At 71.1% G+C, this 111732-nt stretch carries 103 protein-coding genes and 1 tRNA gene (1 of these 104 cut by a window edge); 42 read left to right on the plus strand and 62 right to left on the minus strand.

The genetic code is table 11. From position 1 onward, the window contains the following. From AB0C75_RS11260 to AB0C75_RS11270, 3 genes are all read right to left on the minus strand, one after another. Positions 1-173, minus strand: partial view of an SCO1664 family protein gene (locus AB0C75_RS11260; protein WP_362889350.1) — the beginning only. It extends 691 nt beyond the left edge of the window; the window shows 173 of its 864 coding nt (coding positions 1-173); its start codon is at positions 171-173; the stop codon falls past the left edge of the window. Continuing rightward, complete coding sequence (locus tag AB0C75_RS11265; protein ID WP_362889352.1) at positions 137-727, minus strand: DUF3090 domain-containing protein; 591 nt, start codon at positions 725-727, stop codon at positions 137-139. Before AB0C75_RS11265 ends, AB0C75_RS11260 begins: the two co-directional genes overlap by 37 nt. A gap of 107 nt (positions 728-834) precedes the next feature. Next, positions 835-1545 carry a histidine phosphatase family protein gene (locus tag AB0C75_RS11270; protein WP_362889354.1) on the minus strand — a complete coding sequence of 237 codons (711 nt, stop codon included), beginning with the start codon at positions 1543-1545 and terminating at the stop codon, positions 835-837. A gap of 52 nt (positions 1546-1597) precedes the next feature. Between AB0C75_RS11270 and corA the strand changes: the two genes are divergently transcribed. Then, the gene (corA, locus tag AB0C75_RS11275; RefSeq protein WP_362889628.1) at positions 1598-2584 is read left to right on the plus strand and encodes a magnesium/cobalt transporter CorA; all 987 of its coding nucleotides are present in this window, start codon (positions 1598-1600) and stop codon (positions 2582-2584) included. A gap of 12 nt (positions 2585-2596) precedes the next feature. On the opposite strand, the gene AB0C75_RS11280 is transcribed toward corA, so the two are convergent. Both AB0C75_RS11280 and AB0C75_RS11285 read right to left on the minus strand, forming a co-directional pair. After that, positions 2597-3391, minus strand: a complete 795-nt coding sequence (locus AB0C75_RS11280; protein WP_362889356.1) for a ferritin-like domain-containing protein — start codon at positions 3389-3391, stop codon at positions 2597-2599. A 272-nt stretch (positions 3392-3663) separates the two neighbouring features. After that, complete coding sequence (locus AB0C75_RS11285; RefSeq protein ID WP_362889358.1) at positions 3664-4716, minus strand: LLM class F420-dependent oxidoreductase; 1053 nt, start codon at positions 4714-4716, stop codon at positions 3664-3666. A 142-nt stretch (positions 4717-4858) separates the two neighbouring features. Here AB0C75_RS11285 and AB0C75_RS11290 point away from each other — a divergent pair, with 142 nt between their 5' ends. Both AB0C75_RS11290 and AB0C75_RS11295 read left to right on the plus strand, forming a co-directional pair. Beyond that, entirely contained in the window at positions 4859-5842 is a 984-nt protein-coding gene (locus AB0C75_RS11290) for an aldo/keto reductase (protein ID WP_362889360.1), read from the plus strand. Continuing rightward, entirely contained in the window at positions 5839-8082 is a 2244-nt protein-coding gene (locus tag AB0C75_RS11295) for an ATP-dependent RecD-like DNA helicase (protein ID WP_362889362.1), read from the plus strand. Before AB0C75_RS11290 ends, AB0C75_RS11295 begins: the two co-directional genes overlap by 4 nt. Before the next feature lie 40 nt (positions 8083-8122). On the opposite strand, the gene AB0C75_RS11300 is transcribed toward AB0C75_RS11295, so the two are convergent. Continuing rightward, entirely contained in the window at positions 8123-8785 is a 663-nt protein-coding gene (locus tag AB0C75_RS11300) for a hypothetical protein (protein ID WP_362889364.1), read from the minus strand. A gap of 47 nt (positions 8786-8832) precedes the next feature. Between AB0C75_RS11300 and AB0C75_RS11305 the strand changes: the two genes are divergently transcribed. Then, entirely contained in the window at positions 8833-9021 is a 189-nt protein-coding gene (locus AB0C75_RS11305; RefSeq protein WP_362889366.1) for a DUF5703 family protein, read from the plus strand. A gap of 54 nt (positions 9022-9075) precedes the next feature. Here AB0C75_RS11305 and AB0C75_RS11310 read toward each other — a convergent pair whose 3' ends face one another. The 3 genes from AB0C75_RS11310 to AB0C75_RS11320 all read right to left on the minus strand — a co-directional run bounded on the left by AB0C75_RS11310 (position 9076) and on the right by AB0C75_RS11320 (position 11646). Beyond that, a complete protein-coding gene (locus AB0C75_RS11310) occupies positions 9076-9792 on the minus strand; it encodes a chaplin (RefSeq protein ID WP_362889368.1) in 717 nt (238 codons plus the stop codon). Between the two features lie 139 nt (positions 9793-9931). Then, complete coding sequence (gene chpH, locus AB0C75_RS11315; RefSeq protein WP_362889370.1) at positions 9932-10165, minus strand: chaplin ChpH; 234 nt, start codon at positions 10163-10165, stop codon at positions 9932-9934. A gap of 146 nt (positions 10166-10311) precedes the next feature. Then, positions 10312-11646, minus strand: coding sequence for a M20/M25/M40 family metallo-hydrolase (locus AB0C75_RS11320; RefSeq protein WP_362889372.1), 1335 nt, complete (start codon positions 11644-11646; stop codon positions 10312-10314). A gap of 183 nt (positions 11647-11829) precedes the next feature. Between AB0C75_RS11320 and AB0C75_RS11325 the strand changes: the two genes are divergently transcribed. Together AB0C75_RS11325 and AB0C75_RS11330 are read left to right on the plus strand one after the other, a co-directional pair. Further along, positions 11830-11917: transfer RNA gene (locus AB0C75_RS11325), tRNA-Leu, on the plus strand. A 50-nt stretch (positions 11918-11967) separates the two neighbouring features. After that, positions 11968-12906, plus strand: coding sequence for a pseudouridine synthase (locus tag AB0C75_RS11330; RefSeq protein WP_362889374.1), 939 nt, complete (start codon positions 11968-11970; stop codon positions 12904-12906). 20 nt (positions 12907-12926) lie between these two features. On the opposite strand, the gene AB0C75_RS11335 is transcribed toward AB0C75_RS11330, so the two are convergent. The 3 genes from AB0C75_RS11335 to AB0C75_RS11345 all read right to left on the minus strand — a co-directional run bounded on the left by AB0C75_RS11335 (position 12927) and on the right by AB0C75_RS11345 (position 15420). After that, on the minus strand, positions 12927-13556 hold the full coding sequence (locus AB0C75_RS11335) for an MBL fold metallo-hydrolase (RefSeq protein WP_362889376.1): 630 nt from the start codon (positions 13554-13556) through the stop codon (positions 12927-12929). Continuing rightward, entirely contained in the window at positions 13556-14641 is a 1086-nt protein-coding gene (locus tag AB0C75_RS11340) for an S-(hydroxymethyl)mycothiol dehydrogenase (RefSeq protein ID WP_362889378.1), read from the minus strand. The genes AB0C75_RS11335 and AB0C75_RS11340 overlap by 1 nt, the downstream gene beginning before the upstream one ends. A gap of 77 nt (positions 14642-14718) precedes the next feature. Beyond that, the gene (locus tag AB0C75_RS11345; RefSeq protein ID WP_362889380.1) at positions 14719-15420 is read right to left on the minus strand and encodes an FCD domain-containing protein; all 702 of its coding nucleotides are present in this window, start codon (positions 15418-15420) and stop codon (positions 14719-14721) included. Positions 15421-15562: 142 nt separating this feature from the next. On the opposite strand from AB0C75_RS11345, the gene AB0C75_RS11350 reads away from it, so the two are divergent. Together AB0C75_RS11350 and AB0C75_RS11355 are read left to right on the plus strand one after the other, a co-directional pair. Further along, on the plus strand, positions 15563-16072 hold the full coding sequence (locus AB0C75_RS11350) for a gluconokinase (RefSeq protein ID WP_362889382.1): 510 nt from the start codon (positions 15563-15565) through the stop codon (positions 16070-16072). A gap of 11 nt (positions 16073-16083) precedes the next feature. After that, positions 16084-17481: a gluconate:H+ symporter gene (locus AB0C75_RS11355; protein ID WP_362889384.1), complete on the plus strand. Its 1398-nt coding sequence runs from the start codon at positions 16084-16086 to the stop codon at positions 17479-17481. Positions 17482-17517: 36 nt separating this feature from the next. On the opposite strand, the gene AB0C75_RS11360 is transcribed toward AB0C75_RS11355, so the two are convergent. From AB0C75_RS11360 to AB0C75_RS11375, 4 genes are all read right to left on the minus strand, one after another. Continuing rightward, complete coding sequence (locus tag AB0C75_RS11360; protein WP_362889386.1) at positions 17518-18183, minus strand: cytochrome b/b6 domain-containing protein; 666 nt, start codon at positions 18181-18183, stop codon at positions 17518-17520. After that, positions 18125-18790 (minus strand): molybdopterin-dependent oxidoreductase, encoded by a 666-nt coding sequence (locus tag AB0C75_RS11365; protein WP_362889630.1) that lies wholly within the window; start codon positions 18788-18790, stop codon positions 18125-18127. Before AB0C75_RS11365 ends, AB0C75_RS11360 begins: the two co-directional genes overlap by 59 nt. A 141-nt stretch (positions 18791-18931) precedes the next feature. After that, on the minus strand, positions 18932-20503 hold the full coding sequence (locus tag AB0C75_RS11370) for an APC family permease (protein WP_362889388.1): 1572 nt from the start codon (positions 20501-20503) through the stop codon (positions 18932-18934). Between the two features lie 35 nt (positions 20504-20538). Beyond that, complete coding sequence (locus AB0C75_RS11375) at positions 20539-21501, minus strand: hypothetical protein (protein ID WP_362889390.1); 963 nt, start codon at positions 21499-21501, stop codon at positions 20539-20541. A gap of 241 nt (positions 21502-21742) precedes the next feature. On the opposite strand from AB0C75_RS11375, the gene AB0C75_RS11380 reads away from it, so the two are divergent. Continuing rightward, complete coding sequence (locus tag AB0C75_RS11380) at positions 21743-22186, plus strand: ASCH domain-containing protein (protein ID WP_362889392.1); 444 nt, start codon at positions 21743-21745, stop codon at positions 22184-22186. A 22-nt stretch (positions 22187-22208) separates the two neighbouring features. Here the strand turns inward: AB0C75_RS11380 and AB0C75_RS11385 are convergent, their stop codons facing one another. Together AB0C75_RS11385 and AB0C75_RS11390 are read right to left on the minus strand one after the other, a co-directional pair. Next, positions 22209-22646, minus strand: a complete 438-nt coding sequence (locus tag AB0C75_RS11385; protein WP_362889393.1) for a glutaredoxin domain-containing protein — start codon at positions 22644-22646, stop codon at positions 22209-22211. After that, complete coding sequence (locus AB0C75_RS11390; RefSeq protein WP_362889395.1) at positions 22643-24301, minus strand: FAD-binding dehydrogenase; 1659 nt, start codon at positions 24299-24301, stop codon at positions 22643-22645. The genes AB0C75_RS11385 and AB0C75_RS11390 overlap by 4 nt, the downstream gene beginning before the upstream one ends. Before the next feature lie 123 nt (positions 24302-24424). Between AB0C75_RS11390 and AB0C75_RS11395 the strand changes: the two genes are divergently transcribed. Genes AB0C75_RS11395 through AB0C75_RS11410 form a run of 4 tightly spaced genes read left to right on the plus strand, consistent with a single transcriptional unit; the run spans position 24425 to position 26559 of the window. Beyond that, on the plus strand, positions 24425-25342 hold the full coding sequence (locus tag AB0C75_RS11395; RefSeq protein ID WP_362889397.1) for a DMT family transporter: 918 nt from the start codon (positions 24425-24427) through the stop codon (positions 25340-25342). Continuing rightward, on the plus strand, positions 25329-25859 hold the full coding sequence (locus AB0C75_RS11400) for an NUDIX domain-containing protein (protein ID WP_362889399.1): 531 nt from the start codon (positions 25329-25331) through the stop codon (positions 25857-25859). Before AB0C75_RS11395 ends, AB0C75_RS11400 begins: the two co-directional genes overlap by 14 nt. Continuing rightward, positions 25856-26251: a DUF202 domain-containing protein gene (locus tag AB0C75_RS11405; protein ID WP_362889401.1), complete on the plus strand. Its 396-nt coding sequence runs from the start codon at positions 25856-25858 to the stop codon at positions 26249-26251. The genes AB0C75_RS11400 and AB0C75_RS11405 overlap by 4 nt, the downstream gene beginning before the upstream one ends. Then, entirely contained in the window at positions 26248-26559 is a 312-nt protein-coding gene (locus AB0C75_RS11410) for a DUF202 domain-containing protein (RefSeq protein ID WP_362889403.1), read from the plus strand. The genes AB0C75_RS11405 and AB0C75_RS11410 overlap by 4 nt, the downstream gene beginning before the upstream one ends. Before the next feature lie 66 nt (positions 26560-26625). On the opposite strand, the gene AB0C75_RS11415 is transcribed toward AB0C75_RS11410, so the two are convergent. Together AB0C75_RS11415 and AB0C75_RS11420 are read right to left on the minus strand one after the other, a co-directional pair. Beyond that, positions 26626-27561, minus strand: coding sequence for an NADP-dependent oxidoreductase (locus tag AB0C75_RS11415; RefSeq protein WP_362889405.1), 936 nt, complete (start codon positions 27559-27561; stop codon positions 26626-26628). A gap of 36 nt (positions 27562-27597) precedes the next feature. Continuing rightward, on the minus strand, positions 27598-28236 hold the full coding sequence (locus AB0C75_RS11420; RefSeq protein WP_362889407.1) for an NAD(P)-binding domain-containing protein: 639 nt from the start codon (positions 28234-28236) through the stop codon (positions 27598-27600). Positions 28237-28338: 102 nt separating this feature from the next. On the opposite strand from AB0C75_RS11420, the gene AB0C75_RS11425 reads away from it, so the two are divergent. The 3 genes from AB0C75_RS11425 (at position 28339) to AB0C75_RS11435 (ending at position 31058) form a co-directional block, all read left to right on the plus strand. Next, complete coding sequence (locus AB0C75_RS11425) at positions 28339-28680, plus strand: helix-turn-helix domain-containing protein (RefSeq protein ID WP_362889409.1); 342 nt, start codon at positions 28339-28341, stop codon at positions 28678-28680. A 134-nt stretch (positions 28681-28814) separates the two neighbouring features. Next, the gene (locus AB0C75_RS11430) at positions 28815-29837 is read left to right on the plus strand and encodes a phosphotransferase family protein (protein WP_362889411.1); all 1023 of its coding nucleotides are present in this window, start codon (positions 28815-28817) and stop codon (positions 29835-29837) included. A gap of 6 nt (positions 29838-29843) precedes the next feature. Further along, on the plus strand, positions 29844-31058 hold the full coding sequence (locus tag AB0C75_RS11435) for an acyl-CoA dehydrogenase family protein (RefSeq protein ID WP_362889413.1): 1215 nt from the start codon (positions 29844-29846) through the stop codon (positions 31056-31058). A 90-nt stretch (positions 31059-31148) separates the two neighbouring features. Here AB0C75_RS11435 and AB0C75_RS11440 read toward each other — a convergent pair whose 3' ends face one another. The 3 genes from AB0C75_RS11440 to AB0C75_RS11450 are packed head-to-tail and all read right to left on the minus strand — an operon-like array spanning position 31149 to position 34210. Then, on the minus strand, positions 31149-31742 hold the full coding sequence (locus AB0C75_RS11440) for a TetR/AcrR family transcriptional regulator (protein WP_362889415.1): 594 nt from the start codon (positions 31740-31742) through the stop codon (positions 31149-31151). A gap of 39 nt (positions 31743-31781) precedes the next feature. Further along, complete coding sequence (locus AB0C75_RS11445; protein WP_362889417.1) at positions 31782-33449, minus strand: AMP-binding protein; 1668 nt, start codon at positions 33447-33449, stop codon at positions 31782-31784. Further along, positions 33446-34210, minus strand: a complete 765-nt coding sequence (locus AB0C75_RS11450) for an SDR family oxidoreductase (RefSeq protein WP_362889419.1) — start codon at positions 34208-34210, stop codon at positions 33446-33448. The genes AB0C75_RS11445 and AB0C75_RS11450 overlap by 4 nt, the downstream gene beginning before the upstream one ends. A gap of 172 nt (positions 34211-34382) precedes the next feature. Between AB0C75_RS11450 and AB0C75_RS11455 the strand changes: the two genes are divergently transcribed. Then, a complete protein-coding gene (locus tag AB0C75_RS11455) occupies positions 34383-35651 on the plus strand; it encodes a DUF1343 domain-containing protein (protein WP_362889421.1) in 1269 nt (422 codons plus the stop codon). 49 nt (positions 35652-35700) lie between these two features. Here the strand turns inward: AB0C75_RS11455 and AB0C75_RS11460 are convergent, their stop codons facing one another. Then, positions 35701-38529 carry a penicillin acylase family protein gene (locus AB0C75_RS11460; protein WP_362889423.1) on the minus strand — a complete coding sequence of 943 codons (2829 nt, stop codon included), beginning with the start codon at positions 38527-38529 and terminating at the stop codon, positions 35701-35703. Positions 38530-38750: 221 nt separating this feature from the next. Between AB0C75_RS11460 and AB0C75_RS11465 the strand changes: the two genes are divergently transcribed. Then, a complete protein-coding gene (locus tag AB0C75_RS11465; RefSeq protein ID WP_362889425.1) occupies positions 38751-39362 on the plus strand; it encodes a hypothetical protein in 612 nt (203 codons plus the stop codon). A gap of 22 nt (positions 39363-39384) precedes the next feature. Here the strand turns inward: AB0C75_RS11465 and soxR are convergent, their stop codons facing one another. Beyond that, positions 39385-39858 (minus strand): redox-sensitive transcriptional activator SoxR, encoded by a 474-nt coding sequence (gene soxR / locus AB0C75_RS11470; RefSeq protein WP_362889426.1) that lies wholly within the window; start codon positions 39856-39858, stop codon positions 39385-39387. 153 nt (positions 39859-40011) lie between these two features. Here soxR and AB0C75_RS11475 point away from each other — a divergent pair, with 153 nt between their 5' ends. After that, positions 40012-40473 carry a MaoC family dehydratase gene (locus AB0C75_RS11475; RefSeq protein ID WP_362889427.1) on the plus strand — a complete coding sequence of 154 codons (462 nt, stop codon included), beginning with the start codon at positions 40012-40014 and terminating at the stop codon, positions 40471-40473. Between the two features lie 54 nt (positions 40474-40527). Here the strand turns inward: AB0C75_RS11475 and AB0C75_RS11480 are convergent, their stop codons facing one another. The 4 genes from AB0C75_RS11480 to AB0C75_RS11495 form a co-directional block, all read right to left on the minus strand. Next, positions 40528-41151, minus strand: a complete 624-nt coding sequence (locus AB0C75_RS11480; protein WP_362889429.1) for a TetR/AcrR family transcriptional regulator — start codon at positions 41149-41151, stop codon at positions 40528-40530. Positions 41152-41253: 102 nt separating this feature from the next. After that, positions 41254-41544: a YiaA/YiaB family inner membrane protein gene (locus tag AB0C75_RS11485; RefSeq protein ID WP_362889431.1), complete on the minus strand. Its 291-nt coding sequence runs from the start codon at positions 41542-41544 to the stop codon at positions 41254-41256. A gap of 114 nt (positions 41545-41658) precedes the next feature. Then, complete coding sequence (locus AB0C75_RS11490) at positions 41659-42042, minus strand: VOC family protein (RefSeq protein ID WP_362889433.1); 384 nt, start codon at positions 42040-42042, stop codon at positions 41659-41661. Between the two features lie 68 nt (positions 42043-42110). Next, a complete protein-coding gene (locus AB0C75_RS11495; protein ID WP_362889435.1) occupies positions 42111-43262 on the minus strand; it encodes an acyl-CoA dehydrogenase family protein in 1152 nt (383 codons plus the stop codon). Positions 43263-43324: 62 nt separating this feature from the next. Here AB0C75_RS11495 and AB0C75_RS11500 point away from each other — a divergent pair, with 62 nt between their 5' ends. The 3 genes from AB0C75_RS11500 to AB0C75_RS11510 are packed head-to-tail and all read left to right on the plus strand — an operon-like array spanning position 43325 to position 45712. Further along, the gene (locus AB0C75_RS11500; RefSeq protein WP_362889437.1) at positions 43325-43999 is read left to right on the plus strand and encodes a TetR/AcrR family transcriptional regulator C-terminal domain-containing protein; all 675 of its coding nucleotides are present in this window, start codon (positions 43325-43327) and stop codon (positions 43997-43999) included. 14 nt (positions 44000-44013) lie between these two features. Next, positions 44014-44739 (plus strand): winged helix-turn-helix domain-containing protein, encoded by a 726-nt coding sequence (locus AB0C75_RS11505; protein ID WP_362889439.1) that lies wholly within the window; start codon positions 44014-44016, stop codon positions 44737-44739. Between the two features lie 43 nt (positions 44740-44782). Further along, positions 44783-45712: a DMT family transporter gene (locus AB0C75_RS11510; RefSeq protein ID WP_362889441.1), complete on the plus strand. Its 930-nt coding sequence runs from the start codon at positions 44783-44785 to the stop codon at positions 45710-45712. A gap of 51 nt (positions 45713-45763) precedes the next feature. Here the strand turns inward: AB0C75_RS11510 and AB0C75_RS11515 are convergent, their stop codons facing one another. The 4 genes from AB0C75_RS11515 to AB0C75_RS11530 form a co-directional block, all read right to left on the minus strand. Continuing rightward, positions 45764-46843, minus strand: coding sequence for a Zn-dependent alcohol dehydrogenase (locus tag AB0C75_RS11515; RefSeq protein WP_362889443.1), 1080 nt, complete (start codon positions 46841-46843; stop codon positions 45764-45766). 72 nt (positions 46844-46915) lie between these two features. Further along, positions 46916-48310 (minus strand): aldehyde dehydrogenase family protein, encoded by a 1395-nt coding sequence (locus AB0C75_RS11520; protein ID WP_362889445.1) that lies wholly within the window; start codon positions 48308-48310, stop codon positions 46916-46918. Positions 48311-48420: 110 nt separating this feature from the next. Further along, complete coding sequence (locus AB0C75_RS11525; protein ID WP_362889447.1) at positions 48421-50619, minus strand: molybdopterin oxidoreductase family protein; 2199 nt, start codon at positions 50617-50619, stop codon at positions 48421-48423. 149 nt (positions 50620-50768) lie between these two features. Next, a complete protein-coding gene (locus AB0C75_RS11530) occupies positions 50769-51398 on the minus strand; it encodes a TetR/AcrR family transcriptional regulator (protein WP_362889449.1) in 630 nt (209 codons plus the stop codon). Positions 51399-51509: 111 nt separating this feature from the next. Between AB0C75_RS11530 and hmgA the strand changes: the two genes are divergently transcribed. The 3 genes from hmgA (at position 51510) to AB0C75_RS11545 (ending at position 55035) form a co-directional block, all read left to right on the plus strand. Further along, the gene (gene hmgA, locus AB0C75_RS11535) at positions 51510-52832 is read left to right on the plus strand and encodes a homogentisate 1,2-dioxygenase (protein WP_362889451.1); all 1323 of its coding nucleotides are present in this window, start codon (positions 51510-51512) and stop codon (positions 52830-52832) included. A gap of 43 nt (positions 52833-52875) precedes the next feature. Continuing rightward, on the plus strand, positions 52876-53649 hold the full coding sequence (locus tag AB0C75_RS11540) for a GntR family transcriptional regulator (protein WP_362889454.1): 774 nt from the start codon (positions 52876-52878) through the stop codon (positions 53647-53649). Between the two features lie 132 nt (positions 53650-53781). Then, complete coding sequence (locus tag AB0C75_RS11545) at positions 53782-55035, plus strand: type ISP restriction/modification enzyme (RefSeq protein ID WP_362889456.1); 1254 nt, start codon at positions 53782-53784, stop codon at positions 55033-55035. Between the two features lie 186 nt (positions 55036-55221). Here AB0C75_RS11545 and AB0C75_RS11550 read toward each other — a convergent pair whose 3' ends face one another. Further along, positions 55222-55485 (minus strand): hypothetical protein, encoded by a 264-nt coding sequence (locus AB0C75_RS11550; protein ID WP_362889458.1) that lies wholly within the window; start codon positions 55483-55485, stop codon positions 55222-55224. Positions 55486-55693: 208 nt separating this feature from the next. On the opposite strand from AB0C75_RS11550, the gene AB0C75_RS11555 reads away from it, so the two are divergent. Next, positions 55694-56902 (plus strand): serine/threonine-protein kinase, encoded by a 1209-nt coding sequence (locus AB0C75_RS11555; RefSeq protein ID WP_362889460.1) that lies wholly within the window; start codon positions 55694-55696, stop codon positions 56900-56902. Positions 56903-56913: 11 nt separating this feature from the next. On the opposite strand, the gene AB0C75_RS11560 is transcribed toward AB0C75_RS11555, so the two are convergent. Then, complete coding sequence (locus AB0C75_RS11560; RefSeq protein ID WP_362889462.1) at positions 56914-57720, minus strand: SGNH/GDSL hydrolase family protein; 807 nt, start codon at positions 57718-57720, stop codon at positions 56914-56916. 659 nt (positions 57721-58379) lie between these two features. Between AB0C75_RS11560 and AB0C75_RS11565 the strand changes: the two genes are divergently transcribed. From AB0C75_RS11565 to AB0C75_RS11580, 4 genes are read left to right on the plus strand one after another with little or no spacing between them, the layout of a single operon-like run. After that, the gene (locus AB0C75_RS11565) at positions 58380-59150 is read left to right on the plus strand and encodes a glycosyltransferase family 2 protein (protein WP_362889632.1); all 771 of its coding nucleotides are present in this window, start codon (positions 58380-58382) and stop codon (positions 59148-59150) included. Further along, the gene (locus AB0C75_RS11570; protein ID WP_362889464.1) at positions 59147-60169 is read left to right on the plus strand and encodes a glycosyltransferase family 2 protein; all 1023 of its coding nucleotides are present in this window, start codon (positions 59147-59149) and stop codon (positions 60167-60169) included. Before AB0C75_RS11565 ends, AB0C75_RS11570 begins: the two co-directional genes overlap by 4 nt. Further along, positions 60169-60939: a polysaccharide deacetylase family protein gene (locus AB0C75_RS11575; protein ID WP_362889634.1), complete on the plus strand. Its 771-nt coding sequence runs from the start codon at positions 60169-60171 to the stop codon at positions 60937-60939. The genes AB0C75_RS11570 and AB0C75_RS11575 overlap by 1 nt, the downstream gene beginning before the upstream one ends. Before the next feature lie 56 nt (positions 60940-60995). Further along, positions 60996-62090 (plus strand): DUF5925 domain-containing protein, encoded by a 1095-nt coding sequence (locus AB0C75_RS11580; protein ID WP_362889466.1) that lies wholly within the window; start codon positions 60996-60998, stop codon positions 62088-62090. Between the two features lie 19 nt (positions 62091-62109). On the opposite strand, the gene AB0C75_RS11585 is transcribed toward AB0C75_RS11580, so the two are convergent. Further along, positions 62110-62484 carry a GntR family transcriptional regulator gene (locus tag AB0C75_RS11585; RefSeq protein WP_362889468.1) on the minus strand — a complete coding sequence of 125 codons (375 nt, stop codon included), beginning with the start codon at positions 62482-62484 and terminating at the stop codon, positions 62110-62112. A gap of 94 nt (positions 62485-62578) precedes the next feature. Here AB0C75_RS11585 and AB0C75_RS11590 point away from each other — a divergent pair, with 94 nt between their 5' ends. The 3 genes from AB0C75_RS11590 to AB0C75_RS11600 all read left to right on the plus strand — a co-directional run bounded on the left by AB0C75_RS11590 (position 62579) and on the right by AB0C75_RS11600 (position 64842). Continuing rightward, positions 62579-63499 carry a GNAT family N-acetyltransferase gene (locus tag AB0C75_RS11590; protein ID WP_362889470.1) on the plus strand — a complete coding sequence of 307 codons (921 nt, stop codon included), beginning with the start codon at positions 62579-62581 and terminating at the stop codon, positions 63497-63499. Continuing rightward, entirely contained in the window at positions 63480-63980 is a 501-nt protein-coding gene (locus AB0C75_RS11595; protein ID WP_362889472.1) for a DUF402 domain-containing protein, read from the plus strand. Before AB0C75_RS11590 ends, AB0C75_RS11595 begins: the two co-directional genes overlap by 20 nt. Positions 63981-64098: 118 nt before the next feature. Next, a complete protein-coding gene (locus tag AB0C75_RS11600) occupies positions 64099-64842 on the plus strand; it encodes a glucose 1-dehydrogenase (protein WP_362889474.1) in 744 nt (247 codons plus the stop codon). A 32-nt stretch (positions 64843-64874) separates the two neighbouring features. On the opposite strand, the gene AB0C75_RS11605 is transcribed toward AB0C75_RS11600, so the two are convergent. Continuing rightward, entirely contained in the window at positions 64875-66353 is a 1479-nt protein-coding gene (locus AB0C75_RS11605; protein ID WP_362889476.1) for a trifunctional class I SAM-dependent methyltransferase/NUDIX hydrolase/VOC family protein, read from the minus strand. A gap of 160 nt (positions 66354-66513) precedes the next feature. Here AB0C75_RS11605 and AB0C75_RS11610 point away from each other — a divergent pair, with 160 nt between their 5' ends. Further along, positions 66514-68088: an alkaline phosphatase D family protein gene (locus AB0C75_RS11610; RefSeq protein WP_362889478.1), complete on the plus strand. Its 1575-nt coding sequence runs from the start codon at positions 66514-66516 to the stop codon at positions 68086-68088. Positions 68089-68304: 216 nt separating this feature from the next. After that, positions 68305-69321 carry a lytic polysaccharide monooxygenase gene (locus AB0C75_RS11615; protein ID WP_362889479.1) on the plus strand — a complete coding sequence of 339 codons (1017 nt, stop codon included), beginning with the start codon at positions 68305-68307 and terminating at the stop codon, positions 69319-69321. A gap of 56 nt (positions 69322-69377) precedes the next feature. On the opposite strand, the gene AB0C75_RS11620 is transcribed toward AB0C75_RS11615, so the two are convergent. The 3 genes from AB0C75_RS11620 to AB0C75_RS11630 all read right to left on the minus strand — a co-directional run bounded on the left by AB0C75_RS11620 (position 69378) and on the right by AB0C75_RS11630 (position 74922). Next, positions 69378-70262, minus strand: coding sequence for an alpha/beta fold hydrolase (locus AB0C75_RS11620; protein WP_362889480.1), 885 nt, complete (start codon positions 70260-70262; stop codon positions 69378-69380). 179 nt (positions 70263-70441) lie between these two features. Next, positions 70442-71440: a hypothetical protein gene (locus AB0C75_RS11625; protein WP_362889481.1), complete on the minus strand. Its 999-nt coding sequence runs from the start codon at positions 71438-71440 to the stop codon at positions 70442-70444. Then, positions 71437-74922, minus strand: coding sequence for a DNA polymerase III subunit alpha (locus AB0C75_RS11630; protein ID WP_362889484.1), 3486 nt, complete (start codon positions 74920-74922; stop codon positions 71437-71439). The genes AB0C75_RS11625 and AB0C75_RS11630 overlap by 4 nt, the downstream gene beginning before the upstream one ends. Positions 74923-75091: 169 nt before the next feature. Here AB0C75_RS11630 and AB0C75_RS11635 point away from each other — a divergent pair, with 169 nt between their 5' ends. Next, positions 75092-76165, plus strand: coding sequence for an ABC transporter permease (locus AB0C75_RS11635; RefSeq protein WP_362889486.1), 1074 nt, complete (start codon positions 75092-75094; stop codon positions 76163-76165). A gap of 1 nt (position 76166) precedes the next feature. Here AB0C75_RS11635 and AB0C75_RS11640 read toward each other — a convergent pair whose 3' ends face one another. Together AB0C75_RS11640 and AB0C75_RS11645 are read right to left on the minus strand one after the other, a co-directional pair. Further along, positions 76167-76298, minus strand: coding sequence for a putative transporter small subunit (locus tag AB0C75_RS11640; RefSeq protein ID WP_362889488.1), 132 nt, complete (start codon positions 76296-76298; stop codon positions 76167-76169). Between the two features lie 16 nt (positions 76299-76314). Further along, complete coding sequence (locus AB0C75_RS11645; protein WP_362889490.1) at positions 76315-77994, minus strand: sodium:solute symporter family protein; 1680 nt, start codon at positions 77992-77994, stop codon at positions 76315-76317. A gap of 409 nt (positions 77995-78403) precedes the next feature. Between AB0C75_RS11645 and AB0C75_RS11650 the strand changes: the two genes are divergently transcribed. Next, a complete protein-coding gene (locus AB0C75_RS11650) occupies positions 78404-79417 on the plus strand; it encodes an alpha/beta hydrolase (protein WP_362889492.1) in 1014 nt (337 codons plus the stop codon). A gap of 94 nt (positions 79418-79511) precedes the next feature. Here the strand turns inward: AB0C75_RS11650 and AB0C75_RS11655 are convergent, their stop codons facing one another. After that, positions 79512-80597 carry a S1 family peptidase gene (locus AB0C75_RS11655; RefSeq protein WP_362889494.1) on the minus strand — a complete coding sequence of 362 codons (1086 nt, stop codon included), beginning with the start codon at positions 80595-80597 and terminating at the stop codon, positions 79512-79514. 440 nt (positions 80598-81037) lie between these two features. Here AB0C75_RS11655 and AB0C75_RS11660 point away from each other — a divergent pair, with 440 nt between their 5' ends. After that, positions 81038-81922 carry an alpha/beta fold hydrolase gene (locus tag AB0C75_RS11660; protein ID WP_362889496.1) on the plus strand — a complete coding sequence of 295 codons (885 nt, stop codon included), beginning with the start codon at positions 81038-81040 and terminating at the stop codon, positions 81920-81922. A 79-nt stretch (positions 81923-82001) separates the two neighbouring features. Here AB0C75_RS11660 and AB0C75_RS11665 read toward each other — a convergent pair whose 3' ends face one another. From AB0C75_RS11665 to AB0C75_RS11690, 6 genes are all read right to left on the minus strand, one after another. Next, positions 82002-82916 (minus strand): class I SAM-dependent methyltransferase, encoded by a 915-nt coding sequence (locus tag AB0C75_RS11665; protein ID WP_362889498.1) that lies wholly within the window; start codon positions 82914-82916, stop codon positions 82002-82004. 150 nt (positions 82917-83066) lie between these two features. Further along, positions 83067-87002: an FxSxx-COOH system tetratricopeptide repeat protein gene (fxsT, locus tag AB0C75_RS11670; RefSeq protein ID WP_362889500.1), complete on the minus strand. Its 3936-nt coding sequence runs from the start codon at positions 87000-87002 to the stop codon at positions 83067-83069. Next, a complete protein-coding gene (gene fsxC, locus AB0C75_RS11675) occupies positions 86999-88312 on the minus strand; it encodes an FxsC protein (RefSeq protein ID WP_362889502.1) in 1314 nt (437 codons plus the stop codon). The genes fxsT and fsxC overlap by 4 nt, the downstream gene beginning before the upstream one ends. Before the next feature lie 123 nt (positions 88313-88435). Next, positions 88436-90703 carry a radical SAM/SPASM protein FxsB, inactivated metallohydrolase extension form gene (gene fxsB / locus AB0C75_RS11680; protein ID WP_362889504.1) on the minus strand — a complete coding sequence of 756 codons (2268 nt, stop codon included), beginning with the start codon at positions 90701-90703 and terminating at the stop codon, positions 88436-88438. A 30-nt stretch (positions 90704-90733) separates the two neighbouring features. Then, entirely contained in the window at positions 90734-90901 is a 168-nt protein-coding gene (gene fxsA, locus AB0C75_RS11685; RefSeq protein WP_362889506.1) for an FxSxx-COOH cyclophane-containing RiPP peptide, read from the minus strand. Positions 90902-91150: 249 nt separating this feature from the next. Then, on the minus strand, positions 91151-91861 hold the full coding sequence (locus AB0C75_RS11690; protein ID WP_362889508.1) for a hypothetical protein: 711 nt from the start codon (positions 91859-91861) through the stop codon (positions 91151-91153). Between the two features lie 307 nt (positions 91862-92168). Here AB0C75_RS11690 and AB0C75_RS11695 point away from each other — a divergent pair, with 307 nt between their 5' ends. After that, complete coding sequence (locus AB0C75_RS11695) at positions 92169-93098, plus strand: DUF4231 domain-containing protein (protein ID WP_362889510.1); 930 nt, start codon at positions 92169-92171, stop codon at positions 93096-93098. A gap of 83 nt (positions 93099-93181) precedes the next feature. Here AB0C75_RS11695 and AB0C75_RS11700 read toward each other — a convergent pair whose 3' ends face one another. From AB0C75_RS11700 to AB0C75_RS11745, 10 genes are all read right to left on the minus strand, one after another. Beyond that, positions 93182-93661 (minus strand): hypothetical protein, encoded by a 480-nt coding sequence (locus AB0C75_RS11700; protein WP_362889512.1) that lies wholly within the window; start codon positions 93659-93661, stop codon positions 93182-93184. Positions 93662-93847: 186 nt separating this feature from the next. Further along, positions 93848-94780 (minus strand): S1 family peptidase, encoded by a 933-nt coding sequence (locus AB0C75_RS11705; protein WP_362889513.1) that lies wholly within the window; start codon positions 94778-94780, stop codon positions 93848-93850. 224 nt (positions 94781-95004) lie between these two features. Next, entirely contained in the window at positions 95005-95817 is an 813-nt protein-coding gene (locus AB0C75_RS11710) for a DUF1684 domain-containing protein (protein ID WP_362889515.1), read from the minus strand. Between the two features lie 4 nt (positions 95818-95821). Continuing rightward, on the minus strand, positions 95822-97111 hold the full coding sequence (locus AB0C75_RS11715) for an NtaA/DmoA family FMN-dependent monooxygenase (RefSeq protein WP_362889517.1): 1290 nt from the start codon (positions 97109-97111) through the stop codon (positions 95822-95824). Continuing rightward, positions 97108-98184, minus strand: a complete 1077-nt coding sequence (locus tag AB0C75_RS11720) for an LLM class flavin-dependent oxidoreductase (protein ID WP_362889519.1) — start codon at positions 98182-98184, stop codon at positions 97108-97110. Before AB0C75_RS11720 ends, AB0C75_RS11715 begins: the two co-directional genes overlap by 4 nt. A gap of 16 nt (positions 98185-98200) precedes the next feature. Further along, entirely contained in the window at positions 98201-99181 is a 981-nt protein-coding gene (locus AB0C75_RS11725) for an ABC transporter substrate-binding protein (protein ID WP_362889521.1), read from the minus strand. Positions 99182-99210: 29 nt separating this feature from the next. After that, on the minus strand, positions 99211-99963 hold the full coding sequence (locus tag AB0C75_RS11730; RefSeq protein ID WP_362889636.1) for an amino acid ABC transporter ATP-binding protein: 753 nt from the start codon (positions 99961-99963) through the stop codon (positions 99211-99213). Positions 99964-99998: 35 nt separating this feature from the next. Continuing rightward, the gene (locus AB0C75_RS11735; protein WP_362889523.1) at positions 99999-100916 is read right to left on the minus strand and encodes an amino acid ABC transporter permease; all 918 of its coding nucleotides are present in this window, start codon (positions 100914-100916) and stop codon (positions 99999-100001) included. Positions 100917-100962: 46 nt separating this feature from the next. Then, positions 100963-102804: an FAD/NAD(P)-binding protein gene (locus AB0C75_RS11740; protein WP_362889525.1), complete on the minus strand. Its 1842-nt coding sequence runs from the start codon at positions 102802-102804 to the stop codon at positions 100963-100965. Continuing rightward, complete coding sequence (locus tag AB0C75_RS11745; protein ID WP_362889527.1) at positions 102801-103667, minus strand: amino acid ABC transporter permease; 867 nt, start codon at positions 103665-103667, stop codon at positions 102801-102803. The genes AB0C75_RS11740 and AB0C75_RS11745 overlap by 4 nt, the downstream gene beginning before the upstream one ends. 450 nt (positions 103668-104117) lie before the next feature. Here AB0C75_RS11745 and AB0C75_RS11750 point away from each other — a divergent pair, with 450 nt between their 5' ends. Beyond that, positions 104118-105059 (plus strand): ABC transporter substrate-binding protein, encoded by a 942-nt coding sequence (locus AB0C75_RS11750; RefSeq protein WP_362889529.1) that lies wholly within the window; start codon positions 104118-104120, stop codon positions 105057-105059. Positions 105060-105089: 30 nt separating this feature from the next. Here AB0C75_RS11750 and AB0C75_RS11755 read toward each other — a convergent pair whose 3' ends face one another. Beyond that, on the minus strand, positions 105090-106307 hold the full coding sequence (locus tag AB0C75_RS11755; protein ID WP_362889531.1) for a DUF5685 family protein: 1218 nt from the start codon (positions 106305-106307) through the stop codon (positions 105090-105092). 309 nt (positions 106308-106616) lie between these two features. On the opposite strand from AB0C75_RS11755, the gene AB0C75_RS11760 reads away from it, so the two are divergent. Beyond that, positions 106617-107057 (plus strand): cell division protein SepF, encoded by a 441-nt coding sequence (locus AB0C75_RS11760; protein WP_362889533.1) that lies wholly within the window; start codon positions 106617-106619, stop codon positions 107055-107057. A gap of 17 nt (positions 107058-107074) precedes the next feature. Here the strand turns inward: AB0C75_RS11760 and AB0C75_RS11765 are convergent, their stop codons facing one another. Beyond that, complete coding sequence (locus tag AB0C75_RS11765; protein ID WP_362889535.1) at positions 107075-108304, minus strand: acyl-CoA dehydrogenase family protein; 1230 nt, start codon at positions 108302-108304, stop codon at positions 107075-107077. 89 nt (positions 108305-108393) lie between these two features. Further along, positions 108394-110136 (minus strand): MFS transporter, encoded by a 1743-nt coding sequence (locus AB0C75_RS11770; RefSeq protein WP_362889537.1) that lies wholly within the window; start codon positions 110134-110136, stop codon positions 108394-108396. A gap of 480 nt (positions 110137-110616) precedes the next feature. Here AB0C75_RS11770 and AB0C75_RS11775 point away from each other — a divergent pair, with 480 nt between their 5' ends. Beyond that, the gene (locus AB0C75_RS11775; protein ID WP_362889539.1) at positions 110617-111690 is read left to right on the plus strand and encodes a phosphatase PAP2 family protein; all 1074 of its coding nucleotides are present in this window, start codon (positions 110617-110619) and stop codon (positions 111688-111690) included. Positions 111691-111732 lie beyond the last annotated feature (42 nt).

The raw sequence follows: 111732 nt of genomic DNA on the forward strand, positions 1-111732 counted from the left end.
ACCGGCTTGTAGACGCAGTGGCGTACCTCGCCCTCGTGGGCGACCGTGCAGTACAGCACGGCGTTCGAGGCGCCCCGGACCTGTCCGAGGACGGTGAGCTCCCCCTCGGCGAGCAGGGTGCGGAGCCCCTCCTCCGTCAGGCCCCGCGACGGTATCCGTTCTGGCGCGGGCATACGTGTCCTTCCGGGTCGAGAGGCAGGCTGCACAGCGGGCAGGGCGGGCGGCCCGCGTTCACGACGTCCAGCGCGCGCTTGGCGAACGCCCGTGCCTGGGCGCCGCTCAGCCGGACGCGCAGCATCGGCGGGCCGTTCTCCTCGTCCTGCAGGAGCCTTTCCTCCGCCTCGGCGAGGTCGTCCTCGGAGTCGGCGTCCAGTTCGACGAGTGCCTGCGCCTCGACGATCATGCGCTGCTCCTCGCCGTCCCAGGCGAGCGCCATCGTGCCGACCCTGAACTCCTCCTCGACGGGGGCGTCGAGCGGCGCGGTGTCGGCGACGTCCATGGGCGCCACCGCGGGCACCGGTGAATTGCCGCCGGTCCGCCGGACGACCTCGTCGAGGAGCTCGTCGATACGTTCGGCGAGCGCGGCGACCTGGGTCTTCTCCAGGGCCACGCTCGTGACCCGTCCGAGCTGGGTCGCCTGCAGGAAAAACGTACGGCGGCCAGGCAGCCCGACCGTGCCGGCCACGAAACGGTCCGGTGGGTCGTAGAGGAACACCTGACGGGACACGTCCTGTCTCCCTTGAGAATGTGATGGCGGATGGGGTGCGGGCCCGGGGGCCAGGTGGGATGCCCCACAAGGCCTCTACGGCGCGTCCACCCTACTGCGCCGAGCGATCACGGTGCCCCAGCGCCGCCCCCCACGGCCGCGTCCGCCGCCGTGTCCCCCGCGGCATCGGCCCCGATGGCCTGTTCGCGTGGGGCGAGTGACGCGAAGTCGCCGGTGTCACCGAGCCGGAGGAGGAACGGGCGCAGCGGGGTGTAGCGGATCGCGGTGACCGAACACGGGTCGGCGTGCAGGCGCTGGAAGAGGTCGAGGTGCATGCCCAGCGCATCGGCGACGAGCGCCTTGATGATGTCGCCGTGCGAGCACATCACATACGTGGCGTCCTCGCCGTGCTCCGCCTCGATCCGGCCGTTCCAGTCGCGTACGGCCTCGACTGCCCTGGCCTGCATGGCCCGCATGGACTCACCGCCGGGGAAGGCGGCGGCCGAAGGGTGCTGCTGGACGACCCTCATCAGCGGTTCGTCGGAGAGTTCGGCGAGCTTGCGGCCCGACCAGTCCCCGTAGTCGCATTCGCTGATCCGCTCCTCGGTGTGCAGCGGGAGGTCCGGGCGGGCGTCCAGCAGGGGCTGGAGCGTCTCGCGGCACCGCTGGAGCGGGCTGCTGACGGCCGCCGCGAACGTGAGGGCCGACAGACGGCCGGGGAGCGCGGCGGCCTGTTCCGCGCCGCGTTCGTCGAGGGAGACACCGGGGGTCCGGCCGGCGAGCACCCCGGAGGTGTTGGCGGTCGAGCGTCCGTGACGTACAAGGATGAGCGTGGGCATACCTGCCAGCGTAGAGGTGCGTGAACACTTCGCGGCAGGGAAGAATGCGCGGGTGATCGTCGACTGCGGAATTTACCGGGACGGGCGCAGGACCGAGGGTCCCGCCGACTTCTCCGACGCCCTCGACGAGGCACGTGCCACCGGGGACGCCTTCGTCTGGATCGGGCTGCACGAGCCGACGGAGCAGGAGTTCGACCGGGTCAGCAGCGAGTTCGGGCTGCACCCGCTGGCGGTGGAGGACGCCCTGCGCGCCCACCAGCGGCCCAAGCTGGAGATCTACGACGACTCCGTGTTCGTGGTCATCAAGCCGGTGGTCTACGAACCGGAGAGCGACACCGTGACCGCCGGTGAGCTGATGCTGTTCATGGGTGACTCCTTCGTGGTGACGGTGCGGCACGGCGAGGGCGCGCCCCTCGCGGCTGTACGGCGCCGGCTGGAGGCGGAGCCCGAGGTCCTCAGACACGGGCCGACATCGGTGCTCTACGCGGTCAGCGACGCGGTCGTCGACCACTACATGGACGTCGCGTCGGAGCTCCAGCTCGACCTGGAGGAGCTGGAGGCCCAGGTCTTCTCCCCGAACGGCTACAGGGACTCCACGAACACGGCGGCGAGCATCTACACCTTCAAGCGGCAGGTGCTCGAATTCCGCCGGGCGACCAATCCGCTGAGCGCGCCGATGGCGCGGCTGTCGAGCGCGGGCGTGCCCTTCGTCGACACGGGTTCACAGCCGTTCTTCCGGGACGTGGACGACCATCTGACGCGGGCCGTCGAGCATGTGGAGGGGCTCGACCGTCTGCTCTCGGACATCCTGTCGGCGCACCTGGCGCAGGTCGGCGTCCGGCAGAACGACGACATGCGGAAGATCTCGGCGTGGGCCGCCATGGCCGCCGTACCGACCATGGCGGCCGGGATCTACGGGATGAACTTCCATCACATGCCGGAGCTCGACTGGGTGTGGACCTATCCGGCGGTGATCGGGCTGATGGGCGTCGCGGTGATCGGGCTGTACCGGCTGTTCAAGCGCCGCGGCTGGATGTAGGGCCGGCCCGCCTCAGGCGTACTCGGTCTCGGGCAGGGCGGGGCCGCCCAGCGCGTCGCGCAGGGCGGGGGCGGGCTGTTCGAGGCTGACCATGCGCCGCCAGCCGCCGAGCCGCTCGTAGGCGTACATCGCGTGGATGCCCGCGGCGAGTGCGGCGGCCTTGGGCCGGGGCCAGTGCAGCACGGTCCCCATCTGGCTCATCACTGCGAGGCTGACGTCGCGGTACACGCGGATCTCGGCCCGGGCGCACTCCCGCAGGACGGACTGGATCGTCCGGCCGTGTCCGGCGCGGGCGAGGCGCAGGAGCTCCTCGTGGCAGTAGGCGAGATGGTTGCCCTCGTCCCGCGAGATCATCCTCACGGCGCGGCCGAGTACGGGGTGCGCGGCGAAGTGCTTGAGCAGGAGCCGCATCTCTTCCGATGCCCGCTGCTCGGTGACCCTGCTGTGGGCCAGGTAGACGATGATCTCCCGCTCGGTGAGCGGCTCCTCGCGGCTGAGCCGGTCATGGGCGAGGCCGATGCCCCGGCGCTCCAGCAGGAGGGTGTAGTCGGTCTCGTGCGGCACGACCACGGGCTGGAGTCCGCGCTGCTTCAGCAGGGCGTTGAAGATCCGGCCGTGTTTGTCCTCGTCGGCGCCGTGCCGGGCGATCTTGGGTGCCAGCTCGCGCAGTCCCGGGGGGACGAGTGCGGCGATACGCCCGTTCTCCCAGCCGCCCTGGGTCTCCCCGCCGGCGGCGATCGAGCAGAAGAGCCGGAACGACTCGTCGTTGTCGAGGATCTCCTGGAACAGGCTCTTTGCCGAGAGCATGACTGTCACCTTTCGCACCGGTGTCCGCAGAGGCACAGTCAAATTCGGTACGCGTCGGTAGGCAACAGGAGCGGGGGCCGCCGGGGCCGAACGGGCGCCCCCCGGCGGCCGGGCCTGCCCGGGCGCCCCTGGATGAGTACGGGGCGTAACCCGTCGGCCCGCGGCACGTTGTTCCGTGTGACGGCCGTGGCGGGGAGGACCCCCGAGCCCCCACCACGGCCGTAGTGCTGCGCCGGCGCCCGCGCCCCGGCGGGGGGGGGCGGATCAGGCCGTCACGCGGCGAGGCCGGAGCGCTCCAGGGCCTCGGTCCCGGCCCGCAGGGCCGCGATCCGCTCGTCGAGCGTGAAGCCGGCCGGGGCGAGGGTCAGCGTCGTGACACCGGCGGCGGCGTACGCCTGCATCCGGTCGGCGATCCGGTCCACCGGGCCGAGCAGCGTGGTCTGGTCGATGAGCTGGTGCGGCACGGCGGCCGCCGCGCCGGACTTGTCGCCGGCCAGGTACTTGTCCTGGATCTCGGCGGCCTCCTTCTCGTAACCCATGCGCTGGGCGAGCTGGTTGTAGAAGTTCTGCTTCCGGCTGCCCATGCCGCCGACGTAGAGCGCGGTGTACGGGCGGAACATGTCGGCGAGGCCGTTGATGTCGTCACCGACCGCGAGCGGCAGGGTGGGACAGACGTCGAAGCCGTCCATCGTCTTCCCCGCCTTCTCCCGACCGGCCCGCAGGTGCTTGATCGCGGTCTCCTCCAGGTGGTCGGCCGACGGGAAGATCAGCAGGGCCCCGTCGGCGATCTCGCCGGTCTGCTCCAGGTTCTTCGGACCGATCGCGGCGATGTAGAGCGGGATGTGCTCGCGCTGCGGGTGGACGGTCAGCTTGATGGGCTTGCCGGGGCCGTCCGGCAGCGGCAGCGTCCAGTGCTCACCCTCGTAGGACAGCCGCTCTCGGGACATGGCCTTGCGCACGATCTCGACGTACTCGCGGGTGCGGGCCAGCGGCTTGTCGAACTTGACGCCGTACCAGCCCTCCGAGACCTGCGGTCCCGAGACGCCGAGGCCGAGGCGGAAGCGGCCTCCGGAGAGCGAGTCGAGGGTGGCCGCGGTCATGGCCGTCATGGCCGGCTGACGGGCCGGGATCTGCATGATCGCGGAGCCCACGTCGATGGACTCGGTCCTGGCCGCGACCCAGGCGAGCACGGTCGGTACGTCGGAGCCGTAGGCCTCCGCCGCCCAGCAGACGTCGTAGCCGAGCCGGTCGGCCTCCTGGGCGACGGCGAGATTGTCGTCGTCCATCCCCGCACCCCAGTAACCGAGATTGATGCCGAGCCGCATACCCACGCTCCTCTACTGATCAGTAACGTTCCTTTGCCCGGGACTCTAGCGCGGGGCTCCGGATTGCGGCAGGCTCACCCGGGAACAGCCGTTGTCCACAGGCCTCCACCCCGTGGGGCCTTGGCCAGTAATCTCAGCGCCCATGGAGCAGAGGCATCTCGGCCGTACCGGCCTTCGCGTTTCCCGGATCGGTCTCGGCACCCTCACCTGGGGCCGGGACACCGACGAACACGACGCCGCCGACCAGCTCAAGGTCTTCTGGGACATGGGCGGCACCCTCGTCGACACCGCCGACGTCTACGGCGGCGGGGAGGCCGAATACCTGCTGGGGCGACTCCTGGACAGTCTGGTGCCCCGGCAGGATCTGGTCGTCGCGACCAAGGCGGGCAGCGTGCCCGACCCCTACCGCCGGTTCGACGGATCGCGCGGGCATCTGATCGCGGCGCTCGACGCGTCCCTGCAAAGGCTCGGGACGGACTACGTCGATCTGTGGCAGATCCATGCCTTCGATCCCGTGACACCGCTGGACGAGACCCTCCAGGCGCTGGACCTGGCCGTGTCGTCGGGGCGCGTCCGGTATGCGGGAGTGTCCAACTTCAGCGGCTGGCAGCTGGCCAAGGCAGCCACCTGGCAGCTCGCCGCGCCCGGGTCCCGCACCCGGCTGGCCTCCACGCAGATGGAGTACTCGCTGCTCCAGCGGGGGGTCGAGCGGGAGGTGCTGCCGGCCGCGCTGGACCTCGGGGTGGGGCTGCTCCCCTCGTCCCCGCTGGGCCGTGGGGTGCTGACGGGCAAGTACCGCACGGGCACACCGTCCGACTCCCGGGGGGCCTCCGAGCAGCTGGCTCCGTTCGTCGAGCCCTACCTCGACGAGGCGGCGGGCCGGATCGTGGACGCGGTGGCCACGGCCGCCGACGGCCTCGCCACGACGCCCCTCCAGGTCGCGCTCGCCTGGGTGCGGGACCGGCCGGGGGTGGCGGCCCCGGTCGTCGGCGCGCGGAACGCGCAGCAGCTGACCGAGGCGTTGTCAGTGGAGGCGCTTAGTCTTCCTGACGAGATCTGCCAGGCGCTCGACGATGTGTCGGCGCCCGTGCACCGCTATCCCGACCAGGACTGGAGCACGCTGTGACTGCGCACCCCCGGGGAGAGACCCCGGACCCCACGGCCGAGGACCCCGAGGTCGCCGGCTCCGAGGGCGTCGGCCCCGAGGGCGTCGACGACGCCGGTACCGAGGCCGCCGACACGCCCGGCGCACCCGCTGAAGGCGGCGCGGGGAGCGCGGAGGGGGCCACGGACGGCGCGGAGAGCGCTCCGTCGGAGGCCGAGGCGGAGCTGGCCGCGCAGCGCGAGCTGCGTGAGCGGATCGAACAGCGCAAGGCGGAGAAGGAGGGGCCGATCGCGGCCGGTGCGAAGCTGAGCGGCCCGGCGGCCGATCTGCTCGCGGCGGTGCGCGCGGTGGAGAGCGGCGAGAAGCCGGGCAACGCCTTCTTCGACTCCCCGGCGTCCGCGCCCGCGCCCCGTAGGGCGGCCCCCGCGGCCGCCGCCGCGCCCGCCCGCCCCGTGCCTGCCCCGGAGCGGCCCGCGCAGCGGGGTGCCTCCCCCGAGGCCGCCGCCGCGGTCGCGGAGGTGCTCGCCGAGGGCGGGGCCCCTGAGGCCCTGGCACGCCCGGCCGCTGCGACGCTCGGTGAGGGGGCCGCGGCCGTCCTGCGCGAGGACCCGTGGCAGCTGCTTTCCGTGCCGGGCGTACGGCCCGAGCAGGCGGACGGTTTCGCGCGGGCGCTGCTGGGTGCCGGGTGCGGCCCCGACGACGAGCGGCGCACGGCGGCCCTGGTGGGCCGGCTGCTGGAGCAGGCCGCGCTGCGGGGCCACACCGCGATGGACGCCGACGAGGTGCGGAAGGCACTGGCCGGCTTCGCGGTGAGCGATCCCGAGGAGGCCGTCCAGCACGCCGTGGCCGACGGCGTCGTACTGGTCTTCCAGGACGGAGACGCCGAGGACGCCGAGGACGCCGACGCCGGAGAGCTGTCCGGGGACGAGGGCAGGGACCAGGGCAAGGACGAGGGCGAGGACGGGACGCGGGGCGACGCGGAGCCGGTTCGGGTCCTGCTCGGTCTCGACCGGTACGCGCTGGCGGAGGAGAGCCTCGCCGACGGACTGGCCCGGCTGGTCAACTCCTGCGAGAAGGGCGCCGACTGGACGGATGCCGCGGCCGGCGCCCCGACCCCCTCGGCGGGCGAGCTGATCAGGGCCGCCGCGACCGCGGGCCTGGTCGCCCACAGCGGGGGCGAGCGGGCCCGGGACGAGCCGGCCGCCCTCATCGCCGCCGCACGCGGTCTCGGACTGCGGGCGCTGGGCACCACCCACAGCGCGGACGGGCAGCGCAGGCTGGCGGCCGCTGCCGGCGATCCGGAGGCCGCCGTCACACTCTCCGCCCTGCTCTCGGGCGAGGGCGGGCCAGGCCGGGACCCGGAAGGCGCGTTCGCCGTGGACGTGCTGGTGGTGCTGGACGCCCCGCAGGTCGATGTGGAGACGGCAGCGATGCTGGTGGAGTCGCTCGGCGACGGGACGCGGCTGATCCTGAGCGGTGACCCGGGCGTGCTCGGGTCGGCCGGCGCGGGCCGGGTCTTCGCCGACGTCATCGCGGCGCGCGCCTGCCCGCACGTGGTCTCACGCACCCCCGACCCGGGCCCGATCGGCGAGCTGGTCTCCGGGATCGGCGTCGGCGAGCTCGCCCAGGTCGACGCGCCGGGCAAGGAAGTGGTGATCGTTCCCGTCCGGGACGCGGGCGAGGCCGTCCACCGCACCGTGCAGCTGGTGGCCGACTCGGTGCCGCGCGCCATCGGCGTAGCCACGGCCGACACCCAGGTGATCACGGTCGGGCACGGCGGCTCGGCGGGCACGACCGCGCTGAACGCCGCGCTCAAGCAGCGGCTCAATCCCGGGCCCGGCCGGTTCGGCGGCTTCGACCCGGGCGACCGAGTGGTCCACGTACCCGCACCCGGCAGGGTGGTGCCCGCCACGGTCGTCTCGGCCGACGCCGATGGCCTGCGCCTGGACTGCGCGGGCACCCCCGTCGTCGTCCCTCAGGACCGGGTGGAGACCTCGGTGCGCCACGGCTGGGCGCTCAGCGCCCACCAGGCGGCCGGGATGCGCTGGCCCGCCGTGGTCGTCGTCCTGCCCGGCGACGCCGCGCAGGGGCTCAGCAGGCCCTGGGTGTACACCGCGTTCAGCCGCGGGGAGCGGCACCTGTCCGTGGTGCACGGCGTGGACCAGGCCCTGCCCCGCGCGGTGGCCGATGTGCCCGCCCAGGAGCGGACGACCCGGCTGCGCCCCCTGCTGGAGGCGCTGCCGACGCCGGACGCCTCGTAGGGAGTTTCGTCAGGACCGGGCCCGGAGGGCGACTGCGGGATCAGGTGAGATCCGCGACGACGTCCTCCGGGTCCCCGTCCAGCTCGTCCTCCTCGTCGAAGACCGAGCTGACATCGAAGCGGCAGACCACCATCGCGGGGTCCGCCTCGTCGAAGGGCGCCCCGAGCCACTCCCCCGGCTCGGGAAGCTCGTCCACGGCACAGACCCAGAGGGTGGAGTCCCCCTCCTCCAGGCCGAACTCCTTGTGCCGGGAGGCGATTTCGTCCGCCTCGTACTCGCCGAACACCACGCCGAGCGCGGCATGCACACCGGCGCCCGCGGTCGCCGCAGCGCCGTCCTCCTGCCCCTCCGGATCGAGGTCGGCGAGCCGCTGCGCCTGGGCGAGCAGCCGGGTGGGCTCCGCCACCGCGTAGTCGCGCCTGATCAGCACGCTGACCGCATGTGGTTCCTCGGGTCCCGCGTAGGGCGGGAGGGAGTCCTCCGCGGCCGGGATCTCGAAGGGGGTGACCTCGTCGTGACGGTCGTAGAGCAGTTCGTCGTAGACCTCGGCCGCAGCGGCCAGTGCGTTGAACGCGTCGTAGACGGCGGGGTCGTCGTCCCCGGTACGGCGTTCGACTGCCTGGAGGTGGCGGTCGAGCGCGGTTTTGACTGCATCGGCGGCGGCGCGTACCTCGGCAGCGGTGGGCTGCGCAGCATCAGACATAGGACAGACGCTATCCGTACCGGGGGTCTGCCCGCACAATAGATGCGATGCCGGAATACGAATTTGTCGACGTGTACGTGCCGCGCGGGGTGTCCCGCAAGGAGGCGGCCCGCCTGCTGACCGACCATGCCGAGTACGGGCACTGGGAGTTGGACCGGTTGACGCTACGCCGCGACGGCAGCCGCCGGGTGCGGCTGCGCCGCCGCATCATCCGCCAGCTGCGGCCCACCTGGTAGGGGGAGCGGGTCCCGCGTGTGCGGAACCCGCTCGTCGTGCCTGCCGCGATACCGCTATGCGGCACTGCGCGAACGCCGGTACAGGACCGTGCCCGCGCCGGCGAGCAGCAGACCCGCGCTCGCCGGGATGAGCAGGTCGAGCCCGCCCGCACCGGTGTGCGCCAGCTGCTCGCCCACGATCTGGGGCTCGGGAGCCGGCGGGGCGTCCGGCGTGGCCGGCTTCTGGGGGGTGTGCGGCGTCTCCGGGACGGCGGGAGGCGGGACCGCCCCCGTGTCGTTCTCGCAGTCGTTGCCGAAGACCGGGTTGAGCAGTCCGCCGACGGTGACGCTGTTGCCGCAGACGTTGAGGGGGACCTCGACCGGCGCCTGGACCTGATTGCCGGAGAGGATCCCGGGCGACCCCTTCGTCACCGCCTGGGCCGAGGTGCCCGAGGCACGGTGCCGGCCGGTGCCCGCCCCGCTGTCGGCGGCATCCTCGTGTCCTGACGCCTGGGCGGCCCCGTGTCCGGAATCCTGGGCGGCCTCCGAGGAGCCGTTCCCGCAGTCGTTTCCGCTCGTGGGGTTGAGCAGACCGCCGACGTCCACGGAGTTTCCGCAGACGTTGACGGGTACATCGATCGGGACCTGGATCGAATTCCCCGAGAGCACTCCCGGGGAATTCGACGCGGCGCCGGCCGCACCCGCGTCGGCGTGCGCGTAACCGCCGCCGAGCGCGAGCACTCCGCCCGCCGCTGCCATGGTGATCAGGCCTTTACGTGTGACCTGTCGCATAGGTTGTCTTCCTGCCTTCTGCCTACCGAAATGCCCCGGGCACAGCCGTGCGGGGGGCCGAATGCCCAGCGGCCTCGGGGTGCATGGCGCGCACCCCGAGGCCGACCGGACTCAAACCCTCACGGGTTGACGCGCATCGTCACGCGTTGACGCAGGTGTTGCCGAAGGCGGGGTTCAGCAGCCCGATTACGGAAACGGTGTTGCCGCACAGGTTCACCGGAACGTGGACCGGAACCTGAACGACGTTGCCCGAGAGCACGCCGGGGCTGCCGATGGCGGCACCCTGGGCACCGGAGTCGGCGACAGCCATACCCGCACCCGCGAGCACGAGACCACCGGTAGCAGCCGCGATTGCGACGACCTTCTTGATCATTATTCCTCCTGGTTGACAAGTGCGGTCCCAGCCGCGGACCGCATCACGTGTAACGAGGAGGAAGTGACGGGGCTACGAGCGCGCGATCCCTTTCACCCTTTCCGGTGAGATACGTACAGGCTGGCGATTTCGGTCGCACCAGGGGCTCAGGAGTGGTCGATGAACCGGTCGAGCACCCGGGTGCCGAACTTCAGACCGTCCACCGGCACCCGTTCGTCCACGCCGTGGAACATGCCCGCGAAGTCCAGCTCCGGCGGCAGCTTCAGCGGGGCGAAGCCGAAGCAGCGGATCCCGAGGTCGTCGAAGGACTTGGCGTCGGTACCGCCGGACAGCATGTACGGCACGGCGCGGGCGATCGGGTCCTCGGCCTTGAGCGCGAGCTGGATCGCGTCCACCAGCGATCCGTCGAAGCCGGTCTCCAGCGCCTTGTCGCCGTGCACGTCCTCGCGCCGCACCCGGGGTCCGAGGATCCGGTCGAGGTCGGCCAGGAACTCCTCCTCGTATCCGGGCAGGAAGCGGCCGTCCACGTGTGCGGTGGCCTGTCCGGGGATCACGTTCACCTTGTAACCGGCGCCGAGCATGGTGGGGGCCGCGGAGTTCCGCAGGGTGGCGCCGACCATCTTGGCGATCCCGCCGAGCTTGGCGAGCGTGGCCTCCATGTCCTCGGGGTCGAGCGGGGTACCCAGGGCGTCGGACAGCTCGTCGAGGAAGGACCGCACGGTCTTGGTCACCCTGACCGGCCACTTGTGCCGCCCGAGCCTGCCGACGGCCTCGCAGAGCTCGGTGATGGCGTTGTCGCTGTTGGTCATCGAGCCGTGCCCGGCGGTGCCGTCCACCGTGAGCCGCATCCAGTGCATGCCCTTCTGCGCGGTCTCCACCAGATAGAGGCGCAGGTTCTCGTTGACGGTGAACGAGAAGCCACCGACCTCGCCGATCGCCTCGGTGACGCCGTCGAAGAGGTCCCGGTGGTTGTCGACGAGGTGGCGCGCGCCGAACGTGCCGCCCGCCTCCTCGTCGGCCAGGAAGGCAAGCACGATGTCGCGCGGAGGCTTACGGCCGCTGCGCATGCGCTCGCGGACGACCGCGAGGGTCATCGCGTCCATGTCCTTCATGTCGACCGCGCCACGTCCCCATACGCAGCCGTCCGCGATCTCGCCGGAGAACGGGTCGTGCGTCCAGTCCGCCGCGTTGGCCGGGACGACGTCGGTGTGCCCGTGGATCAGCAGGGCCGGCTTGGAGGAGTCCTCGCCCTCGATCCGGGCCACCGTGGAGGCACGGCCCTTGTGGGACTCGAAGATCTGCGGTTCGAGCCCGACCTCGGCGAGCTTCTCGGCCACGTACTCCGCGGCTGCACGCTCCCCGGGGCCCGAGTGGTCGCCGTAATTGCTGGTGTCGATCCGGATCAGGTCACGACAGAGGTCCACGACCTCATTCTCGGCGCTCTCACCGATGCCGGCCCGGGCCGTGTTGGTCTCGCTCACGCTGCTTCCTTCCACTGTCGCGGTGGTGCTCCCCCTCATACTCGCGCGCCCGACCCCGCGCGCCCAAGACCGCCCGCCTCCCGTCATGCGCCCTTCACATGACCGGGGGCGTGATCGAGCACCCCCGAATGTTTGCTATGGTTTTCCACGTCGGAACGGGCCAGGCCCGGACGACGACACCCGGTCCGGGTGGCGGAATGGCAGACGCGCTAGCTTGAGGTGCTAGTGCCCTTTATCGGGCGTGGGGGTTCAAGTCCCCCCTCGGACACCAGCAGAAAACCCCCAGGTCACCTGGGGGTTTTCGCCTTTTCCGGAGGGAAGATGAGAGGACGGGCGAAGCCGCCCGCCGCCCCGCTCCCCCAGCGTGCGGGCGTCGACCCGGTGCGGGTGCGGCTCCCGGTGGACCCGGCGGAGGCCTGGCCCACCGTGCGGGACCATCTGCTGGACCGGTTCGCGGGGGCGATCGGCGCCGCGAGAGTGGACACCATGCTGGCCGAGGGCCGGTTCGTCGGGGCGGACGGCGGTGCGGTGCGCGCGGACGAGCCGTATACGGCCGGGCGGTATCTCTGGTTCCACCGGGACTTCGCACCCGAGGAGCCGGTGCCCTTCCCCGTCGGCATCGTGTACCGCGACGAGCATCTGCTGATCGCGGACAAGCCGCACTTCCTGGCCACCACTCCACGTGGCCGGCATGTCACCGAGACCCTGGTCGCCCGGCTGCGCGCCGGGCTGGGGCTGCCGGAGCTCCAGCCCGCGCACCGGCTGGACCGGCTCACGGCGGGCCTGGTGCTCTGCGTCGTACGGGCCTCGGACCGGGGCGCCTACCAGACGCTGTTCCGGGACCGGCTGGTGCGCAAGGAGTACGAGGCGGTGGCTCCGTACGACCCGGAGGTCACGCTCCCGCGCACCGTGCGCAGCCGGATCGTGAAGGAGCGCGGGATCATCGCCGCGCGCGAGGAGCCAGGCCCGGCGAACAGCGAGAGCCGGATCGAGCTCATCGGACACCGGGGCGGCCTGGGCCACTACCGGTTGCTGCCCGCGACCGGCCGCACCCATCAGCTGCGGGTCCATATGAACGCGCTGGGGCTGCCGTTGGTGAACGATCCGGTCTATCCGGTGGTGGAGCCCGATCCCGATCGCATGGACCACGGGCACCCCCTGCAACTGCTGGCGAAGGTCCTGGAGTTCACCGATCCGGTCACGGGCGCGGCGCACCGCTTCGAGAGCGCCCAGCGCCTCTCCGGGCGGCCGGACCGGTGAACCCCGCCGCGGTCGGCGGTTCAGTGACCGCGTGCGATCCAGTCCTCCAGCTGCGGGGCCTCGGCGCCGATGGTGGTGGGGTCCCCGTGTCCGGTGCGCACTGCGGTCTCCGGCGGCAGGGTGAGCAGCCGGTCCCTGATCGAGTCGATGATCGTCGGGAAGTGGGAGAAGGACCGCCCGGTGGCTCCGGGGCCACCCTGGAAGAGGGTGTCGCCCGTGAAGACGGTGGCCAGCTCCGGGGCGTGGAGGCAGACCGCCCCCGGGGCGTGGCCGGGGGTGTGCAGGACCGTCAGACGGGTTCCGGCGATCTCCAGCTCCTGCCCGTCGGCCAGTTCGGCGTCGGGGGCGCGGTCCGGATGGGTCTGCCGCCACAGCTCCAGGTCGTCGGGGTGCAGCAGGATCGGCGCGCCGGTGGCGTCGGCGAGGGCCGGGGCCGCGTCGATGTGATCGTTGTGCGCGTGGGTGCAGATGATCGCGCGCAGCGTACGGCCGCCGAGCGCGGCCTCGATCGCGGCGGCGTCATGGGCGGCGTCGATGACGACCGCGTCGGTGTCGTCGCCGACGATCCAGACGTTGTTGTCGACGTCCCACTCGCCGCCGTCGAGGGCGAAGGTGCCGGAGGTGACGAGGTGGTCGATGCGGGCGGCCATCAGAGGACCACCACCGAGCGCAGGACGTCACCGTCGTGCATCCGGGCGAAGGCGTGCTCGATCTCGTCGAGCCTGATGGTCTCGGTGACGAAGGCGCCCAGGTCGAGACGGCCCTGCTGGTGCAGGTCGATGAGCATCGGGAAGTCGCGCGAGGGCAGACAGTCGCCGTACCAGGAGGACTTCAGCGAGCCGCCGCGTCCGAACACGTCCAGGAGCGGGAGTTCCAGCTGCATCTCGGGCGTGGGCACACCGACGAGGACGACGGTACCGGCCAGGTCGCGGGCGTAGAAGGCCTGCTTGTAGGTCTCCGGGCGGCCGACGGCCTCGATCACGACGTCGGCGCCGTTGCCGCCGGTCAGCGCGCGGATGGCCTCGACCGGGTCGCCGGAGCGGGAGTTGACGGTGTGGGTGGCGCCCATCTTCTTCGCCGTCTCCAGCTTGCGGTCGTCGATGTCGACCGCGATGATCTTCGCCGCTCCCGCGAGACGGGCTCCCGCGATCGCCGCGTCGCCGACGCCGCCGCAGCCGATGACGGCGACGGAGTCGCCGCGGCCGACCTGGCCGGTGTTGATGGCGGCGCCGATGCCCGCCATGACGCCGCAGCCGAGCAGTCCGGCGACGGCCGGGGAGACCTCGGGGTCGACCTTGGTGCACTGGCCTGCCGCGACGAGGGTCTTCTCCGCGAACGCGCCGATACCGAGCGCGGGGGAGAGCTCCGTGCCGTCCAGCAGGGTCATCTTCTGCTCGGCGTTGTGGGTGTCGAAGCAGTACCACGGGCGGCCGCGCAGACAGGCACGGCACTGGCCGCACACCGCACGCCAGTTGAGGACGACGAAGTCGCCCGGCGCGACGTCGGTGACGCCGTCGCCGACGGACTCCACGACCCCTGCGGCCTCGTGGCCGAGCAGGAACGGGAAGTCGTCGTTGATGCCGCCCTGCTTGTAGTGCAGGTCGGTGTGGCAGACGCCGCACGCCTGGATCTTGACCACGGCCTCACCGGGGCCGGGGTCCGGCACCAGGATCGTCTCGACGCGAACGGGTTCGTTCTTCCCCGGTGCGATGACCCCTTGTACCTGCTGCGCCATGCCGTGGTCTCCCATCCCGACTTGCCCCGTCAATTACGAAGATCGAACGGGCCCACCGTACCCGGGAGGACAGCCGCTCATGGAGCGAGTACGTCCAGTTCGTGCAGCGCGCCGACCGCGATCTCCTTGGTCAGCCGCTCCGCCGCCCCCGCGTCCCCCTCGCGTACGGCCTCGGCGAGCCTGACGTGGAGCGTGACGGCTGCGGGATCCGGGTCCTCGAACATCACCTGGTGGTGGGTACGGCCGGCGAGCACCTCGGCCACGACGTCTCCGAGCCGCGCGAACATCTCGTTGCCCGAGGCGTTGAGCACGATCCGGTGGAAGGCGGTGTCGTGCCGGAGGTAGCCCTCCAGCTGCTGGCCGCGTGAGGTCGCGACCATGCCGAGGGCGCACTCCGTGAGCGCGGCGCACTGCTCGGCGGTGGCGTTGCGGGCCGCGAGGCCCGCCGCGACGGGCTCGACGGCGGACCGCAGCACGGTGAGGGAGCGCAGCTGCCGGGGCCGGTCGGAGCCGGCCAGCCGCCAGCGGATGACCTGGGGGTCGTAGACGTTCCACTCCTCGGTGGGCCGCACGGTCACCCCGACCCGGCGCCGGGACTCGACCAGGTGCATGGACTCCAGGACGCGGACCACTTCGCGTACGACGGTGCGGGACACGTCGAAGCGCCGGGAGAGCTCGTCGGTGCGCAGGACCACACCGGGCGGGCAGTCCCCCGCGGCGATCTCCAGGCCCAGGGTGTCCAGCACATGCGTATGGAGCCCCTGGGCAGGTGTGGTCATGCGCACCAGCCTACGGGGCCGCTCGCGGGGACATTAAGTACGACGTTTATGTCACAGCCACTTGAATAAGTCGTATGTAATGGGTTTCAGTAGCGCGACGGACCCGTCGCGGACCGATGTCGAAGAAGACAGCGAGGCACCAATGAGCACCCCCCACGTCGTCGTGGTGATGGGCGTAGCAGGAACCGGCAAGACCACGATCGGCCCCCTGCTCGCCGACGCACTGGGCGTCCCCTATGCCGAGGGCGACGACTTCCACCCGCCGGCCAACATCGCCAAGATGTCCGCCGGCACACCGCTGGACGACGACGACCGCTGGCCGTGGCTGGACGCCATCGGACAGTGGGCACACGGCAGGGCGGGGCTCGGTGGCGTCGTCAGCAGCTCGGCGCTCAAGCGCGCCTACCGTGACCGGCTGCGGGCCGAGGCCCCCGGCGCCGTCTTCCTGCATCTGACCGGGGACCGGGCGCTCATCGAACACCGCATGGCGGACCGCAAGGGCCACTTCATGCCGACCGCGCTGCTCGACTCCCAGTTCGCGACCCTGGAGCCGCTGCGGGCCGACGAGGCCGGCGTCTCGGTCGACGTGTCCGGCACCCCCGAGGAAATCACCGACCGGGCCGTCGCCGCGTTGCGCCGGCTCGCCGACTAAGGATCATCACCGTGACCAGTCTCAGCGTCGAGATGCTGGCAGCGGACGCCGTCGAACCGATCACTTCGGCCGGCAACGCGCAGCTGGGCATCGCCGTCCTGGCGGGCATCGCCGTCATCGTCCTGCTCATCACCAAGTTCAAGATGCACGCGTTCCTCGCGTTGACCATCGGCTCGCTCGCCCTCGGCTCCTTCGCCGGGGCCAACCCCGCGAAGACGATCACCAGCTTCACCGACGGTCTCGGTTCGACCGTCGCGAGTGTCGGTGTCCTCATCGCCCTGGGTGCCATCCTGGGCAGGCTGCTCGCCGACTCCGGCGGCGCCGACCAGATCGTCGACACGATCCTCGCCCGGGCGAGCGGGCGCATGATGCCGTGGGCGATGGTGCTGATCGCCTCGATCGTCGGGCTCCCGCTCTTCTTCGAGGTCGGAATCGTGCTGATGATTCCGGTGGTGCTGCTGGTCGCCAAGCGCGGCAACTACTCGCTGATGCGGATCGGCATCCCCGCGCTCGCCGGTCTCTCCGTGATGCACGGACTGATCCCGCCGCACCCCGGCCCGCTGGTGGCCATCGACGCCCTCGACGCCAACCTGGGGATCACGCTGGCGCTCGGTGTGCTGGTGGCCGTCCCGACCGTGATCATCGCGGGCCCGGTCTTCTCCCGCTACGCCGCCCGCTGGGTGAACATCGAGGCGCCGGAGAAGATGGTTCCGCAGCGCCCGTCGGAGGACCTGAAGCACCGCCCCGGCTTCGGCGCGACCCTGGCGACGATCCTGCTGCCCGTCGTGCTGATGCTGGTCAAGGCGCTCGTCGACATCGTGGTGGACGACCCCGAGAACAGCGTCCAGCGGGTCACCGACGTCATCGGCTCGCCGCTGATCGCGCTGCTGGCCGCCGTGATCGTCGGCATGTTCACCCTGGGCAGGGCCGCCGGGTTCACCAAGGGCCGGCTCTCCGCCACGGTGGAGAAGTCGCTCGCCCCGATCGCCGGCATCCTGCTGATCGTGGGCGCGGGCGGCGGGTTCAAGCAGACCCTCATCGACGCCGGTGTGGGCGAGATGATCCTGGACTTCTCCGAGAACTGGTCGGTCCCCGCCCTGCTGCTCGGCTGGCTGATCGCGGTCGCGATCCGGCTGGCGACGGGCTCCGCGACCGTGGCCACCATCTCCGCGGCCGGCCTGGTCGCCCCGCTGGCCGCCGACCTGTCGACCTCGCACGTCGCGCTGCTCGTCCTCGCGGTCGGTGCGGGTTCGCTCTTCTTCAGCCACGTCAACGACGCGGGTTTCTGGCTGGTGAAGGAGTACTTCGGCATGGACGTGCCGCAGACGATCAAGACCTGGTCGGTGATGGAGACGATCATCTCCGTCGTCTCGCTGGCCTTCATCCTGCTGCTCTCGCTGGTGTTGTAGCCGGCATCGGACGGCCGTTCCCGCTGACGGCCGGTCCTACTCCTCCGGCTCCCGCCACAACGGGTGCTCGGAACGGGCCCATCGGCGCTCGACCGACCCGGTGCGCATGCCACGGCGTGCCTCCGGGTCGGCGAGCGCCTTCGCCATGTGTCCGGCGAGGACGATGCCGATCGCGAGCGCCAGCCAGTCGTGGACGAAGGTGGCGCCGGTACGCCACACCAGCGGGGCGAGGCCGGTGAACCACATCAGCAGCCCGGTGCCGATCATCACGAGCACACCGCCCGCGATCCAGGCGGCGTAGAGCTTCTGGCCCGCGTTGAACTTCCCGGCAGGACGGGAGCCAGGTGCCCGGTCGCGGCGCAGCGCGGCGCGCAGCCACTGCCGGTCGTGCGGCCCGAACCGGTTGAGCCGCGACAGATCGGCACGCAGCGCCCTGGAGACGAGCCCGGCCAGCAGCGGTACGGGCACGAGCAGCCCCGACCACTCGTGCACGGTGACCACGAGGCGCCGGCGTCCGACGAGTTCGGCGAGCTGGGGGACGTACAGGCAGGCCGCCGTGGCGACGCAGAGCAGTGTCAGCCAGGCCGTGGTGCGGTGCACCCAGCGCTCGGCCGCGGTGAAGCGCCGGACTCTCGGGCCGTGTTCAGGCAGTAGGGGCGTCGTCCCGTCCGTTGGAACGGCCCACCCAGGCGTCGACGTCATATCCGAGCTCCTCCCAGTATCCGGGGCGCACGGAGTCGGTGACGGTGATCCCGGAGAGCCATTTCGCCGACTTGTAGAAGTACATGGGGGCCACATAGAGCCGCACCGGGCCGCCGTGGGAGTGGGACACCGGCTTGTCCTGCATGCGCAGGGCGACCAGGACGTCCGGGCGGCTGGCCTGTTCCAGGGTGAGGCTCTCGCTGTAGGCGCCGTCGAAGCAGGTGAAGCGGATCGCCTTCGCACCGGGCCGCACCCCCGCCGCGTCCAGCAGCGCCGAGAGCCTGACCCCCTCGAACGGGGTCTCGGGGACCCGCCAGCCGGTGACGCACTGGATGTCGCGCACCGTGCGGGTCTGGGGCAGCGCCTTCAGCGAGTCGAGCGTGTACGTCGTCGGGCGGTCGACCATGCCGTCCACGGTGAGGCGGTAGTCGGCGGCGGTCCTCTCGGGCACGGAGGTGGTGACCGAGTAGTAGCGGAAGCCGCCACCGTTGGGCAGCAGACCGGTGAGTCCGGTGGGGTCCTTGTCGGCGACGGCGCCGAGGCCGTTCTCCAGCGTGCGCTGGAGAACGGGCGCGGCCACCACCCCGGCGGCGCCGAGGCCGAGCATCGTCAGGACCAGACGGCGGCCGACAGGCGTGCCACCGGTGTCGGGAGGGGGACTGTTCACCCGCCCATTCGAACACCCGCGGGCCCTTGTCACCAGGGGCCGCGGGTGGCCGTCACGCTTCGGTAAGAACCGGCTCGCGGGTCAGCGCGGTGCGGGCTCCGCGCCCTCCGCGGCCTTCTCCAGCTGGAACGCCTCGTTGCCGAGGCCGATCCTGGCGTGGACCTCGGGCCGGGTGCGGCGCAGCACCGCACCGTAGAGCAGGCCTGCGACGAGGGCCAGGACGATGATGCCGGGCAGCAGCCAGTTCAGCACGGAGCCGGGTCCCGATCCGACCAGGACGTCGAAGTCCCGCACGGTGAACACGGCGATGGCCAGCAGGGCGAGGCCGGCGAGTCCGGAGGCGACGAGCCGTGGGGCCTGGGCCCGGCCGGCTCCCCGGCGTACGAAGAACGCGATGACGGCGAAGGACGCCGAGGCCATCAGCACGATGACGCCGAGGGCTCCGACGTTGCCCATCCAGGTGAACAGGTGCAGGACGGGCGCGGTCGGGTCGCCGACCGGGTTGTCGTCGGTGAGGGCGAACGCGAGCACGATCACGATGGAGAGCCCCGACTGGAGCATGGAGCCGGTGGCGGGCGCCCCGCTCGCCTTGTTGGTACGTCCGAACCCGGCCGGCAGCAGTCCTTCACGGCCCATGGCGAACGCGTAGCGGGCGACCACGTTGTGGAAGCTGAGCAGCGCGGCGAACATGCCGGTGACGAACAGGACGTGCAGGACGTCGGTGAACGTGGCGCCGAGCCGCTCCTCGGTGAGACCGAAGAGCATCCCGGGGCCCTCCTTGAGGGAGGTGTCGGCGATGGACGAGGGGCCCGCCGCGACGGTCAGGGCCCAGGAGCTGATGGCGAGGAACAGGGCGGCGTACCCGACGGCCAGGAACATCACCCGGGACACGACGATCTGCGGGCGGCTGGTCTCCTCGGCGTACACCGGGGCCTGCTCGAAGCCGACGAACGCGGCGATGCAGAAGCAGAGCGCGGTGCCGAGGCCCGCTCCGGTGAGCGTTTCGGGGTTGAACGCGTGCAGGGACAGGCCCTCGGGTCCCGGCTTGCCGACGGCGGCGATGTCGAAGATCACGACGAGGCCGCACTCGATGACGAGCAGCACGCCGAGCACCTTGGCGTTGAGGTCGATCTTCAGCCAGCCCAGTACGCCGACGACGACCACGGCGACCAGGGCGGGGATCCACCACTGGAGGTCGATGTCGAGGTACGTGGTGAAGAGGCCCGAGACCTCGAAGCCGAGGATGCCGTAGATGCCGACCTGCATGGCGCTGTAGGCGACCAGCGCGACGAGCGAGGCGCCCGCGCCGGCCGTGGGGCCGAGGCCCCGGGCGATGTAGGCGTAGAAGGCGCCGGCGTTGTGGACATGCCGGCTCATCTCCGCGTAGCCGACGCTGAACAGCATCAGGACGATGCCGAGGATGACGTAGAGCAGGGGCTGGCCGACCACGCCCATCACGCCGAAGACCGTGGGCATCACGCCCGCGACGACCATCAGGGGGGCGCTGGCCGCGAGCACGGACAGGAGCAGTCCGGGGGTGCCGAGCCGGTTGGCGCGCAGTGCGCGTTCCTCGCCCTTGTAGGTGTTGATCCCGCCGGTGTCGGACACTCCGGTGGTGCCGCTCTCGCTCGTATCTGTTCTGCCCGTCGACATGGCGGGGGTGGTCCCTTCGTCGATAACAACGTGCGTCAGGGGGCACCGAGCGCGAGGGTGCGCGCGGCGAGGAATTCGGGGTACGGGTCACGGCCGGCGTACGACCAGGGGACCTCGGTCGCATGGGGGCCGATGCGGTGGAAGATCGCGGCGGCCTCGGCGGGGCGCCCCTCGGAGATCTTCGCGTGGGCGAGGAAGTTGAGGTCGACGCTGTGCCGTGGGTGGTCCTCGCGCTCCCATTCGAGCCACCAGTCGAAGGCGGCCTTCATCACCTGTCTGGCCCGGCGCCCCGCCCAGTGGCCGGAGGCCGCCGGGTCGCCGGGGAGGGCGCCGGCCGCGACCAGGACGCGGAAGCGCTCGGCGTGGGCGACGACGGGGAGCACGGCGAGGGGCGAGTCGGCCGGGGCCTGTTCGGCGGCCCAGGCGGCGAAGTCGTACACCTCGTGGAGCGGGTCGTTCTCGGGGCGCGCCTCGGCGAGCTGGGCCGTCATGAGGTGGTGCGCGTGGTGGTGTTCGGGGTGGCGGGCGCGGATCTCCTCGAAATGCCTGGCGGTGTCCTCGTGGCTGCCGTGCGTGCGCTCCAGCGTCATCAGGCCGAGCCAGGGGGTGGGGTCGGCGCGGTCGAGCGCGGCGGCGGTCAGGCAGGCCTTGCGGGCGCGGGCGCGTTCACCCGCACCGGCCTTGGGGCGCTGGGCCTTGGCGACGCCGGCGCAGGCCAGCAGCGTCGTGGCGTCGCGGCTCTCCGGTTCGGCGAGCAGCCAGTCGCTCGCCCAGCCGACGGCGGACGGGACCGCGGCGAGGGCCAGGATCCGATGGCCGCGCAGATCCCAGTCGGTGCCCGTCGTGACGAGCAGGGAGCGGGCCCTGGTCCAGCGGCCCTGGACGAACTGCGCTCTCACATCGCTCAGTTCGCTGTCGTCGAGTGCAAGGTCGAAGACGTGGTCAGAGCGTCCGCCCTTGCGGCGGGAACGGCCCAGGGGCGGCGGAGGCGGAGACATCCGCAGGCTTCCTTTTCCACTTCGACATGACACGAGCACTTTCGATGCTGTGTGCGAGCAAACGACCGCGCACAGCAAAGCGGCAGGCAATGCTCCGAGTCAAGGCGGACCGCACCTCAACTACATTTCTTCAACACACAGTTGACCTCGCCCGGGTCATGGACCGAACCGTTCCCGCAGTTCGCGAGCCGCGTACGCGAGTGACGGGTGGGGCAGGGGTGACGCGTGCCACACTGCCGCCATGGAGAACCGCGAACCGCTCAAGCCCTTCCTCCTCGCCTTCCCGGGGCCTCTGCGCGACCAGTTGGTCGCCGCCGTGCTCTCGGGCGAGAAGGTCTCCACCTCCGGGCTGCTCGCGGAGTACGAGGCTGAGCGGGAGGAGCTCCCGCCCGTGGGCGAGCGGTCCGCGCTCATCGACTCCGACGGCCGGGAGGTGGCCGTGGTCGAACTGACGGAGGTACGGGTGCTGCCGCTGGGCTCGGTGGAGCTGCGGCATGCCCTGGACGAGGGCGAGGGGTACACGTCGGTGGCCGGGTGGCGGGCGGCGCACGAGGCGTTCTGGCACAGCGAGGAGATGCGGGAGGCGCTCGGCGACCCCTCGTTCACCGTGGACGACGGCACGATGATCGTGGTGGAGCGTTTCAGGGTGGTGGAGCGGCTCGGCCGGGGCGCCTCCCGGACGTAGCGGCGGCCGCGGTGATCCGCTGTCAGGCGGCCGGGGGAAGCTGCCCACGCAGCCAGCCGGGATCGGGGTTGGTGTACGGCCGGCCCGCCACCACGACCGTCGGGACGGTCTCGTCCCCGCCGTTGGCCTCCCGCACCACCGCCGCTCCGTCCGGGTCGCGCCAGATGTCGACCCAGTGCAGCTGCCGGGCACCGCGGCCCAGCCGGAACCGCAGGCGCAGACAGTACTTGCAGCCCGCCCGCCAGTAGACGACCGGGTGGCCGTCGGCGGCACTGCGGCGCCGCGCCTCGGCCGCACCGACAGACCGCGGGAACACCAGCGGCGAGTACAGGCCACCGAGCAGGACGAACAGCAGCAGCGACACGGCGGCGGTCAGGACGGACCCCCCGACGGCCTGTGTGACGGCGACGAGCGCGCCGCAGGCCACCAGCAGCGCGGGCAGGGTCCAGGCGCGCTTCATGAGCCGGTCGCCTCCGCCGCCGCCCGGCCCGCCGTCCGGCCCGAGAAGATGCAGCCGCCGAGGAACGTGCCCTCCAGGGAGCGGTAGCCATGGACCCCGCCACCGCCGAACCCGGCCGCCTCCCCCGCCGCGTACACCCCGGGCAGCGGGGTGCCGTCCTCGGTCAGGACGCGGGAGGACAGGTCCGTCTCAAGACCGCCGAGCGACTTGCGGGTCAGGATGTTCAGCCGTACGGCGATGAGCGGCCCGGCGGCCGGGTCGAGGATGCGGTGCGGCTTCGCGGTGCGGATCAGCTTGTCCCCCAGATAGGAACGGGCGCCGTTGATCGCCGTGACCTGGAGGTCCTTGGTGAAGGGGTTGGCGATCTCACGGTCCCGTGCGGTGATCTCGCGGCGCAGCGCGTCCTCGTCGATGAGGGAATCGCCGGTGAGCGCGTTCATTCCCCGTACGAGCGCGCCGAGGTCCTTCTCGACGACGAAGTCCACGCCCTTGTCCATGAACGCCTGTACGGGTCCCGGGACGTCGGCGCGCGCCCTGCCGATCACCCCGCGCACCGACTTCCCGGTCAGGTCGGGGTTCTGTTCGGAACCGGAGAGCGCGAACTCCTTGCCGATGATCTTCCGGTCGAGGACGAACCAGGTGTAGCCGTGCCCCGACCGCATGATGTGTTCGAGGGTGCCCAGCGTGTCGAAGCCGGGGAAGAGCGGGACGGGCAGCCGCTTGCCGCGGGCGTCCAGCCACAGGGAGGACGGTCCCGGCAGGATCCGGATGCCGTGCTTGTCCCAGATCGGGTTCCAGTTCTCGATGCCCTCGGTGTAGTGCCACATACGGTCACGGTTGATGTGGTGGGCGCCCGCCTTCTCGGTGATGCCCAGCATGAGCCCGTCGACGTGTGCCGGGACGCCGGAGAGCAGCTTCTCGGGCGCTGTGCCCAGCCGCTCGGGCCACTGCGCGCGCACCAGGTCGTGGTTGCCTCCGATGCCGCCCGAGGTGACGATCACGGCCTGGGCCCTGAGCTCGAAGGCGCCCGTGACCTCACGGCTGCTCGCGGTTCCGCGCTCGGCGCCGCTCTCCTGGAGCACCTCGCCCGTGACCGTGTCGACCGCTCCGGCCGAGCGTCCGAGACCCGTCACCCGGTGGCGGAAGCGCGCCTGGACGAGGCCCTTCGCCATGCCTTCGCGGACCCGCCTCTCGAAGGGTGCGACGACGCCGGGACCGGTGCCCCAGGTGATGTGGAAGCGGGGGACGGAGTTGCCGTGGCCGTTCGCGTCGTAACCGCCGCGTTCGGCCCAGCCGACGACCGGGAAGAAGCGCATCCCCTGGGCGTGCAGCCAGGACCGCTTCTCGCCTGCCGCGAAGTCGACGTACGCCTCCGCCCACTTCCGTGGCCAGTGGTCCTCGTCGCGGTCGAAACCCGCGGTGCCGTACCAGTCCTGGAGAGCCAGCTCATGGCTGTCCTTGACTCGCATCCGGCGCTGCTCGGGCGAGTCGACGAGGAAGAGCCCGCCGAAGGACCAGTGCGCCTGGCCGCCGATGGACTGCTCGGGTTCCTGGTCGAGCAGGATCACCGTGCGGCCGGCGTCGACGAGCTCGGCGGTGGCCGCCAGGCCCGCGAGTCCTGCCCCGATCACGATCACATCAGCGTCGTACGCCATGGGTTCCATCCGCCGGGAAAGTTACTTGTGGGTCAGATCTTCGGTACGGGCGGCCCTCACGTCAACCTTCCGGTCGGTGGCGCCCTCACCTGTCCCGTACGTCCGCCGGGCTATCGTCGGAGCGTGTCGGTGCTGGTTCTCCTGCTGTCCGTGGGCGCCGCCTGCTGCCTGGGCTTCGGATTCGTCCTCCAGCAGGACGCCGCCCGTCGCGCGCCCCTGAGCGATTTCCTCTCCTTCCGGCTGCTGCTCGACCTGATGCGGGTACCGAGCTGGCTGGCCGGGATCGGCCTGATGGTCTGCGGGATGGTCCTGGGAGCCCTGGCGCTCGGGCACGGCGAGGTCTCGCTCGTCGAGCCGCTCCTGGCGACCAATCTGCTCTTCGCGATGGCCCTGTCGCGCCGCCGCACGGGCCAGGCCCTGGGGCGGCAGGGCTGGGGCGGCCTCTGTCTGCTGGCGGGCGGCGTCACCGCCTTCCTGCTGGCGGGCGAGCCCCGGGGCGGTGAGGCCGTGACGGCGCCCCTGCGGCACTGGCTGGTGATCGGTGTGGTGGCGGGCCTCGCCCTGCTCCTGACCGCCGGCGCCAGGCATCCGCGTACCCGTGGGACCCCGGTGCTGCTCGGTCTGGCGGCGGGGCTGCTCTACGGACTGCAGGACGCCCTGACCAGGGTGAGCGGGAAGCGGCTGACCGAGGACGGCTGGACGGCGCTGCTGACCGGCTGGCACCCGTACGCCGTGCTCGTCCTCGGGGTGACCGGGCTGATCCTCGTCCAGAGCGCGTTCGAGGCGGGGCCGCTGAGGATGTCCCTGCCGGCGCTGACCGCCGCGCAGCCGCTGGCGGGCATCGCGTGCGGGATCGGGTTCCTCGGCGACCGGGTGCACACCGACGCGGGGGCCCTGGCCTGGCAGGCCGTGGGACTGGCGGCGATCGTGGCCGGGATCGTGCTGCTGGGGATGCACCCGGCGATGCCGGAGGGCAAGGGCCGGCACGGGTCCACGGCAGCCGACCGGTTGATGTTGGATGGACCGTATGAATCCGGCTGACGAGATCCTGGACATCGTCGACGAGAACGACGTGGTCGTCGGGCAGGCGCCCCGCGGCGATGCCACCGCGCGCGGCCTGCGTCACCGCTGCGTCTTCATCGAGGCGAGGGACGCGGCGGGCCGGCTGTTCGTGCACCGCAGGACGGCCACGAAGCTGGTCTTCCCCTCGCACCACGACATGTTCGTCGGCGGGGTCGTGGGTGCGGGCGAGTCGTACGACGAGGCGGCGCTCCGGGAGGCCGAGGAGGAACTGGGGGTCTCCGGCCTCCCCCGCCCCACACCGCTGTTCACCTACCTCTACGAGAGCCCCCGGCACACCTGGTGGTCGGCCGTGTACGAGGTCCGCTGCGATCTGCCCGTCCAGCCGCAGACGGAGGAGGTCGCCTGGCACACCTTCCTGACCGACGCCGCACTGGAGGAGCGTCTTGGCAACTGGACCTGGGTGCCGGACGGCCTGGAGACGTACCACCGGCTGCGGGCGTACCGGGCCGGCGGCGGCGCGGGGTCCAGCACGTGAGCGGTTTCGTGCGCGGGCTGCGGCTGTGGTTCGCGCCGGAGCGGATCCGCGAGGAGGGGGACACCCCTGACTACCGCTTCTCCCTCGCCAACGAGCGCACCTTCCTCGCCTGGATCCGGACGGCTCTCGCACTCATCGGCGGCGGTTTCGCCGTCGACCAGTTCCTCCCGGAGCTGTCCTGGGGCATCCGCGCGGGCCTGGCTCTCGGGCTGCTGGCCGCCGGGGTGCTCTGCGCGCTGCGGGCCGTCAACCACTGGGTGCGGTGCGAGCGTGCGATGCGGCGCGGGGAGGATCTGCCGGCCTCGCGCTTCCCCGCGCTGCTCAGCCTGGTGGTCGCCGTGGTGGCGGTCGCGATGGTGGTGGTGGTCCTGTTCGGCTGGGAGAGCGGATGACCACCGTGCGCGATCCCGGCCTCCAGCCCGAGCGGACCCGGCTGGCCTGGCGCCGCACCACCCTGACGTGCACGGTGGTGGCCCTGCTCGCGTTCCGGCAGGCCCTGCACGCGGGGGCGACGGCGGCCGGGGTGTGCGCGGTGGCCCTGAGCCTGCTGGCCTGGCTGGGCTTCCTCGCGGTGGCGCACCGCCGGGTGACGGCCATGGGGCCCTCGGGGCCGCCCGCCCCGCTGTCGCCGCGCCATGCGCTGACGACTGTCGCGTGCACGGTCGCGCTCGCGGTGTTCGCCGGTGTGACGCTGTTCTGACCTGGCCCGACGTCGCGGCCGTTGGGCTGTGAGGCTGTGAGGCTGTGAGGCTGTGAGGCAGCGTTCTCAGTCGTCCCAGGGCACGGCGACGACGATCTTGCCCCGGGTGCGGCCCTCCTCGTTGAGCCGGTAGGCCTCGGCGGCCTGCTCCAGGGGGAAGACCCGGTCCACGTGGACGGAGACGATGCCCTGCTCGGCGAGTCCGGCGAGGTCGGCGAGATCCGTGGCGTCGGGCCGTACGAAGGCGTAGCGGCCCCCGTAGGAGAACACCTCGGCGTCGGCGATGGAGGCGAGCCGCCCGTCGGGCGCGAGGGTCTCGGCGGAGATCCGGAGCGCCTCGCCGCCGACGGTGTCGAACGCCGCGTCGAAGCCGTCGGGGGCCAGCTCGCGCAGGCGGTCCGCCAGCCCGTCGCCGTACTCCACGGGTTCGCCGCCCAGCCGGCGTACGTAGTCGTGGTTGTGCGGGCCCGCCGTGCCCACGACCCGGCAGCCCGCGTGCCGGGCGAGCTGCACGGCGAGCGAGCCGACCCCGCCGGCCGCCGCGTGGACGAGGACCCTCTCGCCCTCCTGGACCTTGAGGATGCGGTGCAGCACCTGGTGCGCGGTGAGACCGCACAGGGGAAGGCCCGCCGCCTCCTCGAAGCTCAGGCTCAGGGGCTTGCGGGCGAGCGTGCGCACGGGGGCGGCGACGTACTCGGCGAAGGTGCCGCGCGAGAGAAAGTCCTCGCGTACGTAGCCGATGACCTCGTCGCCCACCGCGAACTCGTCCACGGCGGCGCCCGGCTGGACCACCACCCCGGAGACGTCCCAGCCCGGGATGACGGGGAACACCGCCTCAAGTCCGGCCTGGAGGTAGCCCTCGCGGGCCTTCCAGTCGACGGGGTTCACGGCCGCGGCCCGCACCTTCACCAGGACCGAGTCAGGACCGACCTTCGGGTCGGGCCGCTCGCCGTACTCCAGGACGTCGGCCGAGCCGTATCCGCTGTAGCTGATCGCCTTCATCCTCCGACGATCGGGGCGTGCCCCGGCGCCCGCAACTCAGGCCGTGGCCACATCGAAGGGCGGCAGCAGCGTCCGCGGGTCGTGCCCGGAGTGCCAGAGCCCGATGAGGAACGCCGTGGTGGCCTCCAGATACGCGGCCCGGTCGAGCCCGCCCACGGTCATCGGAACGCAGCCCAGATCCCTGACCAGGTCCGCGACCGTGCCCAGGGCCGCCTCGTCGTCCCCGCACAGCGGGACGGCCAACGGGCCGTCGGCGAAGGCGGGCGTGGTCGGACGCCACACGGAACCGGGCAGGTGATTGAAGGCCTTGACGACCCGCGCTCCGGTGGCGTCCGCGATCGTACGGGCGGCGCCTGGACCCGTACCCGTGGTGAGCCGGAAGCCCGGCCCGACGGCGTTGGTGCAGTCGACGAGGAGCCGGCCGCGCAGCGCCCCGTCCGCGGCGCCGAGTCCCGCCAGAACACCGGCCACGGCGTCGTACGGCACGGCGAGCAGGGTCGCGTCGCCGAAGTCCGCCGCCTCCTGGAGGGTGCCGGCGCTCTGGCCGGTGCGGTCCGCGACTGCCAGGGCCCGTTCCGGGGAGCGGCCCCCGAAGAGCACGCGATGGCCTGCTGCCGCCCATCGGCCGCCCAGTGCGTCCGCCATGGTGCCGGTCCCGATGATGCCGATGCGCATGTCTCTCCCCTTGAACGTCCGTCACGTAGCGTCGTGCCGAAGGGGACGTTAGGGGACCCGTTGCGCACCGTTCGGTGCCCGTCGGGCGGGGAAGGGGAACGCATGGACCGGCTGCTCGCCGACTGCCGGGCCCGGCTCGGCTTCGATCTGTTGGGGAACACCTGGAATCCGGTGGTCCTGTACGCGCTGGGGGCGGGTCCGCGCCGGCCGGGTGATCTCCGTGCGGAGATCGGTGGCATCAGTGCCAAGGTGCTGACCGAGACGCTGCGCAGGCTGGAGGAGTACGCGCTGGTGGAGCGCCGGGCGTACGCCGAGGCGCCACCGCGCGTGGAGTACTCGCTGACCCCGCTCGGCCGGACCCTGCTGGAGCCGATCGAGGCGCTGGGCCGCTGGTCCGCCACGTACGGGGACGACTTCGTGGCGGCGCAGGGCTGGGACGACTGACCACAGCGGGGGTACGGAGCACGGCGAGGTGAGGAGCCGGAGATCACGCCTCGGATTCCGGGCGGACACTGGACGACATACCGACTGGTCGGCATCATGGTCACGACCGATCAACCGCCCCGGAGGTACGCACCATGAGCCCAGCCCACCCGCCAGGTCTCGATCTCGACCTGCTGCGCGGCCATCTCGACCGTGAGCGGCCGGGTCTGGTGAACGGACCGCTCGACGCCCGGGTGATCGAGGGTGGCCGCTCGAACCTCACTTACGTCGTCACGGACGGCTCCGGGCAGTGGGTCGTGCGCAGACCTCCGCTGGGCCATGTGCTCGCCACCGCACACGACATGAAGCGCGAGCACCGGGTGATCAGCGCCCTGCACCCCACGGCGGTCCCGGTGCCGGAGACGCTCCTGCTCTGCGAGGACGACGCGGTCATCGGCTCGCCCTTCTACGTCATGGAGTACGTCGAGGGGACCCCGTACCGCACCGCCGAGCAGCTGGCCCCGCTGGGCGCCGAGCGCACCAGGGCCGTCGTCCTGGAGCTCGTCGACACCCTGGTGGATCTGCACGCCGTGGATCCCGCGGCCGTCGGGCTCGGCGACTTCGGGCATCCGGAGGGCTTCCTCGACCGGCAGCTGCGGCGCTGGGGCAAGCAGCTCGACGCCTCCCGCAACCGTGAACTGGCCGGTATCGACGAGCTGCACGCCGCGCTCGGCCGCGCCCTGCCCACCTCCCCCGCGCCCACCGTCGTGCACGGCGACTACCGCCTGGACAACGTGCTGATCGGTCAGGACGACCGGATCAAGGCGGTACTCGACTGGGAGATGTCCACGCTGGGCGACCCGCTCACGGACCTCGGCCTGCTCGTGATGTACAGCTCCGACCTGGGCCTGCCCGAGTCGCCCGTCTCCACCACCAGTGGCGCCGCGGGGCACCCCGGCCCAGCGGAGCTGATCGAGCGCTACGCCGCCCGCTCCGGCCGCGACACCTCCGCCATCTCCTGGTACACGGCCTTCGCGTGGTTCAAGCTCGCCGTGATCCTGGAGGGCATCCACTACCGCTACACCCTGGGCAGGACCGTCGGCGCCGGCTTCGACCGCATCGGCGAACTCGTCCCCGTCTTCATCGCGCACGGCCTCACCACCCTCCAGGAAGGCTGATCCCCCGTGGACTTCGCATTCGACGCCCGCACCGAAGAGCTGCGCACCAGGCTGCTCACGTTCATGGACGAGCACGTCCGTCCCGCCGAGAAGGTCGCCGAGGAACAGCGCGCCCGGCTGGCATCCCCCTGGGACACCCCTTCGGTCGTGGAGGACCTGAAGGCGGAGGCACGCAGGCAGGGCCTGTGGAACCTCTTCCTCCCCGACGCGGAGTACGGCGCGGGGCTGACGAACCTCCAGTACGCCCCGCTGGCCGAGATCACCGGCCGCAGCCCGCACCTGGCACCGACCGCGCTGAACTGCGCGGCCCCGGACACCGGGAACATGGAGGTGCTCTTCCAGTTCGGCTCCGACGCGCAGAAGAAGCAGTGGCTGGAGCCGCTGCTGGCCGGCGAGATCCGCTCGGCGTTCGCGATGACGGAACCCGACGTCGCCTCGTCCGACGCGACGAACATCGAGACCCGGATCGCCAAGGACGGTGACTCCTACGTCATCAACGGGCGCAAGTGGTACATCTCCGGGGCGATGAACCCGGACTGCGCGGTCTTCATCGTGATGGGCAAGACGGATCCGGACGGCGAGGACATCCGCCGCCAGCAGTCCATGATCCTCGTCCCGCGTGACACCCCGGGTCTCGAGGTGCGCCGCGCGATGCGGGTGTACGGCTACGAGGACCACTCGCACGGCGGCCACGCCGAGGTCACCTTCACCGACGTACGCGTGCCGTCGGCCAACCTGATCGGCGAGGAGGGCGGCGGCTTCGCCATCGCCCAGGCCCGTCTGGGCCCTGGCCGCATCCACCACTGCATGCGGCTGATCGGGATGGCGGAGCGCGCCATCGAGCTGATGTGTGAGCGGGCCGTGGCGCGTACGGCCTTCGGCAAGCCGCTGGCCCAGCAGGGCGTCGTCCAGAACTGGATCGCGGACGCCCGGGTGACGGTGGAGCAGCTGCGGCTGCTGGTGCTGAAGACCGCCTGGCTGATGGACACCGTGGGCAACCGCGGCGCGCACACGGAGATCCAGTCGATCAAGATCGCCACCCCGCGCGCGGTCTGCGACATCCTCGACCGGGCGGTGCAGCTGTACGGCGCCGGCGGGGTCGGCCAGGACTTCCCGCTGGCCGAACTCTGGGCGTCGGCCCGGACACTGCGGCTGGCCGACGGCCCGGACGAGGTGCACCAGCGGTCGCTGGCACGGCGCGAGATCAAGAAGTACCTGTGATCCACCGGACCACCGGCCCTCGGTAGCCTCCCGAGGGCCGGTGGTCCGTGGAGCGGCTTGCGGACGAGGGGCAGGACGCCCGGGGAGCCGTCAGGGCCGCAGCGCCCTCAGCAGCAGGTCGGCCAGGTGGTCCGCCACCTCCTGCTGGCTGAGCGGGCCGTCCGGGCTGTACCAGGTGGACAGGTGGTGGACCGAGCCGAAGTGGTAGTCGACGACGAGGTCGGCCGGGGTCGCGCTGGAGAAGACCCCGGACTTCTGGCCCTCCTCGATCAGAGCGCGGAAGCGTTCGTGGTAGCGGCGGCGCTCCAGACGGACCTGTTTGTTCTTCTCCGGGCTCAGATGGTGCATCGAGCGGAAGAAGATCGAGGCGTCGTCGAGGTTGTCGATGGTGGTGACCACCACGTCCGCCGCCGCGTCACGCAGGCGCCGGTCGATCGGCTCCTCGGCGTTCGCGAAGGCGTCGAGCCGCTCCTGCTGGAGCCGCAGCACCCGGGCGTAGACCTCCTGGAGGAGGTCCTCCTTGGAGCCGAAGTAGTGGTAGAGCGCCCCCTTGGTGACGCCCGCCGCCTCCACGATCTCCTGGACGGATGTGCGGTCGTAGCCCTGCTCCGCGAAGAGGCGGGTGGCGGCGGCCAGCAGCCTCTGGGGGACGGGCGTACCGTTCCCGTCCGTCGCCTTGGCCATGTGCCGCCACCTGCCCTCTCGTACCGTGCGTGAACTGTTCTAACGGGGGGAACGCAGTTCCCGCCTGAGGATCTTCCCACTCGCCGTCTTCGGGAGTTCGGCCAGGATCTCCACTTCGCGCGGGTACTTGTAGGCGGCCAGTCGTTCCTTGCAGTACGCGCTGAGCTCGCCGGGCTCCGCGTCTGCGCCCGGTCGCAGGCTGACGTAGGCCCGCACCGTCTCCCCCCGGTAGACATCGGGGACCCCCACGACGGCCGCCTCACGGACCGCCGGATGGGTGTAGAGGACGTCCTCGACCTCCCGGGGCCAGACCTTGAAGCCGGAGGCGTTGATCATGTCCTTCTTGCGGTCCACGACGTAGAGCCAGCCCGCGCTGTCCATGAAGCCGATGTCCCCGGTGCGCAGTTCCCCGTCCGGGAAGGCGGCCTCGGTGGCCTCGGGCAGATTCCAGTAGCCGGAGACGACCTGCGGTCCGCGTACGGCTATCTCGCCCTGTTCGCCGAAGGGGACGTCGTCGCCCTTCTCGTCGATGATCCGGACGACGGTGTCGGGCCCGGGGACACCGACGGACAGGGTCCCGGAGACGGGGTCGACGGGCGCCTCGTGCTCCGGCGGTACGAAGGCGCAGGGCGCGGTGCACTCGGTGAGCCCGTAGCCGTTGCTTATGTACGGGCCGAAGCCCTCGCGGAACCTCTCGACCAGCGCGGGAGGCAGCGGCGCCCCGCCCGAGGAGATCACCTCGAAGGAGGCGAAGTGCTCCCGGGTCGCTCGCGGGTGCGCGGCCAGCGCCATGAAGGCGGTCGACGGGCCCACGGTGTAGGCGGGGCGGTGCTCGGCGAAGGCCTCCAGGACGAGGCTCGCCTCGAAGCGGTAGACGAGGACCAGGGTGCCCGCGTTGGCGATACAGGCGGCGAGCTGGCACACCATGCCGGTGATGTGGAAGAGCGGGGCGAGCGCGAAGTACGCCGAGCCCTCGGCGATGGGGTGGCCGGCCCGCTGTCGCTCCGCGTTGACCATGATGTTGCCGTGGGAGTTCATGGCCCCCTTGGGGGTGCCGCTCGTCCCGGAGGTGTAGCTGATCAGGGCGGTGTCCGAAGCCGCGAGCTCCCGGCCATCGGGAGCGGGCAGACCGCGGCGGGCCACCTCCACCAGATCGGAGGCCCACTCCCCCGCGCCGGGTGCGGGGAGCCGCTCGAAGCCGAGCACCCGCGGGTCGTCGGCCGACTGGAGGTCGAGCTCGCAGGCGGTGACAGCGATCCGCACGCAGGGCGCGGCCTCCGCCGTGGCCCGCAGATAGGACTCCCAGGCGCGGTCGGAGCAGATCAGCGCGCTCACCTGCGCGTCCTTCAGTACGTGGCCGACCTCGCCGGACTTGTACATCGGGTTGAGCGGGACGACGGTCGCGCCGGCCTTCCACGCCCCGAGCAACGCGAGCACGAAGTGCGGTGTGTTCTGGAGCATGATCGCGACCCGGTCGCCGCGCTCCAGACCCTCGGCGGCGAGGTGCCCTGCCACGGAGTCGGACAGTGCGTCGGTCTCGCGGTAGTCGATGCGCCCGTCGAAGTAGGCGAGCGCGGTGTGGTCCGGGGCCCTTCCGACGGCCGCGCGGAAGGCGTGCACCACGGTCTCGGCGGGGTGGACGGGGGCGAGCTGGGCCGCGCTGAGCAGGGCGGTCCAGGGCTTCGCCGCGTAGATCGACTCGCTCATGCGCCGGCCTCCTCCCACTTCTGCTGGAGGTGGTTCATGCTGCCGATCCACTGGTCGGGGTCCTTGGCGCGGGCGCGGTAGTAGCCCGCCACCTCCGCGTGCGGCAGGACCAGGAAGCGGTCCTGGTCCATGGCGTCGAACAGGGCGTCGGCGACGGCCTCCGGCTCGATCGCGGTGGGCGCGAGCACCAGGTCGCCCGCCGAGCCGGCCGCCGTGAGCATGTCCGTACGCACGCCCTGGGGGCAGATGGTGTGGACCTTGATCCCGCGGTGCCGGTAGGTCAGCGAGAGCCACTCGGCGAAGGCGACGGCACCGTGCTTGGTGACGCTGTACGGGGCGGCGCCGATCATCGTCAGCAGCCCGGCCGCCGACGCGGTGGACACGAAGCGGCCGCTGCCGCGCTCCAGCCAGTCCGGCAGCAGCGCCCTGGCCGCGCGGACGTGCGCCATCACGTTCACGTCCCAGGCCGCGGCCCAGACGTCCTCGTCGGCGAAGGCGTCACCGCCCGAGGCGAGGCCGGCGTTGGCGCAGTACACGTCCACCGTGCCGCCGAGCGCGTCACGCGCGGCGTCCACGATGCCGGAGGCGTCACCGGCCACGACCGTGCCGCCGATCTCGTCGGCGAGTGCCTCGACCCTGCCCGCGTCGAGGTCGTTGACGACGACCCGCGCGCCCTCGGCGGCGAATCTGCGGGCCAGGGCGGCCCCGATGCCGCCTCCGGCTCCCGTCACCACTACGCCAGCGCCCTGCACCGTGCTCATCGGTTCCCGCCTCTCTCTGCCGTCCTCCCGGCAGACTAACCAGTCGGTATGTGATCCGGGAAGGGGGGCGCGGCAGGACGGCGAATCTGCCCGGCCGTGGCCGTTCCGTGCGGCCCGCACCGGCACTATCGTGCGTGACCACGACGGTCGACGCGATCATGGAGGTTCCGGAATGACCCTGTCCAGACGTGGTTTGCTGGCCGCCGGCGGCGCGATGGGAGCCCTCGCGACGACCGCGGCCGCGCCCGGGAGCGCCGTCGCGGCCGGCCGGGAGCACGGGCCGGGGCGCCCGGCGGTCCGTACCGGCTTCGAGCGGCTGGCCGCCGACGGGTACCGGCTGCTGGCCGGGCAGAAGGTGGGTGTCGTCACCAACCCGACCGGGATCACCGCGGATGTGCGGCACATCGTCGATGTGATGCACGCCGACGACCGGGTGGACCTGAGCGCCGTGTTCGGCCCCGAGCACGGCTTCAGGGGCACGGCGCAGGCGGGCGGATCGGAGGGGCGTTACGACGACCCGGCGACCGGACTGCCGGTCTACGACACGTATCTGAAGAGCGGGCAGCCGCTGGCCGACGTCTTCACCGCGTCCGGTGTCGACACGGTGGTCTTCGACATCCAGGACGCGGGGGCGCGCTTCTACACGTACATCTGGACGCTCTACGACTGCATGGAGGCGGCGGCGCTCGCGGGCAAGCGGTTCGTCGTCCTCGACCGGCCCAATCCGGTCACCGGCAGGGCTGCGCTGGGGCCCGTGCTCGACCCGGCGTTCGCGTCCTTCGTCGGGCGCCGGGAGATCTCCCAGGCGCACGGCATGACGGTGGCGGAGCTGGCGCTGCTCTTCGACGCGGAGTTCCTGTCGGACCGGCCGGTCCAGCTCGACGTGGTGAAGATGTCCGGCTGGCGCCGCGAGGACTTCTTCGACGCCACGGGCCTGCCGTGGGTGCCGCCGAGCCCCAACATGCCGACACCGGACACGGCGTTGGTCTACTCGGGGACCTGCCTGTTCGAGGGGACGAACCTCTCCGAGGGCCGGGGGACTACACGGCCCTTCGAACTGCTGGGCGCGGAGGGCGTCGACCATCGGTGGGCGGCCGCCGCGAACGGCCTGGAGCTGCCCGGGGTCGCCTTCCGTGAGGCGTACTTCGAGCCGACGTTCTCCAAGTTCGCGGGGAAGACGGTGGGCGGCGTGCAGGTGCACGTCCAGGACCGGGCGGCCTTCGACCCCGTACGCACGGGAATCGCCCTGCTGGTCACGGCCAAGGCCACCTGGAGCGGATTCGCGTGGCGGGAGGACAACGCCATCGACAGGCTCACGGGCAACACCCGGGTCCGGACGATGATCGACGCGGGCGCGGACACGGACGAGGTGGTGGGCGCCTGGTCGAAGGACCTCACCGCCTTCCGGAAACTGCGGCGGGAGCACCTGCTGTACCGGTGAGTGTCCGGCCCCCGTCCCGCTGGACGGGGGCCGGACACTTCAGGCGGCCTCAGCGGTGCGAGGGGAACTCCACGACCTGCTGGTAGGTCGGCCTGTTCTGCCAGTGGATGGACTTCTGCGAGATGCCGCCCAGCGGACGGTGGATGATCGCGTCGGTGCACCACTGCTCGCCGGCCTTGCAGTTGTCGTCGGCCGGGTAGACCTCGGCGGCGGGCACGGCCGCGGCCTCCTTCAGGGTGCTGAGCAGCGCGGTGCGGCAGGCGCCGAGGTCCCCGTCGCCGCAGTACGTCTTCGCCAGCGGCCCCTGGACGTCCTGCCCGAGCACCTGCCGCAGGTCCTTGTCGGCGAAGCCCCACCAGCCGTACTGGAAGGCGGAGCCGCTGTGCGCGCCGCTCGGCCCGTGGCTGGCGGCCGGGGACTCGTCGGTGGCGAGGCTCGCGGTGAACGCCGTGTAGAGGTCGTCACCGAGGCCCGGACGGAATTCCGCCTCGACCAGTTTCGGCCACCACGCGTCCATGATCCGTACCGCGTCCGCGTGGGTGTACGTGTGCGACCCGGAGCTGGTCTCCTCGCGCCGCGCCCCCGCCGCCCGCCAGGAGTCCAACTGCTGGATCACCGCGTTCAGTCCGGGGTCGGTGACCGGTTCGGAACGCAGCACCTTCAGGAGTTCGGGCAGCAGCTGCTCACCGCGCAGGTCGGTCAGGGCCGCCTCCTCCATGGCGCGGGTGAGGGAGGCGCGGGTCACCCCGCCCTCCTCGACCAGCGCGGACACCCGCTCGTCGAGCAGGTCGGCGCGGTGCACGGAGCCGAAGCCGAACGCGGCGGTGGAGTAGTCGTCGGCCTGCCGGTTGTTCCAGGAGATGTAGTAGTCCTGGCCGCTGGAGTGCGGGTGCTCGGCGAACGGGGTGTAGTCCGTGGTGTTGGCCGCCGGGTCGTAGCCCTGCCACTCGTACGCCTTCTCGGCCTTGACCGGCAGCGCGGCGTCGACGCCCGCCGCGCGCACGGGATTCATGCCGCTGTTGAAGAAGGCCGTGGTGCGCGAGTCCGCGTAGAACCAGTTGAAGGCGTAGTCGATATGGCTCGCCGCCTCCTGGAAGGAGGCCGCGTCCGTCACGTACTCCGGGTCGTTGAGCAGCTGGAAGCCGATGATCGAGTCGGCCTCGTGGCGGTAGGTGGTGCGCAGCGAGGTGTACGCGACCGGCTTGCCGTCCACCGTGGCGCGGTCGGTGACGAGCCCGTAGTCCGTGCGCCACACCTGCATGCGGTACGAGCCCTCGGCGGTGGAGTCGGCGACGGTGGGCTTCCAGGAGTTGGTGCGCTCCAGCTTCTCCATGGCCGTGCAGACGCCGTCGCTGCGGTAGTGCGTGGAGTCCTTGGTGGGCGCGGAGCCGTCGGGTTCGCAGAGCTCGACCGCGTACGTGTCGGTGATGTCCTGGGCCGCCGACGTGGCGCTCCACGCGTAGTCCTGGCCCCTGCCCATCTGGATGTACATGCCTACGCCGGCGAAGGAGACGCCCCGGGCGCTGATGCCTGGACCCTGGAGCTCCTGAAGCATCATCAGCTGTGGCGCGAAGTAGCCGGTCTGGGGGCCCATGACGGCGATCGGGTTGCCGCTCGCCGTGGACTTGCCCGACACCAGGAGGGCGTTGGACATGCCCCGCTTCTGGGCGCCGTCACCGGATCCGGGCAGCGAGCCCTCCGGGATGACGCCGTCGTCGTACATGCCCTGGGCCGGTTCGAGCTCGGCAGGCGCCTCGACCGGATCCTTCTTGTCCGTGCCCGCCGAGCCCGTGCGGTCGTACACCAGCGGTTCCGGGGTGACGGAGTCCGCGTCGGGAAGGGCCGTGCCCCGGGCCTTGTCGGGTTTGCCGGCGTACGGGAACGACGTGCCGTCGTGGACGGTGAGGACGGCCTCCGGGTCGTCGCGCTGCCGGAAGGACTCCCAGACGCGGGTGCCCTCCTCGACGCCGTACTTCTCCTGGGCGGCGAGCAGCGAGATCGCGGCCTGGACCTCACCGCCGCCTCCCCCGCCGAACTGTCCGCCGACGACGGAGGCGATGGAGATCAGGTCGGTCAGCCCGAACGGCTGGATCTCGCCTACGTTGGTGATGGAGTCGATCTTTCCGGTGAGGACGTACTCGCCCGGGAAGTACCGGCCCTTCTTGGACTTCTCGCGGTAGTCGTTGATCCCGTCGACATAGGCCTGCGCGTCGGCCATCGCCTGCTCGCCGCGTGCGCCCTCGGTGGTCCTGATCCGTTCGACCTGGGCCTCCAGGTCCGCCTCGGTGTACGGGGCCTGCGGCCAGAACTGCTGCTCGAGACCCTGGTTGGCCAGCGCTCCCCCGGCGAAGGAGGTCAGCTCGCCGCGGCCGATGTGACGGAAGAGGTCCATCAGCCACAGCCGGTCCTGTCCGGCGGCGAACCCGGCGCCGAACTCGGTGCCGTAGCGGGTGGTGCCCTCGATATGGGGCACGCCGCTCTGCTTGTCCCTGGTGATCGTGACGTCCTCGCGGGGCTTCGTCACGGACTCGACCTGGTCGGCTGCGACCCCGAACGAGGCGTCGTTGAAGAAGTCGGTCAGCTTCTGGTCGGTGAGGCCCGTGTGCCCCGCGACCAGGCCGTCGTAGCGGTCGAGCTGGTCGTCGCTGTGCGCGGGGTGCGTGCCGAACGCCTTGTTGCCGAGGATCTCGACGAGCGTGGCGTTGCCGTTCTCACCGGGCGGCAGGATGTCGGCGCACTGATCACCGCAGTGATCGGTGACGGCGACGGGCTCGGGCTCCGCCGCGCCGGCACTGGGCGCCGAGGCGAGCAGGGAGGTACCGAGGGCGAGAACGGCCGCGACTGCGGCGGCTCTGATCGTGCTGGTGCGTGGGGGCATGCGTGCTCCTCCGGGTGGCCGATGCGCCGGAGGTTACTGGCGGTACGCCCCCTCAGTAAGATGAACATCGGTCACTTTTTCCGAACAGCCACACTCCGGCACACGGCCCCACAGGGGCGGTCTCAGTCCGTGGACGCATTTCACCCTTGGATGGAGCCGAATCGGGCAGTCGTACGTCCATCCCATGACGCCGAAGTACGAGCGACGGAGGTGGCAGTGCCATGGCCGGTTTCCGGAGTCTTGCGAGACAGGTCCGCGATCCGCGGGGCGATCTGGCTTTGCGGCGGTACTCGCTGCGCAAATGCCTGGAGAGATTCGCCCCGTACGGTCACCGGGCGACCTGGGATCATCTGTGCGCCCGGCACGGGATCGAGCCCGAGGACCGGGCCCCCGACCCGGTGCGCCTGATCCGCGCACTGGAGGAACTGGAGGAGGCGCGGGCGGTCTGGCTCGCGTACGAGGCGGGCTTCGCCGAGCGGAGGCGCCGGGAGAAGCACGACGGGCTGCGGCGGCCCGGCACATTCGACGACTGGCACCGGCGGACCTGGGGCGGCAACGGCATCGCGCACTGCGAGGATCCGGCCGTCCATCCGGGCGCACCGCTGGCCGAGGTCCTGGGGCGGCTGATCGCGGCCCTCAGCACAAAGCCCGGCACCACGTGCCCGGTCTGCACGGGAACCGCCATCCTCTGGCGGCAGGACCTGGAGCGCGAGCCATGGGCGGGCCCGGTCTGCACGGGCTGCGGCATCGTGGTCCCACAGCCCGTCCTGACGGCGAAGGCACTGACCGGGGCGAAACGCGCGGGGACGAGGGCCCTGGCGTCGGCCGCCTGAACAGCACAGGTCCCGGGCGCGCTCAGGAGCGGTCCGCCGCGCGCCGCTCGGGCATCAGACGCGAGCCGGCGATCCGCTCACCGATGGCGTCGCCCGGGTTGGACAGCACACAGGTCTCCAGCGACAGGCAGCCGCAGCCGATGCAGTCCGTGAGGTGGTCGCGCAGCCGCCCCAGCTGTTTGATGCGCTCGTCCAGCTCCGAGCGCCACGCCTGGGAGAGCCGGGCCCAGTCGTCGCGGTTCGGCGTGCGCTCCTCCGGCAGCTCGGCCAGCGCGTCCCTGATGGTGGCGAGCGGGATACCCACCCGCTGCGCGGCCCGTACGAACGCCACCCGGCGCAGGGCGTCCCTGGTGTAGCGGCGCTGGTTGCCGCTGGTGCGACTGCTGCTGATCAGGCCCTTGGACTCGTAGAAGTGCAGGGCGGACACCGCGGCGCCGCTACGGGCCGACAGCTGACCGACGGTGAGCTCTTGGTATGACTGCGGGATCTGAGGCACCCCTCCAACCCTAATGGCCGCCCCCCGCCAGGAGCGGTCCACTTCGAGAACCCGGTCCGTCGTTGACAGGGACGCGTGGCACAACCATGCTGAGCAAGCGCTTAGACACCGCCCTGGAGGGCGACCGACAGCCGGAAGGCAGGGTTCAGGAACATGGCAGAGCCGAAGATCTTCACGTCCCCGCAGGAACTGCGGGACGGGGTGGGCCAGGAGCTCGGTCACAGCGACTGGCTGGAGATCGAGCAGGATCGGATCGACCGGTTCGCCGAGGCCACGGGCGACCACCAGTGGATCCATGTGGACCCCGAGCGTGCGGCGGCCGGCCCCTTCGGCACGACGATCGCGCACGGCTATCTGACGCTGTCGCTGCTGCCGGCGCTGGTCCCGCAGATCCTGCGGGTCGAGGGCGTGAAGATGGGCATCAACTACGGGACCAACAAGGTCCGCTTCCCGTCGACCGTCCCGGTGGGCTCACGGCTGCGCGCCACGGCCGTGCTCAAGGACGTCGAGGAGGCGGGCGGTGGCGTGCAGGTGACCGTCCAGGTCACCATCGAGCGCGAGGGTGGCGACAAGCCAGCCTGCGTCGCGGAGTCGGTGTCCCGGTACTACTTCTGAGCGGCTCGCCGCTACCGAACGGCACGGAGGGTGCCGGGCCCGTGGGGCCCGGCATCACTTCTGGGCGCCGACCATCCTCAGGACGAGGTCCGCGTAGAGGGTGCCGACCTCTTCGGGTGTCCGGCTGCCCTGGGCGTTGAACCAGCGTGCGACGTCGATGCAGAGGGACAGTACGGCGAGGGTGGTGCCCGGCACGTCCGGGACGTCGAACTCACCGGCCTGGACGCCCTCGCCGATGATCCGGCGCACCGCGGCGTCGCTCCGCCTGCGCAGGGCGATGATCTCGGCCCGGTGCTCGTCGCCGAGCGCCTCCAGCTCGTACTGCACGACGCGGGCCGTGGTGTGCCGCTCGGCGTGCCAGCGGACGAAGGAACGGACGGCCTCGGCGAGCCGCTCGGCCGCCGTACCGTCCCTGCCGGCCGCCGTCTCCAGGAGGAGCAGCGCCCGGTCGTGGCCGACCCTGCTGATCCGGTGGAGCAGCTCTTCCTTGGTCTTGTAGTGGATGTAGAGCGCGGCCGGGCTCATCCCGGCGCGGCCCGCGATGTCACGGGTGGTGGTCGCGTGGTAGCCACGCTCCGCGAAGGCCTCCACGGCCGCGAGGAGCAGCCGCCGCGCCGCCTCGGGCGTGACCTCGCTCCACGGCGCGTCGTCGCCGCCGGTCTCCTCCGCCGTGCTCATCGCCACGTATCCCTTTCCGCTGGCAGGACGAACACCATACCGCGCAACCTGAGCAAGCGCTTAGAGCGCTTGCGCGCTGAGACCGTCAGACTTTCGCGACCGTCAGACCTTCTGGAACGGATCGTGCTCGGCGAGGATCTTCTCCAGCCTGGCCTGGTCGACCCGGCTGACGATCTGCCCCGCTTCCTGCCGGTCCCTGATGACCTTGGCGAGGGTGAAGCAGGAGGTGACGAGATACAGGACACCGATGGCGAGGAAGGCCCGCACCCAGGCGTCGGCGTCGAGGAAGAAGATGCCGAGGGCCACCGCACCGATCGCCACCCCGAAGGAGAGGACGGCCTGCCCGTAGAAGGCGGCGGTGCTCTGCTGCTTGACCGAAGTTGTGTCGCTCATGGCCCACAGCATCCGGCGCGGTGGCGCGCCGCGGTATCCGTCGGCGTACTCAGCCGCTACTCATCCCGCTCGTCAGGCGGTTTCCCCTGCCCGGCCGCACCTGCCGGAACGAGCCTATGCGTGCTGTCCGGCGCGGTCGGACTCACCGCGCAGTACGCAGAACTCGTTGCCCTCGGGGTCCGCGAGGACGGCCCAGCCCGATCCGCCGGGTTCCCGGCGATCGGCGACGAGGGCGGCACCGAGGCCCAACAGGCGCTCGACCTCCGCCTCCCGGGAGGTCTCGGGGCGCAGGCAGAGATGGACCCGGTTCTTCACGGTCTTCGGTTCCGGCACCTGGTTGAAGTACAGCACCGGGCCCTCCGGCATCATCACCTGGGTCTCCTGAGCGCCGGGACCGTCCTCCGGATCCAGCGGACAGCCGGTCACCTCGCTCCAGAACCGGGCCAGTTCATAGGCGTCCACACAGTCGATCGCCACGTTCTGCACTACTGAGACCATGCGGGGAAGCCTGCCCGAGCTCCGCTCCGTACGCCAGTCACTGCGCCCGGCGTCGGGGCACGCGCCGGCTAGAACGCGGAGACCCCCGTCAGTGCGCGGCCGATGATCAGTTTCTGGATCTGGCTGGTGCCCTCGTACAGGGTCATCACACGGGCGTCCCTGACCAGCTTGCCGACGGGGTACTCGTCGATGTAGCCGTAACCGCCGAACACCTGGAGGGCGTTGTTCGCGGCCCGGACCGCGGCCTCGGACGCGAAGAGCTTCGCCGTGGACGCCGCGGTGGCGAAGTCCTGGCCGCGGTCGATGAGATCGGCGACGCGCCAGGTCAGCATGCGGGCGGCGTCGACGTCCACGGAGATATCGCTGATGAGCTCCTGGACCAGCTGGTAGCTCGCGATGGACTTGCCGAACTGCTCGCGCTCGCCCGCGTAGCGCACGGCGGCGTCCAGGGCGGCCTGGGCGATGCCGACGCAGCCGGCCGCGACCGACATCCGGCCCTTGGCCAGGGCGGACATGGCGACGGAGAAGCCCTTGCCCTCGGGCCCAAGGAGGGCGGAGGCGGGGACGCGTACGTCATCGAGGGTCAGTTCGGCCGTGGCCTGACCGCGCAGCCCCAGCTTTCCGTGCACGGTGCGCCGGGTCAGGCCGGGGGTGCCGGCGGGCACCAGGAAGGCGGAGACGCCCCGGTGGCCCGGGGTGTCGCCGGTGCGGGCGAACAGCAGGACCACATCGGCCCAGGTGCCGTTGGTGATGAACATCTTGGAGCCGTTGATGACGTAGTCGCCGCCCTCACGCACGGCCCTGGTCGTCAGATTCCCGGCGTCCGAACCGGTGCCCGGCTCGGTGAGGCCGAAGCAGCCGATCGCCTCGCCCGCGGTGAGCCTCGGCAGCCACTGCCGCTTCTGCTCCTCGCTTCCCCAGGAGGCGATCGTCTTGGCGACCAGGCCGAGCGAGACCGACACGATGCCGCGCACCGAGGAGTCGCCGCGGCCGAGCTCCTCGGTCACCAGGCAGTACGCGAGGTGGTCGCCGCCGGAGCCGCCGTACTCCTCCGGGATCGTCAGCCCGAGGAAGCCGAGGGCGCCCAGCTTCTTCACTATCGACCTGTCGACACTCTCGGCGCGGTCCCACTCGACGACATGCGGGGTGATCTCCCGTGCGACGAAGTCCTCGGCGAGTTGCCGGACGGCGCCCTGCTCCTCGCTCAGCTCCAGGTTCATCCTGTGACACCCACTTTAAATTAGCGCTGCTAGTTTAATTCCGCAGGCCTACTATGTGCCGCATGGCCCGACCGCGCAAGCCCCTCCTCAGCAGAGACCGCATCGTCGAGGCGGCGAGCGCGCTCGTGGACGCCGAAGGACTGGACGCCGTCTCGACCCGGCGGCTCGCCGCGGAGCTGGGTGTGAGCGGGCCCTCGCTGTACAACCACTTCCGGAACAAGGACGAGATCCTCGACGCCGTCGCCGACGCCGTGTCCGCACAGGTCGACCTGTCGATGTTCGAGGAGTCCGACGCCCGCGACTGGGCCGCCGCGCTGCACGACTGGGCCGTCTCCTACCGGGCGGCGCTCGCCGCGCACCCGCACATCGTCCCGGTGCTCGCCCAGGGCCCCGGCCGCCGACCCGCCGGTCTGCGGGTCGCCGACGCGGTCTTCGGCGCCATGGTCAGGGCCGGCTGGCCGCCGCCCCAGGCCACCTACATCGGCGCGCTGATGCGCTACTTCATCACCGGGTCGGCGCTCGGCTCCTTCGCCCGCGGATTCGTCGACGACGAGACGGCGTACGACCCGGCCGACTACCCCCACCTCGGCCAGGCCCATCTGCTGGCCGAACACCGCCAGCAGGTCGACGAGGGTGCCTTCGAGACCGGCCTGCGGGCCCTGCTGGACGGCCTCACGCTCCAGTACGCGCGGACGGCGGCGACCAGGACGGTTCGGCCCGCGCCGAACAGTGCCTGACGCATCCTGGACGTATGGCCCGTACGACACCGCACGACCCGGCCGCACCACGGCTCGCCGCACTGGCGGCCCTGCTCGCCGACGAGACCCGCGCCTCCTTCTGCCTGGCCCTGCTCGACGGCCGGGCCTGGACCGCGGGTGAGCTGGCCCGGGGCGCCGGGGTCGCGCCCTCCACGGCCAGCGAGCATCTGGGCAAGCTGGTCGCCGGCGGGCTGCTGGCCGAGGAACGCCAGGGCCGCCACCGCTATCTGCGGCTCGCCGACGCACGGATCGCTCAGCTGGTCGAGGAGCTGGCCGCGCACGCCCGACCCGGCCCGCACACTCCCCCGCGCACGCTGCGCGAGGCGAGCCGCCGGCACGCGCTGGCCAGAGGGCGTACGTGCTACGACCATCTCGCCGGGCTCCTCGGCATCCGCATCACCGACGCGATGACCGAGCGCGGGCTCCTGCGGCAGGACACCGGTTTCGCGCTGACCGAGGACGGCCTGGGGTGGTTCGCCGCACTCGGCATCCCCCTCGCCACCGGGTCCCGCAGGCCCTTGGCGCGCGGCTGCCTGGACTGGACCGAGCGGCGGCCGCACCTGGCGGGCATCTCGGGCGCTGCCCTGTGCCGCCACCTGCTGGACACCGGGTGGTGCGAACGGGTCGGGACGGGAAGAGCGGTCCGCGCGACCCCTGCCGGACTCCGCGCCCTGACGGAACATCTGGGCATCGAACCGGCGGCCCTGGACACGCCCTGACAGTTCGGTGGGGCCCGAAGAGTTCCCGGCCTACCTTCGTGACATGACGACCACACCGACAGCGCGCCCAGCCGCGCCCGCCGCCCCCGGACGCGACTGGCGCGCTCCGGCCGCCGCGTGCACCACGGTCATCCTGTGGGCCTCCGCGTTCGTCTCCATCCGCAGTGCGGGCGAGGCGTACTCACCGGGGGCGCTGGCGCTGGGCCGGCTGCTCGCGGGCTCGCTGACGCTCGGCGCGATCCTGCTGGTACGCCGCGAGGGACTCCCGTCCCGGGCCGCGTGGCCCGGCGTCATCGGATCAGGACTGCTGTGGTTCGGCCTGTACATGGTCGTACTCAACTGGGGCGAGCAGCAGGTCGACGCGGGCACGGCGGCCATGGTCGTGAACGTCGGCCCGATCCTGATGGCGCTGCTGGGCGCCCGGCTGCTCGGCGAGGAGCTGCCGCGCCGCCTCCTGACGGGCATGTCGGTCTCCTTCGCCGGCGCCGTCGTCGTGGGGCTCTCCATGTCGGGCCACGGGAGCTCCTCGGTGCTCGGCGTGCTCCTGTGCCTGCTGGCCGCCCTGTCGTACGCGGCCGGGGTGGTCATCCAGAAGCCCGCGCTGCGGCACGGATCGCCGCTGCAGATCACCACGTTCGGCTGCCTGGTCGGCACGGTCGCCTGCCTGCCGTTCACCGGCGTCCTGGCCTCCGAGGCGGCCGGCGCACCCGTGTCGGCCACGCTGAACATGATCTATCTCGGGGTGTTCCCGACGGCACTGGCCTTCACCACCTGGGCCTACGCCCTGGCCCGTACGACCGCGGGCCGGATGGGCGCGACGACGTACGCGGTGCCCGCGCTGGTGGTGCTGATGTCCTGGCTGCTCCTGGACGAGGTGCCCGCACTGCTCACCGTCACGGGCGGACTGCTCTGCCTGACGGGAGTCGCGGTCTCACGGACCCGCTCCCGCCACCGCCCCGGGACGGCGAACTGACCGGCGCGGCCGGGGCCGTGTGTCCTACGGCCCCGGCCGCACCCGGTCGTCCTAGAACACCACCAGCGCGCGTCCGCCCTTGCCCGCGAGCATGTTGTCGAAGGCCGCCGGGATACCGTCCAGGGAGATGCGCTCCGTCACCAGCATGGACAGGTCGAACCGCCCCGCGCGGATGTGTTCGGCGAGCACCGGGAGGTCGCGGGCCGGGTCGCTGTTGCCGTAGACGCAGCCGGTGAGGGAGCGGCCCCAGTGGAAGATCTCCAGGGCGTTGAAGGTCACCTGCTGGTCCTTGCCGCCGATGCCGACGACCGTGGTGCGGCCGCCGCGGCGCGTCGACTCCCAGGCGCCGCGGATCGTGGCGGGCCTGCCCACGCACTCCACGGCGACGTCCGCGCCCTGTCCGCCGGTGAGCTTGCGGACGGCGCGTGGTGTGGTGTCGGACGCGACGACGTAGTCGGTGGCTCCGGCCCGGCGGGCGAGCTCCTCCTTCTCCGGTGACACGTCCACGGCGATGATCTTCGATGCTCCGGCGATGCGGGCCGCCTGGAGGACGGCGAGGCCGACGCCGCCGATCCCGAGGACGACGACGCTCTCCCCCTCGCGCACCCGGGCGGAGTGGTGGACCGCCCCGTAGCCGGTCAGGACCGCGCAGCCGAGCAGCGCGGCGTCGTCGAGCGGGATGCCGGCCGGGGCGGGCAGCACGCAGTTCGCGGCGACGACGGTCTCCTGGGCGAAGGCCGCGACGTTCAGCCCGGGATGGAGCTCGGTGCCGTCGGCCGTACGGGCGTGGATGTTCGCCGCGCCCTTGAGCGCGTCGGCGCAGAGCCAGACCTCGCCGATCCCGCAGTGGAAGCAGGCTCCGCAGGACGGCGCCCAGTTGAGGACGACCCCGTCGCCGGCGGCGACATGGCTGACGCCCTCGCCGACGGCGAGCACCGTGCCGGCACCCTCGTGGCCGAGGACGGCGGGGACGGGCACCCGCATGGTGCCGTCGGACAGGGACAGGTCGGAGTGGCAGACACCGGCGGCGGCGAGGCTGATGCTCACCTGTCCGGGTCCAGGCTCCGGGAGTTCGATGTCGGTGATCTCCAGCGGAGCTCCGACGGCGGGCAGTACGGCGGCGCGGACCACGAACAGACTCCTCGATGGATCGGCGTGCGGATCAGAACCGGAGCTCGGAGTGCGAGGCACTCGGAGAGGCACTCAGAACTGGAGGGACTTGGTCTGGAGGTACTCGGAGAGACCGTGCGGGCCGAGCTCGCGGCCCACCCCCGACTGCTTGTAACCGCCGAAGGGCGCCAGCGGGTTGAAGCGTCCGCCGTTGATGTCGACCTGTCCGGTGTCCATGCGGCGGGCGAAGGCCACGGCCTCCTCGTCGTCCGCGCCCCAGACCGCGCCGGCCAGCCCGTACACGGTGTCGTTGGCGATCCTCAGGGCGTCGTCCACGTCCTCGTACCGCAGGATCGAGAGCACCGGGCCGAAGATCTCCTCCTGCGCGATGGTCATGGCGGGTGTGACGTCGGCGAACACGGTGGGGCTGACGTAGTAGCCCAGGTCCTTGGGTGCGTCGGGGCCGCCGGCGACGAGGCGGGCACCCTCCTCGATGCCCTTCTCGATGTAACCCCGCACCCGGGCCTGCTGCTTGGCGTTGACGACGGGGCCGACCCGCTCGCCCGGTACGTACTTGGCCACGGCCGTGGCGGCGAGGCTCACGGCCTCCTCGTACCGGTCGGCGTCGACCAGCATCCGGGTCCACGCGCTGCACGTCTGGCCGGAGTTGGACATCACGTTGGCCACGCCGACGTTGACCGCCTTGGCGAGGTCGGCGCCGGGCAGGATCACATTGGCGGACTTGCCGCCCAGCTCCAGCGCGACGCGCTTGACCGCAGCTCCGGCGGTCGCCCCGATCCGCCTGCCGACGGCCGTGGACCCGGTGAACGAGACCAGGTCGACGTCCTCGTGTCCGGCGAGCGCCTCTCCCGCGACCGCCCCGATGCCGGTGACCAGGTTGAAGACACCGGCCGGCAGGCCCGCCTCCTGGGTCGCCTCGGCGAAGAGCTGCGCGGTGAGCGGGGTGTCCTCGGCCGGCTTCAGGACGACGGTGCAGCCCGCGGCCAGTGCGGGGGCCACCTTGGCGACGATCTGGTGGAGCGGGTAGTTCCAGGGCGTGATGGCGCCGACGACGCCGACGGGCTCCAGCAGGACCGTGGAGTTGCCGAGCTTCTCCTCGAAGGCGTAGGAGGCGGCCAGCTCGGCGTACGAGCCGGCGACCAGCACCGGGAGGCCCGCGTGGACCGTCTGCGACAGCGGCAGTGGCGAGCCGAGCTCGGCGGTGACGGTCTCGGCGATCTCGTCCTTACGGGCGGCGAGCACGTCGCGCAGCGCGGTGATCCTCGCGGCGCGCTCGGCGGGCGGGGTGGCGGCCCAGCCGGGGAAAGCGGCGCGCGCGGCACGTACCGCGGCGTCCACGTCGTCGGCGGTGCCCGCCGGGACATGGCCGATGACCTGCTCGTCGGCCGGGTTCACGACCGCGATCGTGTCCTGTCCTGACGCGGGCCGCCACTCCCCGCCGATGTACATCCCGTCGTGCGCCTTCATGGCTGTTCCTCCCGTGCTCGCTGTGCCTGCCGTACTCGCTGCGCCTGCCGCCGAACCCTGCGTCGTCGTACGGACGGATGCCGTCCCGGCCTAAATTAGCGCTGTTAGTTTTATGACGCCAGGGAACCACCCGAGACACAGGTCACGGAGACCGGGACGGCGTTGAGCACCGCGGTGCCGGACAGCGGGTCCAGAAGGGTGCCGTCCAGGAGCTGGTTCACATTGACGCCGGGATCCGCCCCGGCCACCGACATACGAGTGCCGGGCCGGCTGTGGCCCCAGCCGTGCGGGAGGCTCACGACCCCGGCCCGTACCGCGTCGGTGATCTCGGCCGGGGCCTCGACCTCGCCGCCCGCCGCGGTGATCCGGGCGGTGTCGCCCGCCGCGAGTCCGATCCGGGCCGCGTCCTCGGGGTGGATCTGGAGGGTGCAGACGTTCGAGCCGCCGCGCAGCGAGGCGACGTTGTGCATCCAACTGTTGTTGGACCGCAGATGCCGCCGCCCGACCAGGACGAGACCCGCGGGCCTGGCGTCGAGCGAGGCGCGGAGCCGGGGAAGATCGGCTGCGATCGGCGCGGGGAACAGCTCGATGCGGCCGCTGCGGGTCCTGAGCACCTGGGGGACGCGCGGCTCCAGCGGGCCGAGGTCGATCCCGTGCGGCCGTGCGACGAGGTCGTCCAGCGTGAGGTCGTACGGGCCGAGGCGCAGCATCAGGTCCAGCCGCCGTTCGGCCCCGGTGGTGCCGGTCAGCTCCCCGGCGAGCGAATCGGGGAGCCCCGCCTTGGTGAGTGTCGTGGCGATGACCAGGTCGTCGACGGCCTCGGGCGGCGCGCCGTGCCTGCCGCCCACCGCGAGGACGAGCCGGGCGAGGATCTCGCCCTCGTCCATCGCCCCCTCCTCCAGCGGGACCGCGGGAGGGCTGTAGCGGACCTGGTTGCGGACGGCCAGGGAATTGAAGGCGAAGTCGAAGTGGGCGCTCCGCGAGGGCGGCGGCGGAGGCAGCACGACATCCGCGTGGCACGCGGTCTCGTTGAGATACGGATCGACGCTGACCATGAAGTCGAGGCCGTCGGCGAGCGCCCGGTCCAGGCGGTCCCCGTCGGGCGCCGAGAGGACCGGGTTGCCCGCGATGACGATGAGCGCCCGTATCCGGTCCTGCCCCGGCGTCTCGATCTCCTCGGCCAGCGCGGTGACCGGCAGCTCCCCCTTGGCCTCGGGGTGTCCGGAGACCCGGCTGCTCCAGCGGCCGAGGGCGAAGCCCTTCCCCGGGGCGGCGGCGCGGGGGGCGCGGGCGGTGGCGGAGAGCGGGAAGAGGGCGCCGCCGGGGCGGTCCAGGTTGCCGGTGAGGATGTTGAGCACGTCGACGAGCCAGCTGGCCAGGGTGCCGTGCTCGACGGTGCAGCTGCCGATGCGTCCGTAGACGGCCGCGCTCGGGGCGGCCGCCAGCTCACGGGCGATCTCGCGGATGGCGTCCGCGGCCAGGTCGCAGGCCCCGGCGACCGCCTCGGGGGTGAAGTCCGCGACGGCTTCGGCCAGTTCGTCGTAGCCGTCCAGGTGCTCGGCGAGGGCTCCGGGGTCGGCGAGCTTCTCCTCGACGAGTACCTGGGCGAGCGCGGCGAGCAGCAGGGCGTCGGTGCCCGGCCTGATGGCGGCGTGCCGGTCGGCGAGCCGCGCCGTGCGCGTACGGCGCGGGTCGATGACGGTGAGGGTGCCGCCGCGCCTGCGGAGCGCCTTGAGCCTGCCGGGGAAGTCGGGGGCGGTGCACAGACTGCCGTTGGACTCCAGCGGGTTGGCGCCGATCAGCAGCAGATGGGCGGTGCGGTCCAGGTCCGGGACGGGGATGGCGTTGGCGTCCCCGAAGAGCAGCCCGCTGGAGACGTGCTTGGGCATCTGGTCCAGGGTGCTGGCGGTGAAGACGTTGCGGGTGCCGAGCGTGGACAGCAGCAGCGGCGGATAGAGCCCGCCCGCCATCGTGTGCACATTGGGGTTGCCGAGGAAGACCCCGACGGCCTGCGCGCCGTGTTCCCGTACCAGGGCCGGGATCTTCGCGGCGATGGTGTCGAAGGCCTCGCCCCAGGTTGCTTCGCGCAGGACGCCGTCCGTGCGGACGAGCGGGGTGCGCAGCCGGTCCGGGTCGGCGTCGAGGCCCCCGAAGGAGGCACCCTTGGGGCAGATGAAGCCCTTGCTGAAGACGTCCTCGCGGTCACCGCGGGCACCGGTGACCTCGGTTCCCTCGATCGTGAGGGTGAGCCCGCAGGTGGCTTCGCAGAGCGGGCAGACGCGCAGAGCGGTACGGGATGCGTGGGACATGGGCCCTCCCCGGGGCGGCGGCAGCGGTGGCGCGCGGGCGTGATCCGGCGTCCCGCGGCGCGCTCGGTGGCCGCGGGCTCCGACGAACCGAGCATACCGACCGGTACGGATGCTGGCGAGGCGCTCGACGCCGCCCGCCGCCGCGCCCCCTATCCGAGCACCCCCGCGAGATAGGCCCGTAGCAGGATCCGGGTCTCCGCTATCAGGTCCGGGTCACCCACCGGGTCCGCACGGAAGGCGAGTTGGAGCAGCGCGTCGGCGGCCTGCACACAGACCACGACGGTGCGGAGCAGACGCTCGGCCGACACCGCCTCCTCGCGCCCCCGGCCCAGATGCCCGGAGAGCAGCTCCGTCAGACGCTCGGCGACGCGCCGGTTCGCCTCCACGTCGATCGGCCCCGATGCGGGCACGGGAGGGCCGAAGTCGACGAGGGAGAACCCGGCGACGGAGCGCTTCATCGCCAGGTACTCGTCGAGTACGGCGTCGATGGCCTCGCGCCACTCCCGCTCCGGGATCGCTTCGAGGCGGGCGACGATCCGCCCGGCGTAGACCTCGAGGTTGCGCTCGGCCAGGGCGTCGACCAGCGCTCTCTTGTTGGGGAAGAAGCGGTAGACGGAGCCGATGGGCACACCGGCCCGGTCGGCCACCGCCCGGGTGGAGAGCTGCTCGTAGCCGGTCTCGTCGAGCAGCTCGGCGCCGGCGTCGAGGATACGGGCGAGACGGTCGGCGCTGCGCTGCTGCACGGGGACGCGTCGGAGGTTCGTATGAGCGTGGGACACGGCTCCATGATGCCCTTATGCCGTTGACGGGCCACGTTTCGATTCCTACGGTGATCCATAGGATTCTTCGTCAGGGGATCCACGGGACTCCTCATCCACCGGGAGCGCACAATGACCAGCGGCATCGAGCAGGCGAGGAAGACGGCGGCGAATCTCGGCCACAGCCCCGGTTTCGGCAACGAGCACAGCTCGGAGGCCGCCCCCGGCGCCCTGCCGCACGGCCGCAACTCGCCCCAGCGCGCACCCCTCGGACTGTACGCGGAACAGCTCAGCGGCTCGGCCTTCACCGAACCGCGCGCCCACAACCGCCGGTCCTGGCTCTACCGGATCCGCCCTTCGGCCGCCCATCCCCCCTTCGTCCGCACCGACAACGGCACCCTGCGCACCGCCCCCTTCACCGAGAGCGTCCCCGACCCCAACCGGCTCCGCTGGGACCCGCTCCCCGAGCCCGCACCCGGCACGGACTTCCTGACCGGGCTGTGGACGCTGGGCGGCAACGGCGACGCCACGCGGCGCACCGGCATGGCCGTGCATCTGTACCGCGCGAACTCCTCCATGACGGACCGGGTGTTCAGCGACTCCGACGGGGAGCTCCTGATCGTCCCCGAGCACGGCGGCCTGCTGCTGCGGACCGAGCTGGGCCTGCTGCGGGCCGAGCCGGGCCATGTGGCGCTGATCCCGCGTGGTGTCCGCTTCCGTGTCGAGCTGCTGGACGCCACCGCCGGCGGCTACGTCTGCGAGAACTACGGCCGGCCCTTCGTCCTGCCCGACCTGGGGCCGATCGGCGCCAACGGCCTGGCGAACGCGCGTGACTTCCTGGCGCCCGTCGCGGCGTACGAGGACCGCGACGAGCCGGTCGAGGTGATCAACAAGTTCTGCGGGAACCTCTGGTCGGCGACGTACGACCACTCACCGCTCGATGTGGTCGCCTGGCACGGCAACCACACTCCGTACGTCTACGACCTGCGGCGCTTCAACGTGATGGGCACGATCAGCTACGACCACCCCGACCCGTCGATCTTCACCGTGCTGACCTCGCCGTCCGACACCCCGGGGCTCGCGGGAGTCGACTTCGTCGTCTTCGCCCCGCGCTGGCTGGTCGGCGAGGACACGTTCCGCCCGCCGTACTTCCACCGCAACGTGATGAGCGAGTACATGGGCCTGATCGAGGGCGCGTACGACGCCAAGGCGGACGGCTTCGTGCCGGGCGGCGGGTCGCTGCACAACATGATGTCGGCGCACGGCCCGGACGCCGCGACCTTCGACCGGGCGAGCGCGGCGGAGCTGAAGCCGCAGCGGATCGACGACGGCCTGGCGTTCATGTTCGAGACCCGCTGGCCGGTCACGGCGACCGCCCAGGCCGCGGGCGCGGACCATCTCCAGCGCGGGTACGACGACGTGTGGCAGGGTCTGACCCGCAACTTCCGGCCGTGAGAGCGCACCGACGGCCGCACCGCACGGTGATCGGGGGAACGAGATGAATCAGGTGAACGAGGCGAGCCCACCCGGCTTCGCACCCGACTCCCTCGTGCTGAACCGGAAGCTGCCCCTGTGGTACCAGGTCTCGCAGTCCCTGCGGGCCTCCATACTGGGCCGCCCCCAGGACTCCTCCACCCGGCTGCCCACCGAGGAGCAGCTCGCCCTGCACTACGGCGTCAGTGTCCTCACCATGCGCCAGGCCCTCAAGGAGCTGGAGAGCGAAGGGCTGATCAGCAGGCACCGGCGGCGCGGCACCTTCATCGAGCCACGCGCCAGGAGGGTGTCACCGGTCCGGCTGATGGGTTCGATCGACGCGATCGTCGCCCAGCAGTCGGGCGAGCGGACGACCGTGCTCGGCCACGGCCGGACGCCGGTGCCGGGTGATCTCGCCGAGTTCTTCCCCGGCTGCCCCGAGGTGGTCAGCTACCGCAGGCTCCGCTGCGACGAGGAGAGCGGCGAGCCCACCAACTGGGCGGAGAACGCGGTCCGCCCGGAGATCGCGGCCCGGCTCGACGTGGCCGATCTGGAGCGCTGGCCGATGACCAAGGTGCTGCGGGACGCCGTCGGCGTACGGATCTCCCGGATCACGGACACCGTCGAGGCGCGCCTCGCCGACCCGGTCACGGCCGAGCTGCTCCAGGTCCCGCTGCTCAGCCCGATCCTGCACTACACGGGTGTGGCGTACGACGAGGACGGCACGGTGGTCGATGTGGCGCGCATCCGTTACCGGGGCGACCGCTTCTCCTTCTCCGTGACCGTCGACGCGCACTGACGGCGGGACGCGACCCGGCGCTCGTGGCGGCTGCGGGACATGACCGGCGGGCTCGTGACGACGGCGGGCGGTCGTTACGATGCCGAAGGGCCGCAGCGGCGGCGGACGTGGCGACGGGGAGGACGACGCACGGTGGCAGCACGGGTGGCGGCCGAAGCCGGCGGGGACGACGCGCTCCCGCTGCTGGACGACCTCATGCCGTGGTCGGTGCGTCCCCTGAGACCGGGGCGCTCCTGGGTGACCGCCCCGGACGCCGCCTCGCTCCGGGCCCGCTGGGACCTGCTGGTGCGGGCGGAAGGCGCCGAGCAGGAACGCCTGTTCCGGCCGAGCCGCTCGCGCACGCCGCTGACCCCGGCCGCGGCACTGCCTGGCAGGTCCACGGGGACGAGTGCGTTCGCCCGGGACCCGGGCCCGTACCCGGAACCGGTACGGATCTCGCACGGGCCCTTCGACGAACAGTGGCTGATTCCCGACCATCGGCTGCTCGACGCGGCCCGCCCCGAGCTGTGGCGGGTCGCCGACGGACACCAGATCTTCGCCGTCGAGCACGGCTATGTGCCCCAGGACGGCGGCCCCGCCCTGTCCGCGACCGCGCTGCTGCCCGACGGGCACTCCCCCGCGGGGCGGCCAGGACGGATACGGCCGCTCCATCGGCGGCCCGGCGCGCAGGATCCCAATCTCACGCCGGGGCTCGCGGCCGAGCTGACCACCAGGTACGGGACGCAGGTCACCGCCGAGTGCGTCCTGGCCTGGGCCCTCGCCGCCGCGCGCCCCTCCCCCGCAGGGCCGCTGGTGCCGCTGCCCGCCGACGCCGCGCTGTGGGCCGAGGGCGTGGAGCTCGGCCGGGAGCTGTTGCGGCTCCAGCTGCGCGGGGCACGCGGCGGGGAACGCCCACGTCTGCCCGGCGGCCGGCGCCCGTATGTGCGGGCCGCCCTCCCGCCCAGGCCGGCCGGTCTGCGCTACGAGGCCGACGAGGAGACGCTCTTCATCGGTGAAGGCCGGATCTCGCCGGTGCCCGCCGGGGCCTGGGACTTCCGGGTCAGCGGGGTACGGGTGCTGGAGCTGTGGTTCGAGCGCCGCACCGAGCCGTCGGACGGACAGGCGGCGGACGGACAGGCGGCGGAGGGACTGGCGGCGGAGGGACCGCGCGGCTGGCCTCAGGAGCGGACGTCGGAGCTGCTGGAACTGATCACCGTCCTGGCGCTGCTCTCCGGACTGCTACCCCGGCAGCAGGCGCTGCGGGACCGGCTGGAGGAGGCGGACGTCCTGACCCGGGAGGCGCTGCACGCGGCCGGGGTGCTTCCCGCACCGGCGTGGGCACGGCGGCCCGCGTCCGTGCTCGACCACCAGGAGGAGGGCCCCGAAGGGCAGTTCGCGCTGCTCTGAGAGGCAGCGGGGAAGAGCCGACGCCGATGGTGCCGTACCGGCGCTGGGGAAGCGGCTGGGGGAGCACACCGACGCAACACTGCCGGCCCTGGGGATGACGGACGGGCGGACAGCAGCACTGCGCCGGGACGAAGTGATCGTGGGCTCGGCCCCGAGCGGAGGGCCGGACCGTCGTGGAGCCGTCGGTCAGCGGCGGCTGCCGAAGAGCGAGCGCCGCAGTCGCCGCAGCGGGGCGAAGAGCGAGACACGCGCGCTCCTGCTCCTGCGGGTGTGCGCGGCGTCGCGCGAGGTCAGTTCGAGCATCAGCAGCGTCGCTTCCGCCGACTCGCGCTGCGGCACGACAGGTCCGCCCAGCACTGCGAGATGGCGGTCGAGGCGCGAACTGGTCGCACCGCTCCCACATGTGATGGCAGGCACACGCGGCCTGCTGCGCACCGTTATCTGTTCCATGTCACTCCCCACCCGTACGAGGGCACCCGGCCCGGGCAGGTTAACCCTATCGTCCCCCGGTCACACTCGTGTATCCCGGCCGGAGGATTGCACTCCCGTACGCGGTGGTTGACGCCCCGTCACCGGATCCTGCCGGTTCCGGGGCGTGTTGGGTTAGCTTGGAGGGGATTCATCCGTACTGCGCACCGCTGCTGATGGAGGGTCACCGATGAGCGAAGTCCCGGGCACCGGACGTGTGATCGCGGATCGTTACCGCCTTCTCGACCCGCTGGGCGAGGGCGGGGCGGGCATCGTGTGGCGCGCCCGTGACGAGGTGCTGGGGCGCGAGGTGGCCGTGCGTGAGGTGCGGGCGCCGTCGTCCCTGTCCGCGGCCGACACCGAGCTGCTGAACTCCCGTATGGAGCGGGAGGTCAGATCGGCGGCCCGCCTCTCGCACCGCAACGCCGTCGCCGTCCATGACGTCGTCGTCCAGGACTCCCGCCCCTGGATCGTGATGGAGCTGGTCCGGGGGCTCGCCCTGTCCGACGTCCTGGAGGCCGACGGCCCGCTGTCCCCCCGGCGCGCGGCCCGGATCGGCGCCGAGGTCCTCGCGGCGCTGCGGGGCGCCCACGGGGCCGGGATGCTGCACCGCGACGTGAAGCCGCGCAACGTCATGCTGGCCAACGACGGGCGGGTGATGGTGAAGGACTTCGGCATCACCCCGGCCGACGGCGCGGGCCTCACCCCGACAGGTGAACCGATCGGCTCGCCCGAATACCTCGCGCCCGAGCGTGCGCTGGGGCGCACGCCGGGGCCCGAATCCGATCTCTGGTCGCTCGGAGTGCTTCTGTACGCCGCCACCGAGGGCCGGTCCCCGTTCGGCCGGAATTCTCCGCGCGACACCCTGCGCGCGGTGACCGACGAGGAGCCGCCCGCCCTCCTGCGGGCGGGCGCGCTCGCCCCCGTCATCGAGGGGCTGCTCCGCAAGGACCCGGCCGAGCGCCTCACGGCCGCGGACGCGGAGCGCAGGCTGCGGATCCTGGCCGTGGGCGGGAACGGATCGTCCGGCGGCGGTGCGGCCGGCCCGCCGCCGCCCCCTCCGAAGGAGGAGGAGGCCATCGCGGCAACGGCCGGGAATCCCAAGGCCACCTCGCCGGACACGTCACCGGACACCTCGTCGGGCACCTCGTCGGGCACCCAGGAGCCCGTCGGCCGTGCCGGCCTCACGAGACGTGCGGGCATTCTGGTGGCCGTGGTCGCCGTGGTCGCGCTGCTGATCGCAGGAGGCCTCGTCTGGGCCCTGGCGGGCGGCGACGACGACGGCGACGCGGACGACAGGAGCGGCGGCCGGGCATCGCCCGTGACCGTCGTGGTGCACGAGGAGGGGCCCCCTGGAACGGCGGATTCACCGGACCGGGGCCCCCTCCTCGGCGCGTGACCCGGGTGCGGTCAGGCGTTCGCGCTGAGAACGGGCAGGTAGCCGCCCGACTGCCCGGCGGCGGTGGGGTGGTAGGACTGACCGATGTTGAGCAGGTCCAGACTGTGCAGCCAGGCGTCGCCGGAGCAGATCTCGTGCCCGGTGAAGGTCGAGGTGACGTCGCCGAAGGTGAAGCCGTGGTCCGCCGCACGCTTGGCGGTCGCGGCGTTGAGGTAGTCGGCGGCGCCGTTGATGGCGGACCGCTTCGCCTCGCTCAGACCGACGAGGCAGCTGCCGCCGAGCTGGTAGAAGCGGGGGTAGCCGAGCACGACGACATGGGCCGATGGCGCCTTGGCACTGATCGCCGCGTACACGGAGTCGAGCTGACCCGGGAGAGTCGAGTCGACGTACGCGCGGGCGGTGGCGATCCGGTTCAGACAGGTGGCCTCGGACTGCAGGACACAGGTGGTCATGACATCGGAGAAGCCCGCGTCGTTGCCGCCGATGGAGATCGAGACGAGGTCGGTCCCGGAGTTCAGGGGGCCGAGCTGACCGGCCGTGACATCGCCCGTCCTGGCCCCCGAGCAGGCGGTGAAGGCGAACGATGCGGGGTTGTTGGCCGCCTCCCAGAGAGCGGGGTACGCGCGGGTGCTGCGCTTGCAGTCGCCACTCCCGCTGTCGTAGCTGCCGGCGCCGACGCCTGACGCGTACGAGTCACCGAGGGCGACGTAGTCGACGGCCGCCGATTCCTGGGCCTGGGCGACGCCGGCACCGGTCAGAGCGAGAAGGGTGCCGAGCAGGAGAGAGGACGAGAACGCCACGAGTCTGGACATTTTCATGGAACCTCCTTGGGCAGGATCTCTGCCTACTCCGTAGTAAGCAGCACCGACCGGAATTTCGGAAGTGTCCATGCCAAGAAGCTTCGACAACGCCTTCTTGACGCCCCCCTGGCGGTACGTCACATTGAAATCCGGCATCCGGCGCGCTGGGGGGCGAAGTCGACCATGCGGATCATCAACCACGAGACGGTGACAGTCCGGGCAGACACACCATCCGTAATGGGAAGCGTCAATTCCGCAGCGGACCGTGACAGTTCCGCAGAAGTCTCGAAAGTGCGGGACATCCGCGGATGTCATGCCATACAGTTCCAATCGTCAATACCGTCGTAGATCAACCCGCGAAGGCCCATCACGCAGGCGGCTCCAGGGGAGGGCTCAGGCAGCCGCGGTGGATACCCGAGCGGGGCACGGTAGGGGGGTGCCGTGCTCAGCGTCCGCACTCGTTCGAGTCGGTCGCCGTGCGGCCATTTTTGCCACCTCATCCAGCCAGCTCGGAGCGCCATACCGTCATGGCCGGAGTGAGAACCCCCCTTTCGAACCGGACCTTTATCCGGACAGCCCGGGGGCGGGCCGTCCACCGGACGAGAGGGAAAAGAATCATGAGTTCAGTTCTGCCTTCCTCGATCAGACCTGCCGTCGAAGAGACCGAATCCGTTCGCATGGGGAGCGCATACCGGCCGATCTCTTCGCACCTCGCGATAGCGCCACCGGTAAGTGTCGTGATCCCCGCCATGAATGAGGCGGAGAATCTTCCTCATGTCTTCAGGACACTGCCCGACTGGATTCATGAAGTCGTGCTCGTCGACGGGAATTCGACCGACGACACCGTGCGGGTGGCCCGGGAACTCCGGCCGGACGTCGTGGTCGTCAAGCAGGTCGGCAAGGGCAAGGGCGACGCCCTGATCAGTGGCTTCGCCGCCTGCACCGGCGAGATCATCGTGATGGTCGACGCGGACGGCTCGGCGGACGGCGAGGAGATCGTCAGCTATGTCTCCGCCCTGGTCGGCGGCGCCGACTTCGCCAAGGGCTCCCGCTTCGCCAACGGCGGCGGCACGGACGACATGACGCCCGTCCGCAAGCTCGGCAACCGGGCGCTGTGCACGGTGGTCAACCGCAAGTTCGGAGCCCGCTACACCGACCTCTGCTACGGCTACAACGCCTTCTGGAAGCACTGCCTTGACCGGATCACCCTGGACTGCACCGGCTTCGAGATCGAGACCCTGATGAACATCCGGGTGGTCAAGGCCGGTCTGCGAGTCCAGGAGGTGCCCAGCCACGAGTACAACCGCATCCACGGGGTCAGCAATCTCAGTGCCGTACGGGACGGCCTCCGGGTGCTACGGGTGATCCTCAAGGAGAAGGGGAAGCGCCGCGGCGGGCGCAGGACGGCGGCCGTTCCCGCCGTGATCGGCCAGGGACGGACCCTGTGAGTCCACGCGACTTCTCCGTCGTCATCTGCGCGTACACCGAGGAGCGCTGGCAGGACATCCTCCAGGCCGTCGCCTCGGTCCGCGCACAGTCCCTGCCGGCCGGAGAGATCCTCCTGGTGGTGGACCACAATCCGGCGCTGCTGCGCCGCCTCACCGGGGAGTACGAGGACACCCCGGAGGTGCGGGTCCTCGCGAACGCGGGCCCGCGCGGCCTGTCGGCGGGCCGGAACACGGGCATCGCCGCGTCCCGCGGCGCGATCGTCGCCTTCCTCGACGACGACGCGGTGGCGGAGCCGGACTGGCTGCGCCACTTCGACAAGGGCTACGACGATCCGGAGGTGCTGGCCGTCGGCGGCCGGACCCTGCCCTCGTGGGCCTCGGGCCGCAGGCCGCTGTGGTTCCCCGAGGAGTTCGACTGGGTCGTCGGGTGCACCTACCTGGGCCTGCCGCCCGGCACGGTCCGCGTCCGTAACGTCCTCGGTGGCAACGCCTCGTTCCGGCGTACGGCCTTCGACGCGGCGGGCGGCTTCGCCACCGGCATCGGGCGGGACGGCGACAAACGGCCGCTGGGCGGTGAGGAGACCGAGCTGTGCATCCGGCTGAGCCGGGCGCTCCCCCACGCCGTCCTGCTGATCGACGACCGCGCCGTGATCCACCACAAGGTCCCCCGGGTGCGCGAACGCTTCGGATACTTCCGCACCCGTACGTACGCCGAGGGGCTCTCCAAGGCACTCGTCGCCCGGAGCGTCGGTGCGGGCCGGGGCCTGGAGTCCGAGCGCCGCTACACCACCCGGGTGCTCCCGGCCGGAGTGCTGCGGGGCGTACGCGACTTCCTGCTCGGCCGTCCCGGCGGAGCGGGCCGGGCGGGCGCCGTCGTGACGGGGGTGCTGGCGGCGGCGGCCGGCTACGCGGTGGGGAGCGTACGGGTCCGGCGTGCCGGTGTGTCCTTCGCCGTGCCGGCGATCCAGTCGGCCGTCACGCCCGAGGAGGTCGGTCGAGCGTGGCCGTACCGATCCTGATGTACCACGCCGTCGGCCGCCGCCCGGCCGACGGCGTGTACGGCCTCTCGGTGTCGCCCGGCGCCTTCCGTACGCAGATGGAGATCCTGGCCGGGCGCGGCTTCACCCCGCTCACCACGGCCGCGCTTGGCGAGCACTGGCGCACGGGGCGGCCCCTGCCACCCCGGCCGGTGCTGATCACGTTCGACGACGGCTACGAAGGGGTGCACCGGCACGTCCTGCCGGTGCTCGCCGAGCACGGTTTCGCGGCCACCGTCTTCGTCACCACCGGCTGGCTGCGCGGGGCGTACGACGAGGGCGGCGCGCCGGACACCATGCTCGACTGGGGCCAGGTGCGCGAGCTCACGGCGACGGGCGTGGAGATAGGCGGCCACAGCCACACCCACCCGCAGCTCGACCAGCTCGACGGGGCAGGGCTGCGGGCCGAGACCGTGCGCTGCCGGGAGATCGTCACCGCCGAACTCGGCACTGCCCCGGCCTCCTTCGCCTATCCCTACGGCTATTCCACCCGCCGGGTGCGGCAGTCGGTACGGGCGGCCGGCTTCACGCAGTCCCTCGCCGTGGGCAACGCCCTGGCGCGCCGCCGCCAGGGCCCCTACGCCCTGGAGCGGGTGACGGTCAGGCGCTCCACAGGCGCCGCCGAGTTCGCGCGGCTGATCGAGGGCCGGTCGGTCGCCCGGACGTTCGCCGTGGACCGGGTGCTCACCAAGGGGTTCGCGCTCGTGCGCGGCGCGCGCCGGGCCCGCCACGGGTTCGGCGGCCCCGGCTGACCCCGGCTCCCGAAACATGGGTGCGCGGGGTGCCGCTGTGCCGGATCATGGGCGTCATGTCTGCCAACCCCGAGTCCGCCCTGCCGATCCGCCTCAACGTCGACGACAGCGATTCGCCGTCCGACGTCGTGGACGCACTGTTCCTGGGCCGCTTCGCGACGGGCGAGCAGCCTTACTCGCACAGTTCCTCCCTGGACCGGGTCAAGCCGGGGGCGACCCTGCTGCCCCCGGCCGCCGAGGTGCTGAGGTCCGCCCGGGACGACGACCGCAGCGCGACCCTCGCCGAGGGCGACGGCTGGACGCTGCTGATCTCCCGCTGGAGCCGGGGCGCCGACGTCACGGTCACCGCCACCACCGCCGAGCTGGCCGAGAAGATCCTCTCCGAGGTGACCGACGGCGCCCAGGACGAGCCGGAGCCGCAGCCCGACAACGTGACCATGGGCTTCTGGTACGTCTCCCCGCGCCGCGGCCCGCACCGCACCACGCGACAGATCGCGGCCGGCACCTGGGACGAGGTCAGGTCCAACTACACGGCTCCGGTGGCCGATGCGATGGGCCGCCTGATGAAGGTCACCCCCGACGACATCTCCGGCCGGCTGCTCCTGCTGCACGGCCCTCCGGGCACCGGCAAGACCTCGGCCCTGCGCACCCTCGCCCGGTCCTGGCGGGACTGGTGCCAGGTCGACTGCGTCCTCGATCCGGAGCGGCTCTTCAACGACGTCGGCTATCTGATGGACATCGCGATCGGTGAGGACGACGGCTCGGCGAAGGGGCGGTGGCGGCTGCTTCTCCTGGAGGACTGCGACGAGCTGATCCGCGGCGAGGCCAAGCACACGGCGGGCCAGGCGCTGTCCCGGCTGCTCAATCTGACGGACGGCCTGCTGGGCCAGGGCCGCAATGTGCTGGTGGGCGTGACGACCAACGAGGACCTGGAGCGGCTGCACCCCGCCGTGGTCAGGCCCGGCCGCTGCCTGGCCCGTATCGAGGTGGGTTCGCTGACCCGGTCGGAGTCGGTGTCCTGGCTGGGCACCGAGGAGGGGCTCGGCCGCGAGGGCGCGACGCTGGCCGAGCTGTACGCCCTGCGCCGGGGCAGCGGCCCCGCGTCGGTGCCGAAGCAGGACGCGGGGGCGGACGCCGGGCTGTACCTCTGATCCGCCGTGCCTCCGTGCGCTATCGCGCGTAGGCCGCGCGTACGGCGTCCTCGGCCAGGGCCAGCGCGTCGGCCCTGGACAGGCCGAGGCGCTGGGCCTGCTCGGCGTACTCCTGCGCGGCCGTCGCCGCGTGGCGGGCGGCCGCGTCACCCGCGGCGGCGACGAACGTCCCGTTGCGCCCTCGCGTCTCGATCACCCCGTCGGTCTCCAGCGCGCGATAGGCCTTGGCCACGGTGTTGGCGGCGAGCCCCAGGTCCCCGGCGAGGCCGCGGACGGTCGGGAGGCGGTAACCGACGGGCAGGACGCCGGAGCGCGCCTGTTCGGAGAGCTGGGCGCGCAATTGCTCGTACGGGGCGGTGGCGGAGTCCGGGTCAACGGCGATCTTCAGAGTCACGCGCCGATTCTCTCCCACCGTGGTCCGCGCCGCCGATGCCCGCCGCCGGAAAATCGGGGGCGGCCCGGCCGTGTCCCGCGTTAGCGTCCGCCCCATGACGGTACTGGTACGTGACTTCCTGCCGGCCGACGCCGAGGCCTGGGTACGGGTGCGGCGTGCCGCGCTGCCGTACATGGTGACGACCCCTGAGCAGGTCCTGGCCGACCTGGCCGACGCCCATCCCGCCCGGCGGTACCGGCTGCTGGTCGCCGAGCAGGACGGCGAGGTCATCGGGACCGCGCAGGTGGGCATCTCGCACGAGAGCCCTGAGCCGGGCCAGGGGTTCTGCAATCCGTATGTTCATCCGGACAGGAGGCGGCGAGGCGCGGGGTCGCTGCTTGTGCGGGCAGGTGAGGAGCATCTCGCCGGCGCCGGTGCGGCCGTCGTCCACACCTGGGTCCTCGACGAGCCGCACAACCGGACGTTCGCCGAGAAACGCGGCTATGCGGCGCGCAGGCCGGCGCACTTCCTCCACCTGGGCCTCGACGACGGCGCCTTGCCGCCGCTCCAGGATCCCCCTCCCGGGGTCGGGCTCCTCACGGCCGCCGACTTCGAGGACGATCCGCGCCCACTGTTCGAGGCCGACGCGGAGGTGACCGCGGACGAGCCGGGCGACATCCCGGTGGAGCTCTCCGACTACGAGGACTGGCTGTCCTCCACCTGGCGGCGGCCCGGCTTCGACCGCGCGCTCACCACGGTCGTGACGGTGGACGGGCGGATCGCGGCGTTCAGCGCGGCGCAGACCGACGGCCTGAACCGCTACTGGTCGGCCATGACCGGCACACTGCGCGCCTTCCGCGGCAGAGGGCTGGCCAAGCTCGCCAAGAACAACTCCCTGCACCGGGCGCGGGCCGCCGGGTACACGGACGCCTACACCGGCAACGACGCCGGGAACGGCCCGATGCTGGCGGTCAACCGCTGGTTCGGCTACGAGATCTGCGCCACGGAGGTACGTCATGTCCACGAGATCGGCTGAGCCGGGCCCCATCCTCACGGTGGCCCTGGTCAAAGCGGGCCGCACGAAGATCCGTTACCCGGCCGAGCAGGTCGGCGACGACGGCACCCGCATCACGGTCCGTGCCCCGTGGGCGGCCCCGGGGGTCCGGGACTTCGGCTTCGTACGCTTCGAGCCCGGCGATGTCTTCACCGAGCACTACTGGCGCGACAGGTGGTACGCGGTGAAGGAGGTCCGCACCGCCGCCGGACAGCTGAAGGGCTGGTACTGCGACATCACCCGCCCCGCCGTGCCGCGGGGCGCCGAACTCCTCGTCGAGGACCTGGACCTGGACCTGTGGGTGTCGGCGGACGGCACATCCGTGCTGCGGCTCGACGAGGACGAGTTCGAGGAGAGCGGCCTGGCCGACAGCGACCCCCTGGCGGCACAGGCGGCCGTCCGGGCCCTGGACGAACTGGATCACCTGGCCCGCACGGATGGGCTGGCGGGGCTGCTCGGCTGAGCAGGGAGCTCCCCCGGGGCGTTAATGTGCATCATACACACAACGGGTATGCTGCACATGTACGGCGTCATAGAGCCATGGGGCGTCGGAACATCCGACGAGCCGAAGGAACAGCGCAATGTCACTGGAGAACAAGACAGCGATCGTCACCGGCGGTGCGTCCGGTATCGGCGAGGCCGTCACACGGCTCTTCGTCGAGCGCGGTGCGCGGGTCGTCGTCATCGACCTTCAGCAGGAGGCGGGGGACGCCGTCGTCGCCGATCTGGGCGATGCCGTGGTGTTCATCCAGGGGGACGTCTCCGACCGGTCGGTCGCCGAGCGCGCGGTAGCCACAGCCGTGGAGCACTTCGGCAAGCTGGACATCCTGGTCAACAACGCCAGCGCGTCAAGGGTCAGGCCCTTCGTGGAGCAGACCGAGGACGACTGGAAGCTCGCCCTGGACACCGGTCTCTTCGCCACCCGCAACTTCATGGTCGCAGCGCACCCGGAGCTGCGGCGGACCCAGGGCGCCGTCGTGAACTTCGCCTCGGGCGCGGGCATCGACGGCCAGCCGAACCAGGCGTCGTACGCGGCGGCCAAGGAGGCCATCCGTGGCCTGAGCAGGGTCGTCGCCAACGAATGGGCCGCCGACCAGATCCGGGTCAACGTCGTGTCGCCGATGGCGAGGACGGCAGGTGTCGCCCAATGGGCCGAGGCCAACCCCGAGCAGTACCGGCTCTCCGCGGCCAAGGTCCCGCTCGGCCGCTTCGGTGACCCGATGAAGGACGTCGCGCCGGTCGTCGCCTTCCTGGCGAGCGACGACGCCCGGTACATCACGGGCCAGACCCTGATGGCCGACGGCGGAGCGATCAAGCTCCGCTGAGCCGGGCGGCCCCCCTGCCAGGGGGCCACCGATCAGGGGGCCACCAACTCCACCTCGAACCCGGCGGTGTTCTCCAGGTACGCCGCGTAGTGCCCGCTGCCGCCGGCGTACGGATGGCGGTCAGGGAAGAGCAGCCGCCAGCCGCGGCCTGGGGCGCGCGCCACCAGCGCGTCGAGCGTGGCGCGGTCCCCGACGTGGAACGCCAGGTGGTTGAGGCCCGGACGCAGCCGGTCGTGCGTGCGCGCCGCCAGGTCCGGCGACTGCTCGGCCACCACATAGCTGTCGCCGCGCCGCCAGCTCCGGCCGTACGCCCAGCGCTGGTACGGGACATGGCCCAGCTCGCCCAGCAGCCAGCCCCACTCCGCGTCCGCCTCGGCCAGGTCGGGCACCCACAGCTCGATGTGGTGCATCCGTCCGGTGGGTCCCGCCGCCACCGGCAGCGGGACCGCGCGCCGGATGCCCTCGGGTGCGTACGCGACGGTGTCGGCGTCCTCGTGCCAGTGGATCAGGAAGCGCTGCTCGGCGCGGTATCCGTCGAGGCCGGCACGGCAGTACGCCACCATGTCGTCGGGCAGCGCGTCCAGGGGGAACCAGTCCAGCTCGGAGCACTTGTCCGGCTCCGCGTTGCGGGGCGGGCGCGCGGGGTCGTGGTCCGCCTCGAAGAACCAGCCCATCCTGGGGCTGCCGCCCGGCCCCCTGTGCTGCATGACCAGGGCCACCCGGAGCTCGTCCGGGTCCAGCGTGACGCCGATCTCCTCGGCCGCCTCCCTGACCATCGCCGCCCGGACGTCCTCGCCGTCCTCCGCGTGTCCCGACGGGGCGTGGAGCAGCCCGTCCGCGTACCCGGTGCCGGCCCGCCGGGCGAGCAGCACGTCGGATCCCCTGCGCAGGATGAGGTGGACGTCGACGACCTCGGTGTGCCGGTGCGGCGGTTCGGCGCGGGCCACCAGGGCGTACCTCTCGTCGTCGACCTCCTTGCCCCAGAGGCTGGAGTCCCCGGAGAGCGGCTCGTGGTGGACACGCTCCGTGTGCCCACCCAGCAGCGCCATGAGGTCGGCCGCGGAGATCCCCGTGCCGTCCCACACCCCTTCGATCAGCACCAGCCGCCCACCCGGCCGCAACAACGAGAACCAGTGCCGCAGGACGGCCGCAGGATCGGGCAGCAGCCACACGAGGTGCCGGGCGAGGATCACGTCGAACCGCTGCTTGCCGACCGGGGGGTGCGCCGCGTCCCCGACGAGCACCTCGGTGCCGGTCCCGGCGAGCTTGGCCCGCGCCTGGTCCACCATGCGTGACGACCGGTCGACGGCGGTGACGCGGTGCCCCTGGCAGGCGACGAGCAGCGCCAGGCTGCCCGTGCCGCATCCGAGATCGAGGACAGCGGAACGCCCGGTGGGCAGCCAGGTCTCCATCCGCCGCGCCCAGGCACCGCGGACCACCGGGTCGTTGAGCCCGTGGTCGGGTTCCTCGTCGAAGGAGTCGGCGGCGGCGTCCCAGTCGATCGTGGTCATACCCGCAATACTCTCAGCCACCACCGACAGCCCGTCGGACCCGCTTCGGCCACCCTGTTCACGTACCGCTCGATCCCCGGCCATACACAGCGTGTGTACATGACATCAACTCCCGGCAACGTGTCCGAGGTTGGCGCAGATCAACCGAGGAGGACGAACCGTGGTCGCGTATTCCGTGTCCCGCAGGCAGATGTTCGGATTCGGCGGGGCGGCAGCCGCCGCGCTGATGCTCGGGACGGGAGCGTGGGAGGCGCAGTCCGCGTTCGCCGCGCCCACCCTGAAGGGTGACCCGTTCACCCTGGGTGTCGCCTCGGGCGACCCGACGTCGGACGGCGTCGTGCTCTGGACACGCCTGGCCCCCGATCCCTTCGCGCAGGACGGCCTCGGCGGGATGCCGGCGAAGCCCGTACGTGTCCACTACGAGGTGGCGCTCGACGAGCGGTTCCGCCGGGTCGTACGCCGAGGCAGTGTCGTCGCGACCCCCGAACTGGCGCACTCCGTCCACCCCGAGGTGCACGGGCTCGCACCCGACCGCACCTACTGGTTCCGCTTCAAGGCCGGCTCCGCGATCTCCCCCGTGGGCCGTACGCGCACCACCCCCGCCCCCTCGGACGACCCGCGCGACCTGAAGTTCGCCTTCGCCTCCTGCCAGGCCTGGCAGGACGGCTACTTCACCGCGTACCACCACATGGCGCAGGAGGACCTGGACCTGGTGGTGCACCTGGGTGACTACCTCTACGAGTCCGGCGTCAAGACGAACAAGCGCGGCGTGGAGACGGACCCGAAGTTCCACACGGAGACCCTGGACCTCGCCCGCTACCGCCTCCAGTACGGCCTCTACAAGTCCGAGGCACCGCTCCAGGAGGCGCACGCCGCCTTCCCGTGGATCATGACGTTCGACGACCACGAGGTGGAGAACAACTGGGCGGGCGAGATCTCCGAGAACGACGACGACCCGGAGGTGTTCCTGCTGCGCCGGGCCGACGCCTTCCAGGCGCTGTACGAGCACGCGCCGCTGCGTCACAGCCAGTTGCCGAACGGCCCCGACGTACAGATGTACCGCAGGCTCTCCTACGGCAGGCTCGCCGACTTCACCATGCTCGACACCCGCCAGTACCGCGACGACCAGCCGTGCGGCGACGGCACTTCGTCCGACTGCGCGGAGCGCCTCGACCCTGCCCGGACCCTGCTCGGTGCCCGGCAGCGGGACTGGGTCCACAAGGGCTTCAGCCGCTCGCAGGCACGCTGGCAGATCCTCGGCAACCAGGCCCCGATGGGCCAGACCGACCAGGATCCGGGCCCGGGCACCACGGTCTGGATGGACCCGTGGGACGGCTACGTCGCCGAGCGCAACCGGCTGCTCGCCGAGGCGGACAGCCGCGGGGTGCGCAATCTGGTCGTGATCACGGGCGACCGCCACCAGAACTACGCCTGGGACCTCAAGCGCGACTACGCCGACCCGGAATCGGCGACCGTGGGCTCGGAGTTCGTGGGCACCTCGATCACCAGCGGCGGCGACGGCGCCGACATGACGGATCAGGGCGAGACGTTCCTCGCGGCGAACCCGCACATGAAGTTCTTCAACAACCAGCGGGGCTACGTACGCGTCACGGTGGACCAGGACCGCTGGACGAGCGACTTCCGAGTCCTCCCCCACGTCACCACCCCGGGCGCCGACATCACCACCCGCGCCACCGCGGTGGTGCAGGACGGCACCCCCGGCGTCGAGATCTGACCCGCCGCGGCGGTGGGGGGTTACGGACAGAGACCCGGCCGATATGCCCGTTTCTCTTGTCCGTAGCCTCCCCCGAGCCGTTTCCCTGAGGGGTGGGCTAAGGGGTCCTTAAGTGCGGCATAAGCATGGTGAGCTGGGGGTTTTAGGGTGCGGATCGCCGGGGGGCGGCGGCTAGTTTGACGGCGTTCTGTCGTGCGTCGAAGGAGGACCATCATCATGGCCGTCACCACTGCCAGCCGCCGCAGGGTCGCCGGGCGCGTCGTCGCGCTCGGCGCCGTTCCGCTCGCGCTGACCGCCCTGACCGCCGCGCCGGCCGCCGCCCACGGCTCGCTGAGCGATCCGGTCAGCCGGGTCTCGGCCTGTTTCGCGGAAGGGCCGGAGAGCCCGCAGTCGGCGGCGTGCGAGGCGGCGGTGGCGGCCGGCGGCACCCAGGCGCTGTACGACTGGAACGGCGTGAACATCGCCAACGCGGCGGGCAAGCACCGTGAGCTGATCCCGGACGGTCAGCTGTGCAGCGCGGGCAACGACAAGTTCAAGGGGCTCGATCTGCCGCGCGCCGACTGGCCGTCCACGGCCATGAAGGCGGGCAGTCACACCTTCCGGTTCCGGGCGACCGCTCCGCACAAGGGCACGTTCGAGCTGTACCTGACCAAGGCGAGCTACGACCCGACGCAGCCGTTGACGTGGTCGGACCTGGGGGAGAAGCCGTTCGCCTCGGCCACCGACCCGACGTTGGAGGACGGGTCGTACGTCTTCGACGGCACCGTCCCCGAGGCGTCGGGGCGGCAGTTGATCTACACGGTCTGGCAGCGGTCGGACTCCCCCGAGGCCTTCTACGCCTGCTCCGATGTGGTCTTCGGCGGGGGTGCCCCCTCCACCACGGACGCCGCCACCGCGCCGTCCGAGTCGGAGATCGATGAGGGTGCCGACAAGTCGTCCGTCGAGCACGGCGGGCACGGGGACGACGACGCGTCGACCGGTGCGGAGGTGACCGCGGCGGCCCCCGCTCCCGAGGCCGGTGACACGGGCGGGGCCGGGGCCAATGCTCCCGAGCCGGACAGCGCAGGCGCCTCCCCCGCGGACGGGGCCCCGGCGGACGAGGCACTCGCCGAGACGGGTGGCAGCAGCACCTCGTACCTCGCGATGGGCGGGGCCGCCGCGCTGGCCCTCGGGGCGAGCGCCCTGTTCCTCTCGGTGCGCCGCCGGTCCGCGGACGGTGCGCACCGCGCCTGAGGTGGTGACGACTGCCGGGGCCCCCGGAGAGTGTCCGGGGGCCCGGCGGTGGCGTTTCAGCCGATGGCCGAGGCGCAGGTGGTCGGGGTGGCGTGCGCCGGGTCGAGGGCGTTCGCCACCTCGTGGAAGGCGATCCTGTCGATGGTCCCGATCGCGACATGCTCGGACAGGTCGACCGGGCACAGGTCCTGGAGCAGGACGTTGTTCACCTCAGGCCCGTCCAGGTACTGCGTGCGGTACGGGGTCACGACTTCGTCGTACCGGGTCGCGATGACGGTGTAGTGGACCCCGGGCACGGTGTCGTCACCCGCGGTGAGCTTCGTGATGAACGCGGAGCCGGCGATCTGGTCGGCGAGGCCCGGGGTGTTCGTGGTGAGCAGGTCGTCGATCCCGGGGAAGTACGGCAGCAGCCCGGTGAGGCCGAGCAGCGTGGTGCCGTGGTTGTCGGGGGCGATCCCGACGAGCGCGTTCACCTTGTCGGCTCCGCCGAGGAACTTCAGGTAGTAGTTGGGCATCATGCCGCCCTGGGAGTGGCCGACGAGGTCGGCCTTCGGGGCGCCGGTGGCGTCGAGCACCCGGTCGACGTACGCGTCGAGCTGTTCTGCCGACTTGTCGATCGGGCCGAGGCCGTTGAAGAGCGGAACGCCCGGGAGCTGTCCGTAGTCGAGGGAGAAGACGCAGTAGCCCCGGTTGACGAGGTACGGCGCGAGGACCAGCCAGTTGTCGACGGAGTTCCCGAAGGTCCCGTGGACGAGGACGACGGGGCGTGGGTGGTCCGTGGAGGGTCGGCAGGAGTAGTCGTTCCATCCGCTGGACGGAGCTGCGGTTTCCGCCGCGGTCGCGGTCGCCGTGGGGGCGACGAGCGCGGCGACGGCGAGGATCAGGGCGGCGAGGGTGCGGCGTGCGCGTGGGGTGCGCCGGGCACGGGTCCAGGGCAGCATCGAGTGATCTCCTTGCGGCTCAAGGGAGTTGCGATGGCGTGCGCCCTGCGGTCCGGACCACAAGTGGGATACGTCTCTACGTGCTCATGCCAAGTTACGCATGAGTAAAGTCACAGGGGAAGTTACGCGTCGGTAAAAAGATTCCGGTGCCGCTGAGGCCTCAGGAAGCCGCTCCGGGGTCAGGCCGCGAGCCGTCCCGGCTTCACGGCCTGCGGCCCGAACCTCGCCCGCAGCCGGTCGGACACCGCCTCGATCCGCCGCGCCCGTTCGTCCACGGGGTCGAAGGTGAGCTGGTGGGCGGCCCGTTCCGCGTCATGGAGCCCTTCCGCCCGCAGCCCGATCCCCCGCACCCGCGCCCGTTGCAGGGCGAACGAGTCCTGGATCCGGTACGCGAGCGAGGTGAGCGCCGCCGAGTGGGCGGTGGGCTCCTGGAGCGTGCGGCTGCGGGTCAGCGTCGCGTAACCGGTCCGGTCGGCGTAGCGCACGGAGACCGCGAGCGAGCGGCACACCTGCCCGTCGCCGCGCAGCCTCGCCCCCAGCTCCTCGGTGAGCGAGAGGAGCGCGCGGCGGTGCTGCTCGGGGTCCAGTTCGTCGCGGGGGAAGGTGCGTTCGGCTGCGATCGACCGGGCTGCCGCGTTGGGCACGACCCGCGTACGGTCGATGCCGTTGGCCCGCTCCCACAGCTCGCGCCCGGTCCGTACGCCGGTGATCCGCTGCAGGGTGGCCAGCGGTGCGGCGGCTATCCGGCCGATGGAGTCGAGCCCGTAGCCGCACAGGGTGCGCGCGGTCGCCGTCCCGACGCCGTCCAGCGCGGCGGCCGGCCTGGGTGCGAGGAAGCCGGCGTGTTCACCGGGGGGCACGACGAAGGTCGTCCCGGGCGTCGCCTGCCGTGCGGCCATCCTGGCCAGCATGGGGTTGGAGGCCGCGCCGATCGCGCAGTCCACGCCGTGCAGGGCCAGCGCGCGCACCCGGATCACGGAGGCCAGGCCCGTCGTGTCCTGCCCGAAGTAGCGCAGCGCGCCGCTGATATCGGCGAGCGCGGAGCCGGGCGGGGTCGCCTCGACGACCGGGGTGAACGCTCCGAGGAGGGCGAGCAGTCCCTCGTAGCCCGCACTGTCCGGCAGTCCGCCGCCGATCCGGCGGAACCGCAGACACAGGACGGCCGGCCGGCCGTTCATCCCGCGCTCCCCTGGCTCTGGTGCCACAGCTTCCTTCCGGTGGGTGTCCCCTCGCCTGCCGGCCTGAGGTCGGACCAGGGGTTCATCTCGTAGCCGGTCGACAGGCGGATACGGCGGCCGTCGTCGGGGTTCTCCTCCTCGCCGGCCTCGGGCTCCTCCGCCAGCCGTGCCGCGACCGCGTCCAGGCCGCCGGTGCGCCGGAGTTCGGCCAGCTCCGCCAGATTCCAGGCCGCCGAGCCGACCACGCTCATGCTGCGTGCGCCGCGGCGCTGGACCACCCCGCGCACCAGCAGCAGCCAGGAGTGGAAGACGGTGTGTGCGCAGGCGGCGTGGCTGTCGTCGAAGAAGGCGAGGTCGACCAGGCCCGTCCCGTCGTCCAGGGTGGTGAAGATGACCCGGCGCCCGGAGCGTACCGGCGGGGTCTGGGTGGCCACCTTGGCGCCCGCGACCAGCACGGTCTCCCCGTGTCCCGCCTCCCGCAGCCGCTTGGCGGAGACCGCGCCGAGCTCCTCCAGGAAGGCGTGGTGATCGCCCATCAGATGGCGTGAGACGTCCATGCCGAGGACGCCGAGCTCGGCGCTGAGGCGTTCGGCCTCGTTGAGGTCGGGCAGTCCGACGGTGCCGGTCCTGTGTCCGCCGCCGAGCGGGAGCTGGGCGCCCGCCGCGCCGGAACCCGAGCTCCGCTGGGCGCGGTGGAGTTCGGTCAGATGCAGCAGCAGATCGCGGCGGTTGGCGCCGAAGGCGTCCAGCGCGCCGACCTGGGCCAGCCGTTCCGCGGCCGGCTTTCCCGGCCTGGCCCGCTGCCAGAAGTCCAGCAGCGAGGTGTAGGGCTGTCCGGCCTCGATCCGGGCGACTTCGGCCTCACTGATGCCGTGGACGTCCGAAAGGGCCAGCCTCAATCCCCATTTACCGCCATTATCGCCAGACACCAGTTCGATCCGATGGGCTGCCGCCGACCGGTTCACATCCAGCGGCAGCACCGGCACCCCGCGCCGCCGCGCGTCCGCGAGCAGCAGCCGCTTCGGGTACATCCCGGGGTCGTGCGTGAGCAGCCCGGCGTAGAAGGCCGCCGGGTGGTGCGCCTTGAGCCAGGCCGACTGGTACGTCGGCACGGCGAAGGCGACCGCGTGCGCCTTGCAGAAGCCGTAGCTCCCGAACGCCTCGATGATCTCCCAGGCGCGGGCGATCACCTCGACGTCGTACTTCCGCCGGGCCGCCCGCTGCGCGAACCAGACCCTGATCCGGGCCTGCGACTCGGGGTCGGAGAGCCCGCGCCGCACCCGGTCGGCCTCGCCGCGTCCGCAGCCGGTCATGATGTCCACCATCTCGATGATCTGCTCATGGAAGACGACCACCCCGTAGGTGTCGCGCAGCGGATCCTCTAGGTCGGGGTGCGGATAGCGCACGGGGGCGCGGCCGTGTCTGGCCTCGATGAACGGCCGCACCATGTCGGCGGCGACCGGCCCGGGCCGGAACAGCGAGATGTCGACCACCAGGTCGTGGAAGGTGGCGGGCTGGAGCCGGCCGACCAGGTCGCGCTGGCCCGGCGACTCGATCTGGAAGCAGCCCAGCGTCTCGGCGCTCCTGATCAGCCGGTACGTCTCCGGGTCGTCCTGCGGTACGGCGTCCAGGTCGACCTCACGCCCCGAGGCCCGCTTCACCTCGGTCACCGCGTGCGCCATCGCCGACTGCATCCGCACACCGAGCACATCGAGCTTGAGCAGCCCGAGGTGCTCCACGTCGTCCTTGTCGAACTGGGCCATCGGGAAGGGGCCGCCGCCCGTGCCGTCGGGGCCGTGGGGGATCTCGCCGCTGGTGGGTACGACCGGCGTACGCCGCAGCAGCGAGTCGTCCGAGAGGAGCACCCCGCACGGGTGCATGGCGATGCCGCGCGGCAGTGCGTCCAGCGACTCCACCAGATCCCAGAGCCGGCCGTACTTCTCCTTCTGCCCGGCCACGGCGCGCAGTTCGGGCAGTTCCTCCATCGCGGCGCGGGCGTCCCTGGCCCGGATGTGCGGGAAGGCCTTGGCGAGCCGGTCGGTCTCGGCCGGGTCCATGGAGAGCGCGGCGCCGACATCGCGGATGGCGTGGCGCACCCGGTAGGTCTCGGGCATGGAGACGGCCGCGACCCTCTCGGCGCCGAAGCGGTCGATGATCGCGCGGTAGACGTCCAGGCGGCGGGCGGACTCCACGTCGATGTCGATGTCGGGCAGCACGAAGCGCCGCTCGGAGAGGAAGCGCTCCATGAGCAGCCCGTGCTCGACCGGGTCGGCGTGGGCGATGCCGAGCAGATGGTTGACCAGGGAGCCGGCCCCTGAGCCGCGCGCGGCGACCCGTATGCCCATCCCTTTCACGTCGTCGACGACCTGGGAGACCGTCAGGAAGTAGGAGGCGAAACCGTGGTGGGCGATGATGTCCAGCTCACGGCGCATCCGGTCCCAGTAGTCGCGCCTGCGGTCGTAGCCGTGCCGCACCATGCCTGCGGCGGCGCGGGAGGCCAGCACCCGCTGGGCGGTGCGCCGCCCCGCGCCGACGAGGTGCGGTTCGGGGAAGTGGACGCCGCCGAGCCCCAGGTCACCCTCGGGGTCGACACGGCAGGCGTCGGCGGTGCGCCGGGTCTCGGCCAGCAGCCGTTCCCCCGCGTCCCGCCCGAGCCCCGCGGCCGAGGTGATCCGCTCGGCGGTCTCCCGCATCGCGTGGGCGTCCTTGAGCCAGCGCTGCCCGCTGTCGAGCGGCGAGCGGCGGGGGTCGACGGGGACGAGCCGGCGGGCCGAGTCGAGCACGTCGGCGACGGGGCCCTGCCCGGGATCGGCGTACCGGACGGCGTTGGTCAGCACGGCCCGCACCCCCTGCTCGGCGGCGAAGCCGACGGTACGGGCGGCGAGCCGCAGCGATCCGGGTCCCGAGCCCTCGCGGCCGTGGTGGACGGCTTCGAGACGCAGGGCGTCACCGTAGATCTCCCGCCAGGGGGCGAGCAGCGCGGCGGCCCGGTCGGGGCGGCCCGCGGCCAGCGCGGCGCCCACCTCGGATGCGGGGCCGAGCAGCACGGTGAGCCCTTCGGCGGGCAGCGCCTCACGGCCGACCAGGGGCTGCCCGGCATCCGGGGTCCCGGCGCCGTGGGCGGCGGTGACCAGCCGGCACAGCTCGGCCCAGCCACGGGCGCCGTCGCGGGCGAGGAAGGTGACACGGGGTGCGGATTCATCGACAAAGGCACCTCCGCGGACCGGCGTGCGCGCCTTGTGCGTACGCCCCGCCCCGTCGGCCTGCCGTGCGACCGCGAGCTCCACACCGAAGAGCGGCCGTATCCGGGCCCCCTCGCAGGCCCTGGCGAAGCGGACCGCACCCGCGAGGCTGTCGCGGTCGGTCAGCGCGAGGGCGTCCATCCCCCGCTCGGCGGCACGCTCGGCCAGCCGCTCCGGGTGCGACGCCCCGTACCGCAGGGAGAACCCGGAAACGGTATGCAGATGCGTGAACCCTGACATCCGCACCTCCTGGACCGATCCGTACTCCCACCCCCTCGCTCTCCACCATAGACCAAGTTTCGAACGTTCGTACGATAACCGTGTTCGTGCGATACCGGGGCGCTGCCACCACTCCGCCATTCGGCCCGCCCCGCCTGCGTGAGCGGTGCCCCGGCCTGACCGTGGGGGCATGACTTTCGCTGACGAGGTGAAGAGCGCCGTCACCACACGGGCCGCGCTGCTGGTCATCGGCGTACTGGCACTGCAGCTGCTGTTCATCGCCTCCTACGTCGGCGCACTGCACAGGCCCGACCCGACGGACGTACCCCTCGGGGTCGTCGCCCCGAAGCAGACGTCAGGACAGCTCGTCAGCCGGCTGGACGGCCTGCCCGGCGGCCCGCTCGATCCGCGCGCCGTGTCGAGCGAGGCGGAGGCCCGCCGGCAGATCGAGAACCGCGACATCGACGGCGCCCTGATCGTCAGCCCCACGGGGTCGACCGACACCGCGCTCGTCGCATCCGGCGGCGGCACCGTGCTGGCCAACACGCTGACCAAGATCCTCAAGGAGGCGGAGGGGTCCCAGCACCGCACGGTGCGGACCGTGGACGTGGCACCCGCGTCCTCGGGCGACTTCAACGGCCTCTCGTCGTTCTACCTGGTCGTGGGCTGGTGCGTCGGCGGGTACCTCTGCGCATCGATCCTGGCGATCAGCGCGGGCGCCAAACCCGCCAACCGGCAGCGCGCGGTGATCCGCACCGCGGCCATGGCGCTGTACTCGATCGCGGGCGGGATCGGGGGCGCGATCATCATCGGCCCGGTGCTCGGCGCACTCCCGGGCAGCTTCTGGGGCCTGGCAGGCCTGGGTGCGCTGATCGTCTTCGCGACCGGCATGATCACACTCGCCCTGGAGGCGCTCACCGGCATCATCGGCATCGGCCTGGCCGTCCTGCTGATCGTGATCGCGGGCAATCCGAGCGCGGGCGGCGCCTTCCCGCTGCCGATGCTGCCCGACTTCTGGCGGGCGATCGGCCCCGCCCTGCCGCCCGGGGCGGGGACCTGGACGGCCCGCTCGATCGCGTACTTCAAGGGCAACGCGGTCACCGGCCCCCTGCTGGTGCTCTCCGCCTGGGCGGTCGTCGGCACGGCCCTGACCCTGCTCCTGTCGCTGCGTGGCCGGGACACGGACGGGCAGCGGGGGAAGCGGCGGGCGGCGGCCCCCGGGGAGGCCGAGGCCTCACCCGGGAGCGGTTCGAGTCCCGCCTGACTCAGATCATGTCCTTGCCGCTGCGGCGGGCCTCCGCCCATTCGCGGAAGAACGCGCGGCTGATCACGAACAGAACTCCGGCCACGATGACGGGCCACATCAGGACGTACGCGGTCAAGGCAACGGTGGTCACTGCGCCTCCTCCTGGTTCACTTGGTGTGTGTGACGGGCTCGGATGCTCCGGCGTCGTCCGTACCGGCCGCCGGTTCCGGGACAGCGGCATCCACGCCGTCGTCGAAGTCACCGGTGCGCTGCGCGATGACGGCGAAGTCGAAGCGTTCGCCCCGGCCCATCGACATCGCCCAGCAGATGGCGGTGCTCACGGAGTAGGCGACGAGCGAGCCGCACAGTGTCGCGTACTCGTGGAGCGACCCGATGGCGAACGGCGCGCAGGCCACTGTCGCCAGCACGCCCACGATCCTCGCCGCCTTGGGCCCCAGGAATCCGAACACCATCAGGCCGAGGACCACACCGACACCGAGGACCGCCAGCACGTCCACGACGATGCCGAAGACACCGTCCACGGGAATCCAGCTGAAGCGGACCGGCAGGAACACCGCGAGTGCCACGAGCACCGAGACGGTGAACGCCTTGTTGGTGACCCTGTCCCAGTAGAAGCTGGCCAGCACCGGGAAGACGAGAGCGCCCCACAGCGCGCCGACGAACACCAGCAGATCGAGAATGCTCAGTTGCAGACTGGCGAAGGCCACGGCTGCCGCGGTCGCCACGACCATCGTGACGCGGCCGATCAGCAGCATGGTCCTGGGGTCGGCCTTCTCCTTGCCCGCCATGTTCTGTCCGTAGACGTCGGCCATCATGATCGAGGACAGGGCGGAGAGGTCGGAGTCGGCGGTGGAGGACAGCGCGCCGATGATCATGATGAAGAACAGGGCCAGCAGCACGGGCGGCAGATAGGTCGCCGCCATCTCGGGGATGAGGTTGTTCAGATCGCCGCCGCTCGGCTCGAAGCCCAGATAGAGGGCGAGCACACCGAGCATGCCGACGCCGATCACCATGGCGCCGTAGCCGATGGTCGCGGTGACGAACGTCGGCTTGATCAGGGACTGCTTCACCGCGAAGAGCCGTTGCGCGATGGTCTGGTTGCCGATGGCGTAGGCGAGCACCGCGGCGATGTAGGGGGCTCCCTGCTCCATGAACGCCTCGCTGGAGAAGAAGTTGCCCTGGTGCGGGGTCAGGTTCTCCGCGCCGCTCTCGAACGCCGCCGGGAAGCCGGCCGCGAAGAAGATGAACGGGACGATCACCGCCACCGCGCCGAGCATCGCGACGACCTGGACGAAGTCGGTCAGTACGGAGGCGCGGAACCCGGACCACAGGGTGTAGAGGAGAACGCCGGCGGCCACGGCGAAGACGCCCTGGGTGAAGTTGAACGGCGACAGCAGCGAGATGAGCACGCCGCCGGCGATGAAGTTCGACATCAGGCTGATCAGACTGCCGACGATGTTGGAGCCGGCGAGCATCAGCTGGCTGGAGCGGCCGTGCCGGGCGTACATGACCTCGGCCAGCGTGTGCGCCTTCGGGGCGACGCTGCGGATGCGCTTACCGAAGGGGTAGATGAAGAGGATCATCAGGGCGCCCCAGAGCCCGTAGTGGATGGGCCCCGATATCCCGTAGCTGTAACCGGATGTGGCGGATGCGTACATCGAGGACGCCCAGATCCAGGTCGCCGTCATGCTGGCGGCGGAGATACCGAAACCGATGTTGTTCCCGCCGGTCATGTACCCGTCGGCGTTCTCGTCCTTCTTGCCGATCCGGGTCGAGATCAGGAAGGTCCCTCCGTAGAAGAAGACCAGCAGACCGACTACGGTCACGGCGCCGAACTGTGCTGTTTCCATACCGTCCACACGCATCACCTCTTTCTGCTCGTGGAGCCCGAAAAAAAGGCGAGCCCTTTGAGCTCGCAAACTTTTTGCACGCTAACAGCTCTCTTCAAGCCATAGCGATCTTCAATCGACTGACGCCCCATCAGGTGATTCGCCTGCAATTTTGCGGCACAACAGGAGCAAGCACGCATTTCAATGGACGATTTATCCCGACTTGTCATGTCCGCATCGCTCACTTACGGCCACACATTTGCACGTCGCAACTGCGATGAAAGCTCATTTCGTTATGGATCGGAGATCATCGGCGACCGCGGACCGCCGGGGTACACCCAGCCGTAGTCCGGACCGGGTGTGTGACCCCATTCCGGCACTCCCAGGACCCCCATAGCGTCGAGACATGACGAAGAATCACAGAGCAACGGACCACCAGGACGACGAGCGAGGGACCACCTCCCGACGGGGCGTGCTGCGAGGACTCGGGCTCGCGGTGGGCGGGATCGCACTCGGCGCCGGTGCGGGGGCGGCGCCGGCTGCCGCGGCCGGGCGTGGCAGCGGCCGCCGCGGGACGCGGCCGTGCACGTACGTACTGGTGCACGGCACGCACAGCGCGGGGGCGTACTGGCTGCCCGTGGCACAGGAGCTGGTCCTGCGCGGCCACCGCGTCGTCGCGGTGGACCTGCCGCTGCACGGCTCGCAGGCGTTCGTGCCGGAGTCGTACCAGCGGCAGGACCTCGGGGCCCTGGCCACCGAGCCGTCACCGGTCGCCGCGCTGAGCCTGGACGACTACGAGCGGCATGTCACCGGCGTGGTACGCCGCGCCGCGGCGAACGGCCCCGTCGTCCTGGTCGGCCACAGCCTGGGCGGGGCCACGGTGACCCGGGTGGGCGAAGCCGTACCGGAACTGCTCCACCACATCTGCTACATGGCGGCCTTCTGCCCCAGCCCCGTCCTGCCGACCCCCGACGCCTGCACCGCGGCGCCCGAGAACGCGGACGCGCTCATCCCGCTCGGCCAGATCGTCGGGGACCCCGAGCAGCTCGGTGTGATGCGGCTCAATCCCCGTACGGGCGACGCGAAGGACCTTGAGGCGCTCCACGAGATGATGTGCGCGGACTACCCGGACTCCGCGTTCCGGCAGCGGCTGGGCGGCATGCAGACGGACGAGTCGACCACGGCCTACGCGGGCCGGGCCGTGGGCACACCGGAGTCCTGGGGCCGGCTGCCCCGCACCTACCTGCGCTTCGGCAGGGACCGCACGATCGCCACGAAGCTCCAGGACCGGATGATCGCGGAGGCCGACGCGCGCACACCCCGCAACCCCTTCACGGTCCACGACTTCCCCGCCGCATCGCACCTCGGCCCGCTGGACCAGGCCCCCGTCGCGACGGCACTGGCGGGGCTGGCCCCCTGACGTGCCGACGCGCGGCCTGATCCCGGAAGCGCCACGGCCCGCCCGCCCCCGTGAGGGAGGCGAGCGGGCCGTGGCAGGCGTACGGGAGTCGGCGTCAGCCGATCTCGGCGCCGAACGCGTCCAGTGCCTCGGGCACCGGCTGGAAGAACGTCTCGCCTCCGGCGGAGCAGTCGCCGCTGCCGCCCGAGGTCAGACCGAGCGCGGTGTCGCCCGCGAAGAGCGCGCCGCCGCTGTCGCCGGGCTCGGCGCAGACCGTGGTCTGGATGAGGCCGTCGACGACGTCGCCGTTGCCGTAGTTGACCGTGGCGTCCAGTGCGGTGACCTCACCGTCGTGGACCTGGGTGGTGGAACCGCTGCGGGACACCGTCTGACCGACGGTCGCGTCGCCGGCCTGGGTGATCTCCTGGGCGGAGCCGTCGTAGAGGTCCACCTCGCTCGGGTGGTCGACGTCGGAGGTGTACTTGACCAGGCCGTAGTCGTTGCCCGGGAAGCTGGACTCCTCGTTGGCGCCGATCTCCGAGCCGGTCTGCGAGTCGGACCAGCTGGTGACCGACTCGGTGCAGTGGCCGGCGGTCAGGAAGTACGGCTCGCCGCCCTTGACCACGTTGAAGCCCAGCGAGCAGCGTGCGCCGCTGCCCCAGATGGCGTCGCCGCCCGCGATGAGGGGCTTGAACTCCCCTGCGGACTTCTTGAGTTCGGCCTTGCTGCCGAGCCCGTCGACCACCTTGCTGAGCTTGTCCCAGGCCGCGCCGTCGACCGTACGGTCGGCCGTGACGACCACCTTGTTGCTGACCGGGTCGACGGCCCAGGAGGTGCCCGGGATGCTCGCCTTGTCGGTGAGGGTCTGCCGGGCACTCTTCAGCTCGGTGAGCGTGTGCTGTACGACTCTGGCCTTGGCGCCCGCCTGGCGGACCTGCTCGGCGCCCGCCTCGTCGACGACGTTGACGACGAGGTTCTTGGCCTTGGCGTCGTAGTACGCGCCCGCCGTGTCGCCGCCCAGGGTCTTGCCCAGGTCGTCGGCGAGGGTTCCGGCCGACTGGGCGCTGAGGGAGCGCGCGGTGAACTCGGGCACGGCGTCACTGGCGTTCGCGGTCTGGAACGTCACTCCTGCGGCGACCAGAGCGAGTACGGCGGTGCCGGCCGTGGCCACACCCTTCCTGGATATGCGTCGGTGCTTCAACTTCGACCTCCTGTGGGGGCCGTGCACGGACAAGTGGGGTGTCCGGAACACGGAGGATGTGGCGCCCACTATTCCCATGCGATCGGTAGCACACAAGGTCGACTTCCGGACGCGCACACGACAACAACGGTTCGCCCTCCAGGCGTTCACAACCCGGGCACCGCACCAAGTCGGTTCCGCTTGTGAACACCCGGTGCGACAGGTTCCCCACAGCGGGTGAGGACTAGTCCTGTCCTGTAATGGCCGCCCGGAGTCCGGATGCTGTGGCGGGCGCTCCTGAAGCCGAACACACCCCCGAACGCGCCCGCACATCCCGAACACCACCGGCTCGTCCCGACGGGGAGTGCCGGTATCGCCTCCGATAGGTCATCATCGAACAGGCAGTACACGCCGGGTACTTGGTGCCCGGACCGAGCGAGGTGACCGAGCGGAGGGGCGGCGTGCGAAGTCGGGTGCGCATGGCGGACGGACGGCATCTGATGGTCGAGCGTCAGGGGGACCCCCAGGGCAGACCGGTATTCCTCCTGCACGGGATGCCGGGCAGCCGGCTGGGCCCCGCGCCCCGCGGGATGGTCCTCTACCAGCGGAAGATGCAGCTGATCACCTACGACCGCCCGGGGTACGGCGGGTCCGACCGGCTGCCGGGCCGCCGGGTCATGGATGTCGCCGAGGACGTACGCACGATCGCCGACTCGCTCGGCCTGGAGCGCTTCGCCGTGGTCGGCCGCTCGGGCGGCGCGCCGCACGCCCTGGCCTGCGCGGCGCTGATGCCCGAACGGGTCACCCGCACGGCCGCGCTGGTCAGCCTGGCGCCCTGGGACGCCGAGGGGCTCGACTGGTTCGACGGGATGGCCGCGTCGAACGTGCTCGCGTACTCCACTGCGGCGGCTGATCCGGACGGTCTCGCGGAGTCCTTCATCAGCCGCTCGGAGGAGATCCGGCAGGACCCGGTCCGGCTCCTGGACGACCTGCGCCGGGAGCTGACCGACTCCGACCGTGTCGTGGTCAACGACGCCGGGATCCGCACGATGCTGCTGGCCAACTACCGGGAGGGGTTGCGTACATCGGCGTACGGCTGGATCGACGACGCCATCGCGTTCTGCAGGCCGTGGGGGTTCGACCCCGCCGACATCACGTGTCCCGTGATGCTGTGGCACGGCGTGAAGGATGTGTTCTCGCCGGTGGGCCACTCCCGCTGGCTGGCCGAGCAGATCCCGGGCGCCACCGCTGTACTGGAACCGGCGGCGGCGCACTTCGACGCGCTGTCCGTGCTGCCCGAGGTGCTCAACTGGCTGCTGGACGAGCGGGCGGCCGCCGTCGGCTGACCGGCGGTGGGACTCCCGGACCGCAAGGCTCCGGCCCGGGAGCCCCACCGGATCACCCGGGCCCGGGAGCCCCACCGGATCACCCGGCCCGGAGGAAACCGGACGTCGAGGTCCTGCCGATGAAGGTGAAGCGGGTGTCGCCCTCCAGGTGCTTGCGCACCGCGGCCTCGACGCCTGGCCAGTTCTTGTCGGTGTAGTCGTCGATGACGACCACCCCCCCGCTCGCCACCAGCGTCTCGGCCCATTCGAGGTCCTCCCGTACCCCCTCCTCCGAGTGGTCACCGTCGATGACGACGACGCCGTACTCACGGTCGGTGACGGCCGCCCTGACCTCGGGGGCGTTGGAGAAGCCGCGCCGCAGCCGGATCCGCTCCTCGGGCAGGCCGGAGAGCCCGAGGTTGGCCCGCACGACGTTCTCACTGATCGGGGTTCCGGACGGATCGGCCCCGAGCACATGACCGGGTTGCAGCTGGACGTCCGCCAGCGGGTCGACGATCGTCAGACGGGGTGCGTAGCCCGCACTGACCAGCTGCCGCACCAGGCCCGCCGCGAACAGGCCGTGCAGCGTGCCGATCTCCAGCACCTCGTCGTTCGGCGGCTTCAGCAGCGGCACGGTGGACAGCTTGCCCACGACGTTCATCGTGCCGCCCGCCACCCGCCCCGATCCCAGCGCCTCGAGCACGACCAGGGTGCGGTAGGCCAGGTGGACATGGCGCTCGGCGGTGTGGACGCCGGTGACCTCGCGCACCTCCGCGGCCAGCCTCTCCACCTGGGTCCTGGTGGGGGTGCGGTGACTGCCCCGTCCGGCACGCCCGAGCAACAGCTCGACCGCGTAGCTCCTCACCGCCCCGCCGTCCAGCTGACGCTGGGCCTGCTCCAACTGCCGGCGCAGCTCCGCGTTCTCCAGTCTGGCAAGTCTCTTGATCCTGCGGTCCAGAGCCGTGATGACGGGGCGCATCGCCCGTTTCACGGGCGGAGACGTGAGCAAGGACATCGCGCACCTTCCGAGGGGGTGGAGCGTTCACAGACAGCGCGACGCTAGCGGCCCAGGGAATCCCCGCGGCAGCCGCCCGGCGCACACGGGGCGCACACCGTGCGGCGGGAAGATGAACGATGCGGGAGCCCCGGCCCCCGCATCACGACCTCACACCGCCATCGGCTCCAGCTCGCGCCAGAACCTCCGCTCGTCCCGCGCTATCCGGGTCAGCGGGTGCTCGTCGCCGAGCTGCCGTGCCAGCTCGTCGCCCGTCTCCGCCCGCAGCCTCAGCGCCTCGTCCTCGCGTCCCAGCGCGCCGAGCGTGACCGCGAGGTTCGACGTCATGGCCAGGGTCTCCGGGTGATGCGCGCCGAGGGCGTCCCGGAGCTGGCCGGCAACCCGCCGTTCCATCTCCAGGGCGAGTTCCAGATCGCCCTGCCGCGCCGTCGCGTTCGCCAGGTTCATGACGCTGAACAGCGTGTTCGGGTGCTCGTGCCCGAACACCTCACGCATCGAGGCGACCACCCGCGTCAGCAGCTTCTCCGCCTCGACCGGCGAGCCGGCCCCGGAGAGGTAGGCGCCGAGATTGTTCTGCGCGGCCAGGGTGTAAGGATGCCGCTCCCCCGGCACGTTCCTGTACTGGTCGGCCACCTCCTGCGCGGTGTCCCTGGCCTCGACGGCCTCCCCCGCGGCGAACAGGTCGGCCGCCATGTTGAGGTCACAGGCCAGCGACTCGGGGTTGGCCGAGGTGTACTTGGCCCGGTACCTGGCCCGGGTGGCCACCGTCAGCCTCCGCCCGTCCTCCAGCTGCCCCGCCCTGCGCAGCGAGACCGCCAGACTCTTGGCGGCGCTGAGCGTGGTGGGGTAGGTCCGGCCGAGGGTGGCCTTGAGACTGTCGTACGTACGGCTGAGCAGCCCGACGGAGTCCTCGTAGCGTCCGACCTCGCGCAGGTCACGGGCCAGGTTCAGTGCCGATGACAGGCTGTGCGGGTGCTCCTGGCCCAGGACCTCCGACCGCAGGTCGTAGCAGTCCTGGTCGATCTCCCGTGCCCTCGCGTACTGCCCGACGCTCCGCAGATTCAACGCCAGGTTGTTCGCCGCAGCCAGCGTCCGGGCGTGCCGCTCGTGGAAGATCTGGTTGAAGCCTTCATGAGCTTCTGTCGCCAGCTCGATGGCCCGCCCGTAGTCCCCGAGCAGACCCAGGTCGATGGCCAGACTGCTGGTGGTCATGTACGTGTGCGGATGCTCCGGCCCGAGTACCTCCCGCTGGAGCCGCAGGGTGAACTCGTCGAGTTCCTTGGCCTCCACGTAACGCCCTCGGGTACGGAGGATGTTGGAGAGGTGGAAGCAGAGGTACAGATACTGGATGTCGCGTTCCCCCAGCATGCTCAGCCAGGCCTCGCGCAACTCCTCTCCCAGCCTTCCCGCTGTCCTGACGTCGCCGCGCTTCCACAGATAGCGCACCCGGTCGATCAGCAGCCTGCGGGTCTCGTGGTCCCGGCAGTAACGCGCGTCGGACGGGCCGAGGTGCGGCCAGATCGTGGCGAAGCGTGGCCAGGTCTCGGGGTTGTCGATCGGCTCCGTGTCGTCGGGCCTGGCACCTGCCAGCACACGGTGGACGACGTGCCTGGCCTCTGCCTGCTCCTCCTCGCTGAGCTGAGCCCTGATGACCGCCTGCACCAAGCGGTGCACCTGGATGGAGTTCGACACCTGGTCGACCTTGGCCAGGGCGAATCGGCCGATCTCCCGGATGACACGGCCAAGGACCAGTTTCTCCTGGAGCGATGAGTCGTAGGGCTTCAGTGCCTCGATCATCTCCTTGCTGTAGAGGAGATTCGCGGAGATCGGCTCGGGTGCGAAGAACGCGCAGAGCTGGAGCAGCCGCACCGCGGCGGGCGAACGCTCCTTGAGACGTTCGATGGAGATGTTCCAGGTGGCCGCGACGGGTTCCGGGTAGCCGGCCGGCTGGTTCAGGGCGAGGACCTGGGGCGCCTGACGGGCCAGTTGTTCCAGGTACGCGCCAATGGGGGTGGCGGTCTCCGCGATCCAGGCCGCCGCCTGTTCGACCGCGAGCGGCAGATCGCCGACCGCGGTGGCGACCTGGGCGGCGTCCTCCGCGCTGAGCCCGGGTGCCCGACGCTGCAGATGCTCGATCGACTCCTCGCGCAGGAACACGTCGACGGGCAGCGCGTCGCCGTGCTGGGACCATGCCTGGTTCCGGGATGTGACCAGGATGTGCCCGGAGCCACCCTGCGGGAAGTAGCGCCTGAGCCTCTCCGGGTCGTCCGCGTTGTCGAAGACGAGCAGCCAGCGGTCCGACGGCACACCCCGGCGCAGCAGATCGACGGCCTCCTGAGAAGCTGCGGCCATGTCGTCGCCGCCCTGGGCACCCAGCCGAACGGCCAGTTCCGCGAGCCCAGCGATCACGTCGTCGGTCTGTTCGGACGATATCCACCACACCAGGTCGTAGTCGGCCATGAAGCGGTGCACATACTCCAGGGCCACCTGGGTCTTGCCCACACCACCGAGGCCGTAGAGGGTCTGCGGCTGCGGCAGCACGACGGCCATGCCGCCGCCGAGCTGGTCACGCATCCGTTCCAGGACCAGGGAGCGGCCGGTGAAACCGGGGTTGCGGGGCGGTGCGTTCCAGATCCTCGGCACGGTGCCGGGGAAACGGGGGCCGGGCGACGCCCCGTCGCCGAGCTGCACCGGCCGGTCCAGGGCGCGCATCAGCGCGGTCGTGGCATGGACCTCGTCGAGCCTGAAGAGATCTACCGGGTTGCGGTCGATGTACGGCGCGGAAAGCCGGACATCGCTGATCCTGAGCGGCAGCAGCTGCCGACGGCCCCCACCGGGGTCCTCGGAGACCGCCTGCTCCCAGAGGGCCACGGCCCGCTGCGACTTGAGATAGGCGCTGGAGAGGAGCACCACCGTGCGGGCAGCCGTCTCGGACGGGATGTGCGTGGATTCCGGCGGCCCCTGCTCGGCGGACACATCACGCGGGACCACCCGGAATCCGGCCCGGGTCAGGACCGACTCGATCCAGTCGGCCCACATGCGGTTCTCCGCCACATAGCTGAGGAAGAGGTCGGCGGGCAGCGCGGGCCTGCGGCGCGTGAACGCGTCGCGGATACGCAGCCTGACCTCCTCACCCACCGGGGGCATCGAGGTGATCTCCTGCTCGGTGACGACCGTGGTGAGGCGCTCGAAGGCGGACAGGAGCGAGTTGCTGAGCCCGGCCTCGTCGCCGAAGGTGGCGAGGGTCTCCTCGTACGCGTAGTAGGGGCGGTAGGGGATCTCCACCGCGCCCCAGTAGGCGGTGAGTTCCTCACCCGACAGATCACGGGGCAGCCGGTCGAACTTCAGCCGGGCCAGCGCCCGTCCGGCGTCCGCCTTCTCCTTCTCGCCCTCGTCGATCCGCATGGGGACAGGGAAGATCGAGATGGGCCGGCCGGTGTAGCGCTCGGCGATCTGCCGGGCGACGGAGGCCGCGCCGTCGATGGACTGGTCGCTGAGGGTGAAGCAGTCGACGAGGACGTCCGGGAGGTGGACGGTGCAGATGTCGGCGATGTCGCTGAGACCGGTGCGGCTGTCGATGAGGACGTAGTCGTAGTGGGCCTTCATGTCGTCCCGCAGGGCGTCGAAGAAGTGGCCGCCGCCGAGCCGGTCGTAGAAGTTGTCCCAGTCGAAGGTGGAGACCGTGGCGGAGTACTCGCGGTTCTGCCGTCCGGCGGACACGAAGTCGAGGGTGCCGCCCTTCGGGAACTCCCAGCCGAGCGTCTCGGGGGTCAGCGACACCGCGTGCGGCTGGATCCTGGCGTAGTCCTTGTGCCAGTCGTCGGCCCGCTGGGCGGGGTTGGTCGCGGCCCAGGCGTATTCGGTGATCAGGTCGATCACGCCGGTGGTGGCCCCGAGCGTCGAGGGGTCGAGGAAGGGGTGGAAGAAGCGGTGGAGCCCCGGGGCTTCCAGATCCCAGTCCACGGCCAGCACCCGCTTGCCGTTGGCGGCGAGGATCCAGGCGGTGTTGGCCAGGGCCATGGTGCGCCCCGTGCCGCCCTTGTACGAGTAGAAAGTGACGATGCGCCCGTCACGACCGGCTGTCATACGTCCTCCGCATCCGTCGCAGGGTCGTGCATGTCGGGTATGAACTGGGTGTTGCCCATCGGCCCCATCAGCCGCGTCCGTTCGCTGTGCCGCCCACCGGCCGGTGGATAGGCAGTGGCATGCCTCAGGTACTGCTGAGCAGCCGCCTCGACCACTTGCGGCAGGATCTGGCCGAACGCTTCCATGCTGGGTACCCCCTTGGCCGCGACACGGCAGAAGGCCCGCCCCTGCCGCATCTTGACCGGCATCGTCTGCTCGAGTTTCTCGGTCAGTTCGGCCTCGGCCGCCCTGCTCTGATGGTCCTCCCTGCACCATGGGACGACCATGGTCACCCAGGGCCGGTTCTCCGCGTCGAATGCCGCGAGCCGGCGCCTCAGATCCTCGTCCTCCAGGGCCCAGCGGTCGACCAGGAGGATCTCGGGAGTACTGGGCGACTGCTTGCCTTCCCGCTGACCGGGCTCCTCGTCGAACGGGGAGATGACGGCCTGGTAGTTGAGGGAGCGCACCAGTTCTTCGGCGACATAGGCGAGTGGTCTGGCGGAAGCGGGATGGTAGGGGTTCCATTCCTGCGGATTGTCGCCGTAGTAATCCGGGTTCCTGCCTTCCGGCAGGTCGTGACGCGTAGGCGCGGCAACGGTGATCCGCATGGGCCTCGGCGCGCCCGCACCGCTGCCCGGTGCGCCGAAGGCGCTGGGGACGAGGCGGAAGTCGAGTGGCCTGCCCGAACCCATCCGGACGGAATCGGCGACGTGAACGATGCGTTTGGCCAGATGGTAAACGGCCTGTTCGTAATCCTGGGCGAACAGCGTGAGTTTGATCAGCCCGTAGAGCCCGTCGCTGACGTAGCGGTCTCCGAAATCACGGTGGTTGAACTGTAACCGCTCGGCAGGGCCCGGGAGTTGGCTCGGGGGCACCGGGACCCAGAGTGCGGGCACGATCGCCTCGGCGGGCTGATTCAATCGAGCCCGGTGATGAATGGCTCGCTGCTCGAAGGCGTACCACTCCTTGCCGCACATCTCGCTGGCGAAGTACCGCGGCGAGAACAGCGGGACGAAGACCCGGCAGTTGGCGAGGACACTGCCCAGCCGCTCGGACCAGCCCTCGCCCGAGCGTATCTCCCGGTCCATGAAGCCGGCTGCCGCGCCGGCGGGCAGGTTGGTCATGGCCATCACATGACCACAGAGATCCTGGAATAACCGTTCGACCCACATGTCTGGGTCCGATCCACCGCCGTACCCCGGTGTATGCGCGTAGCTCAGAAAGAAGTACGGCCGATGGTCCGTCGCTCGCTGCTGCGTCGATGCGTGCACACGACCCCCGTCCTGTGTGGCACTCGCATCGGAGTGGAGAAAAAGGATGCGAGCGCATTCATCATTGCGGAGCGGACCTCACTCCACCCCCCTGTGGTTCGGTCATTCACCGTTGCTTTTCAGTCATACGTTCCCACGGGCTTGCGGCTGTTCCTCCCCGGACGTTCCGTCTGTGCTGTCAGCGAGCTCTTTCCGGAGTCCGGCCAGTACTCGCGTTCCGTCGATGGTCAGTTCGGGGGATGATTCGATCATGTCGAGCGCCTGCCGGACACCCTTCAGGAACCGTGGATCGAAGAGTCCCGTACCCACCCGTTCGAAAGTCTCGGAGAACAGCTGCGAGAACGGCTTCGGTTCCTGACTCCAGGGATCCTGGTGTACCCATTCCCCGTCCGCCGCGTAAAGATCCGTGACTTCGGTGAGTGCCAGGAACTTCGACTCCCTGAAACCGCGCAGCAATAGGAGCGCGAGCTCCTCCACCCCGTCTTCGACGCCGAGGCCGAGCGCCCCGTAGCCGTGCTCTCCCGCACAGGTCGCGCCCGCGGCAAGAGGGGTCAGGGCCACCATGGACAGTGCCGCCTCGGCCGCCTGTTGCGGAACCCTCCTGCGCAGCACCCCCCACGCCGCATCCAGACGTACGCCCCAGGCCGCGGCCTCCTGTGGGGTGAGGCGCGAGGCAGCTGTGGCCCCGAAGCAGTCGCGGTAAGGGTCCAGATCATCGAGCGCGAAGCCGGGCCCTCCGTCACTGCCGACCCGGCGCAGCGCTTCCCAGCCCGGGCTGTCCAGCGCGATGTCGGCGACACGCGTCACTCCGCCGTCGCCCTCCCTGTGCACCAGGAACCCCTCTCCGGCGGCTCGCACCAGAGCCGTTCCCCGCTCCCCGGGATCACCGATCCTCGCCTCGCCCAAGGTCGGAAGGAAGAGCCTGCCGTCGTCGAACCGCACAGGAACCGTGAGCTCGAGCCGTGCGCGGACGGCGGCCGCGGCCACGGACGCGGCCAGCCGGTCCGCGGCACGCTCCGCGTGGGCTCCGCCGTCCGGCGCCCGCTGCGCTTCGAGGAGCCAGGTGCGGGCGTACGGGTGACCGAGCACCTCGTCCAGAGCGCCGGCCCCGCGCTCGGTCTCCTCGGCCTCGGCCGCCAGCTCCCATGCTTCGCCCCACCCCGCATGGCCGTGTGCACCGAGCCTGGTGTGCAGGGCGGCGAGCACGGTGCGATTCAGGTCCTGGCCGGCCGCGACGAGTTCGGAGGGCTCGGTGGCCGCCAGGGAACCGAGGGAGGCGGCGGCACGCTCCTCGACGCCCCGAACGAGCGTCTCCAGATCGGTGCAGTACACGGACGGGTTGTCGAACCCGTTGGACGAGCGGTAGCGGTGCGTGTAGAGGCCGCCCCCGCACGAACGCACGACGGGGCACGAGCGGCACGTCTCGCTGACGCCCGCCAGGCCGAGCTGTCGCGCCTGGACTCCGGGATGGGCCGCGACATCGTCGAAAGAGTGCGAGAAGACGTCGAACCCAGTGGCCGCAGCCCCGTCGTACGCGCTCTTGAGGGAGTCGACCTGTTCCAGTTGTCCGTCCGTCTCGATGACGACCAGGTCCGTGGGGGCGAGCCCGAGGGACTCCGTGAGGCTCGGGCCGCCACTCAGAGTGGACATGACCGAGGAGAAGAGCCGAACGGGCAGCTTCCGCCCGTGCTCCGTCCAACGGTCGAAGACCGCGAGAAGCCAGTCGGCATATGCGGTGGGCGAGCCGTCGGGCCGCAGCGGGGGCTCGTCCCACGTGGCGTGGGGCAGAAGGAAATCGACCTGGGGAGGCTCGAGCTCCACCAGGGCATCGAACACCTCGACGGGATCGTTCCGGATGTCGATCGTGCACAACAGCCCCAGGTCCAGGTGGCTGTAGCGGTCCTGCCGCAGCAGCTCCACCGCTCTGAGCACCAGGGGATGGCTACTCCGGCCGTTGGCGAACTTGCGGTGCCGGTCGTTCGCCGTGCGGCCGCCGTCGAGAGAGATGCCGACCTTGACGTCGAATTCGTCGAAGAGGTCGAGGTAGCGGGGGCTGAGCTGGACGCCGTTCGTATGGATCCTGAGGTCCAGCTCAGCGACGCCGGCCAGCGCCGAGGTGAGCTCCTCACAGACACGGCGCAGTCGCGCAGGGCCCGCCAGGAGCGGCTCGCCTCCATGCAGGATCACTGACATCGAATCGAGTGCATGCTCCGAGGCATGCTCGGCCAATCGTCGAGCCGTCCATGAAATGGCCTCGTCAGAGATGGACTTGGGGCGGGTACGCCAGCTCTGATCTGCATGTTCATAGATATAGCAATGGTCGCACGCAAGATCGCACCTGCTGTGCACCTTGAGCACAACCTCGCGAAAGGGGACCAGGGGTCCTGTCATTCCCCCAGTCTAGCCACCTCGGCACCCAACTCAGAGTGCCGAACTGAAGGTCGAAGTCTGTGTGGAGCGACCCGCGGAGGCACCGAATACCCGCCCGATCTTCCTGGAGGCGTCGGCGCCACGGGCGTCGATCTTGGCGAGCGGCACACGACTCTTCTTCGCAATGGCGAAGGAGGGGGAGGTTTCGTAGGTCTTCACGGCCGTCCTTGATGGATTGTTTCCGGACACTGGATCACAGCCGGAACCTGCATATATTCACAAGTGCCCGGCGGCATGACTTTACTCTGCCCAGAGCCCCGCGCAAACGCCGACGTGAGAAGAATTCGCGTGTTTACGCCGAATTATGGAGACGGAAATCGTGGCGCTCATTGACCCGCCCGAGTGAGGCACGAGCGGCAGCGCGGAAACCGTCGGCCTGCGGGCTCCGCGGTGCGCGCCCGCCGGGAGTCAGTCGAGAGGGGCGTGGATGCCGGCCCTCGCACCCTTCATGCAGTCGCCGGTGCGCTCATGGCTGTCACCCACGACATCGGTCACCCGCATGCGCACATGGAGAGCGTCGACGCGCTCGACGAACCTCCGGGAGAAGGCGCCCACCAGCACCGTCTCATAGCTGCCGGTCCCCACGAGGGGAAAACCCCGCCCGAACTCCGCGAGCTGGAAGTCCTCGGCGACCACCAGTCCCGCCGCGGTCAGTTCGGTCGCAACCGCGGAGATGTCGCTCCAGTGGGAGTCCGTGCGGCTGTCTCCGCCGGCCAGGACCAATAGGACGTCGCAGGACTCGATGGTCGCGATGTGCTGGCCGCCGTTGAGGACACCCACGGTCCACGCCTGCGAGTTCCCCCGGAGCTGCCCCTTCGTCCACGACCCCCGCCACCCCAGGTAGGGGCGCACGGTGCGGGCGTACTGCGCCCGAGCGAGCACGGCACCGACCGCGACGGCCAGCAGACTTCCGAGTGCCTCCATGTCGAGCAGCTGTAAGCGCCAAGGCCAGTCGGCCCGGGCGTCGGGCGCGATGTTCTGGCGGATCGACTCCCAGACAAGGACGAGCACCAGCAGCCCGAGCATCACCAGAGGGGCAGTGAACAGCAGCGGGCTCCGACGGATCCTGCGCTGGTCGTCGGACTGCGGACCTATGCCTCCAAGACCTGCGTCGACCACGCGCCCTCCCCCGGCCCGGGGGGACGCCGCTCCATGTTTTGCAACAACTCCCCCATATATCAATCTTGTTGGGAGATCGTGCCACAGGAGGGACCGATCGCACGAGAGTGCCGTATCCGGGGCCTGAAGACGCCTGTGGCCCCGGAGGCGGCATTGCCGTTACACGGAGTGCGACCTACTCTCATGGCCCCGGTGGGCCTCGTGCGCCCTTCCGGACCCCGTGACGGCGCACCTGGGGCCCGACCGCGGACAGCCCGGCCCGATCCAGACCCTATGACGCGTACCACAACTGCAGACGGGGGTGAACATGGCGGCGATTCCCGGACCACTGCGGAGCATGGTCTTCAGGAGCGCTGATCTGCCCGCACTCTTCCACCACACCGACGCGGTCGCCGTCGTACGCCAGCGTGAGGCGGTCAACACCACCCGCGGCCAGCTCGCCCTGCTCGTGCTCGGCACCGTGCCCGCCGCGCTGCCCTGGCGGGTCGAGGTCGGGCCCGGCGTCCAACTTCTTGATGTTATCGCGGTGTTGGCCTACCTGGGTGTCCTGATCACGACCTATCTCGCCTCCCGCCGCAAAGCAAAGTCGCATTGGCAACTCAACCGCTCCGCCGCGGAGTTCATCAAGTCCAACTGCTGGCGCTACGCGGTCCACGGCTCGCCCTTCGACTCGGCCGTCCAGCACCCCGAGGCGGTGTTCGCCAGCCGGCTCGAGGAGGGGCTCCAGGAGTTGCGGAAGGTGGGGTGGGACGACCCGAGGGAGGAGATGGGGGACTCGGGCGGTGGTCTCATCACCGCGTCCATGCGGGAGTTACGGGACAAGGCCTTCACCGTACGCAAGGAGACCTATATCCGGGACCGGCTGATCGAGCAGCGGCGCTGGTACCGCAGGCGCAGGCTGGTGTCCCGGCGCGGGGCGCTCGTCTGGTCCAGCACCATTGCGGCGCTCACGCTCCCCGCGCTGGTGCTCGCCGTGCTGCGGACCTTCGGCGGCGCCGGGTCGTTCGCGCTCACCGGGACGTTCTCCGCCGCGGCGGCCGCCTGCCTCGCCTGGAACGAGATGCGCCGTCATCATCCGCTGGTGACCGCGCACTCCCTGGTCGAGGACGACCTGGAGAGCATGCAGGCCGCCATGGAGACCGGCCTCACCGAGCGGCAGTGGGCGGCCGCCGTCTTCGAGACCGAGCGGATCGTCTCTCCCGAGCACACGGACTGGCTGGTCAGGCACCGGATGTGAGCATGCGTGGGCGTGGAGAGGCACGGGCGCGTGGAAAGGCACGAGGGCGTGGAGAGGCACGGAGGGCGTGAGGAGTCACGCGCTCAGCCGCGCTCCACGCCCTCGCACCAGATGACCGTGACCGGTCGTCCCAGGCTGCGGGCGTACGTCACGATGTCGCCGGTGCCTCCGAGGCCCCGGGCGGGCAGGCCGTCCCAGACCGCGAGCAGCCGGTCGCAGTGGTCGGCGATGTAGGCGCCCGCCGCGTAGTAGGCCTCGTCGGTGGAGTGCGGGTAGTCCAGCCGGATCTCACGGGCGGCACGGGCCCTGAGTGCCTGGTAGCGCACGAGGTCCGCCTCGTCGGCGAAGCCCTGCTCGTAGTCCCCGCTGGGGATGACCACGGTCAGCTCGGCGCCGTGGGCCAGTGCGAGGTCGGCGAAGATCTGGTCGGCCCCGACCGCCAGGCTGGAGAGCGCCTCCAGGGAGCCCTCGTGTCCGCGCAGTGCCGCCCTCAGCCCCTCCAGCACATGCGCCCGTGCCTCATGAGGGATGGAGCGGTGACCGGTCACTCCGATGCGTTTCACGGACCTGGAACCCCCTGGTGTCTGCGGGGGCCTCCGGGAGGCATCCCTCCGGACCGCACAGCGTCCGCCCCCCGTGGTGCCTCTGCGACCGACCGTCCTGACATCTTCTCAAAAACCGTGGGCCGAACGGGAGCCCCCGCCGGGGTCGGGCGGGGGCTCACGGGAGTGCGGCCGTGCCTCGCGGGGTCAGAACACGCTCACGCCGTACGCGCTCAGTGCTTCGGTGACCGGCTGGAAGTAGGTCGTCCCGCCGGACGAGCAGTCGCCGCTGCCGCCGGAGGTCAGACCGATCGCCTGGTCGCCCGAGTAGAGCGGGCCGCCCGAGTCCCCGGGTTCGGCGCACACATCGGTGCCGATCAGGCCGTACACCACTTCACCGTTGCCGTAGTTGACCGTGGCGTCGAGGCTGGTGACAGTGCCGCTGTGGATGCCGGTGGTGGAGCCCCGCCGGGTGACGGCCATACCGACGGTGGCCTGGGCCGCGCCGGTGATGTCCTGGTCGCCGACGGTGCCGGACTTGGTGACCGAGGTGTCGGTGTAGCGGACGATGCCGAAGTCGTCGCCCGGGAAACTCGACCCCGAGGTCGTGCCCAGCACCGCGTTCCCGGCCGAGTCGGACCACCAGGTGCCGGCGCCGTCCGTGCAGTGACCGGCCGTCAGGAAGTAGTAGGTGTCGCCGCTGCGGACGTTGAAGCCGAGGGAGCAGCGCCAGCTGGAGGCGTACACGGCGTCGCCGCCCGAGATCAGCTTGCTGAACCTGCCGGGGGCGCGTTCGATGCGCAGGGCGCCCGCGTCGGCGCCGGCGGACTCCTTGATCCGGTCGATCTCCGTCTGCCGGACGGTGCTGTCAGCGGTGACGACGAGGCGTCCGGTCGCCGGGTCGACGTTCCAGGCGGTGCCCGCGACATCGGCGTCCAGCACGGCTTGTCCCACCGCCTTGAGCTGGTCCGCGCTGTAGGTTCCGGCTGTTCCTGCCTGGTCGGCACTGGCGGCGGGGACGGTGAGTGCGGCGACGGCGGCGAGGCCCGCGGTGACGGCCGCGATCCGGCCGCGTCTCGCCGTGCCGCCGCCGCTGCGTGAAGCTGTCGTGTCGGTGGGTTCGGTGCGCTTGATCCTCACTTGTCATTCCTCCCGAGGGGAATCGGGGGCCCGCCTGTGGGGTGGCCGGGCCCGTGAGGCGCGGTCAGGAAGCAGGACACCGTTCCGAAAAACGTTCGAATTCCGGATGTGTCGCATTCCTGACGGGCGCTGATCGGGAGTATCGAGGGGCGTCGATCCGCCGCGCAAGGGCGCCTTTTCGGACGCGGCGGCGCAGGGCGCGCCGCCGCGTCCGGGGTGGGGCCTCAGCCGTCGATACGGTTCCGCTCCCCCGCCGGGACCGCCACCGTGAGGGTGTTGCCCGGCGGCGGGAAGGGGCAGATGAAGTGGTCGGCGAAGGCGCACGGCGGCAGCAGGGTCCGGTTGAAGTCGATCCGTACCCTGCCCTCCCCGCCGGGTGCCCCCGGCCGCAGGAAGCGGAAGCGGTAACTGCCGTTCCCGCTGGTGGTGTCGGCGAAGACGGCCCAGAGCGAACCGTCGGGCTCGACCGCCACCTGGAGGGTGCGCCCCGCGCCGTCCAGGGTGAAGGCGAGCTCGCCCGAGAGCCCAAGACCCCGCTCGCGCCCGTCGGCGTTCTCGACGCGGACGCTCCGGTCGGAGTCGTACGGCCGGAAGGTGCCCTCCAGCGACCACTTCGGGTCGTACGGCGTGGCGTCGATCGTCCGGAACGCCTGCCTGGCCGGGGACTGAGGGTCGAAGTCCCGCACCGCCCAGAGGCCTTCCCTGCTCAGCACGACCAGCCGCCGCTCGCCCTGCGCCACCCGGGAGCTGCCGATGGGGCCCCGGTCGGCGCCGAGGCGGACCTCGCCGGTCCCGAGGACGGGCTTCCCGTCGACGGTCAGCCCGTCCTCGGGACCGGCGATGAGCACCACCTCGCCTTCTCCCTCGCGCCACAGCCCGGGTACGGCCGGAATTCGGCCCTCCGGGTGCTCGGCGAGCCAGTGGGTGCCGGTGAGGGAGAGCGGACCGTGCGGCGCGGCCACAGCGACGATGCGCCGCTCGTGCCAGCGCTGCCAGGCGTGGAACTCCTCGCTGTTCTGCTGTGCGTCCGTGCTCATGCGGTCAACTTTTCCACAACGGCCGGGGCAGACCGAGGTGCGACCTCAGCGTGGAGCCGGTGTATTCGGAGCGGAAGACTCCGCGTTCCTGGAGGAGCGGGACGACCCGGTCGACGAAGCCGTCGAGACCGCCCGGGGTGAGATGGGGTACGAGGATGAAGCCGTCGGCGGCATCGGTGGCCACGAACTTCTCCAGTTCGGCGGCGACCGTCGCCGGGGAACCGATGAAGGACTGCCTGGCCGTGGACTCGATGGCCGTCTGACGGATGGACAGCCCCTTGGCCTCGGACAGCGCCCGCCACCGCGCGGCGGCGGCCAGGGGGTCCGCGACCCGGACCCGGCCCTGGACCAGGGTCGACGCGGGGTCCGGATCGATGTCGGGGAGGGGCCCGTCGGGGTCGTACGAGGAGAGGTCGCGGCCCCAGATCTGTTCGAGCGCGAGGATCGCGTTCTGCGGGGACACCTGCTGGTGGCGGATCTCCGCGGCGTTCTCCTGGGCCTCCGCGTCGGTGTCGCCGATGACGACGGTGACCCCCGGCATGATCTTCAGGTCGCCGGGCTGCCTGCCGTACTTCGCGAGGCGCCCCTTGATGTCGGCATAGAACTGCCGGCCGGCCTCCAGGGTGCCGTGCCGGGTGAAGATGACGTCGGCCGCGGATGCGGCGAACTCCCGGCCCTCGTCGGAGTCCCCCGCCTGGATGACGACGGGGTGCCCCTGCGGCGAGCGCGGGACGGTGAACTCACCGGAGATGTCGAAGTGCTGCCCCGAGTGCGCGAACGGCCGCGATGTGCCGTCCGGGGTCCATGAATCCCACAACTCCCGTGCGGTTGCGACGAATTCAGCGGCCCTGGTGTACCGGTCGGCCCGGTCGAGATAGCCGCCCCTGCGGAAGTTCTCGCCGGTGAAGGCGTCGGACGAGGTCACCACGTTCCATGCCGCGCGCCCGTCGCTGAGGTGGTCGAGCGTCGCGAGGCGCCTGGCGAGTTCGTACGGCTCGTTGAAGGTGGCGTTGACCGTGGCGGCGAGCCCCAGCCGGTCGGTGACGGCGGCCAGGGCGTTCAGCACGGTGAGCGATTCGGGACGGCCGACCACGTCGAGATCGTGGATGAGGCCGTTGTGCTCGCGCAGCCGCAGCCCTTCCGCGAGGAAGAAGAAGTCGAACTTCCCGCGCTCGGCGGTCCTGGCCAGGTGCTCGAAGGAGGTGAAGTCGATCTGGCTTCGGGAGCGCGGATCAGCCCACACGGTGGTGCTGTTGACGCCCGGGAAGTGGGCGGCGAGGTGCATCTGTTTCATGAGGTCTCCCCTGAGGTCCTCGCGAGCGCGTAGCGGTTGGCGGGCCGGCCGAGCCCGAGGTGCTCGCGGAGTGTGCCGCCCGGGTAGAAGGTGCGGAACAGACTGCGGTGCTGGAGCAGCGCCACCGTTCCGTTGACGATCCTCTCCAGGTCACGCTCCGGTGAGATGGGGGTGAGGTGGAAGCCGTCCACGGCCCCGCCCCGGTGCCACCGGGCGATGAGGTCGGCGAGGTCCACCGGGCCACCCCGGAAGTACGTCCCCCGCCCGGCCAGCGGCGGACCGCTCTCCAGACCGGGTTCGGGTGTCTTCTCGGCGTCCCCGAGGTCGACGGTGAGGGCGACCAGGACCCGCAGGCCCTCGGGGTCCCGGCCGTGGGCCGCGGCGCTCCGGCGCAGGTCGTCGCGGAGCGCGGCCGCCTGTTCCGGTGAGGTGGCCCGTACGTGGACGACGTCGGCGTGGCGCGCCGCGGTCTCCTGGGCGGGGCCGCTCGTGCCGTCGATGACGGTGACGGGCCTGCCCTGCGGGGGCCGGGGCACGATGGCCGGGCCGCGGACGGAGAAGGTGCTGCCCTCGAAGTCGATGTAGTGGAGCTTGTCCCGGTCGACGAAGCGGCCGGTGGCGACATCCCGGATCTCCGCGTCGTCCTCCCAGCTGTCCCACAGCCTGGCCCCGGCGTCGGCGGCCTCCCCCGCCTCCTGCCAGAGGGCGGTGCCCGGCGCGGCCCGGCGCCGGCCGAAGAGCCGGGCCTCGGCCTCGGTCGTCGACACATCGGCCTGCCAGCCGGCCCTGCCCTTGCTGACCCAGTCGAGGGTGGCGACGGCGGACGAGACGTGGAAGGGCTCGGTGTGGGTGGTGGTGACGGTCGGTACGAGACCGATCCGCGTGGTGGCCGGGGCGACCCTGGCCAGCACGGCGAGCGCGTCGGGTCCTGGGCGGTTGAAGGAATCGCTCAGGGTGACGTAGTCGAGCGTGCCTTCCTCGGCGAGGCGGGCGAGCGCGGTGTGGGAGCCGGCGTCGTAGCGCGGCGGGCCGCCGATCTCGGCGGCGAGATGGAGTGGCCTGGTGGCGGACATGCGGGACCTCTCGGGCTCAGTTCTCGGTCTTGGGGAGGCCGGGCGGGTTGATCTCCGACTTCTTCACGGCCTCGTTGGACAGGCCCCAGCGCTTCAGCACCTTGGCGTACGAGCCGTCCTTGATGATGTGGTCGATCGCGGCGCCGTACGCCTCGACCAGGCCGCTGTCCTTCCTGGTGGTGGCGGCGATCTTCCCCTGGATGCCCTCGCCTCCGCCGGAGAGCGTGCCGACGACCTCGGACTGGCCGGCCGTCGCCACGTGGTAGTTGGCGGAGGGGCTCGGGCCGAGGTAGGCGTCGATACGGCCCGACTGGAGGGCGATGTAGTAGTCGGTGATGTTCTGGAAGTACTTGATCTCCACGGGCTTCCGGCCGGCCTTGACGTTCTCCTCGCTCCAGTCGACGAGGATCTTCTCCTGGTTGGTGCCTGAGGAGACGGCGATGGTCTTCCCCGCCACGTCGGCCGGGGCCTTCACCTTCCAGTCGGAGCCCTTCTTCGCCTCGAAGGCGATGTTGTCCAGACGGTAGGTGGCGAAGTCGTACTTCTCCTTGCGCTCCTCGGTCACGGTGACGTTGGACAGGACCGCGTCGAACTTGGAGCTGTCGAGGCCGACGAAGAGGTTCTCCCAGGAGACCTGCTCGGACACCGGCTTCAGACCGAGCGTGTCGGCGATGAGGATCGCCAGGTCGATGTCGGCGCCGATCCGGGTCTTGTCGTCCGTCGCGTAGAAGCCGAGTGGCGGCGAGCTGTCGGCGCTCTGTCCGAGCCGCAGGGTGCCGCGCTTGCGGATGGCGGCCGGCACCCGGGCCGCCACGGCGTCCACCTTCTTGCCTCTGATCCGGTGCTGGTCGGGACCGATGTTGATACCGGGGTCGGAGTCCTTCTGCCCCTTGGCGCGGATCACGTCCTCGGAGCCGTCGCTGGTGCCGCACGCGGTGAGCAGCCCGGCGGCGGTGAGGGTGGCGAGGGCGGCGGTGAGGGTACGGCTGACAACCACGTGACTGCTCCTTGGCTGCGGGGACAAGGTCAGAGGACCTTGGAGAGGAAGGCGCGGGTGCGCTCCTGGACCGGGCGGTCGAGTACGTCGGCGGGGGTGCCCTGTTCGACGATCCGGCCCTCGTCCATGAAGACGACGGTGTCGGCGACCTCGCGGGCGAAGCCGATCTCGTGCGTGACGACGATCATCGTGGTGCCCCCGTCGGCCAGATCCTTGATGACGTCGAGGACCTCACCGACGAGCTCGGGGTCCAGCGCCGATGTCGGCTCGTCGAAGAGCAGCAGCTTCGGTTCCAGGGCGAGGGCACGGGCGATGGCGACGCGCTGCTGCTGGCCGCCGGAGAGCTGCTTGGGGTAGGTCCCGGCCTTGTCGGCGAGGCCCACCCGTGCAAGGAGCTTCTCGGCGGCGGCGACGGCGGCCTTGCGCGGGTGGCCGAGCGCCGAGACGGGGGCCTCGATGACGTTCTCGAGGACGGTGAGGTGCGGGAAGAGGTTGAAGTTCTGGAAGACGAAACCGATCGCGGTGCGCTGGCGCAGGACCTCGCGCTCGCGCAGCTCGTAGAGCTTGTTGCCTGACCTCCGGTAGCCGACGAGAGTGCCGTCGACGCTGATCCAGCCCTGGTCGACCTTCTCCAGGTGGTTGATGGTGCGCAACAGCGTCGACTTGCCCGATCCGGAGGGGCCGAGGACGACGGTGACCTCGCCGGCCCGCACCGACAGATCGATGCCGCGGAGCACTTCGAGCGGGCCGAAGCTCTTGTGGACGGAGTGGATCTCGACCATGGCGTCGGGTCCGGCGGATTCCTGCGTGGGTGCGCTCATCGCACGGCCCCCTTGGCGTAGTGGCGTTCGACGTAGTACTGGAGGACGGAGAGCACGCTGGTCAGGAGGATGTACCAGGCCGTGGCGACCATGAGCAGCGGCACCACCCGGCCGTTGCGGCCGTAGACGACCTGGACCTGGTAGAAGAGCTCGCCGATCGCCATCACGGAGACGATCGAGGTGCCTTTGAAGAGCGAGATGATCTCGTTGGCGGCGTTCGGCAGGATGGAGCGCATCGCCTGTGGCAGCACGATGCGGCGCAGCTGTCGCAGCCGTGGGATCCCGAGCGCGGCGGCGGCTTCCGACTGGCCGCTGTCCACGGCCAGGATGCCGCCCCTGACGATCTCCGCCGCGTACGCGGCCTGGTGCAGGGCGAGTCCGAGTACGGCGGCGCTCATCGCGCCGACGAGGTTCATCGTGTCGAAGGAGAAGAATCCCGGCCCGAACGGGATGCCGAACTGGAGCTCCTTGTAGAGGTAGGCCAGGTTGAACCAGAACAGCAGCTGGACGATGAGCGGTATCGAGCGGAACGCCCAGATGTAGGCGTAGGACACCGCCTTGAGGAAGGGGCTGCTCGACATCCGCATGAAGGCCAGGACGATGCCGAGCGCGAAGCCGATCACCGTGCCGTAGAAGGTCAGCTGCAGGGTGACCCAGACGGCGTGGAGGATCGTCTCGGTGGTGATGAAGCGGGCGAAGACGTCCCACTCCCAGCCGGGGTTGGTGACCAGGCCGTTCAGGAACTGGGCGAGCAGCACTGCTGTGGCCACGACGGCCACCCAGCGCCAGGGGTGGCGCAGGGGGACGACTTTCAGGGCCGCGTGGTCCTCGGCCTTCGGGCTGTCGGCCTTCGGACCGTCGGCCGGACCGGTCTCGGCAGGTGGGCGGACGGGTGGATCGCTGGTCAGCGACATGACGGGGGTTCCTTCTGCGACAGGGCTACGAACAAGGGGGCCGTGCTCACGCGGTGAGGCGGTCCCGACAGGAGAGGTCGCGCAGGAACGCGAGCGCCGTGCGGGCGGTGACGTCGTTCTGCCGGAAGGCCGCGCCACCGGTGCGCGGCCGGGTGAAGGCACCGCTGTTGCGCGCGGTGGTGTAGGGGCCGAGGGCGAAGCGGCGCGGGTGCGGGCGGCCCTCCGTGTCCAGGATCCGGCTGTCGCCCGGGTCGACGGAGAGCAGTCCGGTGTCGGTGCCGGCCGCCCCGTCCTCGTACAGCGCGCTCAGCAGCGGGCTGCGGGTCTTGCGGAGCGAGGGATCGGGCAGCCGGGCCTCGACCAGGGCACGGGCTTCGGTGTACGCGCCGGGCACGGTGGTGCTGCGGGCGCGGAAGACGCCTTGTTCCTCGTCGGACTCGACGGTCATGCCGGCGCCGAGGAAGCGGACGACACCGGCCTCGGAGAGTGCGAGGAGCTGGCGCAGCCGGGGCCCGGGAGGGCCGGAGGCCAGGTAGTTGAAGAAGCCGTGCCACCGTGCGCCGATGTCGCCGATGCTGATCAGCTGCCCGTAGACGGAGAGCAGTCCGAGGAACACGGCGAGGTCGGAGCTGTGCGCGGGGTCGTGACGGCGTTCGAGGTCGGCGGTGATGTGGGCGCGCAGCGTGTCCTGGAGCGAGTCGTACGAGTCGTGGCGCACCCCGTCGAGCGGCTGGTCGAGGGCGTCGAGGTCGAGCCGGTCGGCCGGGTCGGGGACGGCCGATGCGACGAGGGCGGCGAGTTCCGGGCTGCCGGGCTCGGCGACGGCGTACTTCTCCTCGAAGTCGCCCAGGGCCACGGCGGTGCGCTCGGGGTGGGCGGTGAAGAGCTGGTGGTAGTGGGCGTGGCCCAGCTCCTTGGCGATCAGAGGCCACAGATCGCGCCGGTAGTCCACGGGGCCCGGCCTGTTCAGGATCTCCTGGACCTGATCGGCGCCGAAGTGACGTGGCAGGGGCGGCCGTTCGCCCTGCCAGGAGTAGCCGATCTTGGAGTGGTACGGGACGCCTCGCCGCGATCCGACGTGGAGGACAGGCTCCCTGCCGGAGGGGATGTAGACCCCGTCCTCGTACCGTCCGCCGCGGCCCTCGGTGAGCAGCACCATCAGGTCGATGAAGGCGAGGCCGAAGCCGCGTACGAGGACGGATTCCCCCGCGGGCACGGCGGACAGGTCGGTGTCCGCGGTGAAGTCCGGCGGCAGGTGGACCAGCCCGTGACGGGCGGCGAAGGCGGCCAGCTCCTGCTGTTCGGGCTCGGGTTCGGAGTCGAGGTGGCCGACGGTGAGGACGACGAGGTCGGCGGCGAGCGGTTCGGCGCGCCCCTGGATGTGTATGTGCTGCCTGCCGCCACGGGGTCCGCATACGCGCAGGGCGTGGCCGGTGTGTTCGTGCACGGTGATGCCCGGCGGGAGGGCCTTGACCGCCTGTTCGTAGACCCAGCGCAGATAGGCGCTCTGCAGCCTCCGGCTGGCGAAGCCCTGGCCCGTCAGGCCGTGTATCTCCGCCAGGACCTCGGAGTCGGCGGTGACGGTGGTCCGCCCCTCGCGGACGTCGGCCGCCCAGGTGTGCAGGGCGGGGCCGGGGTTCACGGGGCCGTCCAGCTGGACGGTGTCGTCGGTGAACATGGTGACGTCCTCGGCCATGGAGTTCATCCAGAGCAGCGGGGACTGCTCCTGCCGCCAGATCCGGCCGCCTCCCGGCGGGTACGGGTCGACGATGTGGATGTCCAGGGCCCGGTCGCCGTACAGCTCGGCGGCGTTGACGGCTATGCGTTCGATGACGCCGGTGCCACGGGGTCCGCCGCCTATGACGACGAGCGTCGGGGTGTCGCTCATCTGGCACCTGCCGTGCCGCGCGCGTAGTGGCGTTCGACGTAGTGCTGGCCGATGGACAGCAGCGAGGTGATCACGACGTACCAGAGGGTGGCGACCAGCAGGAGCGGGATGACCTCGTAGGTGCGGTGGTAGACGAGCTGCGCGGAGTACAGCAGGTCCTGCACGGCAATGATGCTGACGATCGAGGTGCCCTTCAACGTGCCGATCAGCATGTTCCCCGCGGGCGGCACGATGGAACGCATGGCCTGGGGCAGCACGATCCGCCGGAGCCGGCGCCAGGGACCGAGGCCGAGGGACTGGGCCGCCTCCAGCTGTCCGCGCTCGACGGACAGGATGCCGCCGCGGACCACTTCGGCGGCGTACGCGGCCTCGTGGAGCGTGAGGCCGATGACGGCGACGGCGATCGGGCTGAGGAGGTTGACCGTGTTGACGCCGAGGATCTGCGGGTAGAGGGCGCCGATGTTGAACCAGAAGAGCAGCTGGACCAGGATCGGGGTCGACCTGAACAGCCAGACGTAGCCCCAGCTCACGGCCTGGAGAACGCGGTTGCTCGAGAGCCGGAACACGGCGAGCAGGGTGCCGAGCGCGAAGCCGAGCACCATGACGAGGCCGGTGAGCCACAGGGTGAGGCCGAGACCGCGCAGCACGGAGTCGGTCGTGAGGTACGCGCCGACGACGTCCCACTGGAAGGCGTCGTTACGGACGACGGAGACCAGGGCCCCCGCGAGGAGGAGCAGGACGACAACAGCCGCCGCCCACTGGCCGGTCCGGCGTACGGGGACGATGCGAGGGGCGTCATCCTCGGCATGCTCGTCCGGCGGGACGGAAGGTGACGGGGTATGGATTTCGGTCTGCGCGGACATGCGAAGGCTCCGTGGATGCAGAGATCGAACACGGGGCGTGCCTTCAGCGCGAAACACGACGTGGACCGGGCCCCTCAGCGCCGGTCCGCCTCCGAGAAAAGCGCCACACGGGGCTGTTGTCAAGCTTGTCCACAGTGTGAGCCGTACGTCTCGGTTCGGTTGACGTGCCACCGGATGGCTGTTCCACTTGGTCCATGTATTCGCAGCTGTGGCTGGTCACCCGCTCCCACATCGACTTCGGTCGCGTGTGGTCCTGTTCCTGTTGAGCTGACGCCCTGCGTTTCCCTTTTCCCCGCTCGCGCCCTTACCGGCGCTTGAGCGGATCTCCCTGCGTTCCTTCGCGTACGCGACGTCGCTCGGCCCTCCCCTCGTAACAGCTGATCTCCCGCCCCGACGCTCCGTGCTGCCCTGGCCCCGGAGCGGGGTCGACGAATCCGGAGAAACTCCGTCATGCCCCGAACCAGGCAGACCGCTGCCTTCGCACTGATCACCGTGGCCGCCCTCGCGCTCAGCGCCTGCGGGTCGGGCGACCCCGCGACCTCGGCGGCCGGTGCGGGATCCGCGGAGAAGGGGAAGATCCCGACGACCGACGTGGTCTCGTCGGTGAAGAAGAACGAGGACGCGGCGAAGCTGCTGCCCGAGAAGGTGCGCGCCGCCGGCACCCTGACGATCGCGGCCGCCGCCGGCTCACCTCCCAGCGGCGCCGCCTATCTGGAGGACGGGAAGACACTCACAGGGGTCGACGTCGACTTCGCGGACGCGGCGGCCAAGGCGCTCGGGCTGAAACTGAAACGCGAGGTCGCCGCCTTCGAGGCGATCCTTCCCGCCCTCGGCAGCGGCAAGTACGACCTTGGCACGGGCAATTTCGGGGTGACGGACGAGCGCCGGAAGACCATCGACTTCGTCACCTACATCAATGACGGTCAGGGCTTCGCCGTCCGTGACGACAGCGACCTGAAGAAGGTCACCGACCTCACGCAGCTCTGCGGCCTGACCGTCGCCACCGGCGCGGGGACGACCTTCGAGGCGACCCTGGACGAGAACAAGCAGCTGTGCGAGGACGCGGGCAAGAAGCCGTACGAGGTCAAGACGTACGCCGATCCGTCCGCCGTCTGGATCTCGCTCCAGCAGGGCCGCAGCGACATCGTGATGAACACGATCAACGGACTGCGCTACGGCGTGGCCCAGCTGAAGGGGCTGCGCTTCCTCAACGAGTACAAGCGCCTCGATGTCGGCTTCGTCTTCAAGAAGGGCACCCCGCTGGCACCGGCCTTCCAGGCGGCGGTCGACAGCCTCAAGGCCGACGGAACCTACGACCGCATCCTGAAGAAGTGGGGCACCACCGGTTCGGCGATCGAGACGTCGCAGATCTCGCCGCCCGAGATCAAGTGAGCCGTCCGCCGGGAGACGCTTGACGCCCCGTCAGCAGTCGCACCCGCAGTCGCAGCCGTCACCGCAGCTGCAGCAGTTGCCGCAGCAGTCGCAGCCCTCGCCGCATCCTTCACAGCAGTCGCAGCAGTCGTCGCACTTGTGGCAGAGACCTTCGCGCTCCTGGCCGCTCCACGGGTCGTTGAAGCTGCCGGCACAGCACATCTGGCAGGTGCAGGCGAGTCCGGCCCAGACGAGACAGCCCGCGATGAGGCCACGCCGGTTGCGGGGCGGCTCGGGCGGCAGCGGCGGACCGGGAGGGCCGTACGGACCGCCGGGCGTCGGTGCGTACGGATTCCCTGGCGGCGGGCCGAAGGACCCCGAAGGCTGTCCTTCCTGCTGGTGCGAGCAGGACGGTGCAGCCCCGAAGACGCGGTCCACGGAGCGCCGCAGCTCGTGCACCAGGAGCACATGCGCGAGCGTGCTGTCGGTGAATTCGGCGTCCCGCATCGCCAGGCGCACACCGTGCAGCGCGTCGTCACACAGCCGGCGGGCCTCGGAGAGCGGTGTACCGGTCGCGGTGAGCGGGTTCCAGGCACCCGACGCGGCGTCAGCCTCGCGGTCCTCCACGGCATCCAGCAGATGGGCGAGCCGTCCGAAGAGGCGGCCCGCCTCGGCGAGCGGCTCCGCGTTCCGCGGTGTGCCCGCGAGTACGGCGGTGTGCGCGAAGGCCGCGGCCGTCGCCGTCTCGGTGGGCTCGGTGACGGCCAGCAGCGGGGTGCCGGGGCCGGCGAGTGACTCGATTCCGGTCTGCCGGTCGACGGCGTCGACCAGCACCGCCGTGTCGAAGCCGAGCTCGGCGCCGGTGCGCGCCCCGGCCCTGTCCCAGCCCGCGGCGACCCGGCGGGCGGCGGCGGCCACGGGGCGGCGCTTCAACAGCCCGTCCCGGTCGGCCACATGATCGCGCACCTTCGCGGACGCCAGCACGAGCGACACCGCGGCGGCGAGCTTCGCCCCCTCGCCCCGGGCGACCGGCGCCGTCCGCATGGAGCGCAGCGGACAGGGGCCCGCGGTGCGCCGCTGCCCGGCGGTGCGCTCCGACTGAGCCTCCGTCAGGACCGAGATGATCAGGCCGTCGTAGTTCGTCACGACCCGGGCGAACTGTCCGTGGTCCGCGCGAAGAGCGAGGCAGAGCCCGCAGAGATGAGCCATCCACTCCGCCTTGAGCCCCTCGGGCAGCCGATGGGTACATGGCCTCACGATTCCGAACACGACGATCCCCCGGGAGCCGTTCATATGACGAGCCGTGCTCGTACACCTGCGTGGCCCGCATCGTATCGAGCGGTCCGTTCACCCGTACGCCCTCCATGTCACCCGGACGGACGGGTGCATCATATTTTCCTTCCGCAAGCCCCCCTATGCGGTACGAACCCTGACGAATCGCCACATGTTCTGCACCAGTAACGTCACGAATCGCCTGTGCAACGCCAATCCCCTTGGCGCTGTATCCGCATCATGGACGACCATAGGGATAGGAAAGAGATAGGGAAGACCAACGAACCGCGGTGAGAGGAGGCGTCCATGGGATCGGTGCGCAAGGCGAGCGCCTGGCTGGGCCTCGTGGAGGACAACGACGAGCGGTACTACGACGACGAGTACTCCGGGGATGCGGAGACCGGCACGAATCAGCCATGGGTGACGGACCCCCGCGTGCGGGTCGCCTCCGAGAAGGCCGAGGACAAGGGCCGCCGGATCGCCACCGTCACCCCGGACAGCTTCCGTGACGCGCGCGCCATCGGCGAGCTCTTCCGGGACGGCGTGCCGGTGATCGTCAACCTCACGGCGATGGACCCCGGCGACGCCAAGCGCGTCGTCGACTTCGCCGCGGGACTGATCTTCGGTCTGCACGGCTCGATCGACCGTGTGGCGACCCGGGTCTTCCTGCTGTCCCCCGCCCACACGCACGTGGTCAACGGCGAAGCCGTCGGCCGGCCGGCCGACGGCTTCTTCAACCAGAGCTGAGCGAGGCGCTCGCCGGACTACCGGAAAGCGTCCAGGCCGGTGAGCGCCTTGCCCAGCACCAGCTGGTGCATCTCCACGGTGCCCTCGTAGGTGAGCACCGACTCGAGATTCGTCGCGTGCCGCATCACGGGGTACTCCAGCGAGATTCCGTTGGCCCCGAGAATCGTGCGCGAGGTACGGCAGATCTCGATCGCCTCCCGCACGTTGTTGAGCTTTCCGAAGCTGATCTGCTCGGGACGGATCCGGCCGGCGTCCATCCGGCGGCCCAGATGGTGGGCGAGCAGGATGCCCTTGTGGAGCTCAAGGGCCATGTCGGCGAGCTTGGCCTGGGTGAGCTGGAATCCGGCGATGGGCCGGCCGAACTGCTCACGGGACTTCGCGTAGTCGAGTGCCGCCTCGAAGCTGGCGCGCGCCGCGCCCATGGAACCCCAGACGATTCCGTAGCGCGCGTGGCTGAGACAGCTCAGCGGGCCGCGCAGCCCGGTGGCCCCGGGCAGGACCGCGTCGGCGGGCAGCCGCACGCCGTCCAGGACCAGCTCGCTGGTGACCGAGGCGCGCAGCGACCACTTGTGCCTGATCTCGGGCGCGGAGAAGCCGGGGCTGTCCGTCGGCACGACGAAACCGCGGATCCCGGAGCCGTCGCCCGCCTGGTCGGTCTGCGCCCAGACGACGGCGACTCCCGCGACCGAACCGTTGGTGATCCACATCTTGCGGCCGGTGAGGATCCAGTCCTCGCCGTCCCGCTCGGCGTAGGTCCGCATCCCCGCGGGGTCCGAGCCGTGGTCGGGTTCGGTGAGACCGAAGCAGCCGATGGTCTCGCCGGCCGCCATGGCGGGCAGCCACCGCTGCTTCTGCTCCTCGGAGCCGAAGCGGTGGATGGCGTACATCGCGAGCGAGCCCTGGACAGAGACCAGGGAGCGGATGCCGGAGTCGGCGGCCTCAAGCTCCAGACAGGCCAGGCCGTACTGGACGGCGCTCGCCCCGGCACAGCCGTAGCCCCGCAGGGACATGCCCAGCGCGCCGAGTGAGCCGAGCTCACGGGCCAGCTCGCGGATACCGGGGAGCTCGCCGTTCTCGTACCACTCGGAGATGTGCGGAAGGACCCGGTCGGCGGCCCAGGCGCGCACGGTGTCGCGGATCGCGAGGTCCTCGGGGGCGAGGAGGTCGTCGATGCCGAGGGGGTCGCCCGGATCGAACGGCCGGGTCTTCAGGGGTCCTGACGGCTTCGCGGACTCGGTGGTGGACATGGCTGCCTCCGGCGGCTCGCACGGTAGAGGAACGCGCCACGGTACTAAAACTAGCAGTGGTAGTTACGGCGCCGTGCCGACGTTACGGCTCAGCGTGCCGATCGTCCAGAGCCGGTGGCCTCTGCCGGTTCGCGCCGGCCCGGACGGGGAACCCGGTGCGCCTGGGCGCCCGCCGCCGGGAGCTGACGGCGCTCACCGCGCGGCGGCGGCCCGGCAGCCCCGGCGCCGGCCGCCTGCTCCGGGACCACGGCCGCCCGCTCCGGGCAGGCACCCTCCGCCTTCGCCGGGGAACAGTCCATGACGCGCGGCAGCCGCAGCGCCGCCAGCGCCCCGAGCAGCAGGAGGCCCGCGCTGACCAGCAGGGTGAGGTGCAGGCCGTCGACGAAGGCGTGCCGGGCCGTGTTCCGCAGCAGGTCACCCGCGGGACCGCCCAGCCGGCCGGCCACCTGGTAGGCCTCACCCAGCGAATGCGAGGCGGCCGACTCGGCGGCCGTGGGCACGCCCGCGCTCCCGTCGAGTCGGGCGAATCCGGGCGCGTAGGCCGCGTTCATGACACTGCCGAGCAGGGCGATCCCCATGCCGGCGCCCAGCTGGTACGCGGTCTCGCCGATCGCGGCCGCACCGCCTGCCCGCTCGGCGGGGGCCTCGCTCAGCATCGATTCGTACGCCCCGAACAGCGTGGACTGCAGGCCGAAGCCCAGCAGCACGAAGCCGGCGGTCAGCAGCGCGGGCCGGTCCTGCTGGCCCATCAGGGTCAGCAGGAGCACCGAGGCCGCCGTCAGCACGAACCCCCAGCCGACCATCCGGCGGGGCCCGACGCGGCTCAGGGTGTACGAGCCGGTGGCGCCGGCCGCCATCGCGGCGAAGGTCAGCGGCAGCAGCCGCAGTCCGGTCTCCAGCGGACTCAGGTCAAGGACCAGCTGGAGGTACTGGACGGCGATCAGCTCCAGGCCGACCAGAGCCAGCATGGCGAGCACGATGCAGCCGACCGCCGTGGTGAAGGCGGGCCGGGAGAACATCGCGATGTCGATCAGCGGGTGCGCACGCCGCTTCTGCCTGCGTACGAAGAGGACGACCAGCGCGACTCCGGCGAGCAGCGGAAGGAGGGTGGCGAGGTTCAGCAGCCCTTCACCGCCGCCGATCCGCTTGATCCCGAGGACGACCCCGAGCACACCGGCGGCCGCCATCAGGGCACCGAGCACGTCCCAGGGACCGTCGCTCTCACCGCGGGACTCGGGCAGCAGCAGGCGCGCCACGGGCAGGATCAGCACCATGAGCGGGATGTTGATCAGGAAGACCGAACCCCACCAGTAGTGCTCGACCAGGAAGCCGCCGATGACCGGCCCGGTCGCGGCTCCGACCGCGGCGACCGCGGTCCATATGCCGATGGCCAGGGCCCGCTCGCGACGGTCGGGAAAGATCTGGCGCAGGATCGACAGCGTGGCCGGCATGATCATCGCGCCGCCCACACCGAGCAGGGCACGCGCCGCGATCAGCACACCGGGCGAACCGGCCGTCGCGGCGAGCGCGGAGGCGAGGCCGAAGAGCGCGTAGCCGAAGAGGAGGACGCGCCGTCTGCCGATCCGGTCGCCGAGCGTGCCGAAGAGGATCAGCAGCGAGGCGCAGACCAGCGGGTAGACGTCCACGATCCACAGCAGACCGACGGCGGTGGGCCGCAGGTCAGCGGTGACGGCGGGGACCGCGACGTGCAGCACGGTCGCGTCGAGCGCTACGAGCAGCAGACTGAGGCAGAGGACGACCAGGACGGCCCAGCGGTTGGCACCGTCGGCTGCCGCGCGCAGCCTGCTCACGGCCGTGGACGTCCCAGTCATGTACGTACCTCCCACAATGAGTCCCTCGCGCTCGGCGGACCGCCAGGGGATCCGGCTCACGGCCGCCCCCACGGGCCCGGCATCGACGGGCGAGTGAGCCGTCAGCGTACGCGAGTCCCCGATGGCCACACGTGGCGCACCTCATACGTTCACGGCCATCGAGTGTGGCGTACGCCACCTGGGCCCCCGTGCGGGTGGTGACGCCCGGAGCCCCGCCCGGGTAGGGCCCGGGCGCCTCGGCGCACCGGCCGGCGGCCCCCCGAATGGCGCCGCGTCCGCCCGGCGCGGTCACGCTGCGCCATTTCGTCGACACTCAAACATTTCTACGAATAGCGCCCGGAACTAATAGGCGGTGGGCCGAAAACATTCCTCGACGCACAGGGAATGGATACCGGTCTGAGACAAAGTCCACATCACATCGTCATCACAAAGACGCGGGATCGGCCGGATCGCACACTCACTCGCTGTAACGTCCTTTGCGTGCGTACCGACATCTTTGCCCGTCTGGACCGGGAGCCGGAACCGCCGAAGATAGAGACCCCGCGGATGAGTCGTCACCGCATCGCTCTCTTCGGCGGGACTTTGGCGTTCTATCTCGCCATCGTCGTTGCCGTGCTGGTCTCGTCCTGGCTGGTGACCCTCGACTGGAAGGTCATGCTGTTCCGGCCCTACCAGCAGTGGCCGCAGCTCCACGCCTTCCTCGACTACTACGTCGTGCTCGGCCAGCGTGGCCCCACGGCCGTGATGGTCGCCTCCTGGCTGGGATGGCGCTCCTGGCGCCAGCACACGCTGCGCCCGCTGCTCACCCTGGGCGCCTCACTGCTGCTGCTCAATCTGTCCGTGGGCGCGGTCAAGCTCGGCCTGGGGCGGCTCGGCCCGCACTACGCCACCCAGATCGGCTCGGCCGAACTCTTCGCCGGCGGCGATATATTTCCCTCGGGACACACCGCCAATGCCGTGGTGACCTGGGGAATCCTCGCCTACCTGGCCACCACGCCGCGGGCCAGGCGCTATCTGTCGGCCGCCTCGGCCTTCGTCTCGCTCGGCGTGGGCCTCACCACCGTGTACATCGGCACCCACTGGCTCAGCGACGTCCTGCTGGGCTGGACGGCCGGCCTGCTGATCCTGCTCGCCCTGCCCTGGTTCGAGCCGCTGATCACGCGCACCGAGGTCTGGATCCTGTCGGTGCGCGAGCAGTGGCGCACCCGCCGCAGGCTCCGGAAGCCCGTTCGGCAGGCTCCCGTGACACCCGAGCCGGTGGCGCTGGCGCTGGGCGGCGACGCGACCGCACAGGGCGCCCAGGAGGCCGCGCGGGAAGTTGCCCAGGGAGCCGCCGAGGAGGCCGCGAGCAGCGGCTCGGCCCCCGGCGCCGCAGGAGCCGGGGGCCATCCGGGGACGGCTGCCAGGGCCCGGGCACACCCGGCGCACCCCGTACGGCCGGAGCGGACGCCGCCCGCACCGGCCGTCTCTCGCCGCCCGCCGCACGCGGACCGCACCCCGAGGAGCAGCGCGGGCCCGTCCCGCCCGGTGGCAGGCGGCCCGGTCGCCCCCTGACCTGCGAAGGGAAGAGCGCGAGCCCGCCTCCCGCGCACGACG

This window comes from Streptomyces sp. NPDC048565, from assembly GCF_040650935.1.
Taxonomy (GTDB): Bacteria; Actinomycetota; Actinomycetes; order Streptomycetales; family Streptomycetaceae; genus Streptomyces.

Bases quoted from the DNA above. Each gene is read 5' to 3' on its own strand.
- AB0C75_RS11270 (WP_362889354.1), bottom strand. From the start codon at position 1,545: ATGCCCACGCTCATCCTTGTACGTCACGGACGCTCGACCGCCAACACC.
- AB0C75_RS11280 (WP_362889356.1), bottom strand. From the start codon at position 3,391: ATGCTCTCGGCAAAGAGCCTGTTCCAGGAGATCCTCGACAACGACGAG.
- AB0C75_RS11285 (WP_362889358.1), bottom strand. From the start codon at position 4,716: ATGCGGCTCGGCATCAATCTCGGTTACTGGGGTGCGGGGATGGACGAC.
- AB0C75_RS11290 (WP_362889360.1), top strand. From the start codon at position 4,859: ATGGAGCAGAGGCATCTCGGCCGTACCGGCCTTCGCGTTTCCCGGATC.
- AB0C75_RS11300 (WP_362889364.1), bottom strand. From the start codon at position 8,785: ATGTCTGATGCTGCGCAGCCCACCGCTGCCGAGGTACGCGCCGCCGCC.
- AB0C75_RS11305 (WP_362889366.1), top strand. From the start codon at position 8,833: ATGCCGGAATACGAATTTGTCGACGTGTACGTGCCGCGCGGGGTGTCC.
- AB0C75_RS11310 (WP_362889368.1), bottom strand. From the start codon at position 9,792: ATGCGACAGGTCACACGTAAAGGCCTGATCACCATGGCAGCGGCGGGC.
- chpH (WP_362889370.1), bottom strand. From the start codon at position 10,165: ATGATCAAGAAGGTCGTCGCAATCGCGGCTGCTACCGGTGGTCTCGTG.
- AB0C75_RS11330 (WP_362889374.1), top strand. From the start codon at position 11,968: ATGAGAGGACGGGCGAAGCCGCCCGCCGCCCCGCTCCCCCAGCGTGCG.
- AB0C75_RS11335 (WP_362889376.1), bottom strand. From the start codon at position 13,556: ATGGCCGCCCGCATCGACCACCTCGTCACCTCCGGCACCTTCGCCCTC.
- AB0C75_RS11340 (WP_362889378.1), bottom strand. From the start codon at position 14,641: ATGGCGCAGCAGGTACAAGGGGTCATCGCACCGGGGAAGAACGAACCC.
- AB0C75_RS11345 (WP_362889380.1), bottom strand. From the start codon at position 15,420: ATGACCACACCTGCCCAGGGGCTCCATACGCATGTGCTGGACACCCTG.
- AB0C75_RS11350 (WP_362889382.1), top strand. From the start codon at position 15,563: ATGAGCACCCCCCACGTCGTCGTGGTGATGGGCGTAGCAGGAACCGGC.
- AB0C75_RS11360 (WP_362889386.1), bottom strand. From the start codon at position 18,183: ATGACGTCGACGCCTGGGTGGGCCGTTCCAACGGACGGGACGACGCCC.
- AB0C75_RS11365 (WP_362889630.1), bottom strand. From the start codon at position 18,790: ATGCTCGGCCTCGGCGCCGCCGGGGTGGTGGCCGCGCCCGTTCTCCAG.
- AB0C75_RS11370 (WP_362889388.1), bottom strand. From the start codon at position 20,503: ATGTCGACGGGCAGAACAGATACGAGCGAGAGCGGCACCACCGGAGTG.
- AB0C75_RS11375 (WP_362889390.1), bottom strand. From the start codon at position 21,501: ATGTCTCCGCCTCCGCCGCCCCTGGGCCGTTCCCGCCGCAAGGGCGGA.
- AB0C75_RS11380 (WP_362889392.1), top strand. From the start codon at position 21,743: ATGGAGAACCGCGAACCGCTCAAGCCCTTCCTCCTCGCCTTCCCGGGG.
- AB0C75_RS11385 (WP_362889393.1), bottom strand. From the start codon at position 22,646: ATGAAGCGCGCCTGGACCCTGCCCGCGCTGCTGGTGGCCTGCGGCGCG.
- AB0C75_RS11390 (WP_362889395.1), bottom strand. From the start codon at position 24,301: ATGGCGTACGACGCTGATGTGATCGTGATCGGGGCAGGACTCGCGGGC.
- AB0C75_RS11400 (WP_362889399.1), top strand. From the start codon at position 25,329: ATGAATCCGGCTGACGAGATCCTGGACATCGTCGACGAGAACGACGTG.
- AB0C75_RS11410 (WP_362889403.1), top strand. From the start codon at position 26,248: ATGACCACCGTGCGCGATCCCGGCCTCCAGCCCGAGCGGACCCGGCTG.
- AB0C75_RS11415 (WP_362889405.1), bottom strand. From the start codon at position 27,561: ATGAAGGCGATCAGCTACAGCGGATACGGCTCGGCCGACGTCCTGGAG.
- AB0C75_RS11420 (WP_362889407.1), bottom strand. From the start codon at position 28,236: ATGCGCATCGGCATCATCGGGACCGGCACCATGGCGGACGCACTGGGC.
- AB0C75_RS11425 (WP_362889409.1), top strand. From the start codon at position 28,339: ATGGACCGGCTGCTCGCCGACTGCCGGGCCCGGCTCGGCTTCGATCTG.
- AB0C75_RS11430 (WP_362889411.1), top strand. From the start codon at position 28,815: ATGAGCCCAGCCCACCCGCCAGGTCTCGATCTCGACCTGCTGCGCGGC.
- AB0C75_RS11440 (WP_362889415.1), bottom strand. From the start codon at position 31,742: ATGGCCAAGGCGACGGACGGGAACGGTACGCCCGTCCCCCAGAGGCTG.
- AB0C75_RS11445 (WP_362889417.1), bottom strand. From the start codon at position 33,449: ATGAGCGAGTCGATCTACGCGGCGAAGCCCTGGACCGCCCTGCTCAGC.
- AB0C75_RS11450 (WP_362889419.1), bottom strand. From the start codon at position 34,210: ATGAGCACGGTGCAGGGCGCTGGCGTAGTGGTGACGGGAGCCGGAGGC.
- AB0C75_RS11455 (WP_362889421.1), top strand. From the start codon at position 34,383: ATGACCCTGTCCAGACGTGGTTTGCTGGCCGCCGGCGGCGCGATGGGA.
- AB0C75_RS11460 (WP_362889423.1), bottom strand. From the start codon at position 38,529: ATGCCCCCACGCACCAGCACGATCAGAGCCGCCGCAGTCGCGGCCGTT.
- AB0C75_RS11465 (WP_362889425.1), top strand. From the start codon at position 38,751: ATGGCCGGTTTCCGGAGTCTTGCGAGACAGGTCCGCGATCCGCGGGGC.
- AB0C75_RS11475 (WP_362889427.1), top strand. From the start codon at position 40,012: ATGGCAGAGCCGAAGATCTTCACGTCCCCGCAGGAACTGCGGGACGGG.
- AB0C75_RS11480 (WP_362889429.1), bottom strand. From the start codon at position 41,151: ATGAGCACGGCGGAGGAGACCGGCGGCGACGACGCGCCGTGGAGCGAG.
- AB0C75_RS11485 (WP_362889431.1), bottom strand. From the start codon at position 41,544: ATGAGCGACACAACTTCGGTCAAGCAGCAGAGCACCGCCGCCTTCTAC.
- AB0C75_RS11490 (WP_362889433.1), bottom strand. From the start codon at position 42,042: ATGGTCTCAGTAGTGCAGAACGTGGCGATCGACTGTGTGGACGCCTAT.
- AB0C75_RS11495 (WP_362889435.1), bottom strand. From the start codon at position 43,262: ATGAACCTGGAGCTGAGCGAGGAGCAGGGCGCCGTCCGGCAACTCGCC.
- AB0C75_RS11500 (WP_362889437.1), top strand. From the start codon at position 43,325: ATGGCCCGACCGCGCAAGCCCCTCCTCAGCAGAGACCGCATCGTCGAG.
- AB0C75_RS11505 (WP_362889439.1), top strand. From the start codon at position 44,014: ATGGCCCGTACGACACCGCACGACCCGGCCGCACCACGGCTCGCCGCA.
- AB0C75_RS11510 (WP_362889441.1), top strand. From the start codon at position 44,783: ATGACGACCACACCGACAGCGCGCCCAGCCGCGCCCGCCGCCCCCGGA.
- AB0C75_RS11520 (WP_362889445.1), bottom strand. From the start codon at position 48,310: ATGAAGGCGCACGACGGGATGTACATCGGCGGGGAGTGGCGGCCCGCG.
- AB0C75_RS11525 (WP_362889447.1), bottom strand. From the start codon at position 50,619: ATGTCCCACGCATCCCGTACCGCTCTGCGCGTCTGCCCGCTCTGCGAA.
- hmgA (WP_362889451.1), top strand. From the start codon at position 51,510: ATGACCAGCGGCATCGAGCAGGCGAGGAAGACGGCGGCGAATCTCGGC.
- AB0C75_RS11540 (WP_362889454.1), top strand. From the start codon at position 52,876: ATGAATCAGGTGAACGAGGCGAGCCCACCCGGCTTCGCACCCGACTCC.
- AB0C75_RS11550 (WP_362889458.1), bottom strand. From the start codon at position 55,485: ATGGAACAGATAACGGTGCGCAGCAGGCCGCGTGTGCCTGCCATCACA.
- AB0C75_RS11555 (WP_362889460.1), top strand. From the start codon at position 55,694: ATGAGCGAAGTCCCGGGCACCGGACGTGTGATCGCGGATCGTTACCGC.
- AB0C75_RS11560 (WP_362889462.1), bottom strand. From the start codon at position 57,720: ATGAAAATGTCCAGACTCGTGGCGTTCTCGTCCTCTCTCCTGCTCGGC.
- AB0C75_RS11565 (WP_362889632.1), top strand. From the start codon at position 58,380: ATGGGGAGCGCATACCGGCCGATCTCTTCGCACCTCGCGATAGCGCCA.
- AB0C75_RS11575 (WP_362889634.1), top strand. From the start codon at position 60,169: ATGTACCACGCCGTCGGCCGCCGCCCGGCCGACGGCGTGTACGGCCTC.
- AB0C75_RS11580 (WP_362889466.1), top strand. From the start codon at position 60,996: ATGTCTGCCAACCCCGAGTCCGCCCTGCCGATCCGCCTCAACGTCGAC.
- AB0C75_RS11590 (WP_362889470.1), top strand. From the start codon at position 62,579: ATGACGGTACTGGTACGTGACTTCCTGCCGGCCGACGCCGAGGCCTGG.
- AB0C75_RS11595 (WP_362889472.1), top strand. From the start codon at position 63,480: ATGTCCACGAGATCGGCTGAGCCGGGCCCCATCCTCACGGTGGCCCTG.
- AB0C75_RS11600 (WP_362889474.1), top strand. From the start codon at position 64,099: ATGTCACTGGAGAACAAGACAGCGATCGTCACCGGCGGTGCGTCCGGT.
- AB0C75_RS11605 (WP_362889476.1), bottom strand. From the start codon at position 66,353: ATGACCACGATCGACTGGGACGCCGCCGCCGACTCCTTCGACGAGGAA.
- AB0C75_RS11615 (WP_362889479.1), top strand. From the start codon at position 68,305: ATGGCCGTCACCACTGCCAGCCGCCGCAGGGTCGCCGGGCGCGTCGTC.
- AB0C75_RS11620 (WP_362889480.1), bottom strand. From the start codon at position 70,262: ATGCTGCCCTGGACCCGTGCCCGGCGCACCCCACGCGCACGCCGCACC.
- AB0C75_RS11625 (WP_362889481.1), bottom strand. From the start codon at position 71,440: ATGAACGGCCGGCCGGCCGTCCTGTGTCTGCGGTTCCGCCGGATCGGC.
- AB0C75_RS11630 (WP_362889484.1), bottom strand. From the start codon at position 74,922: ATGTCAGGGTTCACGCATCTGCATACCGTTTCCGGGTTCTCCCTGCGG.
- AB0C75_RS11635 (WP_362889486.1), top strand. From the start codon at position 75,092: ATGACTTTCGCTGACGAGGTGAAGAGCGCCGTCACCACACGGGCCGCG.
- AB0C75_RS11650 (WP_362889492.1), top strand. From the start codon at position 78,404: ATGACGAAGAATCACAGAGCAACGGACCACCAGGACGACGAGCGAGGG.
- AB0C75_RS11665 (WP_362889498.1), bottom strand. From the start codon at position 82,916: ATGTCCTTGCTCACGTCTCCGCCCGTGAAACGGGCGATGCGCCCCGTC.
- fxsT (WP_362889500.1), bottom strand. From the start codon at position 87,002: ATGACAGCCGGTCGTGACGGGCGCATCGTCACTTTCTACTCGTACAAG.
- fxsB (WP_362889504.1), bottom strand. From the start codon at position 90,703: ATGACAGGACCCCTGGTCCCCTTTCGCGAGGTTGTGCTCAAGGTGCAC.
- AB0C75_RS11695 (WP_362889510.1), top strand. From the start codon at position 92,169: ATGGCGGCGATTCCCGGACCACTGCGGAGCATGGTCTTCAGGAGCGCT.
- AB0C75_RS11710 (WP_362889515.1), bottom strand. From the start codon at position 95,817: ATGAGCACGGACGCACAGCAGAACAGCGAGGAGTTCCACGCCTGGCAG.
- AB0C75_RS11715 (WP_362889517.1), bottom strand. From the start codon at position 97,111: ATGAAACAGATGCACCTCGCCGCCCACTTCCCGGGCGTCAACAGCACC.
- AB0C75_RS11720 (WP_362889519.1), bottom strand. From the start codon at position 98,184: ATGTCCGCCACCAGGCCACTCCATCTCGCCGCCGAGATCGGCGGCCCG.
- AB0C75_RS11730 (WP_362889636.1), bottom strand. From the start codon at position 99,963: ATGGTCGAGATCCACTCCGTCCACAAGAGCTTCGGCCCGCTCGAAGTG.
- AB0C75_RS11735 (WP_362889523.1), bottom strand. From the start codon at position 100,916: ATGTCGCTGACCAGCGATCCACCCGTCCGCCCACCTGCCGAGACCGGT.
- AB0C75_RS11740 (WP_362889525.1), bottom strand. From the start codon at position 102,804: ATGAGCGACACCCCGACGCTCGTCGTCATAGGCGGCGGACCCCGTGGC.
- AB0C75_RS11745 (WP_362889527.1), bottom strand. From the start codon at position 103,667: ATGTCCGCGCAGACCGAAATCCATACCCCGTCACCTTCCGTCCCGCCG.
- AB0C75_RS11750 (WP_362889529.1), top strand. From the start codon at position 104,118: ATGCCCCGAACCAGGCAGACCGCTGCCTTCGCACTGATCACCGTGGCC.
- AB0C75_RS11760 (WP_362889533.1), top strand. From the start codon at position 106,617: ATGGGATCGGTGCGCAAGGCGAGCGCCTGGCTGGGCCTCGTGGAGGAC.
- AB0C75_RS11765 (WP_362889535.1), bottom strand. From the start codon at position 108,304: ATGTCCACCACCGAGTCCGCGAAGCCGTCAGGACCCCTGAAGACCCGG.
- AB0C75_RS11770 (WP_362889537.1), bottom strand. From the start codon at position 110,136: ATGACTGGGACGTCCACGGCCGTGAGCAGGCTGCGCGCGGCAGCCGAC.